This window comes from Pantoea sp. BRR-3P (genome assembly GCF_039621635.1).
GTDB lineage: Bacteria > Pseudomonadota > Gammaproteobacteria > Enterobacterales > Enterobacteriaceae > Pantoea > Pantoea floridensis.
Genome location: NZ_CP155067.1, coordinates 173014 through 288356, shown reverse-complemented (window position 1 = coordinate 288356; position 115343 = coordinate 173014). Strand labels below are relative to the sequence as shown.

The window sequence follows — 115343 nt, the reverse complement described above, 5'->3', positions numbered from 1 at the left end:
TGTCTGGTTTGTTTCAATCGCCCTGCTAGGTATTCGCGGTATCGCACTCAACCCTGACGTGCTCTACGCGCTCAATCCTTCCTACGCACTGACGTTTTTACTGAGCCATAAAGCGCTCTCGTTTGCCGCGCTCGGCATGGTAGTTCTGGCGGTAACCGGTGCAGAAGCGCTGTATGCAGATATGGGACACTTGGGTAAAACACCGATTCGCATGGCCTGGCTGGTCATCGCCATGCCTGCGCTGGTACTTAACTATTTTGGTCAGGGTGCATTAGTGATTGCCAATCCGCAGGCTATTAATAACCCGTTTTTTAACCTCACACCTGCCTGGGGGCAAATTCCGCTGATTGTGCTTTCGACAATGGCAACGGTGATTGCCGCACAATCCGTGATTTCCGGGGTATATACCCTGACGCATCAGGCGATACGTCAGGGCTTCCTGCCGCCGATGCGCATTATCTTTACGTCACATACCGAATCCGGACAGATCTATATTCCCGTGGTGAACTGGCTGCTGTTTGTTGCCGTAACGGTGATTGTTTTGGCCTTCCGCCAGTCTTCGGCGCTCTCTTCCGCTTACGGCATCGTCGTCACCGGAACAATGGTGATTACCGCCTGCCTGGCAGGCGTCGTCGCGCTGCGTAACTGGAAGTGGCCGTTACCGGTCGCTCTCATTTTCCTGCTGTGTATGCTCAGCATTGATGTACCGCTATTTAGCGCCAATCTGATGAAATTGTTCTCTGGCGGTTGGGTGCCCGTGTTGCTGGCGCTCAGTATGATGGGACTCATGCTGATTTGGAGCAGCGAGCGTAATCGTTTAATTCGCCGATTGAATAACGATCCAGAAAGCTTGCAAGCATTGGTCAGATCGCTGGAAACCAATCCGCCCAGTCGCGTGGCGGGCACGGCGATTTTTCTGGCGCGGAAACAGCACGAAATTCCGCAGGCGCTGCTGCATAACCTCAAACATAACCGCGTATTACATAAACGCGTGGTGCTGCTACACATCCGCACCGCTGATATACCGCGCGTTTATAATCAAAAGCGCCTGAGCATCTCCCAGCTGTCCCCTTCATTCTGGCAAGTCACCGCCACTTATGGTTGGCGCGAAACGCCGTCAATGGCTGAAATTCTGCATCTGTGTGGGCTGGAAGGATTTGGCTGTACCGTGAATGAAGCCTCCTTCTTTACCTCACATGACACCCTGGTGATGAAAAAAAGAAAAGGTCTGATGCGGGTGAAAGGCGGTATCTTCCATTTCTGCCAGCGTAATGCGCTGCGCGCGCATGAGCAGTTTAATATCCCGCCGAATCGGGTGATTGAGTTGGGCGGACAGCGCGAGTTTTAATTTTTCTAACGCCACCCTTAGTCGGGTTGCCATGAATGCGGCTGTCAGAAGCGCTTTACCGTTTTTTGTCAGGCCGCCATTCATGACAACATTTTTAACACCGGCAAATGTAACCACATGCAAATATATTCGCGGAAGTTTGAATGAGTTGTGGCTGAAGATTTCTTAACATCTAATTAGCAATTAAAGCTAAAACGCTTAACCTCAAAACGTGTTTATTAGCTTTACCGGCAATGATCACCCGCCGTGAGCATTTTTGGGATGTAAAAGCGCATTATCAACAATTGAACAACTCGCAGCTTCAGCCATGGGCTCAGCTATTCTTTCCGAGGAGTATGGCCATGAAACAATTAATTAATGATGTTATCTCAATCTTTACACCGCAATCTGTAAAACCCGTTTTAATTCGTGCTGATTTAACCCATCGCGAAATTTCATCAATCCATCCGGTTGGATTTACTTCCGTGAGCTGGGCCACCTCAATGGAAGAACTGAATGACGCATTTGTGCAAAAAGCACTTGCCGCTGGCGCTGTGGGCTACCACATCACCGACGTTGAGTCTCACGAGCCGGCGCACGATGGCCAACACGTGATGGCTGCAACAGCGACGCTTTATCACATCAATAGTAAAGTGGCCTATGGCTGATGTTTACTGTCGTCCTGCATGAATTCATAGCCTGCCTTGCGTCATCGGCAGGCTTTTTTCTGCGAAATACTCCGACAGAAAATCAATAAACACCTTAATACGCGGAGATTCTGAAGAGCGTTGTGTATAAACCGCCCATATATTGGCTTCCTGATACCACTGCGGTAAAACGTGAACGAGTTTGTTCTCTGTTAAATAAGGTGAAACGTCCCAGGCTGAGCGCAGTGCAATCCCGTGTGATTTTAATGCCCAGTTAAGAATCACTTTGCCACTGTTGGATGAATAGTGACTATTAAGACGACAAACAATTTTGTTCTCACCATCGGTCAATGTCCAATGCCCAAATGTATTGTTGTTTTCATTAATAATAAGGCAGCTGTGATCCATCAAATCGCCCAGCGTGGTTAATGCAGGTGACTGCGCTAAATACTCTGCCGATGCGCATAAAATACGCCGATTAGCTGCTAATTTTTTGGCGATGTAAGAGTGATTAATATCATCACTGACGCGAATATCAACATCGATGCCAGATTGCAGCAGATCAATATCGCGATCGGTGAGAATTAATTTGATATTCAGCGAGGGATGACGCGCCATAAATTCTGCCACGGCGTCGGAAAGATAGTCTTGCCCAAAACCAAAGGAGCAAGCCACGGTGAGGTCGCCGGTCAGCTCTCCGCGCCACTGCTGGAAATTATTTAGGAAAGAATCCATTTCATGCACCACCTGCAGCGCGCCCTCCAGCGCTTTTTCACCTTCGGGCGTCAGGCGCATCACACGGTTGGTGCGAAAAAACAGCCGGGTTTCCAGCTGCTTTTCAAGGATGGCAATACGTTTGCTGATGTAAGATGGCGACTGGCCCAGCTCCGTCGCGGCGCGGCCAAAACCTTCATAGCGCGCCACGCTGATAAACACGTACAGATCGTCTACTGAAGGCCAGCCCTGCAAGGGTTTCTGATAACTTTTTCCGGCAAGCAATATCTTCATAACACCACAGCGTTAAAGAAATTTAGCCGGTTATAACACAGAATCCAGGAAGCACTGAAGCTGGCTTAAAAACAGTTCGGGTACTTCCTCATGCGGCGAGTGGCCACAAGGTAATGCCTGCCCTTGCACATGACGCGCTTTATCCTGCCAGGTATCCACTACGTTATATAACTGACCAACCGTGCCCTTTTCACCCCACAACAGCAATAGCGGAGATTCAATACGTTTATCACTGTCTTGCGCGTCGTCGTCTAAATCGATGGTGGCCGCAGCGCGATAATCTTCGCATACTGCATGTATCATCGCTTTATTTTGATAACAGCGCAGATAATCATTAAATATTTCATCCGAGGTTGCGCCTGGCGTTTTTAATTGGCCATCAATGTGTTTACGCAGAAATAAAGCCGGGTCGTGACCGATCATGGTTTCGGGTAACGGGTACGGCTGAATCAGGAAAAACCACCAGAAATAACGCGTGGCGAATGTTTTATCGGTTAATGCATACATGGTTGCGGTAGGTGCAATATCGACAAATACGCAGCAGGAGAGTTTTTCCGGGTGATCGAGCGCCAATCGGTGCCCGACGCGGGCGCCGCGATCGTGGCCCACGAAGGCCACGCGATCCCATCCCAATGCTTCAATCAGCAGGCTAATGTCATCGGCCATCACGCGTTTTGAGTAGGGGCGATGGGTTTCATCACTCGGCGGTTTATCACTGTCGCCATAGCCACGTAAATCCGGCAGGATAACGCGATATTTTTGCGCCAGCTGCGGCGCAATCTTGCGCCACGCCAGATGATTCTGCGGATGACCATGCAAAAGCAGCAGCGGCGGCCCTTCGCCGCCCATGGCTACGCGTAACGTAATGCCGTTAGCCAGACGCACATCGCTAAGCGTAAAGCCTTCAATAAACGGCGAATCTCCCCGCGGCGTTATCTCACCCATGCTGTTCATCCTTTGCCGTATTCGCGCGTTTCAGCCACGGACGTTGGGCAAAATGCTGCGTTTCAAACTGGCTAATATCAGAGGCGTATTGCAGCGTCCAATCTACCGCGCTTCCGCCGCCCAGCAGCATTTCACGTTTCAATGCGCTCACGGAGAACGCAATACGTTGATTATCGAAAAGGATCGCCTGCTGTTCCAGCGAAACGGTAATGCGATTGTTGGTAGGATCGTTCGCCACTGCACTCAATCGCTGGTAATCCTCATCACTCAACGTCAGCGTCAGAACACCGTTGCGCTGGCAGTTATCATCAAAGATACCGGCAAAACTGGTACCAATAATGGCGCGAATGCCGAGCTGATTGAGCCCCCACACCACATGTTCGCGGCTGGAACCACAGCCGAAATTCGCCCCCACCAGTAAGAAAGTGGCGTGTTCCCACCCGCGCTGATTGAGAATGAAATCCGGGTTTGGGCTGCCATCGGCTAAAAAGCGTAGGTCAAAGAACACGCCGCGATCTAAACCCTGGCGATCAATGCCTTTGAGAAACTGCTTCGGCATGATCACATCCGTATCAATATTGGCAGCCGGTAACGGGGCGAGCGTGCCGGTAATGTTGTTAAACGCTTCCATTTTAAACCTCTGCTGCCATAAAGCGGCGGACGTCAACCAGATGACCGGCAATCGCGGCGGCGGCAACCATCGCCGGACTCATCAAATGCGTGCGGGCACCTGCGCCCTGACGGCCTGGGAAATTACGGTTGGTACCTGAAGCGCAACGATCGCCAGGCGCAAGCACATCTTCATTCATTGCCAGACACATTGAGCAACCCGATTGACGCCACTCAAAGCCGGCGTTGATGAATATCGCCGCTAATCCTTCCGCTTCTGCCTGCTGACGCACCTGAGTTGAACCAGGAACGATAATGCCTCGCACGTGTGGCGCAATTTTATGGCCGTCGATAATGGCGGCTGCGGCTCGTAAATCCTCAATTCGACCATTGGTACAGGAACCAATAAACGCGTGCGTGATGGCGATATCGGCTAACGGCGTGCCGGGTTCCAGCCCCATGTATTTCAGTGCGGTATTTAACGCCTGCTGTTTAACCGGATCTTTTTCCTGCGCGGGATCGGGGACGCGCCCCGTGATAGCGCCAGCTTGATCCGGGCTAATCCCCCAGGTCACTTTGGGTTCGAGGTCACTACAATCGATGGTAATGCGGCGATCAAAGGGCGCGTCAGCATCGCTCTTTAATGCACGCCACTCCGCAACGGCCCGATCCCACATTGGTCCCACCGGCATTTGCGGTTTGCCCGCAATATAGGCAAAGACCTTTTCATCCGGCGCGATGATAGCGCCGCGAGCACCGGCTTCCACCGCCATGTTACACAGCGTCATGCGCCCTTCCATACTCAGCGCCGCAATGGCAACACCGGTAAATTCAATGGCAAAACCGGTAGCGCCTGAAGCGCCAATCTGCTCAATCAGCGCCATGATGATGTCCTTCGCCGAGCAGCCAAACGGCAACTCGCCGTTCACCGTCACCAGCATGGTTTTCAACCGGCGATAAATCAGCGTTTGCGTGGCAAGCAGATGCTCGATTTCCGAGGTGCCGATGCCGAAGCCAAGTGCACCAAACGCGCCGTATGTGGTGGTATGGCTATCACCTGCAGCGATCACCATTCCGGGCATGACCAGGCCCTGCTCGTGGGCAACAACATGTTCAATACCCTGACGTGGATCCATCACATCGAACAGTTCAATGCCAAAATGCGCGGCATTCTGGCGGAAATAATCAACCTGTAATTGTCCACCGGCATCGGTCATCGCGTCATCGCGTTCGGGACGCGTTGGGTTGACGTGATCGACATTCAGTAAAATAGTGCCGGGATTACGCACCGCACGCTGATGATCGCGCAAACCGCTAAACGCCTGCGGGCTGGTGTACTCATTCAGAATAGAGCGGTCGATGTACAGCAGCACATGCCCTTCGTCGTCTAACGTCCGAACCACATGCTGATCGATCAGTTTTTCATACAGCGTTTTGTTAGCCATGCCGTTGCCCACGTGAAAGTGTTTAAACAAATCATTAGAGACCTTAGGGTAATACAGTTTTGCTACGCGTAATGAACACGCTTCGTGCAGTGATGGTTTATGAAATGTGCAGCGGTAGGCGAGGTTTTTATTTGACCTAAGTCGCGTCAACCGATATAAAGAATAACCGCGTGACCTGAGCGGTTTATCCTCGCTTTACTCCCTGTTTTGCTTATGTTTTATCCGCCTTTCTTTTTTTAAAGTTAATTAATTAACACCAATACTTTATTAACTAAAAATAAGTTAATCATTTCGTAACAATCTCTTAATGTGCAAACCGAATTTTTAACGTTCACCTGCATTGCATAATAAGTAGGACTGGAATGACTCACACCAAAAAGATCGTGTCTGCCCTATCGCTGGCAGCGCTGCTTGTCTCTTCTGCGCTACACGCTGAAGATGCACCAGAAAAAACTGACGTGCTGCTGATTGGCGGCGGTATCATGAGCGCCTCGCTTGGCACCTGGCTGCAAGAGCTTCAGCCGGGCTGGAAACAGCTGATGGTTGAGAAGCTGGATGGCGTGGCACTGGAATCGTCCAACGGCTGGAACAACGCCGGTACGGGGCACTCTGCTAACATGGAGCTGAACTACACGCCAGAGCGTGCAGACGGTTCAATCGACGTTAGCAAAGCGCTGGAAATCAACGAAGCGTTCATGATTTCTCGTCAATTCTGGACTTCACAAGTACAGCGCGGCGTGTTGCACGATCCACACTCGTTTATCAATTCGACTCCGCATATGAGCTTCGTTTGGGGCGACAAAAATGTCGAATACCTCACCAAGCGCTATGAGGCGCTGCAGAAAACGACGCTGTTCCAGGGCATGAAATTCTCAACCGATCATCAGCAGATCCAGCAATGGGCACCGCTGGTGATGGAAGGCCGCGATCCGAACCAGAAAGTTGCTGCAACCTGGACGCCAGTAGGCACCGACGTCAACTACGGTGAAATCACCCGTCAGCTAATCGGCAGCCTGAAAAAAGATCAGAACTTCAAGCTGGAAACGTCTACTGAAGTCACTGATTTCAAGCGTAACAGTGACAACTCCTGGCACGTTACCGTTAAAGATGTGAAGAGCGGTGATAAGCGCTCTGTCGATGCGAAATACGTGTTTATCGGCGCAGGCGGCGCTGCCATTAAGCTGCTGCAGAAAACCGGTATTCCAGAAGCCGATAACTACGGCGGCTTCCCGGTCGGCGGTTCCTTCCTGATGACCGAAAACCCAGCGATCGCCAACCGTCACCTGGAAAAAGTGTACGGCCAGGCCTCTGTGGGCGCTCCGCCGATGTCCGTGCCACACATCGATTCTCGCTACCTCGACGGTAAGAAAGTGGTGCTGTTTGGCCCGTTCGCCACCTTCTCGACCAAGTACCTGAAAAACGGTTCGCTGTTCGATCTGCTGAGCGCCACCACCACCAGCAACATCATGCCGATGACGCATGTGGGTATTGATAACTTTGATCTGGTGAAATACCTGATTGGTCAGGTGATGCTGAATGATGATGATCGCTTTGCTGCGCTGAAGGAGTACTATCCAAACGCACGTAAAGAGGACTGGAAACTGATTCAGGCCGGTCAGCGCGTACAGATCATTAAGAAAGACGCAGACAAAGGCGGCGTGCTGAAGCTGGGCACCGAAATTGTGACCGATCAGCAGAAAACCCTGGCAGCGCTGTTAGGTGCCTCACCAGGTGCATCGACTGCCGCACCTATCACCCTCGACGTGATGAAGAAGCTGTTCCCAGAGCAGTTTGCATCGCCAGAGTGGCAGCAGAAGATCCGTGACGTCGTGCCAAGTTTCGGCCAGAAGCTGAACGGCAACACCGCGTTGACGCAGCAGGTTTGGGACAATACCGCAGCCACGCTGCAGTTGACTAAACCGCCGGTGATTAACATGGGCGACCAGACCGTGGCGCCAACGCAGGCCAAGCCGCGTGTGGAATCAGGCAAGCAGGATATGGCGCTGTAATTCACGCCAGAAATGAACAAAGCCGGACCATGTCCGGCTTTTTTTATCGGCAAATATCCTGACGCAATATCGTCGCATCAATTGCGGCCACCTCCGTTTTGCCACAAAACGCCATTGAGAGGTCGAATTCATTACGGATGATATTCAGCGCGCAGGTTACGCCCTGCTCACCTAATGCCCCCAATCCATACAGCATGCTGCGGCCGATATAGGTGCCTTTGGCGCCCAGCGCGATAGCCTTGAGAACATCCTGTCCGGAACGGATGCCGCCATCAAAGTGCACTTCGGCCTGATTTTTCACCGCATCAACAATCAGTGGCAACATGGATATCGATGAAGAGACGCCGTCCAGCTGACGACCACCATGATTAGAAACGATCACGGCATCCGCACCCGCTGCCACCGCTAATCGCGCATCCTCAGCATCCATGATGCCTTTGACAATCAGTTTGCCGCCCCAGCGCTGTTTAATCCACTCAACATCCTGCCACGAGAGGCAAGGATCAAATTGCTGCTGCGTCCACGCCATCATTGCATCAATACTCTCTACCCCGCTGGCATGACCAATAATATTGCCAAAATTACGATGCGGTGATGCCAGCATGTTGCGGCACCAGCGCGGTTTGCTGGCAATGTTGATCATATTTTTCAGCGTCATTTTGGGCGGCGTGGATAAGCCATTCTTGATGTCTTTGTGCCGCTGACCAAACACCTGTAAATCCATGGTAACCACCAACGCACTGCAGTTGGCGGCTTTAGCGCGCTCAATCAAACGGGCGACAAACTGACGATCGCGCATCACATACAGCTGAAACCAAAAGGGATGGTGCTGTGTCGCCTGTGCCACCGCTTCGATAGAACAGATGCTCATGGTGGATAGCGTGAAAGGAATACCAAAATTTTTTGCTGCCCGCGCGGCAAGGATTTCACCATTGGCATGCACCATGCCGGTTAAGCCGGTGGGTGCAATCGCCATCGGCAACGTAACGGGTTGCCCCAACATCGTGCTGGTGGTGCTGCGCTGAGAGATATCGACGGCCACGCGCTGACGAAATTCAATGCGTTGCAGGTCGGCCTCATTAGCGCGATAGCTGTATTCCGTCCATGAACCTGCATCCACATAATCATAAAACATTTTCGGCACACGCTTACGCGCCAGTAGGCGTAACTCTTCAATACAGGTTATGTTCATCAATCGGCATCCGAAAATATTCACTACAGCGCGGCTGGGTGCGCATTTATACGCACCTCATGCGCATAAATTACGATTTTACGTAATCGGTATAGGCATTTTGCAACACGATATGGTCAGCTATATATTTCGCATCATGCCAGACACCATAAATAAATGAGGACGCCCGATTAACCAAATTCGGCAGGCCAAGAAAATAGATGCCACGTTCTGCTGAAATACCGCGTTTATGGAATGGCACACCCTTTTCATCAAATGCATCGACCTGTAGCCAGCTAAAATCAAATTTAAATCCGGTGGCCCAAATAATAGTGCTAATCCCTGCGCCATGAATATCCAACTTAGCCAGCGGATTAATCAGGCATTCAGGATCCGGCAACAACTCCCACGCCTGCGGTTCCGGCGGCAGGTCCAAACCGTTGCGTGCAATATAAGCATCTGCATCACGCAGCACATCGAAATAGGCTTTATCCCCTTCGGCAATATTCTCCGCCAAACCTTCGGCAAAGCTGAGTACGCCATCATCCCAACGCGTAGTGATGCCCACAAGCGTGATGCCCATGTGGGCCAGACGACGAAAATCTACCGTTTTGCCGCCTTCATAGCCGCTCACCGCAAAGGCAACATGCTGTTTTTTCGGCTTGATCTTCACCTCATCCCACAGGCCAAGTGCGCCGAGCCACCAGCAGTAATCACGGTCGCGATAGGCGCGCGGCGGACGATAGTGTTCGCCGACTGAGAGATACACGTCACGCCCCGATTTTCTTAACTCTTCCGCGATTTGTGTCCCGGAAGCGCCAGCACCCACCACCAGCACGCCGCCTTCCGGCAGCTGCTGAGGATTTTTATAGCCCGAAGAGTGGATCTGATGCAGCGCGGCGCTCTCTGGCACAATGTGCGGGAACGAGGGCTTTTGAAAAGGCCCGGTGGCGGCTACCACGTTATCCGCCTCAAATTCTCCCGCCGAGGTGACGACTTTAAATCCGCTGCGTCCGGCCAAGCGCTCAACCAGATAAACCTCAACGCCAGTTCGCACGGGCGCATCGAGCATTTTTGCGTAATCCTCGAAATATTGCGCCATACGCTCTTTGGGCGGAAAAGCTTCCTGGGAAATATTGTCGAATTTTAATGACGGAAAACGATCGTGCCACGCTGGACCATTCGCAACTAATGAATCCCAACGTTCAGAACGCCAGCGTTCGGCAATACGACTACGCTCTAAAACCACATGGGGAACCCCCATTAATGACAGATGCTCACTCATCGCAATACCTGCCTGGCCTGCCCCGACAATCACGGTATTCATTTTTTCTACTGACATGTGAATTTCCTAAAGATGAACGACTCCGCCCTTTTCATGGAAAAGAGTCGCATTGAAGTTAATCGGTGCGTTAGAAAGCGCTGACGCTCAGTAAATTAATTAATGTCCCGCTTCAACATTCAGAATTTTTCCTAAGCCTAAAAACTTATTGGCAATAATTAACATTGTTGCCGTTACGGCAATATAAATAACCGAGAGCGCCGCCAGCGTGGGATCAGCAAATTCACGTACATAGTTGTACATCGCCACCGGCAGGGTTTGCGTCGCTTGCGTGGTAATAAACAGCGAGGCAGTGAATTCATTGAACGACAGGATGGCCGCAAATAACCAGCCGCCAAACAGGCCGGGTAATATCAACGGTACGGTGATGGTCCACACCACGCGTAAAGGCGATGCACCAAGGCTGGCGGCGGCCAGTTCAATACGTTGCTCCAGATTCTTTAATGACACATACACGCTGCGCAACACGAACGGCAGCACCAGCACGATATGGCAGAAAATCACCAGTGGATAACCGCGCCCGATACCGAGCTGCGAAACCAGCATCAGCAAACCCAGCCCAATAGTGAAATGGGGAATGAAAAGCGGTGAGAGCAACACCCCTTCCAGCACCTGCTTGCAGGGAAAGCTGTAGCGCTCAATTGCAATAGCCAGTGTTGCGCCGATGATCACCGCCAGGGAGGATGCCCAGGCGGTAACAATGAGGCCTGAATAGAAGCCGTGACGAAAATCATCGTAACTTACTGCACGCTCAAACCAGCGCAGTGACCAGCCTTTCGGCGGGAAGAACAGCACCGATGTGCTGCTGAATGAGGAGATGAAAACCACAATCGTTGGCAGCATGACAAACAGAACAATGGCAATGACCAGCAGGCGACCGGTCAGGGTAATCAGTTTATCGTTTAGCGAACGCGTCATCTTAATGTTCTCCCATTGCGTGCAGGAAGCGGCTCATGCGTTTTAGCACCATCAGCAGCAGAATCGTCAGCAGTAAACCGGCAATGCTGAGCGCGGCGGCAAACGGAAAATTCATCGATGAAAATCCCAGCTGATACACCATGGTGGCCACGGTGCTAACGCGTCCTCCACCGATCAGTTGCGGGGTGGCGAAAGCACTGAAGGTCCAGGCGAAGGCCGTGGTTAAACTGGAAACTATGCCTGGCAGCGACAACGGAATCGTCACCGTAAGCAGTGTGCGTATGGGCCCGGCCCCGAGGCTGGTGGCGGCTTTTTCATAATCAGGATTGATGTGTGACAGCGCGGTGGCCAGCATCATCACCATGATCGGCATCGTCACATGCACCAGCGCCACCACCACTCCCGTTTGCGTGAACATAAACTGGATAGGCTTATGAATGATGCCGATTGCCAGCAGTAAGCTGTTAAGAAATCCGCTATTGCCCAACACGATAATCCACGAATAGGTACGCACCACTTCGCCGAGAAACAGCGGCGTGATGGCAATAATCAAAAGGGTGGATTTGATCCATGTGGTGCGCGTTCGCACCAGCGCGTAGGCCAGCGGATAGCTCATCAGTAAACCAAAAACGGCGGTTTTCGCGCTAAGCAGCACCGTGTTGATAAAGGCATCGGCATAGATTTTCTTAAACAAGCCATTAAAGTTCGCCAGGGTAAATCCGCCCACGTCCAGTGAACCGGGAATATAGGCCCGCACGCTAAACTGCATCACGGCGAACATGGCAACCACTAACCCGAGCGCCGTAAAGGTGGCTGGGATAATGAACCAGGGTAAAAATGTCGGTTTTCTCGTCATAGACGTTGCTGCCTGCATAAAATGTTGCGACTACCGTTGAGAAGTGGGCAGCGCGGGCTGCCCATCCCCCTCAATGAGACATGATGTTTTCCGAGAACCACTGACGCCATTCGGCGGTTTTCTCCGCGCGCAGCTGCGGATCGGTGTTGATGGTGGCATTCCACTGTTCGGGCGTGGTCAGCATGCCCGGCAACTTCGCCAGCTCAGGATCGATATGCGCATTGGTCACCGTTGGGCTGCCGCGATAGATCTTCGCCACCTGCTGCTGGATTTCCGGCTTAAGCGCAATGTTCATAAATTTGTAGGCCAGGTCGGCATGCTTAGTGCCTTTGTTGATTCCCACGGTATCCACCCCGAGAATCGCGCCCTCTTTGGGAATGGCCAGCTTAATGTTGACGCCCTCGGCAATCATGCTGTAGGCATTCATCGACAACATCACCTGCACCGGGGTTTCGCCGGTAGAGATCAGCTGTTGGCTGTTGGCATCATCGGTATAGAAGGATTTGATGTTCGGAATCAGCGCCTTTAGCTTGGCTTGCCCCTGTTGCCAGTGTGCTGCATCCGTACCGGAGAGCTTGGCAGATACCGCAATAATATGGCTGGGATCCCAATCGGGCAGCGCCAGCGATCCTTTCAGCTCAGGGCGCCACAAATCGTTCCAGCTGGAGAAGGTTTCGCCTTTTGGCACTAAATCGGGACGGTAGCCGATGGTGTAAACATAACCCCAAACACCAAGGTGATAAGGGCTGACTTTGGCTTGCTGCACCAGATTGACCGCATTAGGGATTTTGCTCATATCGAGCTTCTCAAACAGACCGCTGTTGGCATATAAATAGCCGACGTGCGCGGTGGTAAACGTCACATCCGTTTCGGGCGAGCCGCCGGCCAACTTAGCTTTGTTGAGGCGGTCAATGGTTCCGCCCGTGACAAATTGCACTTCAACACCGGTTTCTTTGGTGAACTCTTTCGCGATGGTTTGATCAATCAGATCTTTAAAGCTGCCGCCCCAGGTGCTGACAATCAGCTTATCTGCGGCCATTGCATTGCCCGCGCTTAATACGCCAGTGGTCAACAACGTTAAGGCACAAATCTTACGCAACATATTCTCGTCCCCAATGAATGAAATGGCTGTGGTAGCAACTGTGAACCACCGTCTGCTCCGTTACGTCGCATTGCACTACAACAGTGCGAAGGCAGCTCTCTGGTGTTAAAGCGATATTGCCGTCAGGCTGAGATTCGGTAAAACAGCATTTACCTCGCTGTTGCGTCAGAATTTCTGACGCTAAAAAAAGCGCTGCTCTGGCAAGGATTTTCTTAACCGCAGGTGAGGCAGAAGCGAATGGGCGAAGAGATGCAGGCAGGTGATTATCCTGTTACGGGAGCCGGCATGATAAATGCATAGTCTCCAACACAATTAGAATGACTGGCGCGACATGAGCGCGTCAGCAATCCCAGGAGAATCTGCATGCTCAGTCGCATCACCCAGCGTCAGCTGGAATATTTTGTCGCTTCCGGTGAAGCGGGCAGCATTATCGGCGCATCGGAACGTATCCACGTTTCATCACCGTCGATCTCAGCGGCTATCACCCATATTGAGTCTGAGCTTGGCGTGCAGCTTTTTGTCCGTCATCACGCGCAGGGCGTCTCACTCACCGCCATCGGCCATCAGGTTTTAAAAGAGGCGAAGCTGATCCTGGAGCAGATGTCGAACCTCTACACGATTGCTTCAGAATCCATGAATAATGTGCGCGGACCGCTGCGCGTCGGCTGTCTCGATACCTTAGCGCCGATGTTGACGCCTGAACTGGTGTTCGGTTTTGGTCGCGCTTTTCCTGGCGTGCGTATCACGCTGGTAGAGGGCAATCACGAGCAGCTATTGAAACAGCTGCGTGCGGCCGATATCGATATTGCCCTGACTTACGATCTGGTTCCTGCCGGCGACATCACCTTTCAATCACTCGCGCAGTTGCCGCCTTATGTGATGGTGGGTGAACATCATCCGTTCGCCACGCAATCAGCCGTCTCTATGCAGGATCTGGCCGATGTGCCGATGGTATTGCTGGATATGCCGTGGAGCCGGGAATATTTTCTGAGTCTGTTTAGTGAGGCCGGCGTCACGCCCAACATTGTTATGCGCTCGAGCAATATGGAAGTGGTCCGCGCGATGGTGGCAAACGGCGTAGGTTTTGGCATCGCTAACGTGCGGCCCAAAGCCCACCTCTCGCAGGATGGTAAACGCTTAATTCGCGTGCGTTTGGCGGGTGTGAATAAGCCCATGCAACTCGGCTATGCCACGGTGGCACATGTGCAGCAATCGATGGTGGTCAGTGCCTTTGCCGAGCGTTGCCGCATGTTTATTTCCGACCAGTACATTCCCGGCATGGCGGCACCGAGCTATTTCGATCCGCAAGTGGTCAAGGTGGCGTAATGCTCGTCAGATAAGCGTGAACGGGACACCATAAAGGGTAAGGGGATGTCGTAGGGTGCGCATTCATGCGCACCTGGATGCATAGCGACGCAACTAAGCGCTTGCTTCAGTAACCTTGTTGCGGAAACACCTGATTTAACACCGGCTCCCCGCGAGTGATGCGGTGAATATTATCCGCCACCTGCGGTGCGGCGCTGGCGGGGATCGCCACAGATGCCAGATGAGGCGTGATCAGCACATTATCCATGCCCCACAATGCATCATCTGGAGGTAAAGGTTCACGATCGAAGACATCCAGCGTTGCTTCGGCAATATCCCCGCGCCTCAGCGCCAGAGTTAATGCCTGCTGATCAACGATGGCACCGCGCGACACATTGATAAACGCAGCGCCTTGCGGCAAGCACGCTAATCTTTCAGCGTTCAGCAATCCGTGGGTTTGCGGCGTCAACGGCAGCATTACCACCAGGATGTCACTGCTGGCGAGGAAGTCGTCCAGCGCATCCATTCCGCTACTGCAGGCAATGCCAGCCAGCGTTTTCTGCGAACGCGACCAGCCGCGTACATCAAACCCCTGCCGCGCCAATTCACTCGCGGCATAGGCTCCCAGCTCACCCAAACCAAGCACCCCTACGCGCACGCTTTCTGGCGATCGCGGATGCAGATAATGCCAGCGTCGATCGCGCTGCGCCCGCTCAAACGCCGGTATATCACGCGCGTAGCGCAGCACGGCAAACAGCACGTAGCTGGCCATCATGCGCGCCATATGCGGATCCGACAGGCGGATTATCGGAATGTCTGGCAAATCATTACGGCCAACCAGCGAATCAACGCCAGCCCCCAGATTGACCAACAGTTTTAAATGGCGATAAGGGGCAAAAAAACCGTGCGGGGGTTTCCACACCAACGCATAGTGCACCTCATCAGCCTGCTGTACCTCTTCAGCGCGACAAATAGTGACGCCGGGAAGATGCGGCGCCAATAACGCTGACCACTCGGTGAAACTGTCGAATTCACTGTAAAACACCAACGTACTCATGCCGCGTCCGCCTTTATCAACGTGACCACCGCATCAATCGCCAGCTCGTACCCTAGCACGCCGAGTCCGGCAATCACACCGGTGGCCGCTTTGGAAACCATCGAGTGATGGCGAAAGGGTTCACGCTTCCAGATATTACTCATATGCGCCTCGATAATGGGCCCATCGTACATTAGCAAGGCATCCAGAATAGGCACTGAACTGTAGCTCAGCCCCGCCGCGTTGATAATTATCCCCGCCGCGTGCTGACGTGCCTCCTGAATCCAGTCGACAATAACGCCTTCATGATTACTTTGGCGAAATTGCAGGTTCACGTTGTGTGCTGCCGCACGGCGCTGGCATCGCTCACCAATACTGACAAAACTTTCCGTGCCGTAAGTGCCGCCTTTATCCATGCCGTACAAATTTGCGTTCGGTCCGTTAAGGAAGAAAATCTGCTGTGCCATGTAAGCTCCTGACTATCAATGCGGGCGCGTGGCGGCCATGGCCGGATGAGCATCGAAAATTGCAAACCACGCGGCAGTAAGGGGATGCTGCTTACGCCAGTTCATCCCGGCAAAACGGAAGTCGAGGTAACCGAGCGCGCAACCTATAGCGATTAAACCGATATCATCGGGGAGGGTGTTAAAGCCGGCAGCCTGACGTTCAATTTCGCCCAGTGCGGCGCTGACTTTTTTTAACTGCGCATCAGCCCAGCCAGGCCACTGCTTCTCTGCCGGGCGCGCGCTGAACTCATAGCGCGCCAGCAGTGCTGCATCGATCAATCCATCACCCAACGCCTGACGAGCCAGACTTACCCAGCGGGATTCACCGTGCGCCGGCAGTAAATTTCCCTGCGCGCGTGCGTTGAGGTATTCGCAAATCACGCGGCTGTCATACAGACATAAATCCGCCTCGGTTCGCAGCGCAGGCACCTTGGCTAAAGGATTGATGCTGGCAATGCGCTCATCGCGTTCGATGGGATGGGCCGCTGACGCCAAAAGCGTAATCTCATCGAGCAGCCCAAGGCAATGCGCCGTAACCATGACTTTGCGAACATAAGCCGAGGTGCTGGCGTAGTAGAGCTGCATCATCTCGACACTCCTGGTTGATCAATGGCGAGCAGCACTTTGCCGATATTGGCATTGGCTTCCAGGATGCGATGTGCCTCAGCCGCCTGCGCTAACGGTAAGGTTTGATGTAGCGTGGGAATGATTTTTCCTGCTGCCAGCAGCGGCAAAATGTGTTTTCGCAGACACTCGGCCAGACGCGCTTTTTCGGCGGCCGGCTTAGGACGTAACGTGGATGAGGTCAGGCTCAAGCCTTTGCGCATCACCAGTTGCAAATCGAGTTCAATTTTAGCGCCGCGCATAAATGACAAGCTGACATGGCGTCCGCCCTGCGCCATAACGCTGAGATTGCGGGCCACATAGTCCCCCCCCACGTTGTCCAGCACCACATCAACCCCGTGGCCTTGAGTTTCATCCTGGATCAGCGCGACAAAATCCTGGCTGTGGCGATCAATGGCGCGCCACACGCCGAGTCGCTGAAGTGCGGCAATCTTAGCGGCTCCGCCAGCCGTGGCAATAACCCGCGCACCGCACGCCTGCGCGCTTTGAATCGCAAAGCTGCCCACGCCGCTGGCCGCCCCATGAATCAGCACGGTTTCACCCGGCGTTAGGCGGCCTAGCTCAAACAGGTTATGCCAGACGGTAAAGGCCGCTTCCGGCACGCCGGCGGCCAGCGCCAGCGGCAGCGCTGCCGGCACCGGCAGACAGAGTTCGGCGCGTGCGACACAATATTCGGCATAGCCACCCCCGTTGAGCAGCGCCATCACCGGCGTGCCGAGGTTCAGGCTATCAACGCCCTCACCCAATTCCGCGACAACGCCCGATACTTCCAGACCAAGCACCTCGCTGGTACCGGGTGGAACGGGCATCCCGCTGCGCTGCATAATGTCAGGACGGTTCACCCCCGCATGGCTTACGCGGATAAGCACTTCACCTGCCCCTGGCTGCGGTACCGCGCGGTCAACCATGGTTAACACCTCGGGGCCGCCCGGCTGGTGAGCAATCACCGCTTTCATCATTTCTGGTAGCATCTGCGTTATCCCTGCTTCTCAGAGGTAAAGGCGCAAACGCCCTCATCATCAAACATCACGCCCACCACGCTGCCCACCGGCCAGCGCGTCAATGATTCCAGCCCCGATTGACGGGCAAACAGTGTCGCACTGCCTAACGCGGGCACATCAAGATGCACATCAACATGGTCGCCCTGGAAGACATGGGTGATCACCGTCGCGCTGAGGAAGGAGTGCGGCCCAAGCGCAGCCAGTTGAATGTTCTCAGGGCGGACATACACGTCAAGCCGCTCGCCCACCGTAGCCTGGACGCGTTCCGCGGGCAGACGCAGCGCATTGCCGCCCAGTTCAACCACCGCAGCACTATCACGGCCGGCGTATCGACCCGGCAGAATGTTCACATCGCCCACAAAACCAGCGACGAAAGGATCGCGCGGGCGGCGATAGATCTCATCTGGCGTGCCGATTTGCCGCACGTGCCCCGCCGACATCACGACAACGCGATCGCTCATGCTCAATGCTTCGCCCTGATCGTGCGTCACGAACACCGTGGTAACGCCCAGTTTGCGCTGGATAGCTTTTAGCTCGACCTGCATCGATAAGCGTAAATTTTTATCCAGTGCGGAGAAGGGTTCGTCCAGCAAAAGCACTTTCGGGCGAATGACCAGCGCCCGTGCCAGCGCCACGCGCTGCTGCTGTCCACCGGATAACTCGCGCGGTTTGCGGTGGCCGTAGCCCGCCAGTTTGACCAGCGCCAACGCCTGTTCAACACGCTCAGCAATTTCATCTTTCGCCACACCGCGCATACGCAAGCCGTATCCGACGTTTTTCTCTACCGTCATATGCGGGAATAGCGCGTAATTCTGGAATACGATGCCGATTTCACGCTGATAAGGCGGGATCTCCGTCACCAGATCGCCATCAATGAAAATTTCGCCGCCGTCGGCTTCGGCAAAACCCGCCATCAGATTAAGCAGCGTAGTTTTCCCGCAGCCAGATGGCCCCAATAGCGTAATGAACTCGCCTTCTTCAATCGTGAGAGAAATCTTGTGTAACGCGATGGCGTCACCAAAACGCTTTAGCACGCCATCTAATTGCACGGCAACGTTAACGGCTTTCGCTGCTGGCGCAAGCCGCTCAGGATGCGGGAATGAAGTCACTTCTGCACTTACCATGGAATCTCCAAAAAACGGGGCTGTATTGCTTGTCACCAGCATACGGCTTGTGCGCGTGTAACACGGTTAGTGCTTACTGAAGCTGGCATTTGGAAAACATAAAGCAACGCAATCCGTGACGTTGTCACGATAATGAGCGGCACATCCATCCGGCAAGACGAGCCAGCATGGCATCACACGCGTCAAGCTGGGCAACGCTGATAAATTCATCCGGCTTATGGCCCTGCGCCATGCTGCCGGGTCCGCAAATTACGCTGGGAATGCCAGCCTGATGAAACAGCCCGCCTTCCGTACCAAAGGCTACCGTTGAAAAATCGGTTGATTGAGTCAGGTAGGCAATCAGCTGCGCCGCCGCGCTCTCCTTATCGGTGAATAGACCTGGATAGCCGCTTATAGGATAAAAACGGATGCCGCTTTCAGGTGCGATAGCCCGCATAGGCGGTAAAAGTGCGGTTTGAGCGAAATTCTCCAGCTCATCGGCGATAGCCTGCGCGCTATCGTGCGGTAAGGTGCGGACTTCGAAGTCGAAGGTACATTCGGCTGGCACAATGTTTAACGCGGTGCCACCGTTGATCGTGCCCGTTTGTACCGTCGTGAACGGGGGATCAAAACGTGCATCCTGCCGTTGCGGTTGCGACAGGCGTTCGCCTATCGCAGTGAGGCGATGAATTAATTTGGCAGCGTATTCGATGGCATTCACGCCCTGCGGCGCATAGGCCGAATGACAGGCGGCGCCTTTCACTTCACAGCGCACGCCCAGTTTACCTTTGTGTCCCAGCACCGGCTGCAGTTCAGTTGGCTCGCCTATCAGGCAAATAGCCGGTTTTTCCGCACGTTGCGCCAGCGCGTCAAGCAAAGTACGCACGCCAACGCAGCCCACTTCCTCATCGTAAGTGATCGCCAGATGAAGAGGCTGCGTAAGCGGCTGCGCCAGAAAATGCGGAACCGCGGCCAGCATACAGGCGATATAGCCCTTCATGTCTGCCGTGCCGCGCCCGTATAGCTTGCCGTCACGCTCGGTTAGGGTAAACGGCGGCACACTCCATTTTTGCCCCTCTACCGGCACCACATCACTGTGGCCGGAGAGCATGACGCCACCATCGCCCGCTGGCCCCAGCCGCGCATAAAGATTGGCTTTACTGCGTTCAGCGTTGTGGATCAGCTCGCAGCTGACCCCCAGATCGGTTAAGTAGCGCCAGGCGAAATCAATCAGCGCCAGGTTGGATTCGCGGCTGGTGGTATCAAACGCCACCAGCGTTTCAAGCAGTTGTCGACTGGTTAACATCACCGCTCCTTGAACGTTACTCGTCACCCGGCACGCCGTAGCTGGGTGCCTGAGTGGGATCGATGGCGCGCGTCACGTAATCATTCATTTGCGGCTGGTAAGCCAGCCACAGCTGGTTCAGCTCGTCGATAGGCTCGGCTGCGGTCCAGTCAATGCGGAGATCGACAATCGGCCACACTTGATCCGCCACGATCGATAAGGCGGCTGAGTGTATCGGGCCCGCTTCACCTCCCGCCGCCATGCCGGCTTGCATCGCCGCCAGCAAACGCGCGGCAAGTTGCCCCTGCTGCTGCTCAAAAGCAGCGACCATCGCCGGAATGACCTCGGGATTGGCCAGCAAATTACCGGCGGCGACGCACTGGTTACCGCTTTGCGCGTTATGTATCCCCAACGTTTGCTCTCCGCTGAACCAGGCACTTTGCCCATCGGCCGCTAACACCGTTATCTGGCGATACTGAAACCAGCAATCGCTCGCTAAACCACTACGCAACGCGGCTTCAGCGCTGTCACCCTGCTGCAGGCGATCCAAAATGCGTGGTCCAAGCGCCGGTAACGTGATGTTTTGCGTTGAGACGGCACCGACGTCAGAGCGTAACCACGGGCAACGCGCGCCCACAGCGATACTGGATGAGGCGATCGCGATGCCGATTTGGCCAGTTGCCGCGCAGCGTCCAACAATGGATAACGTCATTAATTCATGCTCCTTCTGCTGGCTGCCAGTCGTCGGGGATCACGGCGATCACATCTATTTCCATTAGCCACTGCGGTTGGCCGAGGCCGGAAATCACCAGGCCAGTTGATATGGGAAACACCCCTTTCAACCATTTGCCCACCACTTGATACACCGGCTCGCGATAGCGCGGATCGATAATGTAAGTGGTGGTTTTCACGATATGCGACAAATCGCTGCCCGCTTCTTCCAGCAGCTGTTTGACATTTTTCATCGCTTGTTCGGCTTGCGCGGCAGGATCGCCTAACCCCACCAGATTGCCCGCAAAGTCAGTGCCTATCTGCCCGCGGACATAAACGGTATTACCGGCGCGAACGGCCTGGCAAAGATCGTTATCCAGAGCCTGGTTGGGATACGTCTCTTTGGTGTTGAATTTACGAATGCGCGTATGTGTGCTCATGTCAGCCTGCTAACAGTGAAAGATTTACGTCAGATATACCCTGCCGCCTGAAACAGTGAAAACAGCATTAACCGAGGTGTTGCTTTAGAAATTCCGAAGGAGGGATGAAAGGACTAAATGGCGGTGGTAAGCATCTGATGCGCAGACGAAAGCGACCGGTGCGCCTAAAAGCGCACCCAGAGAAAGACCAAACCAATCAGGCTGAAGTATTAAGCTCCCGCCCCCGATTGCGGTGCCGCAGGCACGCGCTTGCCTTTGAGCATATTTCTCAACGCTGGCTCTGCATATTTGGTGATCAGAAATGCGATATAATACAGCACGGTAGCCACAACAATCGGCATGAATAGCATGCCCCCCTCACTCTTAATATAAACATTCAGTTTAATTAGCGTAGCGATCATTAAGTTTTCATGGATAAGATAGAAGGCGTAGCTGGCAAAACCAATCGCCGTGAAAAAACGCACGGAGAGTATGCGCTCCATCTGTTTAAAATAGAAACTGGCAATAAAAAACAGCATGACGACAAGCAAAGGAATAATTGTCATTACGCCGGCATTCTTCACGTAATAGCTGAAATTAATCAGCATCGCGAACGCCACAATGGCGTAATGCAACAGCTTATCGCGCCCGTGCATTCTTTCGTAAACCAGGCAGCCCACCATAAACCATGAGTAATGGATAAAACCGAACTTGGCAATAACATCTATAAACAGAGGATAGCCCAACGACTTCAATACCGAAGAGGCAGACAGCAGCAACATGGGTACCAGCAATCCTGGTAAGCAATATTTACGCCCAAAGGTAAAATAGATGGCACCGATAATAAGATAAAAAACGGCTTCAACATAAAGCGACCAGAACGAACCCGCCATCGATTTAAACTCAATGCCGGTTAACTGCGATAGCGTTTCTGGATTGGTAAATATCAGGCCGGGCAGCAGGTTTTTGACCTGCGGCGTCATCGCTGACCATTCGGGAAAGAGTCCGCCGACAAAGTACAACAACATACTGGCAATAAACATGGCAGGGAAAAGACGCAGCCAGCGTTTTTTCAGGAAACTGATGTAGCTAACCGATTTATCCAACGTCATAAAAATGACGAAGCCAGAGATCATAAAGAATAATTCCACCCCAAGCCAACCATAAGCAAAAACGGGAATATGCTCTGTAGCCGTGGCATAGGGTAATAATTCCGCCCATCGTGCGTAGGCATGATAACCAATAACCATGAGAATCGCTAAACCGCGCATTCCATCAAGATGCGTTATACGTGCGTGCATAATTCCCTCAGGAAAGATAACTGGTGAGTTAACTCAAATTAACACCACGTAACTTTTATTAGCAATAAGACTAATTCTGATTAAGCAGGAATGGAATGAGAACATAACCTAACAAATAATTGCGGCGTTGCTTGCTGTTTACTGGCCTCAATAAATTAACAGACATTGTGGAGGAAACCCTTTTCCCATTGCATTTTATCAATTTTGTTTTTTAATGCGTAAAAATAATAAAGCCATTTATTAGCAGAGTAATAACTGGCCTTCGGTGAAATAACAGGACGGAAACTGATACATTGCCAAATTTCACTTAATCCATCACAAATTGTTATGAGGCCCGGGCCCCAATGATTCCCGCACAATCAGTTCGCCGCTAAACATTTTATCATTGCGCATTTCACCGCCGTCCAGCATCGCAATCAAACGTTCGATGGTCTCCTGAATCATCTCGGTGACCGGCATTTTTACGCTCGACAGTGCAGGAATAGTAAAAGGCGCCAGCGGAATGTCATCGAATCCAATCACGGCGACCTGTGCGGGCACGGCCATCTGATGTTGTGCCAGCGCTTTAAGCGCACCCACGGCCATATCGTCGTTACTGGCAACCAGCGCGGTGAAATTGCGCCCCTGCGCAACAAGCGTGTTTACCGCCGCCATGCCGTTTTGCGCTTGCCATTTGCCCGCCACGATCAACCCTTCATCAACCGCAATGCCCTGTTTCTGCAATGCCGCTTTGTAGCCCGCCAGACGCTCGCGTCCGGTAGGAGAATCCAGCGACCCAGTGATAAACGCAATATCGCGATGGCCCAGAGCAATTAATTGCTCCACCGCTTCGGCGCTGCTGCGCTGCTGATCGGAATAGATGCAATAGCTGTCGTGCTGACGCAGGCGGCGGTTGATCACCAATATCGGCTGGTTATGCTGGGCAATGATGTTGTCCATCTCATCCGTGGTGAGAAAACGCGGATAGATGATCACCCCATCACAGCGCAGATCGAGCAGGAATTGAATGGCTGCACGCTCCTCTTCAGCACTGTGTTTGCCATCCACCAGTAGCAGTTGACGCCCCTGCTGTTCCATCAGGCGTGCGGAGTGCTGCATCAATTCGGTGAAATAGCTGCCGGTATACAAGGTGTTGGTGATCACCAATCCAATCGTTTGGCTCGATTTGGTCGCAAGGTTACGCGCCAGTAAATTAGGGCGAAAACCCGTTGCGGCTATCGCCTCAAAGACTTTTTCCCGTTTTTCCTGACTGACATAACCATTGCCCGATAACACGCGCGACACCGTCGCTTTGGAGACGCCTGCTACTTTTGCCACCTCAAGTATGGTCGCCATGATTCACTCTTTTTCCATGCTCATTGCCGCAGTGTACCTAAGCTGCGAATTGTGCGGCAATTTTTCTGCTGCCGCGACAAATTTACGGTTCTGCTCAATCCGATCAACTTCACATTTCCGATCATTAAATTTTAAATTTCTTGCCTGTGAAAACCCACATCTTCATGATTTTGTGAAACCGGTTTCTCATGATGATAAATCATACAGAAGGCGGCTGTACTTCTACCTAAAAAAACAGAGACCAAAAATCCATGGCTAAAAATTATGCGGAAGTCTCACGCGCCATCGTGGCTTCGCTCGGCGGGTTAGACAATATCGAAGCGGTAACGCACTGCATGACGCGTCTGCGCTTTGTGGTGAAAGATAGCGCGCAGATTGATAACGCCACGCTGAAGGCCATTCCCGGCGTGATGGGCGTCGTCCATACCGATGCCCAATGTCAGGTGATCATTGGAAATAACGTTAACCTCGCTTATCAGGAAGTGTTGAAGCTCGGTACGCCCAACCGCGATGGTGCCGCGCCGTTAAAACGCAAAATCACCCTGCGCAGCATCGGTGCCGGGATTCTCGACGCGCTGGTGGGCACCATGTCGCCACTGATTCCGGCGATCATTGGCGGTTCGATGGTTAAACTGCTGGCGATGGTGTTAGAGATGAGCGGCGTACTGGCAAAAGGTTCGTCTACGCTGGCAATCCTTAACGTCATTGGTGATGGTGCCTTCTTCTTCCTGCCGATTATGGTGGCGGCCTCGGCGGCGCTCAAATTCAAAACCAATATGTCATTAGCGATTGCGATTGCCGGCGTGCTGGTTCATCCCAACTTTGTTGATTTGATGGCCAAAGCCGCGCAGGGACAGGCGGTTGAGTTCGCCTATATCCCCGTTACGGCGGTGAAATATACTTACACGGTGATCCCGGCGTTGGTAATGACCTGGATCTTGTCACATATCGAGTACTGGATTGATCGCATCACGCCGGCAGTGACAAAGAATTTCCTCAAGCCAATGCTGATTGTGCTGGTAGCGGCACCGATCGCCATTGTGCTGATTGGTCCACTCGGCATCTGGATTGGTAGCGGTATCTCGGCGCTGGTTTATACCATTCACGGCTATCTTGGCTGGCTTTCAGTGGCCATTATGGGCGCGCTGTGGCCGCTGCTGGTGATGACCGGCATGCATCGTGTGTTCACCCCCACCATTATCCAAACCATTGCCGAAACGGGTAAAGAAGGCATGGTAATGCCATCAGAAATCGGTGCCAATTTGTCGCTTGGCGGCTCTTCGCTGGCGGTAGCGTTTAAAACCAAAAATCCGGAACTGCGCCAGACGGCGTTTGCCGCAGCCGCGTCGGCGATTATAGCGGGCATCTCCGAACCGGCGCTGTACGGCGTGGCGGTTCGCCTCAAACGTCCCCTGATCGCCAGCCTGATAAGCGGCTTTATTTGCGGCGCGGTAGCCGGCATTGGCGGGCTTGCCAGCCATTCGATGGCCTCACCAGGTTTGTTTACCAGCGTACAATTTTTTGACCCTGACAATCCGATGAGCATGGTGTGGGTTGGTGGCGTGATGGTGCTTTCCGTGGTGCTCTCCTTCGTGCTTACGTTGATTCTGGGCTTTGAAGATATTCCGGTGACCGAGAATGCACCGGCAAAAACTGTGGCAGAGAACGCTAAGCCAGCCAACGTTAATTTATCCAAGGTGTAAATGAGGTTTTTATGTCTGCAGTGACATTTCCAGAGGGATTTTTATGGGGCGGCGCATTAGCCGCTAATCAGTCTGAGGGGAGCTATCTGGCCGGCGGCAAAGGCTTAACCACGGTGGATATGATCCCCCATGGTGCACACCGCATGCCGGTAAAGCTGGGCCTGGAGAAGCGCTTTGCGCTGCGCAGCGATGAATACTATCCCAGTCATGACGCCATCGATTTTTACCGTCGCTACCAGGACGATATCGCGCTGATGGCCGAAATGGGTTTTACCGTATTCCGTACCTCGATAGCCTGGAGCCGTATTTACCCAAAAGGCGATGAACTGACGCCGAATGAAGAAGGTATCGCTTTTTACCGTAGCCTGTTTGAAGAGTGCCAGAAATACGGCATCACGCCGCTGGTAACGCTTTGCCACTTTGATGTGCCAATGCATCTGGTGACGGAATACGGTTCATGGCGCAACCGCAAAATGATCGCTTTTTTCAGCCGCTACGCGCGTACCTGCTTTGAAGCGTTTGACGGTCTGGTGAAATATTGGCTGACTTTTAACGAGATCAACATTCTCCTGCACAGTCCTTTTTCGGGCGCGGGTTTGGTGTTTGAGCCTGATGAAAATCCGGAACAGGTGAAGTATCAGGCGGCGCATCATGAGCTGGTAGCCAGTGCGCTGGTCACGAAAATTGCGCATGAGGTCAATCCCGCTAACAAGGTGGGATGCATGCTGGCGGGCGGCAATTTTTATCCGTGGTCGTGCAAGCCGGAAGATGTTTGGGCAGCACTGGAAAAAGATCGCGAAAACCTGTTCTTCATCGATGTGCAGGCGCGTGGGGCCTACCCTTCTTATGCCGCTCGCGTGTTTCGGGAAAAAGGCGTGGAAATTGCGATGGAGCCTGAAGACGCCGCCACGCTGCGTCACACGGTTGATTTTGTCTCTTTCAGCTATTATGCCTCGCGCTGTGCGTCGGCTGAGATGAATGAGCAAAACAGCAGCGCCGCCAATGTGGTGAAATCACTTACCAATCCCCACTTGCCGCGTAGCGAGTGGGGCTGGGGCATCGATCCGCTTGGTCTGCGCATCACCATGAACATGATGTATGACCGCTACCAAAAGCCGCTTTTCCTGGTGGAAAACGGATTAGGCGCGCACGATGAAATGAATGCTGACGGCGAAATTAACGATGATTACCGCATTAGTTACCTTAAGCAGCATATTCAGGCGATGGGCGACGCCATCGCTGATGGTGTTCCGCTGATTGGCTATACCACCTGGGGCTGCATTGATTTAGTGGCGGCATCGACCGGTGAAATGAGTAAACGTTATGGCTTCGTCTATGTTGATCGTGACGATCAAGGTAACGGCAGCCTTGAGCGTATCCGCAAAAAATCGTTCTGGTGGTACAAACAGGTGATTGCCAGCAACGGGCGTAATCTCGAATCGATCTAATGCGTGCGCATTAGCGTGCACCTGACTCTGTGTGAATAAAACGACGTCGCGCAATAATCTCCACCTGACGCGGCGTCGCCACCGGCCACGCTTGCTGCGGGAACAGATACAACCGAACGCTGAACAGATGGAACAAGGGTGTTAGCACCCTTTCATCGCTTTTTGCCAACTGCTCCAGTATCAACAGCAGCAAATCCAGTTCCTCTTGCAAGTCAGCGTGCGGCGGCGTCTGCAAGGATTTCAGCCTGCGTTTAAGAAACAGCGCCAGTTCATGAAACATCTGTCCGCTATCCAGCTGATATTGCTGCAGAAGCGCTTTGTGCCGCGCGTAGTAGTCAAAACTGTTTACGCCCAACCACACTTCTTTGAGCAACATTCCGGCTGAACGCATATCGGGATGCGGATCCAGACGCAAACGCGGCAGTACCACATTCACTTTATCCAACATCAGACTGATAAAGCGTTGGCGTCCCAGCAGCGACGAGCCATTACGTTCGGTCTCTTTAATAAAGCGTAACAGCTCGCGCAGGCCTTGCCGCACTGCGCGGCGTGCGGTCCAGGAAGGTCGTTTGTTGCGCATGATGGCTGTCACGATAACCGCAAACATCACGCCGGCCATCGAGGCAATCGCATTATTGATCAGCAACACCAAATCCGGTTTTAGATGGTGACCCAAACCAATGAAACCGGGAATTTGAATCGCGACGCTGAGGCCAATCATATTGGTCGAAGGTCGCGCAATCATCAGCGCAAGCATCATCAGGCCAGGTGCCAGGCAAATGATTAACGCTTCAAATGAGGTGGCTTGCGGTAACAGCAGCGCCACGTAAATCACGCTGATAACAATGGCTACGATGACGCCACGCACAAACAGCTTCATCGAGGTTAGCGGCGTATCCACACTGGCCAGCAATGAGCACAGGATGGCCGCCATTACCGGCGCCGACGCGCCATCGCGCCAACCCGAGGCCATCCATAACAGGCAGGAACCGAAGGTTGCGCAAAATGCGGTTAACGCGGAGAGCCGGATCAGCCCCTTATCAAAAAAGCGATGCGTGCGTTTGCCCCGAGCTAGCGTGGTGTCGCCTGACAAATCGCTGACCAAACCACTTACGCTTTGATACGCACCGGCAATACGCACAAAATCCGTTAGTCGTTCAAGTAATCCGGTCAACAGCAGCCAGGTTTCCGTGGGCATCTCCCCGTTTTGCCATGTGGCATTGAGTTCCTGCTGACAGCCACTCAGCGTCTGCTGAATGCCACTGGTTTCACCCACCGCTTCGCCATCATGTAGCCATTGCAAAAACAGTTGAAAAGTTAGCGCCACATTTTCCGGGAAAGTAATTTGCAGCGCAGATAACCGCTGTAAACGCAGCTCAATCGCCGTGAGCGTCGGGATTAAATAGGAAAGATGTTGGTATTGTACGCTGACCAGACGAATTAACCGGCGCGCGGCATCGCCTTCATAGACGCAGTGGGTAATCAGAACTTCGACCTGCTGCGGGTTGGTTGCCATGCGGATGAGGATATCGTCGCGCTCAGGCGATGTGTCGCTGGGAATACCGGAGAGCAGATCGCTGCATAATTTGCGCGCGTTGAGATACCACAGGCTAACGCTTTGCTCCAGCAGGCTGCGCATCGAGACCGGAAATAACAGCGCATGCACCAGGCTGCTGCAGACGATACCCAACGTGATCTCTTCTATACGCGAGATAACCGTGCTGGTGATAGAGAGCGGCGTGGTGACTTCCGGGAACCCCATGATTGCTGCACTGTAACCGGCCAGCATGAAAATATAACTTTTTGGTGTGCGGTCATGCAGCGACAGATACAAGCAAACGCTCACCCACAGCGAGACGCAGAAACAGAACAGCAATGGATGTTGCACGGTTGGCGGAAAAATAAAGAAGATAAATACGCCACCCAGCAAGGTGCCGAGTAATCGAAACACCGATTTGGAAATGGTTGAGGCGGAATAGAGCTGCGACGCAAGCAGGACCGTGGTCACTGTCCAGGCCGGCTTATCCAGATTCAATTCCAGTGCGAGATACAATGCCAGGAAGGCGGCCAGAGAGGTTTTTACAGCAAAAAAAACGGCGTTTTTTGAAAACCACTGCATCACACAAAGACCAGGAAGTACGAGTGCTGCGTATCCTGCCAGAATGTAAAAAAGCCTCACCTCGATAAATACGACAAAATGTTTCGCAATAAAAAAAGATGTTCTTAAACCGCATGCTTTGCGCGGATAACGTGTAAGGACTGCTAATGCAATCTGATTGCTGGAGCGCATTATTGCTGCCGTTTTGCACATTTCTCGCGCCTGAGACGATTTTTACGAGGATCTGTTATCAGACAAATAAATGTGTTCTGGATCACACTTTGTTGAAACATGCTCATTCCGGTGGGATTTCCATAAAATTATTTCGCGCAGAGAAAAGCGGTTTCCTGTGCCAGATCATCTCTTCATCAACCAAAGCGCCTCCCGCCTGGACGAGTAGCCACTCCGCTCGCTGCCATTGATTGTGGCGACCCAATCAGCGCGAGCGGCCAACCCCAGTACTCTTTTAAAACCGGCGATGGTACTATTTACCCGCTTAATCAGGCGCAGAACGATGCCGAGAATGACCAGGAACGCAGGATGTTATGTAAACAACACGCTTATTGGGAAGCCAACTGGCAATTATCCCTGATCCACGCCTGTAAAATTTTTATCTATGCCATCTTTCTGCTGCTGTTTATTTCACACTCTGCTTTTGCCGAAATTAAAGACGATAAAGCTAACCGGATCGTCAGCGGCATTATTAGCTTTACGCACTGGCCGGGTTTAACGCGCGCACCGCAACTTTGCGTATTTTCATCCGCGCAGCATCTCTCGCTGCCGCAAAATACCGCCTCCAATGCAGCGCTGTTTAAGGTGGTCTATTTGACCAGCCAGAGCGAGCTGGCGACGCAAGATTGCGATGCGGTCTATTTCGGCGAACAGACGCCACAACAACAGCTGGAAATTGCTAAGCAATTCAGCGGGAAACCGGTGCTTACCCTGGCTGAAAACAATACAGATTGTACGATTGGTGCCGCATTTTGTCTGATCTTCAATGCTGACCACACGCTATTTTCAGTCAATCTTGATTCACTGGCGCGGAGTGGCGTCAGGGTAAGCCCAGATGTGCTGTTGCTGTCCCGCAATGGAAGCAAATAAGATGAAACTCGATAAAATAAGAAATGACAAATCATCGATACGCAATAAGTTGCGCAAAATTAGCACCATCAATTCTGCCGTTATTTTATTGCTGTGCTGGCTGCTGCTCTCTTCAACGTCGTTACTGTTTATAAAAAACTACGAAAAGCGCAATCTGGAACTGATTGCTGCGACGCTGAGCACCACGCTCACCGCCGCTACGGTATTTGAAGACAGTTACGATGCGCATAATAAAATTGCGCGCCTGGGTGAAGAAGGAATGTTTGACTCGGCAAAACTGGTCACTGATGATCACACTGTATTGGTGGAGTGGCACGATCATCAGCAAGAGAACGGCTGGTATCCGCGTTTATTGCGTGAATGGATTTACGTCAAACCGCTTAGCGTCAACATTAACCACGCGGAAGCCACCGTCGGCACGCTTACGCTTGAGGGCACCGTTACCGGTGCGGCCGAATTTATCCGCTACTCGCTGATGATTTTAACCAGCGGCATGCTGTGCGTATTGATTATCTCTTTCCTGTTGAGTGAGTTTTTGCATCGCGGCATGCTCGCCTCATTGCGCAATATCACCAGCTCAATTCATTACGTGATTCGCTCCGGTGACTTTTCATTACATATTCCGGAAAGCCCAACCCGGGAATTTCAGCTTTTCTCCGACGACCTCAATTCGCTGCTGACGGAGATGCAAACGTTGCAGGCTTCGCTGCTACGTGACAATCAGTCGCTGGCGGCTAAAGCCCTGGAAGATCCGTTAACCGGCCTGGCTAACCGCGCCGCTTTTGTGGCCCGCCTGTCGCAATTGCTCGATCGGCAGTTCGCGAAAGAGCGTTTTGCCCTGCTGTTCCTCGATGGCGATCGCTTTAAGAGTATTAATGACAATTGGGGACATGCAGCCGGTGATGAGGTTCTGAAAACCGTCGGATCACGCCTTTCCGCTTTGGCTTATAAAAATGATTTAGTGGCACGACTTGGGGGCGATGAGTTCGCCATGTTAATCACCAGCCGGGTAAGTGAAGCACAGCTTCAATTGCTATTGCAGGATATTCATGAAGCGATTAGCCAAAAAATTGTGGTTGCGGAAGGCACTCAGATAACCACCTCGGTAACCATCGGCTATGCCTGGTCACAGCACGGCGATACGGTGGAATCGATTCTGGAACGCGCAGATATGAATATGTATAAAAATAAGGGAATAAGTAAGGTGCAGGTATGAAAAGAAAACTTTTCCTGATGATGGTGGTATGGGCGCTGGTTGGCTGCCAGTCAACGGGGCGCTTCAGCGATGCGCAAATAGCGGCGATGCGTCACGCTGGCTTCAGTGAAAATAACGAAGGCTGGGGGTTAGGCTTATCGGACAAAATTTTGTTCGGTGTGAACGAGTCGGAACTCACGCCAGCTAGTAAAAGTACCATCACCACGATGGCGAGAAATTTGGCGGCTAGCGGCATTAAGCACGTACGCGTTGATGGTCATACAGATAACTACGGCAAAGCGGATTATAACCAACAGCTCTCACTGAAACGCGCCAACGCCGTAGCGGCTCAGTGGGCGGTGGGCGCGGCAATCCCACGCGACAATATTGTCACGCGCGGCCTCGGCATGAGCGCGCCGGTCAACAGTAATAACAGCGCTCAGGGCCGGGCACAAAATCGCCGCGTAGCGATTGTGATTACCTCACCGTAATGCGCTGGCACTCGACTGCATAATGGTATAAACGGTCGCGTGCTAAATTCTTCATTTTGACTTCGCACATAATATCAAAGGCATTAAACGACAGCGCCCAATCATTTAACGTTTGATTGAAGTAGTAATCAGAGTGGGCGCGAAGTTTCGACTTTGATACGGCCAAATCCTGCTGATCGGGAAAACCACGATCGGGAATGATGCCTTCCTGAGCAATTGAATAATGCAGTACCGGCCGCACATCACGCCATGACGACTCAATCAGCTCAATACGCGCATCGTCAGCCTGAATATATTGATTCTCTTTCACCCAATGATGGTGGATATCCAGCACCACAGGACAAAGATGGCGCGCCTGTAATACATCATCCAGCGAGCAGGATATCTCGTCGTTTTCCACCGTGAGCATATTACGGGCTGCCGGACTCAGGCGCCTAAACGCGGCGCGAAATCCCTCAATCCCCTTTTTCCCGTTCATATGGATATTGATTTTGAAATCCTGAAACTGGCGGCCATAACCCATCAGCACGGCGCAGGTGGCGTGATATTCCACATCTTCAATCGCGCGATCCACTACGCCCTCATTATCTGATGCCAGCACGGTATATTGGCCGGGGTGAAATGACAGGCGAATATTATGGGCCCGCGCCAACTCACCGCAGCGCTGCAATAACGGCTCGAGATCCTTCAGCAATTCACCATAAAGCTGGGTAGCTTGCGGGACCGTGTACAGCGGTAACAGATCGCTGCCAATTCGCATCATGCGAAGCGCGTCTGGTTGCGCTGCCAGCTGGTTCAGCGTGAGATGGAGGTTTTGCAGATTATTCTGCGCAAGTTGGTTCAGCAGCGTGATGCGAGCATCATCGTCAAGGCTGAGAAAGCGCGTGCGCGTGGTGCTTTTGAAGGGAAACGGCTGGGTAGCCTGTTGATCCAGATACTTACAAGCAAAGCCTAATTTCATTTCATCCCCCATTTAATCAGCTTGAAAGCTTAGCTGTTATTCGGGAATCTGCGCGAGTGGGTCGCCATGAATGGCGACCCTACAGGCGTTACAGCGATGATGACTCAGTAGCAAATGGCGAACGAAAGTCGTTCAGTGCTTAGCTCATCGGCAGGTAACCACCCGTTACACGCTCGGGAAGGTCATGCTGCTGCCCGGCGCTTCACGATGAAGATGGATAAAGTTCAGGTGACGCTCATACTGATCGAGAATATCGATAATCACCTGCTCTTTGTTGTAGTCCATCAAATCGTTGCCCTGGCTGCCTTCCAGCAGGAAGGTTTCCAGGCGGTAATAGGTTGATTTACCGCTGCGCGCACGATAGGTAAAGCCCGGTACCGAGTACTGTTGTGGCCAAATCTGATAGACGAAATCCTGCTCTTCGCCCAGCAGCACGCGCAGGTCCAGATGGCCCAGCGGCTGCCCTTCCTCCGGTTCCGCCCGCTCCAGCGACACGCGTCCACCGCGCAGTTCCAACTCTTTCGCCACGTCCTGCATCGCTGGATACAACACCTCTTCCATCATTTTCTGCGTATAGCGCGTGCCCGGGTAGTTCATCAGGCGCGATAAACGCTTCTTCCAGCTCAGACGATCGTTGCTGGCCGGAATATACGGCGCAGTGTCGCGGCTGGCGCTGGCACGGCGATGATCTTCCACCTTCAGCGATTTATACAAACCGGCCATCACAAAGAAGATCACGAAACTGAACGGTAAGCCCATGATCACCGTGGCGTTCTGCAAGGCAGAAATGCCGTTGGTCATCAACATGCCCATGGTCAGCACACCAATCGCTATCGACCAGAATATACGCAGCCAGTTTGGTGCATCGCTGTTGATGTCTTTCAGCTTCGAGGTGAAGTTACCCAGCACCAGCGAGCCTGAATCGGCAGACGTGACATAGAACAGCATACCGGTGATGGTGGCAACGGAAGCACTGAACTTAAAGGCGGGATACTGCGCCAGCAGACTGTAGAAACCGCGTTCGGCATGCGCCATCACTTCCTGCGCAAAACCTGCATCGCCGTGAATGATTTCGTACAGCGCCGCGTTACCGAACACTGACAGCCACAGCAGCGTAAAGGTGAAGGGGATGATCAGCGTACCTAATACGAACTCACGAATGGTACGGCCGCGTGAAATACGCGCAAGGAACAGGCCAACAAATGGTGACCATGCAACCCACCATGCCCAGAAGAACAGCGTCCAGCTATTCATCCACTCTCTTGGCTGGTCAAAGGCAAAGGTGTTGAGCGTCATGCCCATAAAGCGATTGACGTAATCCCCCACGTTCAGCACCAGCGCATTAAGCAGGAAGTCCGTTTTGCCCATAAACAACACGAACAGGATCAATCCCAGCGCCAGCGCGACGTTGAGTTCCGAAAGAATACGGATCCCTTTATCTACGCCGGAGGTGACTGAAATGGTCGCGATAATCACCGACAGCACAATCAACGCCGCCTGCGCGGTGAAACCTTCCGGCACATCAAACAGTACATTAAGACCGTAGTTAAGCTGCACCACACCAATACCCAAGGTGGTGGCGATACCAAAGATGGTGCCGATTACCGCGGCGATATCTACCGTGTGACCAATCGGACCATTAATGCGCTTACCGAATATCGGATAGAGCGCGGAACGAATGGTGAGCGGCAGATTGTAGCGATAGCTAAAGTAGCCGAGTGCGATCCCCATTAACGCGTACATAGACCAGCCGGTCACGCCATAGTGAAACAGTGTCCACACCATTGCCTGACGCGCCGCTTCCAGGGTCTGCCCTGCACCTTCCGGCGGCTGCATATATTGGGTAACCGGTTCGGCTACCGAGAAGAACATCAGGTCTATACCAATGCCGGCCGCGAACAGCATTGCCGACCAGCTTAGTAAGCTGAATTCGGGTTTGGATTGCTCAGGCCCGAGCTTGATCGCGCCGTAGCGGGAACACGCCATGTAAATGACGAACACGATGTACAGCGTGGCAGCGAGCATGTAGTACCAGCCAAACGTGGAGGTGACCCAATTGACGGCGGTCTGAATCCAGCTGGCCGCTAATTCGCTGTAAAAAATCGTGACAAGTGAAAACGTCAGAATCAGTCCGGCGGAGGTGTAAAACACCACAGGATTGATTCTGTCTTTTTCACTGGCAGGTGGATTAATCATCGATTACCTCTGGTTAATTTCCTGTAATTCATGCCAATAAAGCCCGATTTGGTCGCAATGAATGGCGATCCTAAGCGGGAAAATGCGGTTTTCGTAGGGTGTGCATTAATGCGCACCTGCTAAGTTCCTTTCAACTAACCGCTCCGTTTCTGTAACAAATCAAGCACAGCATCCTAACAAATTTCTTTTTTATATTGAACGTGCAATCAAAAAAAGTTTTAATAGTGTCCTTACATTGCGGTGGAGCTGGAGCGTTATGCCAAAGGTGGGAATGCAGCCGATACGTCGTCGGCAACTGATTGATGCGACCCTGAGTACCATTAATGAAGTCGGGATCAACGACGCCACCATCGTGCAAATAGCACGACGTGCCGGCGTATCGACAGGCATCATCAGCCACTACTTCAAAGACAAGAACGGTCTGTTAGAAGCCACCATGCGCGACGTTACCCGTCAGTTGCGCGATGCCGTGGCGGCACGATTGAAGCCGCTGGCCGACGCCAGTACCGAAGCGCGCCTGCTAGCGATTGTGGAAGGCAATTTTGATGATTCGCAGGTGCACAGCGCCGCGATGAAAGCCTGGCTGGATTTTTGGGCCAGCAGCATGCATCAGCCACAGCTAGGGCGACTGGAGCGCGTTAGCAGCCGTCGACTGTTTTCCACACTCGCGGCTGAATTTCGCCGCGTGATTCCGCGCGAAAAGGCTCGCCTGGCGGCACATGGTCTCGCCTCGCTGATCGATGGCCTCTGGTTGCGCGCCGCGCTAAGCGGTAAACCGTTCGATTTGGATATCGCCAGAACGCTCACCACCCAATTCATTCGTCAGCAGCTGGCTGACCAGAATCACTGAGGAAGGAGAAATCATGTCCCGATTCACCGAGCAACACCTTTATATTGATGGCGCACGAGTTCCCGCTGCGGCAGGCAACACCTTTCAGACCATCAACCCGGCCAACGGCGAAGTACTCGCTGAAGTGCACGAGGCCGAGCGCGCGGATGTTGATCGCGCTGTCGCCGCGGCAAAAAAAGGCCAAAAAGTCTGGGCGGCGATGACCGCAATGGAACGCTCGCGCATTTTGCGTCGTGCGGTGGATATTCTGCGTGAACGCAATGATGAACTGGCCGCGCTGGAAACCCTCGACACCGGCAAGCCGCTCAGCGAAACCCAATATGTTGATATCGTCACCGGCGCCGACGTTCTGGAATACTACGCCGGGTTGATTCCCGCGCTTGAAGGCCAGCAAATCCCGCTGCGCGATACTTCTTTCGTCTATACCCGCCGTGAACCGCTGGGCGTGGTTGCCGGTATTGGCGCGTGGAACTACCCGATTCAGATTGCCTTGTGGAAATCGGCGCCAGCGCTGGCTGCCGGTAACGCGATGATCTTCAAACCAAGTGAAGTCACGCCGCTGACCGCGCTGAAACTGGCAGAAATCTACACCGAAGCCGGCGTGCCAGATGGTGTGTTTAACGTGGTGAACGGTCGCGGCTCCGTCACCGGGCAACTGCTGACCGATCATCCGGGCATCGATAAAGTCTCCTTCACCGGCGGCGTGGCGAGCGGTAAGAAAGTGATGGCTAACGCGGCTGGTTCGACGCTGAAAGACGTCACCATGGAGCTGGGCGGTAAATCACCGCTGATCATCTTCGATGATGCGGATCTCGATCTCGCTGCCGATATCGCCATGATGGCGAACTTCTACAGCTCCGGCCAGGTTTGCACCAACGGCACGCGCGTGTTCATCCCTGCCAAATTGCTGTCTGCGTTTGAAACAAAAATCACCGAGCGCGTGGCGCGCATTAAAGCGGGAGACCTGAACGATCCGGGCACTAATTTTGGTCCACTGGTGAGCTTCCCCCATCGCGACAACGTCATGCGCTATATCGAATCAGGTATTAGCGAAGGCGCGCGTCTGCTGTGCGGCGGTAAACGCCTGAGCGGCGCGGGCTTCGATAACGGCGCATGGGTGGAGCCGACCGTGTTCACCGATTGCCGCGATGAGATGACCATCGTGCGCGAAGAGATTTTTGGCCCGGTGATGTCAATTCTGACTTACGAAAGCGAAGACGAAGTGGTACGTCGCGCCAACGCGACCGATTTTGGTCTGGCGGCCGGTGTGGTGACGCAAGATCTTAACCGCGCGCACCGCGTAATTCACCAGATTGAAGCGGGCATTTGCTGGATTAACACCTGGGGAGAATCCGCCGCTGAAATGCCGGTGGGTGGCTATAAGCACTCCGGCGTGGGCCGCGAAAACGGCCTGATGACGCTGCAGAATTACACCCAGGTGAAATCTGTTCAGCTCGAAATGACCCGTTTTCAGTCCGTATTTTAATTTTGGCTTTTAACCTGAGGAACGACTAATGGAATTTGATTACATCATTATCGGAGCCGGATCCGCAGGGAACGTTTTGGCAACAAGACTGACCGAAGATAGCAGCGTCAATGTGCTGCTTTTAGAGGCGGGTGGCCCAGACTACCGCTTCGATTTTCGCACGCAGATGCCTGCGGCGCTGGCTTTCCCTTTGCAGGGAAAACGCTACAACTGGGCATATGAAACGGAACCTGAGCCATACATGAACAACCGCCGAATGGAGTGCGGGCGCGGCAAGGGTTTAGGCGGTTCATCGTTGATCAACGGCATGTGTTACATCCGTGGTAACGCCATGGACCTGGACAACTGGGCGAAGGAACCTGGCCTCGAGAGCTGGAGCTATCTCAACTGTCTGCCCTACTATCGCAAATCCGAAACGCGCGATATCGGTGCCAACGATTATCATGGCGGCGAAGGCCCGGTGAGCATTACCACCTGTAAACCCGGTAACAATCCTCTGTTTGCAGCGATGATTGAAGCGGGCGTTCAGGCAGGTTATCCGCGCACTGACGATCTCAACGGCTATCAGCAGGAAGGCTTTGGTCCAATGGACCGCTTTGTCACGCCGAAAGGCCGCCGTTCCAGCACCGCGCGCGGCTATCTCGATACCGCGAAAACGCGTCCGAACCTGAAGATCATCACGCATGCCACCACCGATCGCATTCTGTTTGACGGTAAACGTGCCATTGGCGTGCAGTATCTGCTGGGTTCCAGCAACACCTCGCATAAAGTCGAGGCGCGTCGTGAAGTGCTGCTTTGCGCCGGTGCCATTGCTTCGCCGCAGATTCTGCAGCGTTCTGGCGTCGGTTCGGCAGCGTTGCTAAAACAGTTTGATATTCCGTTGGTGCATGATTTGCCAGGCGTGGGCGAGAACCTGCAGGATCACCTCGAAATGTACCTGCAATATGAGTGCAAAGAGCCGGTTTCGCTTTATCCGGCACTGAAGTGGTGGAACCAGCCGAAAATCGGCGCGGAGTGGCTGTTTAACGGCACCGGCGTTGGCGCCAGTAATCATTTCGAAGGCGGCGGCTTTATCCGCAGCCGTGAAGAGTTTACCTGGCCGAATATTCAGTATCACTTCCTGCCAGTAGCGATTAACTACAACGGCTCGAATGCGGTGGAAGCGCACGGATTCCAGTGCCACGTTGGCTCCATGCGCTCACCAAGTCGCGGCCATGTACGCCTGAAATCACGCGATCCACGTCGCGATCCGGCGATTCTGTTCAACTACATGTCACATGAGCAGGATTGGCATGAGTTCCGCGATGCCATTCGCATCACGCGTCAAATCATTAATCAACCGGCGCTGGATAAGTATCGTGGCAAAGAGATCAGCCCAGGGCTGGATTGCCAGACCGATGAACAGCTGGATGAGTTTGTGCGTAACCACGGCGAAACCGCTTATCACCCGTGCGGCACCTGTAAGATGGGTAACGACGAAATGTCGGTGGTTGATGGCGAAGGTCGCGTGCACGGCATTGAAGCACTGCGCGTTGTCGATGCCTCGATTATGCCGTTAATCATCACCGGCAATCTCAACGCCACCACCATCATGATTGGTGAAAAAATCGCGGATAACATTCGTGGTCGCCAGCCGCTGCCGCGCAGCGAAGCGGATTACTTTGTCGCCGGCGATAAACCAGTACGCGCTGAACCGATGCGCGGATAACTACGCCATTCGCAGGGTAACGTTCTGTTACCCTGCCCTTTTGCTCCATATATCGATGATAAGCTGCCATGGCTGGTGGCGCAGGATCGCCAGGTCGCCAAACCTATCACTTCGCAATACCACTATTACGGTTCGGATAGATATGAAGTTGACGCTAATGAAGCGCTGCAGCTGTTGGCCGGACATCCCGCTGTTTTCTGGCAAGATGCGCCGGATGTCCGCATCGATATTGAGTCAGGACAAATCCAGCTCTCGATCACCGAAAAGCACGACCAACTTTGTCTTAGGCTCAGCCCGAGTTTCGATAGCCGCGATCAGGTCGTCATGGTCAATGAAACGCCGACCCGATTAGTCGCCTATGCGGTGAACGAAGCACACAGAAAAATTGCCGCGGTACTCGGTGAAAAGCTGCGAATTCCCGCAACCATAACCGTAAACGTCAGCTGGCAGCGGACTTACTGGCAGGCAGTGATAGTGCGGGGAAAATGAATACCGAAACATTGTTGTCGGTGTTGCGTGGAGATTAAACACGCCATAACACAAACATTCATCTGGCTGCATTTATTTCAGTGCAGTCATTAATATTCGTTATTACTGAGACCAATCTTGTAGATCGAGGCCTGCAACACGAATGAATTCTCGCGTATTATTGGTGACTAAAATAGTATTTGTCGCAATCGCATGCCCAGCAATTGCCGCATCATTAGGTCCTATCGGCGTACCGGTAGCAGCAAGCGCCATTTTCACTTGAGTGGTGGCATCAACTGCCGCACGGTCCCATGGCAAAACAGCATCAAGTCGAGTCACAAACGCTTCAACTAACGAGAGGTGTTTCGGAGAGGCTTTTTTGCCAATCGCGCCAAAGCGCATTTCGGCATAAGTGATAGCCGATACCACAATACGATCGCGTCGCATAACACATTGCGTTAACTTCTCAATCACCGCTTCCGGCTGCTCACGCACGATAAATGCGCATATATTGGTATCTAGCATATAGGTTTTCATCAAAGTTCAAACCGCCCTTCCTGAATCACGTCCTCCCTCTCACTCAAGAAGTCAGGCTCTGCCTTTTCTTCCAACAAGTAAGAATCCCAACTCGGTTTGACCGGACGCAGGATTAGCATGTCCCCTTCACGAATAATTTCGAGTTCGTTGACACCTTCAAAGTCCATGTCGCGCGGCAAACGGATAGCGCGATTGTTGCCATTTTTGAATACAGATACAGTACGCATGAGTTTCCTCCACAATGCACATATGTGAAGCATACGCATATGCTTGACCTATGCCTATATTCTGTTGATTGATTTTCACACTCCCGCATCAACATAAAGTCCCTGAATAAAGACCACAGCAATATCGCTAAAGCCCGGATCAAAAAACCACATCAAAGTATGTTGTAACTATAAACGTTAAATTCCCTCGTCGCATTTGGTAATACAAAGCCGCGCCCTCCTGCTGATTTTTCTGCTTCAATAAATCACCCATTTCATGAGGATCTACCATGAATCGCCGCCATTTTTTATCCTGCCTTTCGCTTTCGGCGCTGGCCATACGCAGCGGGATGACGTTTGCTGCAGCCACGCATGTCACAACGACAATTTTACCACTTTGGCCTGATTTGCCGCCCGGCGGCGGCGGCCCTGCTGGCAAGGTGGTGATCTCAGACAAAGGCGCGCAGCGCAATATTGCACAGCCCACGCTTACGGTATTAACCCCTGCTAAGCCCAATGGCAGCGCGGTATTAGTTGCCGCCGGCGGTGGCTACACGCGCATAGAAATGGCTAAAGAGGCCTGGCCCGCCGCCCGATGGCTGACCGCGCGCGGTTATACCGCCTATGTGCTGAGCTATCGTTTGCCTCATGAAGGCTGGAAAGATGGCGCGACAGTTTCATTGCAGGATGCACAGCGCGCGTTGCGCATAGTACGGCAGCGTGAAAAGCATGTCAGCGTGCTGGGATTCTCGGCCGGTGGGCACCTGCTCGGCATGGCAGCGACACGACCGGACTTCCGTTCTTATAAGGTCACGGATGCGCTGGATAATCAGCCCCCGACCGCCGACCGCGCGGCGCTCATCTATCCGATCATCACGCTGGAGCAGCCCTATACACACACTTCAACGCACAAGATTCTGGTTGGCAACAATGCGCCCGCAAGCGAAGATGCACGTTGGTCCGTGCAGCAATTTGTGAATCCGCACTCGCCGCCCTTCTTTCTGGTGCAGGCTGAGGATGATCCGATCTCTGATCCACACAACACGCTGATCATGGCCGATGCTTGTCAGCAGCAGCATGTTCCGGTTGAGATGCATCGTTACAGCAGTGGCGGACATGGCTTTGGCATGGGCAGGCCCGGCACACCCACCGTGGCGTGGCCGGAGCACTATGAAAATTGGTTGCAACGTTAACGCATCGTGGCCAGCTGCTCGCTGGCAAATCCCGCCAGCAAAGTCTGCGAAGTGGCCACCGCACCAAAAATCCCGCCCTGCATATGGATCATACTGAGCGCCGCTTCATGATGTTTTAACTCAGTAGCGGCGCAGCAATCGGCCAGCACCAGGCACTCAAAACCGCGATCGTTAGCTTCGCGCAGTGTGGTATGCACGCAAACATCGGTGGTGATACCGCTGATAATCAGATTACGAATACCGCGACTGCGTAAGATCAACTCCAAATCGGTGGCGTAAAATGAGCCTTTGCCCGGTTTATCGATGATGATTTCACCCGGCAGCGGCGCCAGTTCCGGAATGATTTCCCAGCCCGGTTCACCGCGCACCAGAATGCGGCCGCACGGACCAGGCGCGCCAATTTCTGCCTGCATCCGCTTAGAACGCCAACGCTTATTCGCGGGCAAATCGCTGAGATCAGGGCGATGACCTTCGCGGGTATGAATGATCGGGAATCCCCATTCACGCATCGTTGCCAGCACGCGTTGCAGTGGCGCAATGGGCGCACGCGTTAAGGCGATATCGTAACCCATGCTATCCACATAACCGCCCTTGCCGCAGAAATCAGTCTGCATATCAATGACGATCAGCGCGGTATCGCGCGGGCTGCAGCGGCCGTCATACGGCCATGAGTAAGGGGTTGAATCAATAGCGAAATCAGGCATTTTTTTCCTCCATCACATTGATTGCGTTCTCACGCTTAAATTTAACAATCAGCGTATAGCTAGCGGCGGCAGTAACCAGACCAATCACCGCTTCACCAAATTGTGGAAATGCAACATGTGCAATCACCGCACACAAGCTGCCTATTGCCCAGGCCGCGAAGGCGCTGCCTCGTAAACGACGTGATTTACGCTGCTCGCTGACTTTTGCCATGAAGATCAGGTCGACAATCATCACCGCGCCAAATGGCGGCACCACAATACCTAACAAGCTGAGCCACTCGAGGAAATAAGACCACACCCCAGCAAGCGCAAGCGCCCCGCCGATGACGCCAAGGATCACCGTCCACAAGCGCATTTTGCTGCTGAAAAGGTGGCTAAAGCCGACCGCACCGTTATAAAGGCAATGCGTGCACACGGAACCAAGGTTGATGAATACGAAAAGGAAGGCAATGACCGAGAGCAACATGCCATGCCCCATCAGCATCGGCAGGAAGTTACCGCCGTTGCTCGCCGGGTCCACCGCCGCACCAACGGCTACAATCACCACACCAAACAGATAAGAGATAACATTCGCTAGCGGAAAAGCAGAGAACGCAGCAATCACCGCCGATTTCCCATCTTTCGACCAGCGAGTGAAATCAGCGGTCATGGTGCCTGAATCGGCAAAACCGGCCACCACCATAGTAACTGCCGTACCCATGCTCATCGCGCCGACCGCACTGGCACTCCCCTTAAACTGGGTAACGGTGCTGAAATCGTGATCCTGACCAATCAGCCATAGTGCCACCACTCCCAGAATCACAAACAGCGGAGCGGCAATCAGACCCAGCACCGACAACGCCCGCACGCCCAGGAAAGTAATGGCGGTGTACAACACCATCGCAAACGCCGTTACTGCCAGCGCGTTCCAGCCAAAAGTTTGATGGATCACCGTACCGGTTAGGCCGGTCTGAAAGGCATACCAGCCAATAACCACGGTAGAAAGAAAACCTGACACCAGAATGTAGCCTTTGGTGCCGAAGGTGCGCTTCGCCTGCAGCGCAAAGTTCATACCGGTGTTACCCGCAAACCAGCTTAGCGCCCCGACGTAAGCAAACAGCACCAGATTACCCAGCAAAATCGCTATCAATGCCGGCCAAAAACCGAGATGCCAGGTGATGATGCCGCCGAATAGCGCATTGGTGAGGATCATCGGAAAACCGAACCACACCGCAGAGACCGAGCCGGTTGAATGGCGATGGCTAAGCGGCACCGGCTCGTGTTCGAACTCCTGCTCAAGAGCAGGTGAATTTTTGTTAGTCATGGGTAACTCCGAATGAACAGGCGATGTGATTCCAGGGTTGAATGCGCTCGAATGCGGCACTTGCCGCCAGCACCAGGCCATCGTCCAGATGACGACCCACAATTTGCATGCCAATCGGCAATCCGCTGGCGGTGAAGCCCGCCGGCACAGACGCCGCCGGTTGGCCGGTAAAGTTGAAGGGGAAACAGAACGACAGCCAGTGATCGCTACGCACCATGCGGCCATCAATCACCTCCGGCCCCTGCATGTTGAGCGGGAACGGTGGTACCGCCAGCGTCGGCGAAAGCAGCAGATCGTAGCGCTGCATAAAGCGCCACATCTGATTGCACAGTTTTTTACGCGTGGTGTTGGCATCGGTGAAGTTTTCCGCACGCCAGTCGCGCTGAAGCATGGCTGCAAGGTGCGGCGACATCCGCGATCCGAGCGCTGTTTGCATCTGACGCATGCCCGCCAAATCGCTTTCAAATGCCACCAGCGCAGCAAAGGTGGCACTTTCGTCGGCGATACCCGGATCGACCTCTTCCAGTTCAGCGCCCAGTTCACGGGCAAAACGTCGCGCCGCCTGAGTGACAACGTCACGCACTTCGGGATCGACGGTGATATAGCCAAAATCAGCGCTAAAGGCGATACGCAGGCCGTCCAGCGGTTTATTCAGCGCCGTCAGCCAGTCGACGTCATTACAGGGAATGGAGTGGCGATCGCGCATATCCGGTCCCGCCATCACCGACATCATGAGCGCGCTGTCACGCACGGTACGCGTCATTGGCCCAATATGCTCCAGCGATTCCCAGCTGGAGACGCCGGGATAACGCTCATCACGACAGCCTGGCCACAGCGGTACGCGCCCCATCGACGCTTTCAGCCCGTACACGCCACAGTGCGCAGCGGGAATGCGCACCGAACCGCCGCCGTCGCTGCCTAACGCCATGGGACATAAGCGCGCTGCCAGCGCCGCTCCGGAACCGGCACTTGAACCGCCCGGCGTTTTACTGAGATCCCACGGATTGCGTGGTGAAGGAAACAGCGGATTGTGCCCAACCCCGCTGTAGCCGAATTCTGGCGCCGTGGTTTTACCCAGCAGCACCGCATCAGCGGCCAGCAGGCGTTCCACGGTGATGTCATCCTCTTGCGGAACAAAGTCGGCATAGGCCGCAGATCCGGAAGTGGTTTTTACCCCAGCGGTACAGATCAGATCTTTCACCGCCAGCGGCACGCCAGCCAGCGCACCCAACGTTTCGCCGCGCCTGCGCCTGGCGTCAATCGCCGTCGCCTGCTGCAGCGCCAACTCTGGCGTTGCGGTGCAAAACGCCTTAATGAGTGGCTCGCGCTGTTCCATGCGATCAATAGCTGCTTGCGTCAGCTCACGCGCCGAAAGCTCGCCGCGATGAACTAATGCCGCGAGCGTGGTGGCATCCTCATCCAACAGTGCATCAAACATGTGAATACTCCCGATGTAGAACTTATCGGGGATAGTGCAGATTACGTGCCAATACTTTCCAGAAAGCGCGAGGCGTGAAGCAAAGCCAGATGGGATACGGACTTGGATACAAGATCGAATACTTATGCATCTTTACGCAGCAAAGCGAAAGGATAAAAGCACGATAATGGCGCAGAGATGCGCCATTATGGCGTTCGCCGTGTTATGACTGATCTGCTACCTGTATTAACTCAGATAGCACCTGTTCGATCAGCTCAACAATGTGTCGGACTCTCAGGGGGATAAAGCGCGCGTCGGGAAATACCGCATACAGAAATCTGTCAGGTAACCGATATTCCGGCACAATTCGTCTCAGCGAACCGGCTTTTAACGCTTTGGCTACCAGCGGTAACTGCATGCCACCAACACCAATGTTCGCTTGAAGCGCCTGCAATAATCCCTCACTGCTATTGGCACGGAACACGGTATCCACCGCCAGCGTCACCGCTTTGGAATCGGAAATCAGACGCAGCGGCGCGTCTTTAGGAATTGCGCTAAAGCGAACGTGGGGATGAGAGGCAAGCTGCGCCAGGGTAGTAATCGGGGTTTCCCGCACCCGCTCTGGCGCAGCGAAAAGCGGCGTTTCAATGCGTGCTAGCACTCGCGCGGCAAACCTGTCGGGTGGTGTTTCACTCAAACGCAGGGCAACGTCAACACCTTCACTCACCAGTTCTGCAATGCGATCCTCTAGCGCAATCGTGAGATGTAGTTGTGGATGCCGCTGCTGTAAGGCCAGCAAGTGCGGCAAAAACAACTGGCCCAATCCGCTGGGCAGCTGAATATGCACGTTGCCTTGCAGTGCCGACTGCTGCGAACGCAGCTGGCTTTCCGCCTCCTGCATTGCAGCAAGCAGTGGCCGCATCTGCTGTAAATAGCGCTCGCCCTGCTCGGTTAATGCCATGGCACGCGTAGTGCGATGCAGCAATACCACACCGAGTTCTTCTTCTAACGCGGCGATTTGCTGGCTAACGGCCGATTGTTTCATTCCGGTCTGTCGCGCCGCGGCAGAAAAGGAACCCGCCTCAGCAACCCGCACAAAAGTATTGATAGCATTGAGCTTATTATTCATTTAGTGATTTTTTTAATAATTTTCATCGGATTTGTGGGATATCAGCTTTTAAAATAATAGATAACACTGTGTTTGTCTTGTATTCAGGAGAAGCAAAATGGCACAAACACAGGGTAAAAAGGTCGCGCTGGTGGCCGGAGCAACCGGTATCGTCGGCAGCCAATTGATAAAAACGCTACGCGAACAGCAGTGGCAAGTCATTGGTCTTACACGCCAGCCAACAGCACACAGTGATGATATTCCGCTGATCAATGCAAATTTGCTGGATGCGCAACAGAGCGCACACGCATTGGCACCGCTTAACCAGGTTACGCATATTTTCTATAGCGCCTGGCTGAATGCAGCAAGCTGGCGGGAAATGGTTGAGCCTAATGTCACTATGCTGCGTAATCTGGTCAGTAATATGGAGAACATCGCGCCGCTACGCAGCGTCAGTTTGATGCAGGGTTATAAAGTTTACGGTGCACATTTGGGCCCCTTCAAAACCCCCGCGCGTGAAAGCGATGCTGGCGTGGCGGGCGCAGAATTTAATGCGGAACAGCTTCGCTGGCTGAGCGATTTTCAACGTGGCAAATCCTGGCACTGGCATGCTCTGCGCCCGGGCGTGGTAGGCAGCCCGGTACCGGGTAATGCCATGAATCTGGCATTGAGCATCGCGATCTACGCTTCGCTGTGTAAATCTCAACGTTTGCCGTTGCGCTTTCCCGGATCGTTACAAACCTGGCATAGCATGGTGGATCATACTGATGCCGAACTGCTCGCTCAGGCCACGCTGTGGGCTGCCGACGCGCCCGCTGCACATAATCAGGCCTTCAATGTGAATAACGGTGATTTATGGCGCTGGAGCGAACTCTGGCCTGCTATTGCTCGCTGGTTTGAACTGGAAACCGCGCCCGCAGTGAAGTTATCGTTTCATCAACTGTTTCATGATTACCGCGATCTCTGGCGCCGCATCGCTGAACAACATCAGCTCAGCGAACCAGATATCTTACGATTAAATGATGGCCACTTTGCCGATTTTGTCTTTAGCTGGGATTACGACATGTTTGGCGATGGCAGTAAGCTGCGCCGCGCGGGTTTCACTGCTTTTCAGGCGACAGATGAGATGTTCTTTAGCCTGTTTGCTCAGCTACGTGCGGCACGAATCATTCCGTAAACTTTCATATCCCGGCCCCGCCAATCGCTATATAATCCCTTGCATAACGAAGCAAGGAGCTTTTATGAAGATGACCTACGGCCGGCTGATTCTCGCCGGCTTACTTACTTTTACCTCTCTTCACAGCTATGCCAGCCGCGTGGTAACCGATCAGATAGGTCGCCAGGTGACTATCCCGGATGAGGTCGATCGCGTAGTGGTATTGCAACATCAAACCTTAAATCTACTCGTGCAGCTGAATGCGACGGATAAAATTGTTGGTATTCTGGCGAACTGGAAACAGCAGTTAGGCGATAGCTATGCCCAACTGGTACCGGAGTTAACCCATAAAGCGATGTTGGGTGACTTGACTCACGTTGATCTCGAACAGCTGGTGGCGCTGCATCCGCAGGTGGTGTTTGTCACTAACTATGCGCCGAAGGAGATGATCGACCAGATCTCCGCCCTCGGGATTCCAGTGTTGGCGATTTCGCTTCGGCACGACGACGCGGGCCAGCAAGGCAAAATCAATCCCACTATGCAAAATGAAGATCAGGCTTACGAGCGCGGCATTAAAGAAGGCATTACGCTGATTGGCGATGTGGTAAACAGGCCTGAGCAGGCGCAGGCGTTGATTGATGCCGCTTTCGCCGGGCGTAAGATGGTGAGCGATCGTCTAAAAAATATTCCTGAACAGCAGCGCGTACGTGCCTATATGGCGAACCCTGACCTCACCACTTACGGCTCAGGTAAATATACCGGCCTGATGATGGCGCATGCGGGGGCATTCAATGTCGCTGCTACCACTGTGCAAGGTTTCAAACAGGTCAGCATGGAGCAGGTTGTGGCGTGGGATCCGCAGGTAATTTTCGTGCAGGACCGCTATCCACAGGTGGTGCAGGCGATCGAGCATGACCCACGCTGGCAAACCATTGACGCAGTGAAAAATCATCAAGTGTGGCTTATGCCGGAATACGCCAAGGCGTGGGGCTATCCGATGCCAGAAGCGATGGGTTTAGGCGAGTTGTGGATGGCGAAAAAACTCTATCCGCAAAAATTCCACGATATCGACATGCAGCAGCAGGCTGACCGCTGGTATCAGCGCTTCTACCGGACACATTATCATGACAACGCTGCAAATTCTGGCAGCCGGTAGCCTGCGGGCGGTCTGGCCGGATCTAGAGAAACATTTCACCTCTCTTACCGGCCTCGCGATGACCACTGATTTTGCCCCGGCGGGACTGCTGCGTCAGCGCATTGAAGCGGGTGAACACTGTGACTTTTTTGCCTCCGCTAATATGTTGCACCCACAACGGTTATTGGCTCAGGGACGGGCTTGCGCCGTGGGCATATTTGCAGCGAATGCGCTTTGCCTGACGGTCAATCGTGACGTTGTCACGCAGGGTGATGACTGGTTAGCACTGCTGCGTCGGAATGATTTACGATTGGCGACCTCAACGCCGCATTGCGATCCGTCTGGCGATTACACCTGGCAGCTTTTTGATAATATCGAACGGCTTCATCATGGATTAGGTGAAAGAATAAGGCGGAAAGCGCGCCCCCTGGTTGGTGGAGCGGAGAGTTTAGCCTTGCCAGCCGGTGAACTGGCCGCCCAATGGCTGATTGAACATCATTATGCTGACACTTTTATTGGCTACGTCAGTTATGCACCACGCCTGCGCCGCTGCACAGGGCTACAGGTGTTTGATATTCCTGAGCCTTATAACGTACAAGCTGAATATGGCTGGGCATGTTGCTCACCCGCAGCGCAGCCTTTTGCTCAGTTTATTATGTCCGGGATGGCGCAACGCATCTTGCAGCAGCACGGCTTTCAACTAACGCGTTAAGGATCGGTGGCCGAGTTTTTTATTGCTCAGCACGCTGTGTAATTCGTTGCGCAACCCGTTTGCTGCCCTTCTGCAGGCGCTATAACGGTTTCCCGGCTGCAACACGCGGCGCAGCAGGATGCTGTAATCCATCACTAAGCCTGGCGTCCAGGTCATACCTTCGGCACGGCTGCGTACCAGGCTTAATAGCCAAAAATCGGGATTAAATAGTACCCAAAGGCCTTTCAATCCTCGTTCCCCGAGCAAACCTTCGGTAGCCACATCCAGCGCCTGGATTACACTGGTTGAGCAGTTGCGTGAAGTGAGGTTATAACGCGTGTCAGCTGCGTTGCTGAGCCAGAAATTGCGCAGCGCTGCCTGATTGTAGTGCACGAGCGTTAAACGTTTGTCAGGGCGGCACCATGCTTTGATCTCTTTCTCCAGCGACGGCAGCAGAAAACCTTCCACATCAAACTCCTCCTTCGCACGCAACGTTCTGATAAATCCCGTAAAAGTACGTGAAACATCATCAGCAGGATAGAGGCTAATATATATCTCATCGCCCATTTCCAGCGAGGTATGCCCGGTGGAGACCTCACCACGATGGTCAATTGCAGCAACCCATCGGTCAAACCAGGGTCGACGTCCTGCTACTTCACCCGACCCCATTGGCGTCCAGATATAGATGTTCAACGGAACACTCACCGGTTGGTGGTTCAAAGGGGGATGCACGTATCCCAAGCCGTGAGGCGCACGCAGCCCTTTACGCGTGAAGATCGGCAATGCGGTCACGCTGGTGTTGGCGGGTAAGGCATGAATTTGCGTCGCCATAAACAGCAAATTGATTCCCCATCCCGTCAGCAAAAGCGCAAAACACACGGGCACAATGACGTGTGGCGAGAGCGGCCAATCCATAGCAATCAATACGCTAAACAGCATCTCGGCACAGCCCAGCGTCAACTTGCGCGTCCAGCGACGACAGCGCATCAGGCAACACGAGATGATGCGAAAACCACCATCCAGTAAAAAGGCGGCGGCAAAGGCTAGCGAAATACAGACACCGCTCTCTTGCGGCACCAAGAACACCGCTACGCCGAGCAGCATCAGCACTGCGGATTTCACCAGTGACGGCCAGGCAATGCCAGCGTGTGCATAAATAGCGCGTAACGCTTCGGCTATGCCTTCCACGGTCAGGAACAGACCTAATGCGTGCAGCGGAAAAGAGACGCGTCCATGCTGCATTAAATCAATGACGATGCCACCACTCGCGACAATACAGAGCACGCCCAGGCCAGCGAGATAAGCCCAGCCGGACCGCAATGCTGATCCACCCATCAGAAGAAACAGTAATCGCAACAAAGAAACACTCCAGCGCTTTATTCATAGCTCAGTACGCTCTGTAGACGCGGGTGTTTAACAGGAGTTCTGTTGCCACCCTTCTATCCTGACTTCGTTTACTGATGGTTGTAACTGTGAAGGCACTGTACGCGGTGAAGCTTAAAATTGGCTTAATGATCGTGAAAGTTGCGGACTATCATCGCTGTCCTATCTAAAGCGTTTAAATGGCAATGGCTACCAGCACCGCGCACAAAAGCAGTACATAAACGCGCGCATGCCATATATCCGCCACCGCCGGGATGCATCGCCGTGCAAACAGAATCCCCATGAAACCAGCGATCACCAGTAGCAGCAAAATTTTCAGATTGATAAAACCCAGATAGCCGCTGGCGGGAATATGCTGCCAGCCGCTGATGGCGTAAGTGAGGGTGCCACAAATGGCGACCGGTAATGACAGCGGATTGGCTGCGTTAACGCAGTCGCGCATCGCGTTGCCGTGTCGGCGCAATAGCGGCACGGTCATTACGCTGCCACCGACGCCCAACATTGCCGCTATAATGCCAATGATGCTCCCTCCCGCAATGGTGGTGAGATGTGATAACGCGCGCGGTTCCGTACGTCGAAAAAAACCTTTACGCAGCAGGCAGTCGCCGATGGTCACCACCATGTAAACCATAAAGAGTCGACGTATTCCGCTATCGCTTATCTGCCCGGCTAGCCATGAACCGATTACCGCCCCCAAAGCAATAAACCATAACAGCGGTAATAGCGTGGTTTTATTCAGTTTGCCTGCCTGCCAGTTTTGGTAGCTGGCCCAGCCGGCATTAAAAATCATTACTGCCGTGGAGGTCGCCACCGCGATGTGCATCGCATTGGCAGCCAGCGGGGGCTGCTGCATCAACAGCTGATAGACAAAAGGCACCACCACAAAACCACCGCCGAAACCAAACAACACCGTGGTGATGCCGGTGGTAAACCCCGCCAGCGCAATAATCAACAAATCGCTCATCTTGTTTCCCTGCATCGCAAAAGAGCTTCGCAGCTTACGCAGTAAACTGCCCGCTTCCCATTTGTGCAGCGCTCGATTACTCTTGCAAACCGGTCAATCCTGGCGGGTGTGTGAAATGCGCAACAGTCATATCGATCAATACGATCATTTGGATCGCGAGGTGGTTGCGCTCGGTAACCACTATGCGCAAGGATTTGTGCTGCCAGAACATCGCCATCGTCGTGCACAGCTGTTATATGGCGCGACGGGATTGATGCACGTTACCACCCAATCAGGAGAATGGGTGGTGCCGCCTCAGCATGCCGTGTGGATTCCCCCTCATACCGCGCACAGCGTAAGGTTTGAGGGAGTTGCAACGCGTAGCATTTACATTGAACCGCACTGTGCAGCATCGCTACGTCATATCGATCGCTGCAGCGTGATCAGCGTGTCACCCTTGCTGCGCCAGCTGTTGATTGAAGCCGTTGATTTACCAGCGTTATATGCAAGCGAACGCGATCGAGCCTTGATAAAGTTACTGCTACTGGAGCTGGCGTCGATGCCGGCACGCGAATTTGATATCCCTTTGCCCCAGCATCCGGCATTGCTGGCACAGTGTCAGATTTTCCTGCAGGCGCCGACCATTCATGATGCAGCCGATCGCTGGGCCAAAGCGCTGTTTATGAGTTCGAGTACCTTTCGCCGCCAATTTCTGCAGCAAACCGGATTGTCATTTTCCGCCTGGCGACAGCGCGCCTGTGTGGTCACGGCACTTGCGTTGCTGGTGGCGGGGAAATCAGTTAACGAGGTTGCGCTGTCCCTCGGCTATGACAGCAGCTCATCATTTTCCACCATGTTTCGCCGCGTAACGGGCCAGGTGCCATCATTTTATTGCGGTCGACGCTGAGCAAAATTCCATCACACCCTGGCGATTTCAGGCTGAAAATGCCACTTTAAATAGCGACCAATCATTTATAAGTTAATGATTAGTAGACTATTTACCGTCGTGTCATTGTGTGTCGAATGCTTACCCAACACTTATCGCCAATTTCACCGCATCAAGAAAGGCACGCAGCGCTGCGGGTTGCCTATCGCGCGACATATACAGTCCGTAGATCGCCAACGTCTTTGGCTGATAATGGGGCATCACGGTTTGAAGTTGTCCGCTGTCGATCCCCTGCCGCGCTTCCATTTCCGGCACCATCGCCAAACCGCAGCCAGCGATTGCTGCGTCACACAGTACCGAAGAGATCCCAGCGCTGAAATTACCGTTTACCTCTGTAGAAATGATTTCGCCCTGTGTATCGTAGAACTGCCAACGCTGTCCGGCAAAACGGCTGTAATGCAGGCAATTATGCTGGGCCAAATCATCCGGCGTTTGCGGTGTACCGCGGGCTTGCAGATAATCCGGAGCTGCACACACCACCGAAATACATTCGCCTAAGCGCCGGGCAATCGCGCCCGGTTCGGGATCGTCAGTAATACGCACCGCAACATCAATGCGTTCGCCAATCAGGCTCACCGGCTGGTTGTTAATTTCCAGCTCAATGCGCACCGCCGGATAACGCGCCAGAAATCCTGGAATCATCGGACCCAGAATATGCGTGGCGGTAGAGTGTGCACAGGCGACTCGCAGCGTGCCTTGCGGCTGGCCATCTGCCTCCTGACCAGCGATATCTTCAGCTAACCTGGCCAGCGCCCGGGTTTTTTCGAGGATCTTTTCACCGCTGGGCGTAATAGTCAGCTTACGCGATGAACGGTGCAGCAAGCGTGCACCTGCCCATTTCTCCATCTCCTCAAGATAGCGACTCACCATCGGCCGCGAGATATCCAGCGCGCGTGCAGCTGCGCTTAGGCTGCCCAGTTCGCAAATTCGGTTAAATACCGTAGCTGCCGTCACTCTATCCATATTGGCTCCATTTGATCGTTTTACGAAACTGATCATATCCATTTTCGGGAATTCTGGCAGCCGCTGATTTCTCTACAATAGCGTCCTGAATACGGCACATTGCCAGATAAAGGATAACGTGATGAAAATGAAAATACTGTCGCTGGCCCTGGCGTTAAGCGCCCTGCCTGCTGTTGCCGCGCCGTTGCAGTTAGAAGTTTATAACCCGCAAGAAAAGGGTATTTTCCCGGTCTCTTCCACACTGGTTTCTGGCCCGCATGAAGCCATGCTGTTTGATGCCCAATTCAGCGTTAAAGACGGTGAAAAACTGGTGCAGATGATTAAAGCCAGCGGCAAAAAGCTTACGCAAATTGTCATCACTTCCGGCGATCCTGACTTTTACTTTGGACTTGAACCGATCGTAAAAGCGTTCCCGCAGGTGAAGATTGTGGCGTCAGCCGATGTGGTAACGCATATTGAAGCCACCAAAGCAGCCAAGCTGGCGTATTGGGGGCCACTAATGAAAGACGGTGCACCCAAGCAGTTGTATGTGCCACAGGTGACCGACGCCACCCGCTTTAACGTCGATGGCGAAACGCTGGAACTGCGTCACCCCCATGATTACGCCGCTTATGTATGGATCCCGGCCAATAAAGCGATTTTGGGCGGCACCGGCGTGGCGGCAGGCATTCATGTGTGGACTGCCGATACGCAAACACCAGCCATTCGTCAGCAATGGCGCAGTGTCCTGAGCGAAATGCAAAAACTGCAGCCGAAGGTGGTCATTCCTGGGCATTACCTCGGTACTCGCCCTGCTGGAGATGCGGCGATCACCTTTACGTCCCACTATTTACAAACGTTTGAGCACACGTTGCAGCAGCATAAGCAAGCAGCGCCTGTGATCGCGGCCATGAAAGCGTCCTATCCTCATTTACCCGATGAGAGTTCGCTGGAGCTCATTGCCAAAGTGAATACCGGCGAAATGAAGTGGTAAGCAATACAAACAGAACATGATTTGATAGGATTTTGGCCCGATATAGCTCATTAAGGTAGCGGGCCATGCCGCAAAAAAGAGCCACACTAATTGGTTTGATTGCCATTTTACTCTGGAGCACCATCGTAGGACTGATTAAAACCGTCAGTGAAGGTTTTGGACCGGTTGGCGGTGCCGCGCTCATCTACAGCGCGAGCGCAGTTGTGCTGCTGTTTAGCGTCGGATTGCCTTCCTTACGCCGCTTTTCACGCCGTTATTTACTCTTCGGCAGCGTGCTCTTTGTTTGTTATGAACTCTGCTTGTCACTCTCGTTAGGCTTTACTCACAGCGGTCGGCAGGCGATTGAGGTCGGCATGGTCAATTATTTATGGCCGAGTATGACAATCGTATTAGCGGTCATCGTCAATCGCCAAAAAACCAGCCCGCTGATTATTCCCGGTGTGTTGCTGGCCGTGGCGGGGATTTGCCGCGTGCTCGGCGGTGACCAGGGTTTTTCATTCAGCGAAATAACCCGCAACGTAATGGATAATCCTTTGAGCTACGGCCTTGCCTTTAGCGGCGCGGTTATTTGGGCAGTTTATTGTGTTGTAACCAGGAAAATTGCTGATGGCAGCAATGGCATAACGCTGTTTTTTATTTTAACCGCATTGACGCTTTGGCTGAAATTCCTGCTTTCCCCCCAACCTCCGTTTCACTTATCCGTTGCGGCATGGAGCAGTTTGGCTTTGGCCGCTGTCGCGATGGGCTTTGGCTACGCCGCGTGGAACGTGGGGATTTTGCACGGTAACGTCACCGTGCTGGCTGCCGCATCCTATTTCATCCCAATAATCTCTTCGCTCCTTGCCGCCTTTATTCTTCGCTCACATTTGACGACGTCCTTTTGGCAAGGCACCGCCATGGTGAGCTTCGGTTCTCTACTGTGTTGGTGGTCAACACGTGCAGTGAAACCATAATGCTTATCCATTCAACAAAATTAACTCGTTGATCATTTCCTGTACTACAAGCGACACGTTGCTAATATAGTGACGCAGCACACAGCAATGCGTTGCAACGAGAATTTCCAAATTGGTAACGTTTACCCGGCCCGCTTAGCGGGCTTTTTTTTGGCTTAAACCGAGTCAGAGATGCTGGAATGCCGATCGGTTAAGCAAAAAAATGCCTGTTTATGCAGGTGCGCATGAATGCGCATCCTACGAAAACCCGGCTATACCTACGTTGGGTCACCATTCATGGTGACCGATTCACGCTTAACTAACGAGCCTTAAGTCAGAGGTGCTGCGGCTTTTCTGTGCGGAATCCTAATCCAATCAGTCGCCCAAAAAGATGGCGCAGGAAGGGAAAGCGGTTGATAAGTTGCGGCACTTTACTCGGCGTAGTGCGTTTACGCTTGCCGCCGCTCATCTTGATTTGTAGAAACTGAGTGGCGACGGTGGGAAATTGACGACGCTGCTGCACTTTTTGCAGATCGCGCAACGTGACATTGCCCTTTAGCAAAGGGCTGGTCAGCATGTTGGCGGTCGCGACAGCATCCTGAATCGCCAGATTCACCCCAACACCGCCAATCGGTGACATCGCATGCGCGGCATCGCCGATGCACAACACGCCCGTTTTCATCCAGCGATCGAGACGGTCAATACGAGTAGATAATAGCTTGAGCTTTTCCCACTCATCTACTTCTGCCATGCGTGCAGCGCTGAAAGGGGCAACCTGCGCAATAGCGTTGATCAACACCTCTAATCCTGCCGCTTTCAGCGCTTCAAATTGCCCCTTTTGAATGGTGTAACCGCACTGCCAATAATCCCCCCGATCGATGACGATGAAGTTTTGCTTCGGCCCTTTGTGCCCCATACCCCACTCAGGATCATCAGGCTGTTTATCCAGGCGGAACCACAACACATCACGCGGCGCACCGAAGCTTTTGCCGGTTAACCCCGCTTGCGCTTTTACTTGTGAATTGCGGCCGTCTGCACCGATCACCAGAGAAGTCCGAACGACCCACTTTTCGTTACCCTGTAACGCCTGCACGCCACTTATTTCACCTTTCTCATAGAGAAAGTCATCAAAAGCGGTGGATTGCAGTAGCGTAAAGCCGGGGAACTGAGCGGCTTTATCCGCCAGGAAATTAAGGAAGTCCCATTGTGGCATGAAGGCGATAAAGCGGCACTGGACCGGTAAACGAGAGAAATCAGCCATCGTGACCTCTTCTCCCGCCACTTCCGCCTGGAGTTTCTCGGCGCGTTGATGCGGCAATGCCAACAGCTCATCCAACAGCCCAAGCTGGTGCATAATTTCTAACGTGGACGGGTGAATCGTATCACCACGAAAATCGCGCAGGAAATCAGGATGTTTCTCAATAACAACCACCTTTAATCCCGCACGCGCCAGCAAATAGCTAAGCATTAGACCCGCTGGCCCTCCGCCGACGATGCAACAATCAGCGGTTAATTCCTTTCCCAATGGTGTTTGCACATTTGCCTCACGTAAAAATGATAATGGTTATCATTTATAGCATACGCGGCTTTAATGCGATGATACAAACACCGATGCCTGATGCGCAGGCGGCACTGCAAAGTTACGCTGCATGCGTTTAATCTCTTCTGCAGGGGGTAAACCAAACAAACGTTTAAACTCGCGATTAAACTGTGAAGCGCTTTCATAACCGACAGCATGACTCGCTGCCGCTGCGGTCATCTCTCTGCGAACCATCAGCATGCGAGCCTGATGCAGACGGACAGATTTAACATATTGCATAGGTGGCTGATTGGTAATGTTTTTAAAATGCGTGTGAAAGGTGGGCACGCTCATTCCCGCTACCGCCGCCAGCTGACCCAGCGTTAACGGCTGCGCATAGTAGGCATGAATGTGGCTTAGCGCTTTCCCCACCTTGCCAAATCGCCCCTGCAATGTCAGAGCCGATCGCAGCGCACTGCCCTGAGCGCCGGTCAGTACGCGATAATAGAGCTCGCGCACCAGCGAGGGGCCGAGTATCTTTGCATCCAGCGGGTGGTTTAGCGCAGTAAGAAAACGTAGCACCGTTTCCCGCAGCGTTTCATCCATTGGACTCGACATCATGCTCTGCGCCGCTTTAACCTCAAACCCCACCTCCTGCTGCTCCAGCTGCAACATCAGTTCGGTCACGACGTTGAAGTCCAGATGCATATAAATGGCCAGCAGCGGATGTTCTGCCGACGCGGCGGTTTCCATTGTAAAAGGCACGGGAACCGAGACCGCCAAATAGTGCTGCTCGTCGTACAAATAGACGCGATCGCCAAAGAAGCCACGTTTCGAACCCTGACAAACAATCACGATACCCGGATCGTAGAGGACAGGCGTGCGTGCTAGCGGGCGATCGGAACGCAGGATGCGCACATCGGCCAGTGCGGTGAGGTTATAGCCCTCCTGTGGCGCTAAAGCTTTCAGCAATTCCACCGTCTGATTTTGTAACGTTTCATTCATCATCGAAAGATTGAACTCATAACTTTAGGCAATATAACAACAATATCCGGCCTTAAACTTAGCATGCAATGAGAATAATATGCACCTTCCATTCATTCAGGAAGACAACAAATGTCCAACGTAAAAACGTTATTAATTACCGGTGTGAGCAGCGGATTTGGTCGCGCACTGGCTCAGGTCGCGTTAGAAAGGGGCTATCGCGTGGTTGGTACGGTTCGCAATGCCACCGCGAAAGCGGCATTTATAGCATCAGAAAGCAAAAATGCTTTCGCCTATCTGCTGGATGTTACCCATTTCGCGGCGATAGATGACGTGATTGCAGATATTGAGGCGCAAATTGGTCCGATAGACGTGCTAGTGAATAATGCAGGATACGGCCATGAAGGCGTTATGGAAGAGTCATCGCTGGATGAGATGCGCCAACAATTTGACGTTAACGTATTTGGTGCAGTGGCGATGATAAAAGCGGTGCTGCCTTTTATGCGTCAGCGTCGCCGTGGTCATATCATTAATATCACCTCGATGGGCGGCTTTATCACTATGCCGGGCATCAGCTATTACTGCGGTAGTAAATTCGCGCTGGAAGGAATATCGGAAACCTTGAGTAAAGAACTGGCAACGTTCAATATCCATGTCACCGCCGTGGCGCCCGGTTCATTCCGTACCGATTGGGCCGGTCGTTCTATGGTACGTAGCGCGCGCAGCATTCCGGATTATGATGCGCTGTTTGATCCTATTCGCCAGGCGCGTGAAGAGAAAAGCGGCAAGCAGTTGGGCGATCCTATTAAAGCCGCACGCGCCATGCTGGACGTGATTGAAAGCCGCGACCCGCCAGCGCATTTGCTGCTAGGCAGTGACGCACTCAGATTAGTGCGGGAAAAACTGCATTCATATAGCGAGGAGATCGATCGCTGGGAAGCGATCACGCGTTCGACAGACGGTTGAGGAGCTTAAGGCCGCATGATTTGAGACAGGGCAACGCTCAAATCATGTTTTCTCTTAAGTTATTGTTAACAATAAATTAGCACTTTTGGCTAAAATGGCGCCTCGGGGATTCGTCATATTCCTGTACAGATTAATTTTATTTGTATAAGTTTAATGGGCTTTTAGCCACGTTAACCTCGAGGGATGAACCATGCGCCAGGATCGTAATTACTCAGCGGCTTCAGACGCCATCGCACGTTACTTTAATGAAGCGTCTTTACCTTCACAGCAGGAAACGCTCGGCCAACTCGTGGTTGAAATTTTGCGTTCCGGACGTACGCTCAGTCGCAAATCGCTTTGCACCAAATTGCTCTGCCGCATGGAGCAGGCGCGCGGAACGGAAGAGGAAATTCACTATCAGCAATTGATTGGACTGATGTTCTCAGTAGAACGCGAAGCGTGAAAATCTCCTTTATCGGCTTGAAAATTATCCACGTGGTTTTATGTCTTTCGCGTTTGCATGACACTGAATCCACGATGCTTTACGGCAGTAATTAGAGAGTATTTATGTACAGAAGTGATGAAGAACGACTCACTGATATCATCATGGGCGATGCAATTTTACAGCTGCTGAAAAAATCTGGGCCGATTTCATCACGCGCCCTGCTCGATAAATTGCGTAAAATGGCTGCGCTCGAATATGATTCAGCGCGCCAACAAGCGTTTAGCCGAGCAATGACTGAAGTCATGAACCATATTGAAACACCTCAAGCCGCTGGCGTGGCACTTAAAAGCACGGATAATGTTACGCATATTTTTCGTAACCGTGACGCCAGTGACGATACCAAGCATTAGTATCGGTGCGTTCACGCGCACTTAACCGCATTCACATTAGCGCAATACCAAAGCGTTTTAATAGCGTTGCCCAGAGCAGAAATAACAGAATGGTGAGTGCGCAGCTCGCCAGTAATGTCGGCCAAAATCCCCAGCGTTGATAGAGAAAGGGAAAGGCCACAAACATTGGCAATGTAGGTACCACATACCAAAAGGTATACCACGCGTGACTGGCTATTTTGGCCTGGCTCTGCCCTTCCAGCTTCATCCAAATCAGCACCAATACCGTCACCAACGGCAGCGCGGCAATTAATCCGCCGAGGCGATCGCTACGTTTTGCCACTTCAGATATCAGCACCACCATGCCCGCCGTGATGGCATATTTGGCGATAAGCCACAGCATCAAATCTTACCTCCAGCACTCAAATCTTAATTATCAATGGCGAATCGCACACCCACACTGCGACATCTCGCCCGGCACAGGTTTGCCCTGATGCGAGTGACGTACCTGCAGTTCGCCTTGCTGCCACGAGCCACTGGTATCAACGCGGTTTTCAAGTAAGCGATTGAGCGCTTCGGCCACCAGCAAATCACACCGTTGCGCCCAGCTGGTGAGATGCCATGTGGAGGCCCGCGCTTCATCAACATCATCAAAACCAACCACTGCGACATGTGCCCCCTGGCCAAAATCGCGCACTGCCTGTAAGGCACCAAAGGCCAGCACATCGCTCTCACAAAAGAGGGCATTAATGCGCTCGGCGGCGCGCGTTTTCTTTAGATACGCCATCATAGCCTCATAGGCCCGTTCGCGCGCATTACCGCCTGCGTAAAGCTGAAGGTTCAGCGCTTTCTGCTCGAGCTGCAAACTCGCGACAAATCCCGCCATCTGGCAAACGGGCGCCGTGTTTTGCTGGCTATGCATAAAACCAAACCGTTGATGACCTTGCGCTAGCAGCAGTAATCCCATCTCTGCGCCTGCGTTATAACCATCGGCAACCACCACATTGGCATTTGCACTGACGCTTGGGCTGAGGTGCACCGTCGCGACCTGCGGCAGAATATCCGTCGCCACGCTGAGTTCATCGTCAAACAGCGATGTCAGAAATACCAATCCGCTAATGTTGAGCTGCACCAGATTACGCAAGGTAGTTTGATAGTTTTCGCGTGAAGTCACATTCAGCAGGAGAGTGATGAAGCCGCGCTCATTGAGCTGACGCGTCACCTCATTCAGCAGTTTTATACTATTCGGATTGATGAGTTCATCGCTAATAACACCGACGAGGTTGGAATTAATGGTCATGGCCTGACTCTCCTGCAGCTTAACGCGCGGTAATTTATTATAGGTACGTAGATAAGCATTCCACGTTACCCGAATAATCCGCTATCGCCAATCAACGCAACAGGTTGCGCACGCATTGCACGATAAATCGCGCCGCTACAAGGTGCGGTGATTTGATGCGGCACTTCACCGATCGGCATTATGTTATTAATGGCGCCCCTGCGTTGATTAAGCTGGGTTTTCGTAGGGTGCGCATTCATGCGCACCTGACAGCTACTCCTCCAACAATATCGCGAATCCGCCGTAAATCATGCGTTTGCCATCGAAAGGCATATTATCACCCAGCTCTTTCATGCGCGGATCGGACATCATTTTGGCATTCGCTGCATCGCGAACCTCTTTCGACGTATACTCAATCCAGCTAAATACCACCGTTTCTCCCTCTTCGGCTTTTACCGCGCGATAAAAATCCGTCTGCGTACCCACGGGAACATCATCAGCCCAGCACTCAACGATACGCGTGGCGCCAAACTCTTTAAACAGCGGCGCGGCCTTGGCCGCCATGGCTCGATAATCTTCCTTATTCGCCTCCTGTACCGCTACAACAAAACCATCAACGTACGACATAGCGATTTACTCCGTCGTCATTTGCACGGTCAATAATAACCGCACAGTAATTGTATGAATGATGTGCAATACAAGCCGGAATACAGATGAAAATTTGCGCGCTTACTCGCAGATTCTGCGCGTCACGGGGGAATTACGTTACACTGACGCCTTTGATCGTTACGACACCGAGAAATTTATGCGTATTACTATTGAACCGGCCGATCAGCCATTTATTCACCGCTTGCCAGGCGACGTTGTTGAGAGTATTGAGACCGCATCGCCACAGGCCGCGCAAATGCAACAGGCACTGAACAGTGCGCACCAGCAAAAAAACCACGAAGCCAACCTCGACTGGAAGCGCAATGCGCTGTTTCTGCTGTTATTCGTCTTTCTCTATGCCGCATTGGGCGCATCGTTAACGCTGGACCTTACCCCGCAGGTATCCAGCCATAAAAGCCTCGCCTATGCGCTCGAGGCGGTGCCAGTGCTGATCGCGTTTTCCGGCTTATTTGTATCGCTGCTGTATCTTTTTCTTACCCGTAGCGGTGCGCGGCGACTGAGTAATTGGGAACAGGGTATTGAAGTATTAGAAAAATACAGCGGTGCGAATCTCACGCGGCAAATTAATGAAATGGGCGCGCGAACCACTAACTATTCTCAGTCGGCGATTAATGTAGCGCTAGCGCTGTTTATCTGCGTGACATGGGTGGTGATGTATAACTATTTCACCTTCACCACCAGCGGCGTAATCGGCAGCGTGATTTCACTGTTTATCACCACCATGGTTTACGTGATTCTGGATATTCAGCTGCTGAAATCAAATTCGTCCATCGCGATTGATGAGCCGCTAATTCCAGAGGAAAACGAACAAGAAAGACCATAATGCTCTGCAGGTAGCCGAAAGAAGCACGGTGACTAAACTCTTGCACATGTCGTAACGGCGCGATTTATCGCGTTATAAATTGCACCGCTACGATACGTGCATTAAGGGATATCGCTATTCAAACGCTAACTGAGATCGCTGCCGTTGCTGGCAATAACCCGACGATACCAATCAAAGCTTTTCTTCTTCGAACGGGAAAAATCACCGCTGCCATCGTCATTTTTATTCACGTAAATAAAACCATAGCGTTTGCTGTATTGCCCGGTGGTGAAAGAGACGCAGTCAATACATCCCCAAGGGGTATATCCCATTAGGTCGACGCCGTCTTCCGTTACGGCTTTCTTCATTTGTTCAATATGAGCGCGCAAATAGTCAATCCGGTAGTCGTCATTGACTTCACCCTTTTCATTCAATTTATCAATGGCACCAAAGCCGTTCTCAACAATGAAAAGTGGTTTTTCGTAACGTTCATAAAGAATATTCAGGACATAGCGCAGGCCAACCGGATCTATCTGCCAGCCCCAGTCAGAGGCTTTAACGTGAGGGTTTGGCACGCTGCCCTCAAACCCAGAAAGTGCCGTGCCGCTGCCAGCATTTTCTTTGCTGACGGCATTACTCATGTAATAGCTTAACCCGATATAATCGGCACATCCTTCACGCAGCACCTGCTCATCGCCAGGCTCCATTGCAATATGGTATCCCTTACGTTGCCACTCCTTGAGAATATAAGCCGGATAATGGCCGCGCATATGCACGTCACTGAAGAGAAATCGCTCCCGCATAGCTTCCTGGGCATACATCACGTCATCAGGATGACAAGAAAACGGGTATAACGGCACCATCGCGATCATGCAGCCAATTTTCAGTTGAGGATTAATGTCGTGCCCCAGCTTCACGACCTGCGCACTGGCAACAAACTGATGATGCAGGACCTGATACATGCACTCTTCGGGATTAGGCTCATCGGTGAATATAACCCCGGAGCAACAGTAACCGAAAAGAGGGGTTTTCCAGTTGCGCTGATTGTTAATTTCGTTAAACGTCATCCAGTATTTAACTTTGTGCTGGAAGCGTTGAATAACCACCGCGCTGAAGCGGACAAAAAACGCCATTACCTTTCTATTTTTCCAGCCGCCATATTCGGTTGCCAGGAAATTTGGCATTTCAAAATGGGACAGCGTGATAACCGGTTCGATGCCGTATTTCAACAGCTCATCGAATAGCGCATCGTAAAAACGCAGTCCCTCTTCGTTCGGCTCGGCTTCATCGCCGCGAGGAAAGATACGTGACCACGCAATCGAGGTGCGGAAGCAGCGAAAACCCATTTCAGCCAGCAGCGCTACGTCCTCACGGTAACGATGATAAAAGTCCGCCGCCTCATGGTTCGCATACAGGTAGCCTTCCTGAACCCCATCAGTGATGACTCGGTCAACGCCGTGCGCCCCACTCGTCAGTACATCGACAATGCTGGGTCCTTTACCACCTTTATCCCAACCACCTTCCACCTGATGTGCGGCAACAGCGCCACCCCACATAAAATTTTCCGGAAATTCGTTATTCATTTCATTCTCTCAATATATTCAAAGGGTGCCAGGTTGAGGCATAGCGGTCACTTCGGGCTGGCTCTGTTCTTTGAAACCCGCTACCCAGGCGAAAATAATCCCCAGCACGAATGCAACGATGATGGACAGCAGGAAACCGAGGAACTGCGTCATGTGCCCTTCTTTGAAGAACACCGGCAGGACCGCGATGCCGGGAATGCAGTAGCTCCAGGAAACCGCATTGAAAGCGCCAGCGATCACACCCCCCGCAGCTCCGGCCAGGCAGCCACAAATCATCGGGCGCTTAAGGCGCAGTGCCACACCGTAGATGGCGGGTTCGGTAATGCCGAACAGCGCGGTAACACCCGCAGACAACGCCATACGCTTAAGCTCAGCATCTTTGGCCTTCAGGTAAACGCCCAGCACAGCGCCTGCCATACCAAATACCGCCGAGGCCTGCAGACCGGTAAAGGTGTCGTAGCCCAATGTCGCATAGTTTCCGACGGTAACTGGCGTGATCCCCCAGTGCACACCCAGGGTAACAAGCGGCATCCACAGGGCACCTACCACAAACCCGGCGATCGCGGGACTCAGATGATAAAGGGTGTTATAGACCCCACCGATGGCGCCACCGATCATGTTGCCGACAGGTCCGAATGCCAGAAGCGTGAGTGGCACCATGATGGCGATGCAGAACATCGGGGTGAAAAGATTTCTTATCACCATCGGAAGCAGGCGTTCGAAGAAGCGCTGAACATAAGACATGCCCCACACCATCAAAATAATGGGAATAACGGATGAGGTGTAACTCAAATACTGCACCGGTAGCCCCATGAACGTCAGCGGAGCGGCATCAAGCGGAATACCGGCAATCTCAACCAGCACTTTTGAGATTGCGGGATTTTCAACCGCGCTTTTCATTAAGGCATGCACAGCCGGATCGGCTGAGTTGGCGGTGAGGATTTTATTGGCCGTCAACATATTCAGGTAGTCCGGCGACACCAGAGCACAAGCCGAGATAACCGCAGTGAACGGATTTACATTGAATTTTTTTGCGGCGGTAAAAGCCACCATGACGGGAAGGAAAGTAAAGCCCGTCCAGGATACATAGTTAAGTATGCGATAGGTTCCTCCTGCTGGGTCCATCACACCTAATGCGGTCAGCAGAGAAATGATGCCCTGCAGAACACCGCAGGCTGCCAGCGGATAAAGGAAAGGCGCAAATATGCTGGAGATGATATCCATAATGCGGCTGACAATGCCGACGTTAGGTGCCGTTACTGCTGCGCTTTCGTCAATGTTCAGCAGATTCTGAACTTCACGATAAGCGTCACCCACGTGGTTTCCGATTATCACCTGCATCTGGCCGCTCGCCTTAACGGCGGTAATTACACCTTTTACACGTTTCAGCGATTCAACTTCGACCTCAGAATGATCCTTAAGCACAAACCGCAGTCGTGTGGCACAATGCGTGACGCTTATCACATTATTGTCGCCACCAATCAGTCTTACGATCTCTTTCGCAGAATCTGCATAATTTATTGCCATCTTGTTTTTCCATTACCAGAGGGAATTCAGCCCATCAGGAGCGAACTTACTCTGGCGATGTTAGAAAATACGCCTGGCAATGTCACGTGGTCACAATATGACAAACCGGGTCGATAATTACAAAAATGTCACACCACGTGACAACTCACTGACATTATTCACCACCAGTTTTCTACCGATAGATTCAAGAATAAAAATAACCGGAACCTGCGTTGTAATATCATATTCATTGTCGATCAAAATGCGCGAAACATGATAAGGAATAATAAAATCGGAAAGCTTCGCCAGGGTTGAATTCGGGTTACTGGTAATGGAAACAACTTTGCATTTATGGATAACAAACTGTCTGGCGAGTTTCAAAATTTCAGGCGTCTCGCCAGAAACAGAGAGTATGACGGCAACTGAACTCTGGACCATGTCGGTACTGACCGGATAATAGGGATCGTCAATGTGATTACTGAACTTACCAATATTAGAGAAAAAGCGCGCACCATACCTTCCGAGCGTGCCAGAGCTGCCTGCCCCAACAAAGAAAACCCGCTCTGCATTGCGAATGTATTCTGCAGCATGCTCAATAAGCGCATCGAACTCATCATTCCTGATGCTTTTGAAGAAAGTCAGTATTTCCTCTGCGCCATGGGGTATGAGTAAGGTACTGTTTTTATGCAGGTGCAATTTCATACTGGCTTTAAGTTCAGAGTAACCTTTGAAATCCATTTTTTTACAGAATCGAAGAACCGTCGCCGTAGAGACACCAGAATTATCGGCCAGCTCCCTTATTGTCATATAAATAACCGCGTTAATATTCTTTATAATATAGTTATGCACGCTGCTTTCGAGTGCGTTAAGTTTAGATAATCTTCTGGCGTCGAACATATATTTAAACATCCTGATGCGACAATTTTTCCACCTATCTTGTCACAAATCGTGACATCTATGCGGACTTTAACGCTAAAAGCGTCATGCGGAACAAAAAGAAATTTCATTAAATGTGATAGCTAGCACATTTTAATGATGAAGCCTCCTGACTCTATCCAGCTTGATTATCATCAGGAAACTCATGTGGGTGTCATTTGGCGCTGGAAAAGCGGTTATAGTCCCGTTATCATCGATTCAACTTTTCACTTATTGATAACTAAGGAGGATTACTATGCCCGCGTGTGAATTGTTTATTTACTCACACTTCTATAGTAATTGGCCGCGTTCAGGCATTTCCGCACTCGTGCTGCGATAATCCGTCCTGAGCGAAGTTTTCTCAATCTAATTCCTCCGGCTTGCTGGGTTGTCGTCAGCTTTTTATGACGTCAGGCTTTTTTACGCCTGCAACTTATGAGTAAGCACATGAGCACTTTACTATCTGCACAGGCTATCGGCTTCGATAACGCCTTCGGCACCCTGTTCCACGATATTCATTTCAGCCTGAAAAAAGGCGATCGCATTGGTTTGCTGGGCGATAACGGCACTGGCAAAAGTACCCTGTTGAAGATCCTCAGTGGTGAGCTGGAAGCCAGCCACGGCTGCATAACACAGGCCAATCACTGTTTACTGGCGCGCATTGAACAACATCTGCCAGATGCGCTGCACTCTTCTACGCTGCTTGAGGCCGTAATGGTGCGATTAGCGCACCAGAGCGATCGCTGGCGTGCGGAAGCACTGCTTGGCAGTTTGGGTTTTACCGCGCAACAACAAACACAAAGTATCGAAACCTTGAGTGGTGGTCAGCATATGCGCTTACTCCTGGCGCGCGCATTGATTCTGCAGCCGGATTTGCTGCTGCTGGATGAGCCCAGTAACCATCTTGATCTTCCCACTTTGCTGTGGCTGGAAAATTTCCTGCATAGCTGGAGCGGCAGCTTTGTGCTGGTCTCTCACGACAGCACCTTGCTTGATCGGGTGACCAATTGCAGCTGGATTCTGCGCGATCGCGGCCTGCAATTCTTCCGTCTGCCCTGCAGCGCGGCTCGACAGGCGCTGCTTGAGCAAGACGCAGCCGATGCGCAACGCTTTCAGGCTGAGCAAAAGGAGATTGAACGCGTAGAGAAAAGCGCTAAACGCCTGGCGATGTGGGGGCGCACCTATGATAACGAAGGCCTGGCGCGCAAGGCACAGCAAATGGAGAAACGTGCCGGCTGGTTAAAAGAGGCGCAAACCACGTTGAGTGAAGGTTCGCTGTGGCGTCTTCAGCTGCACGGCGAGGCGCTGGACGCAAATCGCGTGCTGGCGCTGCCAGAGATGATGATTCATCCTGCTGATGGAGCGCCCGCGCTCTTCTCTCTATCAGAAATGCAGGTAAAAAGTGGCGATCGCGTGGCGATTGTTGGCCGCAATGGTTCGGGAAAGTCTTCACTGCTGCGGCAGCTGTGGCGTGAATATCAGCACACCGACAGCGCGCTGTTTCATCCGCGTGCGCGCCTTGGCTACTACGATCAGAGCCTGCATCAGCTGCAAGATAATGCGACCCTTTCCGACGCGCTTTGCCAGTTTGCGCCACTCAACGACGAGCAACGTAAAATAGCGCTGATCGCTGCCGGTTTCCCCTATTTACGCCATCAGCAGTTCATTGCTTCACTGAGCGGCGGAGAGCGTTCGCGCTTACTGTTTGTGGGATTAACGCTGGCACGCTATTCGCTGCTTCTGCTCGACGAACCAACCAACCACCTGGATATGGTAGGAAAAGAGGAGCTGGCGGAGGCGCTAAATCATTTCGACGGCGCGGTGCTGCTGGTATCACACGATCGTCAGTTAATCGCCAACAGCTGCAATCGCTTCTGGCTGATTGAGGATCGGCGGCTGAGTGAATGGCATGATTTTGATGTAGTCACCGAGCGCATGCGTACTGAGCAATCAATAGCGAAATCTGACGCGATTGCCCGTCCCGCGACGGCTCAAGCGCTGGATGAAGATGCCCTGCTGTGGGCACTTTTGCACGTCGAAAGCAAGCTGGATGAGGATCTGGCGCGCAAGCCTAAACATCAAAAGCCGGCGTTGCAGGCGCAGTGGCGTAAGGAGATTGCGTTGCTGAAAACCCAGCTCGATCTGTAAGGTATGCACGCGTGAACCGGGTGGCCATGAGGAGCCTAATGCTTTAGTTAAGACATGAAAAACCCTCATTACCGAGCGCACACCTTGTAGCGGCGCAATTCATTGCGCCGCTACGAAAGGTGCGGTGATTTGATACGGCGCTTAACTGATCGGCATTACGCCATTAACATTCGGCTTAACGCTTGCGCCGTCTTTCTTAACTGCTCCGCCGGATTGCGTCCAATCAATACATACTGATAACCCGCACGATGCCACCACACGACATTCATGCCCTGTCTTTTTTCCTGCACCAGCTCGGTGGACTGCTGATGATCTTCGCGGGAAATGCACAGCGCCATCGGACCGTAATTGCTGTGATTCCAGGCAATCTGCGTGATTAACACATCATCATAACGCAGCATGCGCACGCTTTTCAGATTCGCTTCCGGCAGAGTTAATTGCGCGGGAGTGAGGTACAGATCAAGATCGCGCGCGGTTCGCGCCAGCGAACGTTGTAAAATCTGCGGTGAACTGTCGACGTCTGCCAGCGTTTCGGTGCTGTAAAGCGACATATACTGCGCTTCCAGCTCACGAATGTTGGCGCTTTCCCCCTTTTCTGCCTTCGCTGTGGGACGCGTCAGAAATCCCAGACCTCCACCAATCAGCAAAAAGCTGACGGAAGCGGCAATCATCGCGCGACGGCTCACCTGGGCGGGCATTTTCTGCGGCGTGGCTGGCGTATTAGCCAGCAGATATTCTAACCGTTGCGCCATGCGCGCCTGCGGTGCATCTCCCAGCAGAGAGGCAAATGCCTCGGCAAAAGGTTGATTGCTTTGCATCAACTCCGCCGTGCGCGCCGAGAGCGTCTCGCTGCGCTTAAGTTCGGTTTCAAACGCCTGCGCGTCTTCCACATGCATCTCACCATCCAGCCAGGCAACGATGGCCTCATCCGCGTAGGGCGAATTAAAACGAGCTGCCTTCACAAACGTTTCTCCCTTATCTCTGGCCGCGCGGTGATGGCGCTGGCCAAGGTGCTACGCGCCGCGGCGAGGCGGCTCATGATGGTACCAATGGGCACCGCCAGCGTAGCGGCGGCCTCCTGGTAGGTGAAGCCTTCAACGTAAACCAGAAAGACCGCGTTACGCTGTGCTTCCGGCAGCTGACCAACGCGCTGCATCACTTTGGCGTACTGCAAGCGCTCATCGCTGAGCGTCTGCAGATCGGGTGCCACCAACTCATCGCTATCGACGAAACCTTGTCCCACGCGAACCCGCTGCGCCCGAAGTTCGTTAATCCACACTGAGTGCAGCACGGTAAATAACCAGCGGTCGATGCGCGTACCCGGCGTGTAGTGGTGAGCGCGCTCGAGCGCCCGCACGCAGGTAGACTGCACCAGTTCTTCGGCCACGTCGCGATTACGTGATAACACCATCGCGTAACGCCACATGCGTGCCAGATGCGCGGCTAAATGCTGACGAACTTCAGTGCTGGTGATTTTTTTCTCCTCCAATAGCCGACATCGTCAGGCTTCAGGATGTCCCTGAATGGCCGCGTGTAAATCGCGGTACTCTTCGCAATCAACGCCACATAACGATTTAATAATGGTGAGCTGCTCTTGCGCCAGATCCGGACGACCTTTGATCATCCAGGCTTCCCCGAGGTATTCGCGCACTTTGGCATATTTGGGATCCAGCGCGATCGATTTCTGATAATAACGCATACCTTCATCGGTGCGTCCCAGCTTGCGCGTGGCATAACCACGATAATTCCACGCTTCTTTCGTGTTCTGATTATGTAACGTATCCAACAGAGTTAATGCAGCCTGGTATTCGCCTTTTTTCGCCAGATGATAGGCGTATTGGGTCTTATCACTGTCGCTCAGCATGCTGGTTTTTTCTGGCACGCAGGATTTGGATTTACTGTCATAAACCTGACCTTTCGGGCAATCCGGCGTTTTTTTGTCGCTATCATCGTCGCCCATCGCCAGTGCCGCCGGTACATGCAGCGCCAACAGCAAAGCCGGCATCGCTAACCAACGTAACTTCATTATCGTCTTCATCATTTTTCCTCACGGAGTGACATGTAACGCTAAGTTGTACTGAGTTAAAAAGTGACTCAGATAGGCTGTAAACAACTCAACTCACATTTCTATTCGGAAAAATTTACTTTTATTCCACTGCCACGTACTGCTGGTAAAAAACCGGCGAATTTTCTCCAGTTTGTCCCATTTAATGATTATGATTCTCACTTCATAAAAGGGACGCTTATGCTCAATATCTCAAAGAAGTGGTTGTCGATCGCGATCGCGCTGCTCATTATCCTGCTGCTCATCTGGCACTACGCCGGTTCAGGCACTAAACCAAATACCGTTGTGACCGCCGTGGTGCGCCAGGGCGACATCGAAAATGTGATTGCCGCAACCGGCAAAATGGATGCGGTGGAACGCGTAAATGTGGGGGCTCAGGTCTCCGGTCAGGTAAAAAAACTCTATATCAAGACCGGCGACAACGTGCGTAAAGGACAGCTGATTGCCGAGATTGACGATCAGCCCCAGCGTAGCGATTTGCGCAATGCGCAGGCAGCACTTAGCGTAGCGCAGGCCGATTTAGCGACGCGTGAAGCCACGCTGGTGCGACAGTTGGCGCAGTTCAAACGTTTGCAGCAGATGATTAAAACCAATGCGGTATCGCGCCAGGATTTTGACGAAGCTGCAGAAGCGTGGAGCATTGCGCAGGCGGAGCTGACGGCACAGAAAGCGCGCGTGATTCAGGCACAAATTGAGGTAGATAAGAAACAGCTCGATCTCGGTTACACCCGCATCATGGCGCCGATGGACGGCACCGTGGTCGCCATTGTCACCAAACAAGGCCAGACGGTGAATGCCGTGCAAACCGCGCCGACTATCGCCAAGCTGGCGCAGCTGGGCACCATGACCATCAAAGTGCAGATTTCTGAAGCAGACATCAATAACGTTCAGCCAGGCCAAAAGGCGTGGTTCACAACTTTCTCCAACCCGGATAAGCGCTATAACGCCACTTTGCGCAGCCTCGAACTGGCCCCCGAATCGGTGATGAAAGATGATGCGCTGATGGGCAACAGTGAAAGCACGCCGAGCAGCACGACGAACGCCGCAGTCTATTACAACGCCCTGCTCGATGTGCCGAACCCGGACAATGCGCTACGCATCTCCATGACGGCGCAGGTCAATCTGCTGCGCGACGCCGCTAAAAATACTCTGCTGGTGCCGGTGCAGGCGACAAAGAAAGATGCCGACGGTAAAACTTACGTCGAAATCCCTGATGCAGAAAATAAGCCGGTTAAACGTCTTATCACCACCGGCATTTCTGACAGCGTTGATATTCAGGTGCTGAGCGGATTAACAACCGGTGAAAAAGTGATTCTTGCTACCCAGACGGCGGGCGCAGACAAGGTGGTGATGTGAATATCATCGAACTGAAAAACATTCAGCGCAGCTATGTTAACGGTTCGCAATCTCTGCTCGTGCTGAAAAACATTAACCTGAGCATCGCCAGCGGCGAGTTGGTAGCGATCATTGGACCTTCCGGCTCGGGAAAATCCACGCTGCTGAATATTCTTGGCTGTCTTGATGCGCCGGACAGCGGCGATTATTTGATTGGAGGCCAGCATACCGCCACGTTATCGCCGGACGCGCTGGCGAAAGTGCGGCGTGAACATATTGGCTTTATCTTCCAGCGCTATCATTTAATGCCGGACCTTAGCGCTTTAAGCAACGTTGAAATTCCCTCCATTTACGCCAATCTGCAAGGCAAAGCGCGGCTGCAACGGGCGGCGGCGCTGCTGGCGCGTTTGGGTCTGGAAGGACGCGAACATCACAAACCGGGTGAACTTTCCGGCGGCCAGCAGCAGCGCGTGAGCATTGCGCGCGCGCTGATTAACGGTGCTGAAATCATTCTCGCCGATGAACCGACCGGCGCGCTGGACTCACATTCCGGTGAAGAGGTGCTGCGTATCCTGCACGATCTCAATCGTGAAGGTCACACTGTGATCATCGTGACGCATGATATGAAAGTGGCACAGCACGCCGATCGTATTATTGAGATCCAGGATGGTGAGATTTTTGCCGATAGCGGTCGCAAACAGGACACGACGCGCGCGCGTTATATCCCTGCGGCCCGTAAAAGTCAGAGCAAATTGCGCGGATGGGTTGATCGCTTGCGTGAATCGCTGCGCATGGCGTTGAATGCCATGAACGCACATCGGCTCCGTACCGCATTGACCATGACCGGCATTATTTTTGGCATCGCGGCGGTGGTTACGGTGGTAGCACTCGGCCAGGGCGCACGGCAAAAAACGCTGGAGAGTATCTCCGGTCTCGGCACCAACGTGGTGTCGGTGTACGCCGGTGGCGATTTTGTCGAAGATGAAGCGCACCCGGTTTTGACCCTGGTGATGGCAGATGCGGAAGTGATTGCGCGTCAACAGTTTGTCGCTGCTGTCAGTCCGGAGATGATCGCCAGCCAACCCATCCGCTATCTCTCTAACGACTCGAAGACCTCGGTGTATGGCGTGGGTAAAGAATATTTCCAGATTCAGGGTATCAAACTGCTGGAGGGCAGCAACTTCAGTGATGAACGCCATGCACGCCAGGAGATCATCATTGATACCAACACGCGCAACAAGCTGTTTGGTGAACACGGCGACAGCCCAATTGGCAAAATGATCGTATTGGGTTCAGTGCCGGTGCGCGTCATTGGCATCGCGGATAATAATGATGGCATGTCACCTAACCGGCTCAGCGTCTGGCTGCCGTGGAGCACGGTGATGTATCGCATCAGCGGGCAGACTGCGCTTACCAGCATCAGCATTAAGTTAAAAGATGACGTGGTCAGCGGCCCGGCGGTGGAGTCGTTGACGCAACTGCTGACTACGCGACACGGCACCAAAGATTTCCTGATGTTTAACCGCGATAAATACCGTAAGGCCATTGAAGATGCGGCGGCAACGTTAACCTTGTTGATTCTGTTAGTGGCATCAATTGCGCTGATGATTGGCAGCATTGGCGTGATGAACATCATGCTGGTGTCGGTCACGGAACGTACCCACGAAATCGGCGTGCGCATGGCGGTTGGCGCGCGGCGTGGTGACATTATGCAGCAATTTATGATTGAAGCGGTGCTGGTATGCCTGGTCGGCGGATCGCTCGGCGTCGCGTTAGCGCTGGTGATTGGCCCCATTATTAGCCTGCTGGCGGGCGGCATGATCACCGCAATATTCTCGTGGCAATCGGCAGGCGCAGCCTTTGCCTGCTCCACCATTATCGGCATGATTTTTGGCTACTTGCCGGCCCGCAAAGCGGCGCGCATGGATCCGGTCGCGGCGTTAGCCAGCGAGTGATTTGAAACGGTGCGCATCAATGCTCCATTTCGTATGATGCGTTCATTGAAACGGTGCGCATCAATGCGCACCCTACAACGTCGTAGGGTCGCCATTTATGGCGACCGTTAAGCACACAGCTCAGATCAACATCGGCAAGGTCGCAGTGGCCGTTTGCTGACTTGCCGCCAGATAACGCGCATCGTGCGTCATCAGTTCATTAATCAGCACTTCCACCAGCAGCATCGCACCCACTTTACCGCCCAACGCTCCCGCATTGAACGGCCCCTCGGGGCGGGCGGCCACCAGCAACATATCCGCTAAGCTGCCCATCGGACTGCGCAGCGTATTACTCAACATCAGCACCTGAGCGCCCTGCTTTTTTGCCACCTTCACCACGTGCATCACATCTTTAGTCGATCCGGAAGCAGAGATAGCGATCACCAAATCGCCCGTGGATAAAGTCGAGGCGTTCATCGCCGCGCGATGCATATCACCAAATAGCTGTGCCGATTTACCTAAGCGCAACAAACGATAGTGCAAATATTCACCGGTGATCGCACTGGCGGCTACGCCGTAAATCTGGATCGATTTGGCCTGATGCAGCGCATCTACCGCCTGCTGAAGCACTTCGCGATGAATGAATTTTCCGGTATCGCGTAATGCCTGCACGGTTTCTTCTACCAACATGTCAATGCTATCACCGCTGGCGATCGCCGCGGGCTGGCTGTGCTGTACATCCAGCGCCAGCGCCATTTTGAATTCGGTATAACCTTTGCAACCCAAATGACGGCAGAGACGCGTCACGCTGGCTTCGCTGGTTTCGGTCTCGCGCGCCAGTTCGGTGATGGTGAGATACAACACTCTCTGCGGTTCGGTGAGTATGAAATCGCCCAACTTTTGCAGCGTTGGGCTGTAGCCCGGCAATCCCTGTCGCAGGTGCAGCAAGATGTTTTCATTGTCCGTCATGGCAGCCTTCCCTTTTCGCGTCGTTGATGGCGCACAGTGTGCAGCAGATTAGGGCATAAGTGAAAGCTATCACAATAATGATGGAAATTTTCATCTGATGAATTAAATTGTGGTAATAATTTTTACCACAACAGCTCATCAAGGATAAAAATTTATGTCATCACACTTTAGCGGTGCTTCCTCAGGCAGCTGGTTTGAAAAAGCCCAGCGCTTTGGTAAGTCGTTTATGTTGCCAATTGCCGTTCTCCCGGCGGCGGGATTGCTGCTGGGTATTGGCGGCGCCCTCTCCAATCCCAACACGATTCAAGCCTATCCATTTCTCGATGTTGCCTGGCTACAGGGCGTGTTCACAATCATGGCGAGTGCCGGTTCGGTGGTGTTTGCCAACCTGGCGGTGCTGTTTGCGGTGGGTGTCGCGGTAGGATTGGCCAAAGGTGATAAAGGGACTGCGGGTCTTGCCTCGCTACTGGCTTATCTGGTGATGAATGCCACCATCAACGCGCTCCTCACGCTAACCGGCGTGATGGCAGAAAGCCATCTCAGCGCGGTGGGCCAAGGCATGGCACTCGGCATTCAGACGCTGGAAACGGGCGTGTTTGGTGGCGTAATTATTGGCTTGGTGACGGCAATACTGCACAACCGTTACAACAAAATTGCGCTGCCGCAGTTTCTTGGCTTCTTTGGCGGCTCGCGTTTCGTACCGATCATCAGTTCGTTGGCCGCCATTTTAGTCGGTGCGGCGATGACTATCGTCTGGCCGCACTTTCAAAAGTTAATTTTTGGTCTGGGAGGGCTAGTGGATGCAACCGGCTATTTCGGCACCTTTATTTACGGCTTCGTGCTGCGCATGCTCGGCCCGTTTGGCCTGCATCACATCTTCTATCTGCCATTCTGGACCACAGCGCTTGGAGGGAGCGAAGTGATCAATGGGCATTTGGTGGAAGGGACGCAGCGTATCTTCTTCGCCCAGCTCGCCGATCCCACTACGCAGCAATTCTATGTCGGTACATCACGCTTTATGTCCGGCCGCTTCATCACCATGATGTTTGGCCTGATTGGAGCATGTCTGGCGATGTATCACACCGCCAGACCGGAAAATCGTAAGCGCGTGGCCGGCTTGTTGTTATCAGCGGCGTTAACCTCCTTCCTCACGGGCATTACCGAACCGATTGAGTTCTCATTTCTCTTCGTTGCGCCGGTGCTCTACGTGATTCACGCCCTGTTCGATGGCCTGGCGTTTATGATCGCCCACCTCCTGCATATCACCATCGGCCAGACATTCTCCGGCGGACTGATTGATTTCATTCTTTTCGGCGTATTACAGGGCGAAGCGAAAACCCATTGGTGGTACGTACCGCTGGTTGGCGTGCCGTGGTTCCTGCTCTATTACTTTACCTTCCGCCTGCTGATTAGCCGTTTCAATTTCAAAACTCCCGGCCGCGAAGACAGCAACATCGAAAGCGCTCCCTTGATGGTTGGCGAGCGTCCACAGCAGGTGATCGCCGCATTAGGCGGCAAAGCGAATATTGTCGAGCTGGATTGCTGCGCCACACGCTTGCGTATCACCCTGCTGGACGGCAGCAAACTCAATGAAGACGCACTGAAAGCCACCGGCGCCCGCGCGGTGATCCAACGTGGCAAAGGCGTGCAGGTAATTTATGGTCCGCACGTCACCATTATCAAAAATGAAGTAGAGGAGTTACTCGCGCTATGAAAGCACCCATGCTGGCACAGATTAAAGGAAAACTGGTGGTCTCGTGCCAGGCGCTGGAAAATGAGCCGTTGCACAGTCCATTTATTATGTCGCGCATGGCGTTGGCGGCCAAAGAAGGCGGCGCGGCAGCGATTCGCGCTAATAGCCTGATTGACGTGCAGCAGATTATGCAAACCGTAAATCTGCCGATTATTGCCATTATCAAGCGCGACTATCCCGGCAGCGATGTCTATATCACCGCCACCTTGCAAGAAGTGGATGAGCTGATGGTGGCGAACCCCGCGATGATTGCTCTGGATGCTACGTTCCATCAACGCGCTGGCGACCTGCAGCTGCCCGCGCTGGTGGCAGCAATTCGCCAGCGCTATCCACAGCTGCTGCTGATGGCCGACATTGCTACGGTTGAAGAGGCCCGTCAGGCATCTCAGTTAGGCTTTGACTGCGTGGGCACCACGCTGCACGGTTACACCGCGGAAACGCAAGGCTGTTATTTGGCGGCCAATGAGTACCGCTTTCTGCGCGACGTGCTTGCAGCGGTCAACGTGCCGGTGATTGCCGAAGGGAATGTTGAAACGCCAGCTATGGCGGCACGCTGCCTCGCCCTTGGGGCGCATGCGGTGGTGGTCGGCGGTGCGATTACGCGTCCGCAACAGATCACTCGTCGCTTTGTGGATGCGATGCGTTAACGGTGCGGTGCCCTTAAAGGGCACCGCTAATAAGGTTATCCACAATCCCCGTGCGTAGAGTCGGCGTTATCCTGTGGATAAAACTCTTCTTACTGCATACAGCGCCTGATACACGCGCGCGGTTACTTTTTGCACGATTCATAAGCACGGCTGTGGCAGCCGACTAAATCGAGCCCGCTTTCTCAATCACCAGCACGCGCGCTTCGCCTTGCGGATGCGCGACATGTTCAGTGCCGATGCTGGCATAAAAGATATCGCCGGTATTGAGCAACACGCTTTGCACCTCTCCCGCTTCGCGGTAATGCATCTCTACCGTGCCATCCAGCACCGCAAACACTTCTTCTCCGTCATTGATGTGCCATTTGTAAGGTTGATTGGTCCAGTGCAAACGCACGCTGGTGCCTGAGAAATTTGCGATGTCTAGCGCATCCCATGCATTAGCGGGTGTGTAATTTTTACTGACATACGTTTTCATGACATATCCGATTAACTAAGGACTGCAACGATATTACACACCACGCCTCGCAAGCGTGGGACAGGTGCAGACCATTTACGGACATCCAGATACAGCAAAGCCGCCCGGAGGCGGCCTTAACACAACGTCTATTCAGAGACTTATTTGTACAGCTCAGCAGTCATGTGAACGCGGTTATTGGTGTTAGCTTCAGTAATTTTATACTGTGCGCCCTGCTGCTGTGCCTGAGCGGCAATTTTCGCTTCTGCGCCATCAAGCGTTGATGATTCAACTGAAATGCTTTGTGCAAAGCTGGCAGCAGACATCAGTGAAAGAGCGGCAACGGCGGCGATAGACAGTGTTTTGATGGTTTTCATGGTCATAATCCTTAGTGATTTATTAAGAAGGCTGTGTGCCTTCGATAAAAATAATAATAACTCAGGTTATCGTTTCAATATTAACCATTAGTGCGATCACGATAACTTACGTAACTATACGCTTCGTCGAGTTTTATATACAAAAAAGGCCGCCCGTAGGCGACCTGTTCTGGCACATCCGTATGCAACCATCCTTTATTTATACAGTTCAGCCGTCATGTGTACGACATTACCGTTGCTGGCTTCCAGGATGCGATATTGCTCGCCATTCTGTTTGGCCTGCGCAGCAATTTTGGCCTCAGCACCATCCAGAGTCAGCGAAGTGGCGGAAACGGTTTGTGCGAAGCTCGCAGCAGACATCAATGAAAGAGCGGCGGCAGCAGCGATAGTCAGTGTTTTGATAGTTTTCATGGTCATAATCCTTTAGGTGTTTGTTGTGAAGGCTGTGTGCCTTCGATGGAAACAATGATAACCAATGAAACTATTATCAGATTAACTATTAGTGCGATCACAGTTAATCACCTAACTATCACTCACCCAATTCCAGCCCGAGAATCACTTTATGGACTTCGGCAGCCTCAGCGGCAGCTAGCGGTCGCAACGGCCGCGGCAGACAATCCATCTCTGCCAGTCCCAAACTGCTTGCTGCGGCGGCGATGACGCGAAGACTTCCGCCGTGCCTGGTAAACAGCGCCCAAAGCGGTGCCAGACGTTGTGCCTGTGCGGCAACGCTAGCAAAATCTCCCGCCATTGCCGCATCAGTGATGGCTTTAGCGGTGCGCGGGAACAGTCCGCCACACACCGAATACCACAGGTCGCAACCGGCGATCAGCCCTGCACCCGCGAACGCATCGCCGCTCACGCCAATCGAGACGCTTGCTGGTAAGTCTGTACGCAATGCCTGTACCCGCTCCGTGGCGGCTGCAATATCCGCAGGTACGCCGGGGATTTTGATGGAAGCAATATGTGGCAGCGTGGCGATGCGGGCATGTAACGCATCAGAGAAAACAGTGTGGGTCGTACCGGGATTATCGTAAACGCAGATCGGCAGTGACACATGCCGCGAGACATCCTGATAAAAGCCAAACACCTCTTCATCATTCAATTTTTGATACGAAACGGCCGGTAGTAATAAGGCACTCGCGCCAGCCTGCTGCGCATCATCGGCCAGCCGCAGCACCTCATCAGTACTTATTGCGCCAATACTTACCATCACCGGAATGTTATCCGCATGCTGAACGGCCAGGGTAGCAATGCGCTTGCGCTGTTCACGCGTAAAATAGGCGTAGCTGCCGGTGGAACCTAATATGCCAAGCGAATCTACTTGTGCATCAGTTAGCCTTTTGAGGATGTTAAGAAAAGCTTTTTCGTCGATACCAGAAGCATTCAGCGGAGTCAGAGGAAACGCACTTAAACCTTTAAACATAACCAGCGCCTTATTAAGAGATAACAGTGAACAGAATCTTTTCCTGCTTGGTTATAAGCCATTAGAAACAAAAATGCCCTCTTACGAGGGCATAATTAACGCTGCAACCACAATCTTATTTCAATGCGATACGCGCAATCTGATCCTGGCCTTTAGTGGAGGAGTCTTTATTGAACTCCGCTTTCAGCGTGACATACAAAGTATTGTTGTCCGGACCAATCAGCAGGCTATTTGGATGGTTATCAAACGACCAGCTGTTTTTCACCGCATAGGTGGTGGCATCCAGCTGCAGCACTTTCTTCGATTCGCGCTGGCTAATGTAGATCTCATTACGCTTAGCATTAAACTTGATGCCCAGCGCATCACCTTCGATGCGTTTAATCACTTTGCCAGTACGCTCATCGAATACCAGCGTGGTCTTGCCTTTCGAATCATCGGTAACAAACAGTCGACCGGTGGCCGGGTCTTCCGCCATGTTCAGGAACAGGTACTCTTTACCATCGCCCGCAGTCCAGCGTTTTTCAATCTTATGCGTACGTGGATTGATCACCAAAATCTCACCTGCACCGTTGGTGGCATAAATACGCTCCGTCAGCGGTGAATAGATGATACCGGTCACCCATTTGCCCGCATTCTGGATGGTTGCTTTCAGCTTAAAGCTTTTCTCGTCAACCACGGAGATATAACCGGGATCCGCCACGCGGCCGACATATAACTCGTTACCGTGCCACAGCACTTCACGCGCGCCCGCCGGATAACCTTCTTTATCTTTCTTACCTGGGAAGACTAAACGCTGCAAAACCTTCCCCGTTTGCGCGTCCACTTTGGAGAGGGCGCCATCCAGCGAGTTGGTGGTATAGAACACGCTGCCTTCTTTATCAATCGCGGTACCGAAGTTTTTCAGATCGGTATGCGTTACCCCTTTGGTCGCCAAAGTGGTGGGATCGAGGCGGTAAATCACGCCGCCGTTGACGTCTTTGAAGCTCTGAGCACTGGCAACATAGAGCGCTTTCGCAGCAGGCGAGTACGCCATTTCATACAGTCCGTCACCCAGCGTGCGTTGGGTCAACGCAGTATCAGCAGGCTTGGCGGCAGCAGCTGGCGCTTCAGCTTTTTTAGCGGGTGCCTGACAAGCGGTCAGGCTGAATGCGGCAACAACCGCAGCAGCAACGGCCGCTTTGCGCGGGCTAAATAACGATTTCATGCTCAACTCCATCAATGGATGAACGGCCCCGTAGCACCTGTGCGCGTACGGAAAACACAAGAAGAATGAGAATCATACGCATTAGCATGAACTTAGCAACTCTTCCGACGCTTTTATCCCCTCCACACGCATTTCATTCCGGGAATAACGCTTTTCCAGACCCGCTAACGTCTCCAGAATTCACCCTACGCGCCAAATAAATGTGAAAACGTTGGCAATTAACGGGTTATTTTCATACATAACCAATTGATATTTATCAAGTACACATATTATTACAATTGCAAATGAAACCTTCCGAGAATATCTAAAGCAAATGATTATCATTGCCCTTCTCATTTGTGGCTTAACAGCGTTATACGTGTTTCTCTCCCTGCCCTTAACGGCGGTATCGGAGTAACACCAATGATAAGAACTGGAGCGCAACAGCTTCAAACAACGCTGTTTTTATAGGAAGTTTTATGTCTGGCATCAGGAATACCTTTAGCGTCTCAATACTGGCTATGGCGATACATGCCCTGCTCAACCCAGCCGTGGCACAAGCAGCGGCCTCCAGCAGCAATAGCCAACAGGATTTGGTAGTGGATGCGACAACCAGCGCGGATGAAGACAATGAAAAGCAGGATTACGCCGTAAAAACCACGCGTGCTGGCACAAAATTGTTGCTGACCCCGCGCGATGTTCCGCAATCGCTGAGCGTGGTAACCCAGCAGCGTATGCAAGATCAGAATCTGCAATCGGTGAACGATGTACTGACCAATGCCACCGGCATCTCCACCAATTTGATCGATAGCGAGCGTTCGGAATACTATTCGCGCGGTTTTAAAATCAGCAATTTCTCTTACGACGGCATTCCAACTTCGGTTAACGACAGCTGGAATTACGGTGATGCCGCATCTGATACCGCCATTTACGATCGCATCGAGATTGTACGCGGTGCCACCGGCTTAATGACCGGTGCGGGCAGCCCCGCAGCATCCATCAATATGGTACGCAAGCACGCCGATAGCAAAACCTTCACCGGTTCGATCAGCGCCAGCTACGGCAGTTGGAACAAACAGCGCTACGTCGCCGATCTCTCAGCGCCACTGAATCAGGATGGCAGCTTGCGCGGCCGTGTCGTAACCGGTTACAGCGATGAAGATGGCTGGCTCGACCGCTACCACAAAACAAAAAAATTCCTCTATGGCGTGCTTGATGCGGATATCACCGAGCACACCACCCTGTCGCTGGGCTACGACTATGAAGACGCCAACACCGGAAATCCGACATGGGGTGGCTTACCCATGTTCTATAGCAATAACGCCACCACACATTACGATCGTAGCCTTAACTCCGCGGCTAACTGGGCGCGTTATAACACCAACTCCCGCAAAGTGTTCGCCGATATCGACCATAACTTCGATAACGGCTGGAATATCCACGTTAACGGCACACACGCGGAGAACACGTTCAACGATAAGTTGTTATATGTGATGGGCAATGCCGATCAGGATACGGGTGAAGGCACCACCGGCTACGGCAGCATGGATCGTGGCAAACGCCAGATGGACTCTTTCGACGGTTATGCCAGCGGCCCGATTGAACTGTTAGGTCGTCAGCATCAGTTAATGGCGGGCGTCAGCTATAGCCGCCAGCACAACGCGACATATAGCCAGGATGGCGTCACGGATCTGGAAAACTACGATATCGCCACCAGCGATATGGGGATTTTCAATAACAGCTGGAACGGCAACATTGCCGAACCGCAGTGGCAAGGCTGGTATCAGAACGCTAATGACACTATCCGCCAGAAATCGGCCTACACCGCCGCGCGTTTCTCGCTGGCCGATCCGCTGTCGCTGATTATTGGTGCGCGTTACACGCAGTGGAGCACCAATGGCAGCAGCGGCGACATGACCAAAAACAACACTACGCCGTATGCGGGTTTGGTGTATGACATTAATGATACCTGGTCCGCTTACGGCAGCTACACCTCCATCTTCCTGCCGCAAACCTATCGCGACACCAGCGGCAAATATCTGTCACCGGTTACCGGTAAAAGCTATGAAACCGGGCTGAAATCTGCCTGGTATGATGGTCGATTAACGGCGACGGTTGCAGTGTTCCGCATTGAACAGGATAACGTCGGGCAGGCAATTGATGGTGTTTATCTTAGCGGCAGCGAGCAGGCATACGCGCCGGCCAAAGGGGCGGTCAGTAAAGGTGCGGAGTTTGAGCTGAATGGAGCGCTAACGGATAATCTGCAGCTGACTTTCGGTGCCACACGCTATGTCGCTCGGGATAAAGAGGGCCGCTTCAACAGCTACCAGCCGCAAACGTCTTTCAAGCTGTTTACGCGTTATCAACTGCCAATGCTGCCCGATCTAACGGTTGGCGGTGGGCTGAACTGGCAAAATCGCGTGTTTGAAGACGCGACCAATGCCACTGGTGATACCGTGCGCGTTTATCAAGGTAGCTATCCGCTGGCATCCGTGTTTGCGCGTTATCAGGTTACTAAGCAGGTGGCAGTGCAGGCTAACGTAGATAACCTCTTTGACCGCGAATATTACAGCTACATGAACAGCTACGTATATGGCGCACCGCGTAGCTTCTCAATGAGCCTGTCATATCAATTCTAATCTATCCGGATCACCCAACAGGGTAAGGTGCGCATTTATGCGCACCTCCAATCAAACCTTGTTTTTATAATTGAAACTGATCTGTGAATTTTGTTCTTTCGGCAAACGTCGTGCCTCCAAATAAACCGATTTCCAATACGGATTATTTAGCGATGAGCGCATCACGCCCTGGCTTACAGAGGCGTGCAGGAACTGATGATCGGTGTCATAAAAGCCAACGTGCAACTCACGTTTAATGCGGAAGAAGACTAAATCACCCGGCTGCAAATGCGCCTGATCCACCGGCTTGCCCATGGCAATTAACTCTTTGGTGGTGACACGATCCATGGGAATATTGAAGCGATCTTTCAGCGTGCGCCAGACAAATCCTGAACAATCCACGCCGGTTAATTGCGTGCCGCCCCACTGATATTTTGTCCCTTCCCATGAATGCATTTGATCGTGCAGCGCTGCAATTACCGGAATCAAATCGGGCTGCTTGCCACCCTCGGCCGAAGTATCAACGCTCTCCTCAGCAGGCGCGTGTGAAGACTTAGATGAACAACCTGCCAGGGTGAAGAGAAACAGGCAGGCGATAACTTTGCAGGCCGCAGAATTGATCATGTGATGGTGTTTTCGCTGAGGAGACAGGGGTTAGAGATTTATACCGTAAAGAAGTTGCAGAAATAAATAGCCGCGCGGCGAAATCTTTTAATTACCGCTTGGTTTTACCTAAGTTTACGCTTCGGTAACATCTTGTATTTGAGTTAAAAATCTATTTTCCTTAGCGCTAATTTTTTGTGCAGGAGAATATTTACCCCTCCTGCACAGAATGTCATCAATTTCGCCTTACAGCTGTAAGTTTAATACTTGCCGGAGAAGTTGGCGCTTATACGCTGCGCCAGATAATCCCGGGCGGAAATAGGCGGATACTTTTTCTCCGGTCCTTCGATAATCACATCCTCATTAGCCTGACAGAAAAACGCCAGGCTATAGCGTGCCGGGACAGATTCGCCAGGTAATGGATTACTGACGCGATGGAAATTGGACGGCAATTTATCATCGCTCCAGCGCATCAGCATATCGCCGACATTACAGGTAATAACGCCTTCCAGCGGCTCGATGGGCGTCCACACCTGCTCTTCCATCTCTTTACCTGGACACACCTGTAAACCGCCCTGCCCATCGCGCTGGAACAGCAAAGTCAGGCAATCAAAATCGGTATGCGCACCGGCACGCCACGGCCCATCAGGCTCGCCGCTAATGGCAAAGTAGTGCAGCATGCGCAACGTACTTTGATAGGTTTCACGTGAAGGTTCGTGCGCCTGAGCAAAGAAATCGTCCGGGAAGCCCAGCTTAAGCGCGAAACAGGAAAGCAAACGCATCCCCACTTCCCAGCACTGGCGTTCAAATTTCAGCACGTCGCGTTGAAAATCCGGTAAGGCATCATCAGGCCACAGATCTGCCATACGCGGTCGCGTTATCTGATACGACTCTTTTTGATCGGGTTTACCGGTGGAAGGACGGATTTGCGCCCGGTATTCCCAGCCCGCGTTACGTCTTAACGGATAACGTGCTTTCTCACGTTGCGGCAGCGCAAAAAAGCGCTCAGCGTTAGCAAAGGCAGCGTTGATATCGTCTAGCGGAATGCCGTGGCCGGAAACCTGGAAAAAACCGATCTCCGTGGCGGCTTGCCACAGCTGCTCGGCTATTTCGGGTTTACGCTGTTTAAAATCAGAGAGATCGATGATGCGCACATCGCGTGCTGCCTCAACGCCGCGCGCGCCCATGCGCGATTCTTTAGCCAGTTCATGCATGTCAAAAGTGGTCTTTTCCATTGGTTCACCTCGTTATTGAGCGATAACGGATGACACGCCCGCAGCGTGGCAGTCATCCCCGCGCCTGTTTGCTTTACTACAACAGGCGATCGAGCAATGACCCACCGGGTAAAACCACGGCTGACAGCTTCTACTCATGTTCACTCAAGCAAAGCCTGTGCCAGCTCGGTGAACCACGCAGAATCAATAGGTTAAACAAAGTGGCATGCCCATCGTGCACAAAGGCGGTGCAACACCCGCCAGGATGCATCCTGAATGAGCAGCGCTTGAGAGAAATGTGACAGAGGAGTTAATAAAATATGCGTATATTCAAATCGTTACATAAATGGCATGCGCTTTGCTAATTCCACACTGAGTATAAGCGGTCAGCGTGACACCAGATTCACGCAGGACATTGCTCTACAGCGTTAGCTGTACCTCGTCAGGGGACGATGCTTTTATTACCGGCATCGTGAGCACGCCATGCGCCGCTGCGCCCCTGATGATGACGACAAACTCAACGTTTATTGGGGGTTATTATGACAATGTCACGTTTCCGTTTCTCTTTACTCGCTGTGCTGCTCGGTACTTCTGCGCTGACGCACGCCGCAGACAAACTGGTGTTGCAAACCACCTGGGTCGCACAAGCCGAGCAAGGCGGCTATTACCAGGCGGTCGCTACCGGCATCTACAAAAAATATGGGCTGGATGTCGAAGTACGTTCAGGTGGACCACAGCTCAATAACATGACGCTGCTGTTAGCGAATCGCGCCGATGTGATCGTCAGCTACGACCTGCAAGTGTTGCAGGGCATCGAACGCAATTTTCCGTTAAAAGCCATCGCTGCGCCCTTTCAGTTTGATCCCCAAGGCATTGTTACCCACGGCGATGTGAAATCATTGGATCAGCTCAAGGGCAAAACCGTGCTGGTATCAGCCAGCGGGCAAGCGAGCTGGTGGCCGTGGTTGAAAAGCAAATATCAGCTGCAGGATGGTCAGGCGCGTCCTTACACCTTCAACATGCAACCTTTCCTTGCCGATAAAAATACTGCGCAACAGGCTTACGCCACTTCCGAAGTGCAACAGATCAAAGAAGTGCAGCCCGACAGTAAATTCTATCTGTTTGCCGATTATGGCTATCCAGCCTACGGCGGCATTCTGGTTACGCGCGATGATTTACTGCAAAAAGAGCCGGATGTGATGAAACGCTTTGTTGCGGCTTCGATGGAAGGCTGGAAATCCTATCTCGCTAATCCGACAGCAGGCAATACGCTGATCAAAAAAGAGAATCCACAAATGACCGACGCCATTCTGGCTTTCGGCGTATCACAAATGAAGGCTTTGCACCTGATAGACGGCGGCGATGCAGCGAAACAGGGCTTAGGCGTGATGACCGAGCAACGCTGGCAGGCCACGCGTGATTTTATGGTCAACGCGGGATTGCTGAAAGCCGCCACCGATTGGCAACGTGCTTTCACCACCCAGTTCACTCCATCCGCTACGCAGTGAGGCCGCGATGAACCCACTGTTAATTAAACACTGCGCCGCGATTATGACCGGGGATAAACACCTGCCACGCAGCCAGGCACGCGATATACGTATTCGTGACGGCCTGATCGTCGAAATGGGCGATCTCATCGCGACAGCAGATGAAACGGTCATTGATGCCCGCGATTGCGTGGTCTATCCCGGCTGGGTCAATACCCATCACCATCTGTTTCAATCATTACTGAAAGGTGAACCTAAGGGTTTGAATCTGAGCCTTGGCGGCTGGCTGGCCGCCACGCCCTATCGCTTTCGCGGGGCATTCGATGAACAGACGTTTCGTATTGCGGTACGCGTTGGCCTGGTTGAATTAGTGCGTTCTGGCTGTACCACCCTTGCTGACCATCACTACCTGTATTGGCCGGATATGCCGTTTGATGGCGCAGAAATCCTGTTCGATGAAGCCGCCAAACTGGGCGTGCGCTTTGTTTTGTGTCGTGGCGGCGCCACACAAAGTCGTGGTCTGGAAAGCGACTTACCTGGCGCGCTGCGTCCGGAAAACTTCCACAGCATGATGGCGGATGTCGATCGCCTGGTTGCGCGCTATCATCAACCGCACGATCGGGCGATGCGTCGCATCGTGATGGCACCTACCACCACCTTGCACTCCACCACGCCTCAGGAGTTACGCGAAAGCGCGCGCCTCGCCCGTCAGCTCGGTATTCGCCTGCATAGTCATCTCTCCGAGACCGTTGACTATCTCGATGCGGCGCGCAGCAAATTCGGTATGACGCCGCTGCAATTTTGCGCTGAACACGACTGGATTGGTGACGATGTCTGGTTCGCACATCTGGTAAAACTGCTGCCGGAAGAGATCGCGATGCTGGGTGCGGCAGGCAGCGGCATCGCGCATTGCCCGCAAAGTAATGCGCGCCTCGGTAGCGGCATTGCCGATGTAGTCGCAATGGAACAAGCCGGCATGAAAATCTCAATTGGCGTAGATGGTGCGGCATCGAACGAAGCGGCAGATATGCAAAGTGAAACCCACGCTGCCTGGCAGTTACAGCGCGTACGTAAAGGCATGCAGGCCCAGCCGCGCTATGCTGGTGGTACGTATGAAGGTGGCGGTGATGCCGCCAGCATTGAGGATGTGGTGCGCTGGGGCACGTCGGGCGGCGCGCAGGTGCTGGGATTGCACACCGGGCGCATTGCGCCGGGCATGGCTGCCGACATCGCCATTTATCGCCTCGACGATCCGCGCTATTTTGGCCTGCATGATATGGCCATCGGTCCGATAGCCAGCGGCGGGCGCGCCAGCGTGAAAGCGCTTATTTGCGATGGACATGTTGTGATGCAGGAAGATGTGATTCCAGGACTGGATGTGGCTGAATTGCGCCGCGACGCTGCGCAAGCGGTGAAAACCTTGCAGCAGCGCGCGGGAGTATAAGCTGTGTTACGCCGCTGCGTCTTTCTTGCGCAGCGGTGATTCTGGCAACATCAGAGAAAGGATAAAGGCCAGCAACATCACCACCGCCGCCATTTGAAACGCGGCGTGCACCGCGTCGCCAAAGACCTGTAAATACGCCTGCTGCACATCAGGGGGGAGATGATGCACCGCCTCTGGATCGAGCGCGCGCGGCAGCGTTTTGCCTTGTTCCACCAGCGAGGTCAGGCCCGATTTCAGCACCTGGCTGAATAACGCCCCAAACAGCGCCACGCCGATTGAGCCGCCAACGGAACGGAATAGCGTTACTGATGAGGTTGCCACGCCAATACTGTCCGGCGTTACCGAGTTCTGCACCGCCAGCACCAGCACCTGCATCACCATCCCCATTCCCATGCCTAACACACAGGCGAACAGGTAAATGTGCCACAGCGGTGCATCAATGGTTAGCGTGGTCAGCAGCGCCATGCCGATGGTTGCCAGCAATGTACCGGCAATCGGGAACAGGCGATATTTGCCGGTTCGGCTAATAATGCGCCCGCTGGCGATGGACGTGACCAGCAACCCGCCCATCAACGGCAGTAATTGTAAACCCGCTTCGGTCGGCGTCGATCCCTTCACCACTTGCAGATAGAGCGGTAGAAAGGTAACGCTTCCAAACAGCGCCATGCCGACGATAAAGGCCATTAAACTGGCGAGGGAGAAGCTACGATTACGAAACAGCGCCAGCGGAATAATCGGCTCCCAGGCGCGACGCTCTTCATAAACAAACCCGATCACCCCAATCACACCAAATGCCAGAATGCACCAGAGCTGAGGATCGGACCACGCGCGCAGCGTGCCGCCTTCACTGGTAAATAGCGTGATGCCCACCAGCGCCATGCTGAGGAACACCGCACCGGGAAAATCGATTTCGTGTGGCTTACGCTTGTTGTCGGTTTTGAACACCGCGTTGATGATTAACAGCGCCAGTAAACCCAACGGTAGATTGATATAAAAAATCCAGCGCCACGAGGCATGCTGCACAATAAAGCCGCCGAGCAGCGGGCCAATTACCGTTGCCAGGCCGAACACGCCGCCAAATAAGCCCTGATATTTACCGCGTTCCTGTGGTGGGATGACATCAGCCACCGCAGCCATGCTCACCACCATTAGGCCGCCGCCACCTAAACCTTGCAGCGCACGGGTAAAAATGAGCTGTTCCATATTCTGCGCTAACCCGCACAATGCGGAGCCTATCAGGAACAGTACCACCGAGATTTGCAACACCGTTTTGCGGCCAAACAGATCGCCAAACTTGCCATACAACGGCACGACAATGGTGGATGCCAGCATATAAGCCGTGACGATCCACGACAGGCGATCGAGCCCGCCCAGCTCGCCCACAATAGTGGGCAGCGCGGTGGAGACGATAGTTTGATCCAGCGCCGATAACAGCATGACAAGAAGTAAAGCACCCATCAGCAAGCGGATTGAAGGAGGATTCTCCTCCCCGCTGCCCGACGACGGTGTAAGAGTGTTAAGTTTCATCACAGACACCAATTGAAATTAATTAAATAGACAATTAATATTGAGCGCAGTCTGACATGAAGCAAGCGAGCGAGTAAAGATGACCGCAAAAAAAATCCCAGCAGCAGCGAAAACCACGGCAGCCAAACCGCGTCGTCCCGGCCGTCCACGCGGCGGCGCGATTAACGTGCAGCAGCGTGAATTGCTGCTTGATATCACTCTGGCGCTATACGCAGAAAACGGCATTGGCGAGACGTCACTGAATGCGATTGCGCGCAAAGCGGGCGTAAGTCCGGCAATGCTCAATTACTATTTTCAGTCCCGTGAATCACTACTGGATATTGTGGTTGAGGAGCGTTTTTTACCGTTACGTCAACGCCTGGTTGCGCACTTTATCGACGACCCGCGTGACCCTGTCACGACTTTTAGCGCGTTTATTCGCGAAGTCGCGGATATCGTCACGACATACAATTGGTTCGCCCCTTTGTGGATGCAGGAAGTGATGCAGGGTGAAGGCGGTTTAGGTCAGCACATTAAGAAGCGTTTTGGCCACGGTGAGCGTGATGAGGTAAAAAAATTGATTGAAGGCTGGCAGCAGCAGGGATTACTCAATGCAGATTTAGAGCCGCAGCTGCTGATGACATCAATCCTTAGCCTGGTATTGGTGCCCTTCACCCGCTTTGCCAACGATCCTGCATACAATCGCGACATCATCGTGCAGCATACCTTGAGTCTGTTTTGTCAGGGGATTAAACCCACATCACTCGCCGCTTCGTAGAGATTCATAGCGCTTCGTGACGTTCCAATGGGCTATCCAAAACGTAAATCAGCGCGTCTTCTTTGTTTATCCCCTGGCGGGGATAAACGCTTTCTTATCCTCTGTAAGGGATAATGGCTCAACGTTATGCACCCTTAAGATGAGAATAAGAGATGATTTACAGTCCGCGCCAACTTGCCAATCACGTCAGGCTGATTCGTCAAAAGAACCAATGGACACAGAGTGAATTGGCGAAGAAAGTCGGGTTAAAACAATCCACTATTGCTCATTTTGAAAACAATCCCGATCTGACCACGCTGTTGAGAACAGCATGCGTATGTTGGCACGTCTAAAAAAATAGTTTTTTTCACCTCCACCGAAACTTTCCTTCCCGCCCCAGCGAACTGAACTACTGAGTCACCCAAATCGGAACTCCCCTACATCGCAGGAGCAGCTAATGAAACGCATGAAATCCCTCGTTTGTACCCTGACTATAACAGCAGCACTGGGTCTGTCCGCGTTCAACGCCGGTGCCGCATTGCCGGTAGGCGCTAAAGCCCCCAACTTTGAACTGCAGGGCGCGTTAGCCGGTAAGCCATTGACCTTCTCACTGGATAAAGCGCTGCAGAAAGGCCCAGTGGTACTCTATTTCTTCCCAGCCGCGTTCAGTAAGGGCTGCACCATCGAAGCGCACGATTTTGCCGAAGCCACAGATAGCTTTACCAAAATGGGCGCCACAGTCATTGGGGTTACCGCGGGCAATACCGATCAGGTTAGCGATTTCTCCAAACTGGAGTGCCGCGATAAATTTACCGTTGCCGCCGATCCGGGCGCAAAAGTGGCCGCACAATACCAAACCACCATGCAGATGAAAGGCAAAACCCTCTCCGATCGTACCTCTTACGTAATTGCGCCAGATGGCAATATTCTGCTGAGTTACACTGATAGAAACCCTGACACGCATATCGAGAAAGCGCTGGCCGCCGTTAAGCAGTACGACGCCTCTCATCCGCAAACTCACTAAGCAAAGAGGCCAGCGATGTTAACCGCCATGCTGGCCGCCTTCATCGGCGGCATTATTCTCAATCTTATGCCCTGCGTGTTTCCGGTGATCTCGCTGAAAGCACTCGGCCTGTTACGCCATACCGATAACGCCGCCAGCGCGCGCCGCGAAGGTTTGGGCTTTTTACTCGGCGTTGTCGTCACCATGATGGCGCTGGCGGGGATCTTGCTGGCGGCGCGAGCCGGTGGTGCCGCCGTTGGCTGGGGCTTCCAACTGCAATCGCCGTTGGTGATCGCCCTGCTTTCGCTGGTGATCCTTGCCGCCGCACTCAATTTACTTGGCGTGTTTGAAGTGGGTTTATCGGTACAGCGTGTAGGTTCGGTCGATGTCGGACGCGGCGCCTTTACGCGTTCAGCCTTGACCGGCGCGCTAGCGATTATCGTTGCGACACCCTGCGCCGCGCCGTTTATGGCCAGCGCCATCGGTTATGCGTTGGTACAGCCGCCTGCCGTTGCCTTAGTGATCTTTTTCGCGTTGGCGCTGGGCTTTGCCGCACCGTTTACGCTGGTTTCACTGTTCCCGGCTTTGGCTAAATTCCTGCCGCGTCCCGGCGCATGGATGGATATTCTTAAGCGCGGCCTGGCGTTCCCTATGTTTGGTGCTTACGCCTGGCTGGTATGGGTTTTAGCGCAGCAAGCGGGCAGCGCAGCTCTCGCCACCTTACTGGCTGCCTCTGTGGTCGTTGCCTTCGCTGGCTGGTTATATGGGATGGCGCAGCATCGCCACTTCGCCGGTAAAAGTCATAAAGTCATGTATAGCGTGACGGCGGTGTTAATTATCGCGGTGATCGCGCCACTACCCAGCCTGATCAAACCGGGCACAGGGCTGGCGGGCGATCGGCTCACGGCTGAAGTGAGCAAAGCCAAATGGTCGCCGCAAGCGGTTGAAGCGCAGCGCGGTCACGGTAAAGCGATCTTTGTCGATTTCACCGCCTCCTGGTGCATCACCTGCCAGGTGAACGAGAAAACCTCGCTCTCAACGCAGGCCGTGCAAGACGCGTTAGCAAAAACCGGTACGCTGTACATGGTGGCCGATTCCACTAAATTTAACCCGGACGTGGATGACACGATGAGTGAATTCGGCCAGGGTGGCTTACCGATGTATCTGGTGTACCCCGCCGATGGCGGACCGCCGAAAGTGCTGCCGCAGGTGCTGACACCCAGCATTGTGGTGAATGCGCTCAATCAGGCGGCAAGCAAGAAAGCGTAAGAACAACAAGGCGGATTATGCAAACAAGCGATAGCGCGCGCGAAAGTTGGCCCGCGCTAATGGAACGGGCGCAGGCGGGCGATCAGCTCGCCTATACCCGATTGCTCAAAGCGCTGGTGCCGGTGATTCGTTCGCAAGTGCGCAAGCACTTCAGCGATGAGGCATTAGTCGAAGATGTGATTCAGGATGTGCTGCTGGCAGTACATCGGGTGCGTCACACCTATGATCCTACCTACCCTTTTTTGCCCTGGCTGATGGCGATTATCTCGGCGCGCGCTATTGATGCATTGCGACGTCGCGGCCGCCATCAGCAGTGGGAAGTGAACGACGACGCATTACCGGAAGCCGCCAGCGTACCGGACGCGCACCGGCAAGATACGCAGGATGAGCTGGCCGGTTACCTGCAACAGCTACCTTCGCGTCAGCGCGAAATTGTTGAACATGTTCACCTGCGTGAGATGAGCCTGACGGAAGCGGCCGCGCATAACAACCTGAGTGTGGCGGCGGTGAAATCGCTGCTACATCGCGCATTAACCAATTTGCGCCGCTTTGGAGCCAATCATGACCGATCATGACCTGTTAATTGAAAAACTCGGGCGCGAGATGCAACCCGTTAAACCGCTGCGTTCAACCGGCTGGCGCGTCTTTGTCTGGCTGCTACTGGCTCTCCCCTGCGGGATTGCCGCCAGCTTTTTGGTACAGCGCAGTTTCACCGACTGGACGCAGCCCGGCGCGCTACAGGCCATGTTGCAACTTGCGCTGGCGTTTGTACTCGGTACCCTGGCGATCCGCAGCGCCTTTACGATGAGCATCGCCGGACGTCGCAGCATCAGCTGGAAAGCGCTGCTGCCAATCGGTTTATTGTGGCTGGGCATGAGCATCAGCCAGATTCCCGGTGAAGTGCCGCTGGTGCACGATAACGACAGTACGCGCTGTTTTACCTTTTTGCTGGTGGTCAGCACGCCAATGATGCTGCTAATGATCGCCAGCCTGCGCCGTACTCGCGCACTGCATCCGGTACGCAGCTTAGCGATGGCGGGATTGGGCGTCTCCTGCATGGCGGTCACGCTGCTGGCGTTTTGCCATCCGGTCCATCTGCATCCAATGGATTTTGTCATGCATCTGGCTGCAATAGTGACCATTGTGGCAATGACGGTGTTGGTGGGAAAACGTTGGGTGACGTTGAAGTAAAAGAGTTAACTTTTTTAAGTTAATTTTTGGAGGGGATGCAAGTTACGCAAAAGTTTAAAAATTGGCTCAATCACATTGTAAAGGGCACATTTGTAAACTATAGAATAATAGCAATGCTAACATTATTCCCATCATTTACCTCATCCAAGGATTCGTATGAAAAAATTAATATTGGCATTATTAGCAACCTCACTATCTTTTAGCGCATTTGCTGCAGAACTGATAACAAAAGTAGAATTTGAAAAGGTGAAAGATCAATACGTTGAGGTGGGAAATATTTCCACTTCGGGTGAAACGGATGCGGCTAGCGCCAAAGAAGAACTGTCTAAACTGGCAGATGAAAAAGGAGGCGATATTTATATCGTTACCTCAGCGAATACCAATAATAAAATATATGGCACTGCGATCGTTTATAAGAAGAAGTAATGGTTAAAACCGGCAGGCGCATTGCAAAACAGTTAATTTGGAGGGCGGTTCTCACGAGCCGCCCTTTTTATTTCGCGCAGCTTTATTGTGGGATAACCTTCTCTGCTTTCAGCCGGTCAAAAAGTTCAGTAAACGAATCCAGCGTGGCGCGATACCCGGTGAAGCCCGCTTTGCGGCTCTTGCTCATGTCGGTGAAGGCTTCCATCGGACGGCCCAAGTCGGCATCGGTGTGCCACCAGGATGCGAGCTTAGTGATGTCCGCTTCGCGCAGCTGATAACGTGCTGCCACATCACGCCAGGCATCTGCCGCATCCTGCATGCGCCCTTCCAGTGGCATCATCTGTGCCGGATACGCCGCCGCTTCCACGCCGAAATAGGCCGCCAGACGTGGCCACAACCAGTTCCAGCGGAACACATCTCCGTTCACCGCATTGAAGTCCTGATTGGCCGCTTCTGCCGCCGTCGCCGCCCACAGCAGTTGCTCAGCCAGCAAACCGGCATCGGTGACATCAGAAACACCATTCCACTGTTCTGGCGAACCGGGGAAAATAAACGGCAAGCCTTGTTCACGGCACAGCGTAGCGTAGACCGCCAGCGTCTGGCCCATGTTCATGGCGTTGCCCAGCGCGAACCCAACGATGGAGTGCGGGCGATGCACGCTCCAGCGATAGCCATATTTCTCCGCTCCGGCAAACACTTCATCTTCCTGCGCGTAATAGAAGTTATCGACCGGCTGACGGCCCTGCTCTTCGCGGAACGGTGTGACCGGCACCGCGCCTTTACCGTACGCTTCAAATGGACCGAGGTAGTGCTTGAGGCCGGTAACCAGCGCCACATGCGCGCCGTTTAGACGATCGCCTAACGCTTCAATTACGTTGCGCACCATCGCGCCATTGACGCGAATGTTCTCTTTCTCATTTTCCTGACGCGACCAAACGCTAAAGAACAGTGCATCCGGCTTCTCTTGCCCCAGCGCAGCGCGCACCGCTGCTGCGTCAGTAAGATCGGCAGTCAGGCTGCGGCAGCCATCTGGCACCGCGCCACGTCCGCGCGATAAGCCGCTCACCTGCCAGCCTTCACGCTGTAATTTTTCTGCCAGCGCACGTCCAATCACACCGCTAATACCTACAATCAATGCCTGCTTTTGCATTTCAATTCTCCTCAGTTTCAGTAATGATGAGTTTAATAGAGAATTAAATTCCTATCTTTGGCATTAATTCACGGCATTCACAACCTGAGTTCACTAATCGATGCACGATCAACGCCTGAAAGATATTGTTCCTTTTGTTGCCAGCGTGGAGAGCGGCAGCTTTGCCGCTGCCGCGGAGCGTCTGCATTTGACCGGTTCCGCCGTGAGTAAGAGCGTAACGCGGCTGGAAACCCGGCTTGGCTCGCGCCTGCTGGAGCGCACCACGCGCAGCCTGAAACTCACCGACGCCGGTAACGCCTATTACCAAACCTGTTTGCGCATTATGGAGGAGCTGGCAGAAGCCGAAGCGGTGCTGGCGGCGCAGCGCACCATCCCTTCCGGCCGCTTGCGCCTCGCGGTCCCGAATACTTATGGCCGCCTTGGCGTGATGCCGCTGCTGATTCCGTTTTGCCAGCAACATCCGGATGTAGAGCTCAATCTGACGTTCTCCGATCGTTTTATCGATCTGTTCGATGAGGGGATTGATGTTGCGGTACGCATTGGCGGATCGCCCGATCTACCCGCCTCGCTCGGCTGTCGCCAGATGGGTCGCGAACGCATGGTATTTTGCGCGTCACCGGATTACCTGACGCGCGTAGGTCGCCCAAACAATGAAAGCGAGCTGCTTCAGCATCAGGCCATCATGTATGAACGCGTCGATGGCAGCACCTGACCATGGCTGTTTACCACTGAAGATGGCTATCCGCACTGGCGCAATGTGCCGCACCGCATGGCGCTGGGGGATGTGGATGCGCAGGTGCAGGCAGTGTGTGGCGGGCTAGGTATTGCACAGATGCCATCGTGGTTGATCCGTGAGCCGCTGGCGCGCGGCGATCTGCAGATTATTCTGCCCGAACAGCAGCCGGACGGTTTAGCCTTAACGCTGATCTGGCCGCGCCGCAAACAGCTGCTTCCCAAAGTCGATGCGCTGCTGGCCGCACTAGAAGGATTATCGATCCGTTAAATTGCTGGTGCGCATTAATGCGCACCCTACGGTGTGTTTTCGTAGGGTCGTCATTAATGGCGACCACGCAATCAACGGTAATAGAGCCGGTTCAGATTTGTAGGGTCGCCATTGATGGCGACCGCTCATATCAGCGGTGATTCAACCGCCGCGACAACCTGTCGCCAAAAAACTGCAGCACCGTGACCAGCGCCACCAGCACCACAATCACCGTCAGCATCACCTGCATATCAAAACGCTGATAGCCATAACGATAAGCCAGATCGCCCAAACCACCGGCACCTATCGCGCCGGCCATGGCTGAGGCGTTGATCATCGTCACCAGCGTAATAGTAAATCCGCTGACGATGCCGGGTCGCGCTTCGGGCAACAGCACATGCCAGATAATGTGCCAGCGATGAAAGCCCATCGCCTGCGCCGCTTCGGTCAGCCCTTTATCCACTTCACGCAGGCTCACTTCGGCAATACGCGCAAAAAATGGCGTTGCTGCCAACGTCAGCGGCACCACCGCCGCCCACACGCCGTAGGTGGTGCCGACGATCCAGCGGGTAAATGGAATCAGCGCTACCATCAGAATCAAAAACGGAATCGAGCGGAACAGGTTCACCACCCAGCCAAGCACACGATTCAACAGCGGGCTGGGAAACAGATCGCCGCGTCCGGTCACCACCAAAATCACCGCCATCGGCAAACCCAAGGCCAGCGCCAGCAGCGAGGACACGCCAACCATCAGCAGCGTATCCAGCAGCCCCACCCATAAACGATCAATAGCCAGTGACATAGCCCGGAATCTCCAGTTGGTCAGCAACAGGGGTTAATAGCGCACGCACCGCGTCAGATTCATGACGCGCATCCAGCAGCAGTAGCATCTGCCCGGTCGGCTTGTTATCCACCCACTCCACCGCGCTGAACAGCAAGGTCAGTTCCCCGCCCACGCGCGTGCTCAGCGCCGCCAAATCCGGCAGCGCGCCTTGCCCGGTGTAGCGCAGCCGCACCAGCAGACGTGAATCGGCACGCTGACGCGTTGGCGTCAGCAGCGGTTGAATCGCTTCTGGCAGCGCACTGAACTGCGGGTTGAGCAATTGCCGCGTGGTTTCCTGCTGCGGATCGCTATATACCTGCCATACCGGACCGCGCTCAATGATTTCACCCTGATCGATCACCGCTACCTGATGACAGAGATCGTGCACCACATCCATTTCATGCGTAATCAATACGATAGTGATGTGCCGCTGCTGATTGATTTTCTTCAGCAGCGCCAGAATCGAGCGTGTGGTTTCCGGATCGAGCGCTGAAGTCGCCTCATCACACAGCAACAGTTCGGGATCGTGCACCAGCGCGCGCGCAATGCCGACGCGCTGCTTCTGGCCGCCGGACAACTGTGCAGGCCAGGCGTGCTGACGCTGCTCCAGTCCCACCAGCGCCAGCAGTTCATCCACCTTGCGCCGCCGCTCAGCCGCAGGCACGCCCGCCACTTTCATCGGCAGCTCAATGTTTTCGCGCACCGTTTTGGCGGAAAGCAAATTGAAATGCTGGAAGATCATACCGGTACGACGTCGCCAATCCACCAGCTGACGATCGCTCAGGCTGCCAAGATCGATGCCGTCAATCACCACCTGACCGCTTGTCGGGTTTTCCAGCCGGTTAAGGCAGCGAATCAGCGTCGATTTACCGGCGCCGCTACGACCAATAATGCCGAAAATCTCGCCGCGCTTAACCTGCAGATCCACCGCTTTCAATGCCTCCTGGGTTTGTCCGGGATAACGTTTACTCAAGCCACGAATCTGCACGTGCACTTTCCCTGCCGTCTCGGCCGTCGGTGACAGCAACGCATCGCGCTCGCCGGGTAGCGTCAGGCTAACCATGCTTACTGGCTCCAGCCCGGCTGATACAGTTTGCCGTAGAAGTCATCCAGTTTGGCGCGTACTACCGGCGAATGCTGGTAGATATCGACAAACTTCGCCAGGCGCGGATCGTTCTGATGGCCGTCGCGGATCACAAACTGAATCACATATTCCGGATGCTCAAGGCCATCGAACAGCAAGGCATTGTTAGGATCAATGGTCTTCGACAGGCGTAGATAGTGCGGATAGCCCTGCGCTAAATCGACTTCATCCAGCGAGCGCGATAGCTGCACCGCTTCCACTTCGATGATCTTGAGATGCTTTGGATTGCTGACGATATCATCCACGGTCGATTTGAGACCCGCGCCAGGTTTCAGCGTAATCAGTTTGGCTTTTTGCAGCAGCAGCAGGCCGCGCGCGCCGTTGATCGGATCGTTGGCAATCGCCACCGTGCCACCGTCGGGGATCTGGTCAATCGCGGTGTGTTTCTTCGAATAAAGACCGATGTTATTGATGATCGCCGGTGCATAAGGTACCAGATGGAATCCGCCCTGCTGATTAGCATTCTCGAGGAACGGCTTATGCTGGAACAGGTTCACATCGATATCGCCGTTTTCCACGCTGACGTTGGGTGCTGTCCAGTCGGTGAACTCCACCAGCTCAACGTTCAAACCCTGTTTTTTCGCTTCGGCCACCGCGGTTTCCAGCGGCGGCGCAAAGGCTGCGGTGGTGCCCACTTTCAGCGGTCCGCTGTAGTTCTCGGCGGCGACGGCGCTAAACGCCAGTAGTGCGACGCTGGCAGCCAGCGCGAATTGACGTGCAATTTTCATATCAGATCCCTGAGGTTAAATTAACGAAGGTTAACGCCGTCGCGCCAGCGCGCCGCCGGATGGCGATCGGGCAAACGGTCCTGCTGTTGAAAGATTTTTTGCCGTAATGAGCCGGGCTGATAGGCGGTTTTAAAGCGGCCGCGCTGCTGCAATTCCGGTACCACCAGATCGATAAAATCGCGGTAGCTCTGCGGATTAAGGATGCGCGTCAGGTTAAAGCCGTCGATATCGCCTTCATCGATCCACTTGATCAACGCATCGGCGACCTGGCTCGGGTTGCCGACGATCAGCGGATAGCGGCTGCCCATGGCGTGCTGCTCCAGCAAGCGACGACGCGTCCAGCCGCTGAAGGCTTTGCTCACCGATTCGATCGCGCGCGTGTCGCCAGTCTGAATCGGCTCATCCAGTTCAAAGGCCGCCAGGTCCAGACCAATCGAGCTGGAGAAGTGGGCGATGCCGGCTTCCGGGCTGGCATATTCGAGATAGCTGCGCTGCTTCTCCTGCGCTTCACGTTCGGTCGGTGCCACAATCACGCTGACGCCCATAAAGATGCGCAGATCGTCAGGATGGCGTCCGGCTGCCACCGCCGCCTGGCGTAGGCGCGTGGACTGCTCGCGCATCGCCGCTGGCGACGCTGCATTAACAAAGCTGCACTCGGCATGACGCCCGGCAAACTGCACGCCGCGCGCCGAGGAACCGGCCTGGAACAGCAGCGGTGTGCGCTGCGGTGACGGGCTGCTCAGGTGATAGCCCTGCACCTGATAGAACTCGCCCTGATGATGGATTTGCTTGATTTTGCTGGCATCGGCATACAGACGATTGACCTTATCCTGCACCAGCGCATCGTCCTGCCAGCTGCCTTCCCACAATTTGTAGGTGACATCCAGAAACTCATCGGCCTGATCGTAGCGACGGTCGTGCGCCAGCAGCTGTTGCTGCCCCATGGCGCGTGCGGCGCTATCGAGATAACCGGTGACAATGTTCCAGCCGATGCGCCCTTTGGTCAGGTGATCAAGCGTGGAAAGGCGGCGCGCAAACGGATACGGCGCTTCATAACTCAGGTTGGCGGTGACGCCAAAGCCCAGATGTTGCGTAACGCTCGCCATGCCAGAAATCAGCATCAGCGGATCGTTAACCGGCAGCTGAATCGACTCTTGGGCCGTCAGGCCAATGCCCTGCTGGTAGACGTCATACACGCCGAGAATATCGGCGATAAACAATCCATCAAACAGCCCGCGTTCCAGCAGGCGCGCCAAATCGAGCCAGTACTCCAGCGAATTGAAATCCACCGAACGATCCTGCGGATGCGTCCACATACCGTGATGAATATGGCCCACGCAATTCATATTGAAAGCGTTAAGCAGAATCTGTTTTTGACTCATATCGTCCCCCGACGCGGTGGCAGCACGCCATTCAGCAGATAGTTGCCAATCGCCGGATATTTCCAGCGCACCGGATCGTGCAGGGTGTGGGTGCGCGCATTGCGCCAGTGGCGGTCGAAGTTGTGTTCGCGCAGGCTGGAGCGCGACCCACCCAGTTCAAACAGCAGATTGCTGGCCTCCAGCGACACTTCGGTAGTCCAGGCGCGCGCCTTCGCCACGTCAACCGAAGCCAGCGCTACGTTTTCCGCGCTGGGATCGCGCTGCGCCACGTCAACGGCGTCACCGGCAATCGCCAGCAGCGCATCACCGGCGCTCAGACGCGCGGCAAGGCGACCGGTACGATCGAGCGTCAACGGATCGTCGCTGGCGCGATCTACGCCGCTGTCCGGCCAGGGACGTGCGCGCTGGCGCAGGAAATCGAGCATGTCGTTAAAGGCTGCACGCGCGATGCCCTGATCGATGGCGGCATGCATAATCTGCGCAAAGGGCCCAACGGTGCTCGGGCGTTCAAAAGCCGTTTGGAAGGGCACCACATCTTCCGGCGCAATCGCCACATTGCTGAACTGCACGCTGCCGCTGCCGGTGGTGCGCTGACCAAAGCCGCTCCAGTCATCGATCACATTCACGCCAGGCTGATGACGCGGTACAAACACCAGCTGTTCTTTGCCATCATCCGCAATCGCCAGCGTCGGAATACGATCGGCATACAGCGCGCCGGTGCAGTAAAACTTGTTGCCGCTGAGACGTAATCCCTCAGCCTGTTGCGAAACGGCGGTGGAACGCTGATGTGCAGCCGGCGAGCTGAACTCCGCCAGCGCATTGCCGTGATGCACGCCATCCAGCACCTCGGCGTACAGCCGTTTTTTCTGCGCGTCGCTGCCGTTAATGCGCAGCACTTCCAGCGCGTAGAAATGGTTCTGCGGCACCTGCCCAATCGAACCGTCAGCAGCGCTCAAAATAACGAATATTTCTGCTAACTCCGCGGTAGAAATCTCAATGCCACCAAAAGCGCGCGGCACGGTGACAGCACCAAGTCCTGAATGAAATAACTGCTGCAATTCCGCATGCGGCAATTCGCGTTCGCGGTCGCGCTGAGCGGAACCGGTGCGAAAACGTTCAGCTAATTCCTGCGCCACCTGCAACGCCTGATGGGCATTGTTGATGCGCGTCGCGCGCTGTTTTGGCAATACCTGCGTCATGATCGCTCCTTAAATCCACGCATGACGCGCAGGCAGCGCATCATTGAGGTAATAGTTGCCGATAGCGTGGGTTTTCCAGCGCACCGGATCGTGCAAAGTATGGGTACGCGCATTACGCCAGTGGCGATCGAGTCCATGACGCAGCAGCGTGGCGCGGCTGCCCCCCCATTCCAGTAGCTTCTCACTGGCCCGCAGTGCCACTTCGGTGGTCAGGACTTTGGCTTCCGCCACCGCAATTGACGCGCGCGCGCAGTTTTCAGCGCTAAGTGATTGTTGGTCGATACCGTCCAGCACGCGGGCGGCACGCGCCAGCAAGGCATTGGCGGCGCTCAACTCGGTGCTAAGACGGCCAACGTCGGCGAGGATGTAAGGATCGTCGGCATTGCGGCTGACATTGGCATCTACCCACGGTCGCGAGCTGCTGCGCACAAACTCCAACGCTTCATCCAGCGCCCCTTGGGCAATACCGGCATCAATCGCCGCCTGAATCAGCTGCGAAACCGCCCCACGCAGCGTCGGCTTTTCCGCTGGCGGTAACGGCATTAATAGCGTGGGATCTACGGTTACCTGCTGCAGTTTCACCGTACCGCTGGCGGTGGTGCGCTGGCCAATACCTGACCAGTCATCAACTATTTCTACGCCCTGCGCCGGTAACGGAATAAAGGCCATTGTCGGCTGCTGCTCGAGCATCGCGGTCGTCACCAGAATGTCGGCGAACAGTGCGCCGGTAGAGTAGAACTTCTCACCGGTGAGTTGCACTCCGTGTGACGTTGTCACCAGTTGCGCCTGTACATCGCGCGTGTGTTTGGTGTTTTTCTCCGGACCGCCGTTGCCGAGACGCTTGCCACTGACCACTGCGCTGAGCAATTGCTGCTGTTGCGCCAACGTGCCTTCGCCAAGGATGAACTGAATCAGGCCAAAATGGTTCTGGGGGATTTGCCCGAGCGACGGATCGCTGGCCGAGATAAGACGGAACACCTCCGCCAGGGTTTGAAACGACAATCCGGCACCGCCAAATTCACGCGGCACGCTGATGCTCCCCAACCCCAGTAAAGTAAATTGATTGAGCAGCGCAATCGGGTATAAGCGCTGTTGATCGCGCTCGACTGCCCCACTTTTCGCCTGCTCGGCTAAATGGCGTGCGGCGTCAATCGCCTGTGCATCGCTGCTTAATATCGCGGCGCGGTTAATAATCTCGTCACTGGTTTGCGTCATAGCTGATTTCACTTTTACTGCACAGCGAATAGTAAGCCTGCACGGAATATGCCAGCAGGCCAGGAAATGAATAACAGATTGAAAGCGATGATAATCAGCGGGGTGAAAGCAAGTAAATAGCGCGGTTATGCTATATCTGGCAATGGGTTGCCATTATTAAGCTATGGATTTATTTAACGACAACAACAGGCTACCAGCGGCGATAGGGGGAAAAGAAGAGAATAAAAAAGCGGCGAGTAATTCTTAAGATCAAATAACGCAATTGAATGTTAATTAATGCATATGGTTATTTTGTAGGGTCGCCATTAATGGCGACCTTACGACTACAATGCGACGGATTAGGCATTTATATTTGCGCATCAAACTGTGCAGCGGCAAACGAGCGTGTCGATTCACTTTTCGCGCTGTGCGGAATCTGTACGCTATCTATCAACTTCGCCAGCTGATAGCGCTTCACCGTTTCATTTTGCGTCAGCTGCTGGGAATAGTTCGCGGTCAGCTCCCCTTTCTTATTCTGCGTCACCGCCGTCTGGCTACGCTCTTCATCATCGATCAAATGGTACTTATAATTTTGCGATGACTTCAGCGCGTTGAGCTTAGCTGGCGCATCCGAATCCAGCGCGGTATGGAAGCTGGCTTTCAGTTTAAACAGCGTTTGCTGGGTGAGATCCTGAGTATCACCCTGCGTCTGCGAGGTGGTTTTCTGTGCCACGTTCAGCGAAAACGTATCTTCTTCTTCTGGCTTATACGGATTACCAGCAACCGGCGTTTGCTGATAGGTGGCGGAGAAATCCGCCAGTCCGCTAATCGCACCGTTCTTCGCAGCGTTAGCATCAATCGACTTCACGCGTTGCGTATTGATGCTTTCGTTCGCTTTACCTTCGGTGGTATTGAGGGCGCGGAAACTCTCTTTAAACAGCGATAGCATGTCGCTATTGCCGTGACCGCGCGAAGCTGCCTGATCGAACTTCGCGGCCCACTTATCCAGGGCGGCCTGCTGCTGTGCAGCGCTGCCTGCCTGGGTCAGTTTCGACATATCGGTGTCCAGCTTAATGCTGACATCCCCATTGTGGAAACCGAGCCAGCGCTCTTGATCATCCGCATGTAAATTAAGCGACTGCGTGACGCTATTTCCGCTGCGCAGATCGGTTTTGAGATCGACACTTTTCAGCTGGGAACTATCAAACTTCATTAGATCGCTGATATCGAGTTTAGTGGTGCTGCTATCTAAGCCATCCAGCGCCGTTTGCAAACCTGCCGACAGTTTGCCGATGGCTGCGGCTTCGTCAGTATTTAACTGGCCGCCGCTGGTTTTCAGCTCCACCACCATGCCGCCCTGCTGGCGCGTCATTTGTAGGCTAACCTGCACACCCGATTGCGTCGTCACGGTAAGCGCCAGCGCGCTTTGGCTGCTGCTCTGCGCAGCGTTGACCGCATCAGTTGCCGGCACGCTCAGCGTCACGTCTCCACGGTTGTTCACCAGGTTGCTGAGCAAAGTGCTGCCAAGACCATTCATGCCGACGCCTTTCGACTGCGCGGCACCATTCAACTGCGCTTGCAGGCTGCTGGTGACACCCACCGAGCTCTGCACCTGCGCGGGCACAATTTTATAGATCGCGGCGATAGCGTCACTCGCCTCGCTGAAGGTAACTTTGGTTGATGCTTCCGCCGTCAGGGCGTTTTGCGCGCTTTTGTTGTTTACCGCCGGCGTTATCACCGCATTTGACGTAATTAAATTTCTCAGTACGCTGCTGCCAATCCCGTTTAGCATGAAAATAATCCTCGTTAGGTACTATTGAGGAAAGTTATCGGCTAAATGTGCAGCAGCTTTAGATCTTTTCCCCTCACCCTAGCCCTCTCCCGCAAGCGGGCGAGGGAACCGATCGGCATCGTGCGTGAATATGACACTCAACGTTGAGCATCACTCGGGCAGCTCCCTCTCCCGCGCGCGGGAGAGGGTTGGGGTGAGGTCGGGCTAAAGGCAATACCCTAATTAAAGAATTTAATATCCGTCGGCGTCGGCATCTTCGCCACTTCACCTGCCGCTTTCAGCGCGCCGCTCTCTGCATCAAAATGGAACATGGTGATGTTGTTGGTGAACACATTCGCCACGTAAAGATATTTACCGCTGGCATCAAAAGCGAATGCGCGCGGTTCAATGCCGTCAGCTTTATAACGTACCGGCGAACCCAACATGCCATCTTGTTCAATTCTGAACACCACTAAACGGTTATCCGATCCACGGTTGGCCGCAATCACAAACTTACCGTTAGGGCTAAGGATAATACCGCCGCCGCTGCGGTACTCGGCGCTGCTATTTTCTGTATTCAGTTTGACCCGGGCTTGCTGCTCCAGTCGATCGTCCTTCACCGCAAACACTACCACTTCACCGGCCATTTCGGTGGTGACATAAGCATGTTTGCCGTCGGGGGAAAACACCATATGACGTGGACCCGATCCCGCTGGGAAGCTGACATCACGTGTGCTATCTGCCTGCAATGGCTCTTTTTGGCCGGCGTGATAGGCGTAGGCATGCAGTTTGTCGCCGCCGAGATCGGCCGCATACAGGTATTTGCCATCGTGGGTGAAGGTGGTCGAATGTGCATGACCGCTATCCTGGCGATCTTTCACCGCGCCGCTTCCATGGGTAAACGGAAAATTCTGTACCTGTTCACCCAGCGAACCATCGTGATGAATCGGGAACACTGCAACGCTGGCCCCGCCCTTCGCCACGGAATAGTTAGCGACAAACAGGAATTTACCCTCCGGACTGATGGTGGCATGGGTAGGCTGCTGCCCGTGACTGTCCACCGCATTGATCACACGTACCTTGCCATCGTGATCAATCGCCAGCGCCGTAACAGCACCCGCGTTCTCTTCATTGGTGGTGTAAGCAAAACGCCCATCATGTGATTTCACAATCCATGAGGGACTTTTCATTTTAATGAAGTCGAGTTGCGTTAAGGTACCGTCGCTATTGACCTTCAAACGGTATAACCCTTCGCTGGGATGTCCCGGGTTTTGCACTAAGGGTGCATCCGGGATGCTGGTCCATGTGCCCACTAAGGCCGTTTGGTTGTGATGTTCCGCTGCAGTTGCCATTGCACTTCCCGCTATGATGAAAAGAACAGCAGATAATGCCACGGTTAGGTTGGTTGCTAAACCCTGCCTTTTGAAATTATTAGAATTAATCAAGTTAACACTCCGCATCAATAAAAAATTGGCTGACTGTTAAGGGAATATAGCGTGCGATAAGCCTGCAAGGCGGCCACTAAAGGTGACCACCTTCACATAATTGATTTAAATAAAAATCGATACCGCGCAATTATTTTTCGTTGGCTTTTATCATCGCCACGAGAAGCAATCCGCATGAAAATGTTGAATGCTAACGGCTTGCTGTTTCAGCGTATCATTAATGCTTTTTTTCAAACCATCAGGTCCGCAAAACCAAATATCCACCCCGTTGTCATTCAGGCTGCTTTTCATTTCAGTAACGTGTTGTTGCATATTTTCCGTACTATTTACGGTGAAGTATTTAAGCCTCACGCCGGCCTGGTGACACAGTTCAGTTAAATAATCTGGATAGGTCAATCCCCGGTCCGGACGAGTAAAGTACCAGAATTCAACACCCGAAAGTGGCTGCCCTTTTCTCACGGCATCTTTCAATTTCGCCATAAAGGGTGTCACACCAATACCTCCGGCAATCCATAACTGCTTATTTCCTGCATGTTCAAAGGTAAAATCACCGTAGGGACCTTCAATTTTTACACGTTGGCCCGGCAAAAGATGCTGAGCCAGCTCGCGGGTATAATCACCGAGCTTTTTTATAGAAAAAGTCAGCGATTTTTCATCGGGATTAACATCAGACAGGGTAAACGGATGGCGCTCTGTCGAGTGTGCAAACTGCACAAACGCAAACTGTCCGGGCAACATCGGGATAGTGGCGCGATGACGTACTGTCACCTCGACGATATCTTGCGGTGCCGCTTCAACATGAAGAATATCGGCCACGGACGTGTTGCGACTGCCGGTTCGCTGGAATAATGCAATCAACGCGCAACCCACCGCCACCGCCGTGACGCACGCCAACAGATAGGCAGCGGGAGTTTGCCACCAGTCGGTTTTAAATAACGACGTCATCACATGATAGGCACAGGCGATATAGACAACCGGAAAAGCTTTATGCAGGTAATAAAAGATGTGATAGGGAATTTTTTTACTGATAGAGACCAGCGACAGCGCAATTAAGAGATATAAGCCATACTCTGCTAATACCAGTCCGAAATCTAATAACTGCTCTTGCCAGCCGGCCATAACAATGTCACCCAATTCTCCAGGGTGGGCAACCATGCCTGCATCAACTAACCAGTGCGGCACTTTCTCTGCCAGCCAGTGAATTAACGCCAGCACCACGGCTGAAATAGCACACCATTTGTGCAATTTATACGCTTTATCCAGCCCGCCGCACCAGCGGGAAATAACACCGTTACGGATACTTAAAATAATCGTAAAAGACATACCAAACCATGCCAACACGCCGGCGAGAAATACCATATTCTGACGCAGGCCCCACCATAATGAGTTGGCCCCCAACTTGGTATATTCTGCTGAGACCAGGTAGGTCATGATGGCGGCGAGGAAAATAATGATGTAGAGATGTTTTACTTTTTTCATTTATATAACACCTCATTGTTCACAAATAATTTAATCTGGCGTAACATTTCCATTTTGAATGTCTCCCTGTTTATCCCTCGTAAAGTTGCGGGATAAATTAACACGCTCAACATCAAGATTTATGAGCAAGCTAAAAGGAGATTAAACATTGTGATGAGAGCGTGGAGTTTCTTACCGTAGAATTAGCATAATAAGAATTAAATGTGTGGCTGTTTAAAAAAGAACCCGATGCACATAAATGCGCAGCCGACAAAATCCATACCGATCTGCCATTAGGCCCCCTTTTTAGCTTGACCCCATAGAGCAATAAATTCCTCCGCGACAAAGTACAGTGTGATTTAATAACACTCCATTTACATGCCGGGGATGCTGACGTTGCTATGCTGCAGTTTTCAAATGGTTTTCTACTGAGTTTATCGTTGTGCCTCGATATCGGCCTCGCCAATATCGCCATGATTACGCTGGCGATGCAGCGCGGCTACTTTCATGGGTTCTGGCTGGGGATTGGCACCTGTATCGGTGACTTGATCTACGCGCTATTGGCGCTGGCGGGCATGGCTGTAGTATTGCAGTTTACCGCGGTGCGCTGGGTGCTGTGGATTGGTGGCGGTGTGCTGCTGCTGTGGTTTGCTGGAAAAATGCTCTATGCAGCGCTGCGCAAACAGACGGCACTGCCGGAAGCAGAACAGCAGCCGTATCGATCGCTACTGCGCGAGTTTAGTCGGGGCGTAATGCTCGCGATGTCGTCACCCACGGCGATTCTATGGTTTGCCAGCGTTGGCGGCGCGTTGATTTCCCGCATGGGACACGGCAGCGTAATCGCTACGTCCTCTTTCCTCAGCGGCTTCTTTATTGCCGGGGTGGTGTGGACCTGCGTACTGTGCCTGGTCGGCAGCATGGGTGGAAAATTACTGGGGGCGCGCTTACTTAAGTACTCCTACCTCGCTTCAGCGCTGATTTTTGTTTATTTTGCGATCTATGTGATTTGGTCGGGTTATCGGGAATTTATTCTGGTTTGATGGAAGGTCGCCATAAATGACGACCCTACAAAAGCGTGCAGAACCGCCGTAGGGTCGCCATTCATGGCGACCGCCTGAAGCGCGCAGAATTATCGTAGGGTCGCCATTCATGGCGACCAGTACCAACATCACAGCCCGGCAATCCGCTTCAAATCGGCTTCCGCACCCGGCGCCACAGCCAGTACCTGCGCGCCTTTCAGCAAACGTTCGCCTTCGGTATTGAACGGGTGATACCAGCCACCCGCCTCTTTCACCAGGCAATAACCGGCCAGACAATCCCACGCGTGCATGTAAGGTTCGTAATAGCCAACTACACGCCCCGCAGCCACCCACGCCAGCATCAATGCGCCCGAACCGATGCGGATAAAGTTACCCCCCGCAGCCAGCAGCGAGGCGAGGATTTTCCCCACTTCATCCGGACTCACGTGGCTGTTAGCACCAAAACCGGTGACATGGTTTTGCAGCGTGCGCGTCGCATCCACCTGCAAGCGCTTGCCGTTCAGCGTCGCGCCATGGCCGATGGCCGCCACGTAGCACTCCTGGTAATAAGGCGCGAAAATCACGCCGATCACCGGCACGCCATCGTGTAGCACCGCGACGGATACGCACCAGTTCGGCATGCCATTGAGGAACGGGCTGGTGCCGTCAATGGGATCCACTACCCAGGTATAGCCCGATGAACCTTCCTGCAGACCATACTCTTCGCCGAGGAAACCATCCTCCGCAAACTGCGCACGGATTTGCTGATCGATCATCTGTTCCACTTCACGGTCAGCGCGGGATACCACATCCTGCAAATCGTATTTGGTTTCCACCACCAGGGTGTCGCGCTGATGGAAATATTCCAGCGCTTTTGCCCCCCCTGCGCGGGCCACTTTCTCCGCCAGAATCAGGCGCGATAACAGCGGGTCATTGTCTAATTCACTCATCATCCATCCTTAAATTAACCGGCAATCAGGGCCAAACCCTGAGGTTTAAAATCAATTGCGACATGCGATGCCAACGGCAGCTGCTGCTCCATCTCCGCATCAACAATGAACAGCGATCCCAATTCGGTGGCGACTTCATATTCAATATGGTCGCCCAGCCAGGTGCTATGCGTTACTTCGCCACGCAGTGCGCCTGCGCCTTCGCCGCGCAGCGTGATGAACTGCGGACGGACCGACAGCTGCGCCGCGCCGATTTTCAGGCCATTGCCACGCACGCGATAGCGCTGGCTGCCTAAGCGCACCAGCGCTTCACTGCCTTCGAGCTGCTCCACTTCGCACGGGAGAATATTGGCTTCACCCATAAAGTCGGCGATAAACACCGAGTTTGGCGCGTGATACAGGCTTTCCGGCGCGCCCTGCTGGGCAATATCGCCCTCTTTCATGACAATAATCTTATCGGAGACCGCCAGCGCCTCTTCCTGATCGTGTGTGACATACACGGCGGTGAAGCCGAGCCGCTGCTGCAAGTCGCGGATATCGGTGCGCACCCGTCGGCGCAGACGTTCATCGAGGTTGGAGAGGGGTTCATCCAGCAGCAGCACCTGCGGCTCCAGCACCAGCGCACGTGCCACTGCAATGCGCTGCTGTTGACCTCCAGAGAGCTCCGACGGCAGGCGCTGACCTTGATGTTCCAGCCCCACCAGCTTCAGCCCTTCACGCGCGCGGTCCTGCGCTTCTCGTTTATTCATCCCGGATGACTGCAAGCCGTACATGATGTTATCCAGCGCGCTCATGTGCGGGAACAGCGCGTAAGATTGAAATACCATCGCCACGTCGCGCTCGTTGGCGGGCAGATTGGTGACATCTTTGCCACCAATCAAAATGCGTCCGGCGGTGGGATGCTCCAGCCCGGCTAGTAAACGCAGCGTCGTGGTTTTACCGCAGCCGGACGGGCCGAGCAGCGTGACCAGCGTGCCGGGTTCGACGGTTAACGAGAGATCGGGAATGGCATCAAAACCGGCAAAGCGTTTTGAGACATGTTCAAACACCACAGAACCGGCGGTTACGCGAGTCATACGGCACTCTCCTGAGTTAATGAGGTTGAAGCAGGCGGTGCAAGCATATCGACCGGACGGGCCACACGACGCAGACGTCGTTCGCCCACCAGCCACTGGAACAGGCCGATGATCAGCAGCATGACCACGATCAATACCGTTGAATAAGCAATCGCCACGCCGTATTCGCCGTTTTCTACCAGCCCAACGATGTAAGACGTTGCCATGTTGTATTGCGCACTGACGAGGAAAATCACCGCACTGATCGAAGTAATGGCGCGCACAAAGGCGTAGACCAGCGCGGCGCTGATTGCCGGTTTCAGCAGCGGCAGCACCACTTTGCGCAGCGTGCGGAAGCTATTGGCACCCAGCGTTAATGAGGCTTCATCAAGACTTTTGTCCAGCTGACTCATTGCCGCGATGCCGCCGCGTACGCCAACCGGCATATTGCGGAACACAAAGCAGGCGACGAGGATCAGCGCGGTGCCGGTGATCTCCAGCGGTGGCAGGTTATACGCCATTACGTAGCTCACGCCGATGACCGTGCCGGGAATCGCGAAGCTGAGCATCAGCAGGAATTCAAAGGTTTGACGCCCAGCAAATTTCTGCCGCACAATCAGCCAGGCGGTAAGCAGGCCAACGATCGCCGTCAGCGGTGCGGCAATCAGCGCAATTTCCAGCGTGGTCCAGAACGAGTTCCATGCTACGCCGCTCCACAGCAGATGTCCGTCGCTGAAGCTGACGCCGAAGGCGCGAACGTAATGCGCGATGGTCAGCGCATCGTTCAATCCCCACGACTGCACAAAGCCGCCCACCACAATCATGCCGTAGATCACCAGCGTGAACAGGCCCCACGGAATCACCATGCCGTACACACCAAAACGCAGCACGCGCGGCAGCTGCAAATGTTTGCCGCCGTCGCCTTTGCCGGTCACAGTGGCAAAGTTTTTCCCGCCCAGCCACCAGCGTTGCAGCACAAAAGCGGTCAGCGTGAAGCACAGCAGAATCATCGCCAATACCGCCGCGCGGCTCGGATCGTTTTGCGCGCCCACCACCGAGAAGAAGATCTCAGTTGAGAGCACGCCGTGGCTGCCGCCCAGCACCATCGGATTACCGAAATCCGCCATGCTTTCAATAAAGCTAATCAGGAAAGCATTGGCTAAACCCGGCGCCATCAGCGGTAAAGAGATGCGGCTAAAGGTGCGCCAGCGATTGGCACGCAGCGTTTGCGAGGCCTCTTCCAGCGAAGGACTGACCCCTTCGACTACGCCAATCAGTACCAGAAAAGCAATCGGCGTAAACGACAGCACCTGCGCAATCCAGATACCGGTTAAGCCATACAGCCAGCGGCCCGGCTCAATGCTAAACAGCGCCGCCAGGTGTTCCGTCACTACGCCGGAGCGGCCAAACAGCAGAATCAGCGCCAGCCCGATGACAAACGGCGGTGTGATAATCGGCAGGATGGTGAGCATACGCAGTGCTTTCTTAAAGGGTAACGGTGTACGCGTTGCGGCGAGAGCAAAGGCCAGGCCGAGCAGCGTGGAACCTGCTGCGGTCATTAGCGCCAGCCACAGCGTACGCCACGCGGTGCCGCAGGTGCCGCCCGACAAACAGGAGAGGCTCCAGATTGACGGGTCCTGAATATTGCTGATCAACCCATCCGGCTTGAAACTGCCGTCTACGTCCTGAACTGATACCACAAACATGCTTAGCACCGGATAAAGCACAAAGATGCTGACCAGCGCGGTGAGCAGCACCAGCGACGCCACCACAAACGCATCGCCTTTCATCACCCCGCGCTCAGCAAGTGCAAAAGAGAACAGCAGCAGAAACGTGGTCAGCAGCAGCAGCGCCCCCGCGCCCATCGCCGGTTGACCGGATTCGAGCGCGCCGAAGCGATTTTCCAGCCACACCCAACTCCAGCCGCTGTAGCCAATGGCGTGGCCTTCAATCACCAGGAACAGCACGCCAAGCGCGCTAAAAAGTAGCAGTAAACGGCTACGCATCCTTGAGGGCAGCGCGCCGCAGGCTGCGCACAGAACAAACAGCGCGATGGCGATGGCAAGCCACGGATGTTCGCCGAGCTGCCACAGTGCGGGCGCGTTGCTGCTATCGCTCCATAAGCTGGTTAACCAGCCGCTGCTGAAGAAACCGGCTTCCAGGCTGAACCAGGGCAGCAGCAGTAAAGCCACTGCGCCGATGAGCAGCGCGCCGGTCAGACGGCGATTATTTGCATTCATCAAATACCTCGACTTCGGGTCTCGTGCGGTGCTTAACCAGGTCGCCATAAATGGCGACCCTACAAGGTTTGGTGCTTAACCAGGTCGCCGAAATGGCGACCGTACGGGGATTGACGCGGTTTTGTAGGGTCGTCATTCATGACGACCTGGCCACAGAATGCGCCGATCTCACTGCGCGCTGGCGCCAATCTCTTTATCCCAACGCCCTAACAGCGCTTTGCGCTTAGCGGAATCACCGTAGGTTTTGAAGTCGTAATCAATCAATTTGATGTTCTCGAAACGCGGCGCGTATTCAGAAATCTCGGCGTTACGGTTCGATGGCAGCTGGAACGATTTGGCCTCTTTCATGTGCGATTGCGCTTCAGCGCTTAGCGCCCAGTCGTACCAGACTTTGGCATTGGCCAGGTTACGCGCGCCTTTCACAATCGACATCGAGCCAATCTCATAGCCGGTGCCTTCGCACGGCGCGACGGTCTTGATCGGGAAGCCATCCACCTGCATCGCCACCGCATCATGCATAAACACGATGCCGACGGTGGTTTCGCCACGCGCGGCAGATTTCACCGGTGCGGAACCGGATTTGGTGTACTGCGAAATGTTGGCATTGAGCTTCTTCAGGTAATCGAAGGCTTTATCTTCGCCCATGATCTGCACCAGCGTGGCCAGGGTGTTGTAGGCGGTACCGGAAGAATTTGGGTTAGCGATCTGAATTTCACCCTTAAAGCTGGGATCCAGCAGATCGGCCCAGCATTTTGGTTCTTTAAGCTTTTTCGATTCCAGCAGCCTGGTGTTGTAGCCCCAACCGAGCGCACCGGCGTAGATACCCACCGTACGATAGCCGGAGTTCTCCGCCTGCTTCTGCGCCCAATCCTGCTGCTGGTCGAGCAGCGGTGATTTGTACACCTGCGTCAGCCCCTCTTCCGCGGCTTGCATATGCGGATCGCCGGTCCCTGCCCACCAAATATCGGTACGCGGGTTGCGCGCTTCGCTGCGCAGACGCGCATAGGCTTCGCCTGCCGAGAGTCGCACCATGCTGACTTTTATATCCGGATGCGCCTTGCTGAAAATAGTGGTCATAAGCTCACACACCACCACGTCGGCAGAGCAAACCATATTCAAATTGCCCGCTGCCGAGGCGGCAAACGGCAGTGCACTGCAACAGAGGGATAGCGCGATGGCCATTGAGGTGACTCGCATAGTGTTCTCCTGGTTTGTAGGGTTGGTGCTTCATTGGCACCTTTTCTTGCACGTGTGTGCAAAGTAGTAATGAACAAAAATTGTCCTGTCAAACACCACATTGCGCAATTGTTAGGCGCTGTCACAAAAATGCAACAAATGAGATCTCAGGCAGTTTGCACAGCTTTGCAATCTAAGGCAGACTGAATTGAGTCGATTGAGATGGGGTGTTAAGCATGCAGCATGAGAAAGCGGTGGTCAGCGCGCAGGACGTGGCCGATCGCGCAGGCGTATCGCGTTCAGCGGTATCGCGCGCGTTTACGCCAGGCGCCAGCGTGTCACCGGCAACGCGCGAACGGGTGATGAAGGCGGCGGCGGAGCTAGGCTATCACGTCAATCATCTGGCGCGCGGCCTGGTGCGCAACCGCAGCAGCATTGTCTGCCTGATTGTTTCCGAAATTGCTACGCCCTATCGCGCCAGTCTGGTGCGCTGGCTGACACAGTTTTTACAGGAGGCGGGAAAAGTGGCGATGCTGATTAACACCGATCGCTCTGATAACAGCGTTTCCGCGGCGCTGCAGCAGGCCATTAACTTTCGTGCCGATGCCTCCATCATTCTCTCCGGCATGCCGGATCGCACCATCACGCGCCAGTGCTACAAACACGGCCAGCGCATCATCTTAATTAACCGCGACGAAGCGCTGCCGGGCTCGCTCAGCATCAACCTTGATGCAGAAAGCGCCGCTGAAACGGCATTAATGGCGTTTCAGCGCGCCGGTTGTCGCCATTTGGCGTTTGCCAACTCGCTTGCCGGTACGCCAAGCCTGCTTAAACGCGAAGCCACTTTTATCGCCCTGGCCGAACGCGCCGGGTTAAGCGTAACGGTAGAGCGCTTTGGCACCACCTCTTACGAAAGCGGCCAGATTCTGGCGCACCGCTTACTGACGCGTCACCAGAGGCCGGACGGCGTGTTTTGCGTCACCGATTTGGTGGCCTGCGGGTTTATGGATGAAGCGCGCCACCGCTTTGCCCTGCGCGTACCGGAAGACCTCTGTTTGATCGGGTTCGACAATATCGCTCAGGCCGGTTGGTCATCCTACCATCTCACAACATTTGCGCAGCCGGTTGAGCAGTTTGCCCATGATGCAGTGAAGTGGTTAATGAAGACGGAGGAAGATGACACCGGTTTCACTCCACAAGGTGAACAGCAACACGATAGTTTGCTCTATCAGGCCGATGTGGTGTGGCGTGGTTCGGTGCGCGGCGGCTGACAAACGTCTTTTACCACGCCGCGCAGCCAACGATGCGCGGCATCATTTTCCAGTCGCGGATGCCACAGCTGTGACACGGTCATTTCCGGCGTGGCGAATGGAAGTTCAAACATCGCTAAGGTGGTGCTGTTTTTGATCAGCGGATGATGCAGAAACAGCGAACGCGGCACCAACGCGACAAGATCCGATTCCTGCGCCAGCGCCACCGCCG

General features: G+C 53.4%; 106 protein-coding genes and 2 pseudogenes (2 of these 108 only partly in view). 42 read left to right on the top strand and 66 right to left on the bottom strand.

All coding sequences use genetic code 11. The features are described from left to right. On the top strand, positions 1-1348 hold the 3' portion of the coding sequence (kup, locus tag AAGR08_RS20930) for a low affinity potassium transporter Kup (protein WP_345830705.1). It extends 521 nt beyond the left edge of the window; 1348 of the gene's 1869 nt are visible here — the last part of the coding sequence; the start codon falls outside the window, past its left edge; its stop codon occupies positions 1346-1348. Between the two features lie 341 nt (positions 1349-1689). After that, on the top strand, positions 1690-1995 hold the full coding sequence (locus AAGR08_RS20925) for a DUF1471 domain-containing protein (RefSeq protein ID WP_097097909.1): 306 nt from the start codon (positions 1690-1692) through the stop codon (positions 1993-1995). 24 nt (positions 1996-2019) lie between these two features. Here the strand turns inward: AAGR08_RS20925 and AAGR08_RS20920 are convergent, their stop codons facing one another. From AAGR08_RS20920 to leuC, 4 genes are read right to left on the bottom strand one after another with little or no spacing between them, the layout of a single operon-like run. Further along, positions 2020-2982: a LysR substrate-binding domain-containing protein gene (locus tag AAGR08_RS20920; protein WP_345830702.1), complete on the bottom strand. Its 963-nt coding sequence runs from the start codon at positions 2980-2982 to the stop codon at positions 2020-2022. Positions 2983-3012: 30 nt separating this feature from the next. Further along, entirely contained in the window at positions 3013-3927 is a 915-nt protein-coding gene (locus AAGR08_RS20915) for an alpha/beta hydrolase (RefSeq protein ID WP_345830700.1), read from the bottom strand. Beyond that, a complete protein-coding gene (gene leuD, locus AAGR08_RS20910; RefSeq protein ID WP_345830698.1) occupies positions 3920-4558 on the bottom strand; it encodes a 3-isopropylmalate dehydratase small subunit in 639 nt (212 codons plus the stop codon). Before leuD ends, AAGR08_RS20915 begins: the two co-directional genes overlap by 8 nt. A gap of 1 nt (position 4559) precedes the next feature. Then, positions 4560-5981 carry a 3-isopropylmalate dehydratase large subunit gene (leuC, locus tag AAGR08_RS20905; RefSeq protein ID WP_345830696.1) on the bottom strand — a complete coding sequence of 474 codons (1422 nt, stop codon included), beginning with the start codon at positions 5979-5981 and terminating at the stop codon, positions 4560-4562. Positions 5982-6343: 362 nt separating this feature from the next. On the opposite strand from leuC, the gene mqo reads away from it, so the two are divergent. Further along, on the top strand, positions 6344-7990 hold the full coding sequence (mqo, locus tag AAGR08_RS20900) for a malate dehydrogenase (quinone) (RefSeq protein WP_345830694.1): 1647 nt from the start codon (positions 6344-6346) through the stop codon (positions 7988-7990). Between the two features lie 43 nt (positions 7991-8033). On the opposite strand, the gene AAGR08_RS20895 is transcribed toward mqo, so the two are convergent. The 5 genes from AAGR08_RS20895 to AAGR08_RS20875 all read right to left on the bottom strand — a co-directional run bounded on the left by AAGR08_RS20895 (position 8034) and on the right by AAGR08_RS20875 (position 13379). Then, positions 8034-9182, bottom strand: coding sequence for an alpha-hydroxy acid oxidase (locus AAGR08_RS20895; protein ID WP_345830692.1), 1149 nt, complete (start codon positions 9180-9182; stop codon positions 8034-8036). A 70-nt stretch (positions 9183-9252) separates the two neighbouring features. Further along, positions 9253-10503 (bottom strand): NAD(P)/FAD-dependent oxidoreductase, encoded by a 1251-nt coding sequence (locus tag AAGR08_RS20890; protein WP_345830690.1) that lies wholly within the window; start codon positions 10501-10503, stop codon positions 9253-9255. Between the two features lie 99 nt (positions 10504-10602). Beyond that, complete coding sequence (locus AAGR08_RS20885; protein ID WP_097097919.1) at positions 10603-11421, bottom strand: ABC transporter permease; 819 nt, start codon at positions 11419-11421, stop codon at positions 10603-10605. 1 nt (position 11422) lies between these two features. Next, the gene (locus AAGR08_RS20880; RefSeq protein ID WP_345830688.1) at positions 11423-12277 is read right to left on the bottom strand and encodes an ABC transporter permease; all 855 of its coding nucleotides are present in this window, start codon (positions 12275-12277) and stop codon (positions 11423-11425) included. Between the two features lie 70 nt (positions 12278-12347). Continuing rightward, positions 12348-13379 (bottom strand): polyamine ABC transporter substrate-binding protein, encoded by a 1032-nt coding sequence (locus AAGR08_RS20875; protein WP_097097921.1) that lies wholly within the window; start codon positions 13377-13379, stop codon positions 12348-12350. Positions 13380-13742: 363 nt separating this feature from the next. Here AAGR08_RS20875 and AAGR08_RS20870 point away from each other — a divergent pair, with 363 nt between their 5' ends. Further along, positions 13743-14705, top strand: a complete 963-nt coding sequence (locus tag AAGR08_RS20870) for a LysR family transcriptional regulator (protein WP_097097922.1) — start codon at positions 13743-13745, stop codon at positions 14703-14705. Between the two features lie 106 nt (positions 14706-14811). On the opposite strand, the gene AAGR08_RS20865 is transcribed toward AAGR08_RS20870, so the two are convergent. From AAGR08_RS20865 to AAGR08_RS20820, 10 genes are all read right to left on the bottom strand, one after another. Further along, entirely contained in the window at positions 14812-15741 is a 930-nt protein-coding gene (locus AAGR08_RS20865) for a glyoxylate/hydroxypyruvate reductase A (protein ID WP_345830686.1), read from the bottom strand. After that, on the bottom strand, positions 15738-16187 hold the full coding sequence (locus AAGR08_RS20860) for a type II 3-dehydroquinate dehydratase (protein WP_345830684.1): 450 nt from the start codon (positions 16185-16187) through the stop codon (positions 15738-15740). The genes AAGR08_RS20865 and AAGR08_RS20860 overlap by 4 nt, the downstream gene beginning before the upstream one ends. A gap of 15 nt (positions 16188-16202) precedes the next feature. Then, a complete protein-coding gene (locus AAGR08_RS20855; RefSeq protein ID WP_345830682.1) occupies positions 16203-16814 on the bottom strand; it encodes a glutathione S-transferase N-terminal domain-containing protein in 612 nt (203 codons plus the stop codon). Beyond that, the gene (locus tag AAGR08_RS20850) at positions 16811-17821 is read right to left on the bottom strand and encodes an NAD(P)H-quinone oxidoreductase (protein ID WP_097097925.1); all 1011 of its coding nucleotides are present in this window, start codon (positions 17819-17821) and stop codon (positions 16811-16813) included. Before AAGR08_RS20850 ends, AAGR08_RS20855 begins: the two co-directional genes overlap by 4 nt. Before the next feature lie 5 nt (positions 17822-17826). Further along, complete coding sequence (locus tag AAGR08_RS20845) at positions 17827-18975, bottom strand: ABC transporter ATP-binding protein (RefSeq protein ID WP_097097926.1); 1149 nt, start codon at positions 18973-18975, stop codon at positions 17827-17829. Between the two features lie 124 nt (positions 18976-19099). Beyond that, a complete protein-coding gene (gene argE, locus AAGR08_RS20840) occupies positions 19100-20260 on the bottom strand; it encodes an acetylornithine deacetylase (RefSeq protein ID WP_097097927.1) in 1161 nt (386 codons plus the stop codon). 16 nt (positions 20261-20276) lie between these two features. Next, on the bottom strand, positions 20277-20951 hold the full coding sequence (locus AAGR08_RS20835) for a DUF1028 domain-containing protein (protein ID WP_345830680.1): 675 nt from the start codon (positions 20949-20951) through the stop codon (positions 20277-20279). A gap of 4 nt (positions 20952-20955) precedes the next feature. After that, positions 20956-21390 carry a RidA family protein gene (locus AAGR08_RS20830; RefSeq protein WP_097097929.1) on the bottom strand — a complete coding sequence of 145 codons (435 nt, stop codon included), beginning with the start codon at positions 21388-21390 and terminating at the stop codon, positions 20956-20958. Positions 21391-21599: 209 nt separating this feature from the next. After that, complete coding sequence (locus AAGR08_RS20825; protein ID WP_345830678.1) at positions 21600-22670, bottom strand: acyltransferase; 1071 nt, start codon at positions 22668-22670, stop codon at positions 21600-21602. A gap of 315 nt (positions 22671-22985) precedes the next feature. Further along, positions 22986-24005: a LacI family DNA-binding transcriptional regulator gene (locus tag AAGR08_RS20820; RefSeq protein ID WP_345830677.1), complete on the bottom strand. Its 1020-nt coding sequence runs from the start codon at positions 24003-24005 to the stop codon at positions 22986-22988. 251 nt (positions 24006-24256) lie between these two features. On the opposite strand from AAGR08_RS20820, the gene ascF reads away from it, so the two are divergent. Together ascF and AAGR08_RS20810 are read left to right on the top strand one after the other, a co-directional pair. Then, positions 24257-25708, top strand: coding sequence for a PTS cellobiose/arbutin/salicin transporter subunit IIBC (ascF, locus tag AAGR08_RS20815; RefSeq protein ID WP_345830675.1), 1452 nt, complete (start codon positions 24257-24259; stop codon positions 25706-25708). An 11-nt stretch (positions 25709-25719) separates the two neighbouring features. After that, positions 25720-27156: a 6-phospho-beta-glucosidase gene (locus tag AAGR08_RS20810; RefSeq protein WP_345830673.1), complete on the top strand. Its 1437-nt coding sequence runs from the start codon at positions 25720-25722 to the stop codon at positions 27154-27156. Between the two features lie 10 nt (positions 27157-27166). Here the strand turns inward: AAGR08_RS20810 and AAGR08_RS20805 are convergent, their stop codons facing one another. Beyond that, a complete protein-coding gene (locus tag AAGR08_RS20805; protein WP_345830672.1) occupies positions 27167-29275 on the bottom strand; it encodes an FUSC family protein in 2109 nt (702 codons plus the stop codon). Between the two features lie 519 nt (positions 29276-29794). Here AAGR08_RS20805 and AAGR08_RS20800 point away from each other — a divergent pair. Genes AAGR08_RS20800 through AAGR08_RS20790 form a run of 3 tightly spaced genes read left to right on the top strand, consistent with a single transcriptional unit; the run spans position 29795 to position 32041 of the window. Beyond that, entirely contained in the window at positions 29795-30355 is a 561-nt protein-coding gene (locus AAGR08_RS20800; RefSeq protein ID WP_097097935.1) for a YfiR family protein, read from the top strand. A 1-nt stretch (position 30356) separates the two neighbouring features. Continuing rightward, positions 30357-31571, top strand: a complete 1215-nt coding sequence (locus tag AAGR08_RS20795; protein WP_345830670.1) for a diguanylate cyclase — start codon at positions 30357-30359, stop codon at positions 31569-31571. Next, positions 31568-32041 carry an OmpA family protein gene (locus AAGR08_RS20790; protein WP_345830669.1) on the top strand — a complete coding sequence of 158 codons (474 nt, stop codon included), beginning with the start codon at positions 31568-31570 and terminating at the stop codon, positions 32039-32041. The genes AAGR08_RS20795 and AAGR08_RS20790 overlap by 4 nt, the downstream gene beginning before the upstream one ends. Here AAGR08_RS20790 and uvsE read toward each other — a convergent pair. Both uvsE and AAGR08_RS20780 read right to left on the bottom strand, forming a co-directional pair. Next, positions 32028-33002, bottom strand: coding sequence for a UV DNA damage repair endonuclease UvsE (gene uvsE / locus AAGR08_RS20785; RefSeq protein ID WP_345830668.1), 975 nt, complete (start codon positions 33000-33002; stop codon positions 32028-32030). The two genes, AAGR08_RS20790 and uvsE, sit on opposite strands and share 14 nt — an antisense overlap. A gap of 165 nt (positions 33003-33167) precedes the next feature. Then, positions 33168-35198: a choline transporter gene (locus AAGR08_RS20780; RefSeq protein WP_345830667.1), complete on the bottom strand. Its 2031-nt coding sequence runs from the start codon at positions 35196-35198 to the stop codon at positions 33168-33170. A gap of 256 nt (positions 35199-35454) precedes the next feature. Here AAGR08_RS20780 and betI point away from each other — a divergent pair, with 256 nt between their 5' ends. The 4 genes from betI (at position 35455) to AAGR08_RS20760 (ending at position 39731) form a co-directional block, all read left to right on the top strand. Beyond that, positions 35455-36048, top strand: coding sequence for a transcriptional regulator BetI (gene betI, locus AAGR08_RS20775; protein WP_097097940.1), 594 nt, complete (start codon positions 35455-35457; stop codon positions 36046-36048). Between the two features lie 13 nt (positions 36049-36061). Next, the gene (gene betB, locus AAGR08_RS20770; protein WP_345830666.1) at positions 36062-37534 is read left to right on the top strand and encodes a betaine-aldehyde dehydrogenase; all 1473 of its coding nucleotides are present in this window, start codon (positions 36062-36064) and stop codon (positions 37532-37534) included. 28 nt (positions 37535-37562) lie between these two features. Then, on the top strand, positions 37563-39242 hold the full coding sequence (gene betA / locus AAGR08_RS20765; RefSeq protein WP_097097942.1) for a choline dehydrogenase: 1680 nt from the start codon (positions 37563-37565) through the stop codon (positions 39240-39242). A 75-nt stretch (positions 39243-39317) separates the two neighbouring features. After that, positions 39318-39731, top strand: a complete 414-nt coding sequence (locus AAGR08_RS20760; RefSeq protein ID WP_345830664.1) for a hypothetical protein — start codon at positions 39318-39320, stop codon at positions 39729-39731. A gap of 102 nt (positions 39732-39833) precedes the next feature. Here the strand turns inward: AAGR08_RS20760 and AAGR08_RS20755 are convergent, their stop codons facing one another. Next, complete coding sequence (locus AAGR08_RS20755; protein WP_345830662.1) at positions 39834-40250, bottom strand: type II toxin-antitoxin system VapC family toxin; 417 nt, start codon at positions 40248-40250, stop codon at positions 39834-39836. Beyond that, positions 40247-40474 carry a type II toxin-antitoxin system VapB family antitoxin gene (gene vapB, locus AAGR08_RS20750; RefSeq protein WP_345830660.1) on the bottom strand — a complete coding sequence of 76 codons (228 nt, stop codon included), beginning with the start codon at positions 40472-40474 and terminating at the stop codon, positions 40247-40249. The genes AAGR08_RS20755 and vapB overlap by 4 nt, the downstream gene beginning before the upstream one ends. A 269-nt stretch (positions 40475-40743) precedes the next feature. On the opposite strand from vapB, the gene AAGR08_RS20745 reads away from it, so the two are divergent. Further along, positions 40744-41646 (top strand): alpha/beta hydrolase, encoded by a 903-nt coding sequence (locus tag AAGR08_RS20745; protein ID WP_345830658.1) that lies wholly within the window; start codon positions 40744-40746, stop codon positions 41644-41646. On the opposite strand, the gene AAGR08_RS20740 is transcribed toward AAGR08_RS20745, so the two are convergent. The 4 genes from AAGR08_RS20740 to AAGR08_RS20725 form a co-directional block, all read right to left on the bottom strand. Next, the gene (locus AAGR08_RS20740) at positions 41643-42350 is read right to left on the bottom strand and encodes an isochorismatase family cysteine hydrolase (RefSeq protein ID WP_097097947.1); all 708 of its coding nucleotides are present in this window, start codon (positions 42348-42350) and stop codon (positions 41643-41645) included. The genes AAGR08_RS20745 and AAGR08_RS20740 overlap by 4 nt on opposite strands. Beyond that, entirely contained in the window at positions 42343-43653 is a 1311-nt protein-coding gene (locus AAGR08_RS20735; RefSeq protein WP_345830656.1) for a cytosine permease, read from the bottom strand. The genes AAGR08_RS20740 and AAGR08_RS20735 overlap by 8 nt, the downstream gene beginning before the upstream one ends. Beyond that, on the bottom strand, positions 43646-45091 hold the full coding sequence (locus AAGR08_RS20730) for an amidase family protein (RefSeq protein ID WP_345830654.1): 1446 nt from the start codon (positions 45089-45091) through the stop codon (positions 43646-43648). Before AAGR08_RS20730 ends, AAGR08_RS20735 begins: the two co-directional genes overlap by 8 nt. Positions 45092-45293: 202 nt before the next feature. Further along, complete coding sequence (locus AAGR08_RS20725) at positions 45294-46199, bottom strand: LysR family transcriptional regulator (protein WP_345830652.1); 906 nt, start codon at positions 46197-46199, stop codon at positions 45294-45296. 97 nt (positions 46200-46296) lie between these two features. Between AAGR08_RS20725 and AAGR08_RS20720 the strand changes: the two genes are divergently transcribed. The 3 genes from AAGR08_RS20720 (at position 46297) to AAGR08_RS20710 (ending at position 49181) form a co-directional block, all read left to right on the top strand. Then, a complete protein-coding gene (locus tag AAGR08_RS20720) occupies positions 46297-47355 on the top strand; it encodes an SDR family oxidoreductase (protein WP_345830650.1) in 1059 nt (352 codons plus the stop codon). Positions 47356-47425: 70 nt separating this feature from the next. Continuing rightward, positions 47426-48490: an ABC transporter substrate-binding protein gene (locus AAGR08_RS20715; RefSeq protein WP_345830809.1), complete on the top strand. Its 1065-nt coding sequence runs from the start codon at positions 47426-47428 to the stop codon at positions 48488-48490. Continuing rightward, positions 48459-49181 carry a substrate-binding domain-containing protein gene (locus AAGR08_RS20710; RefSeq protein WP_345830648.1) on the top strand — a complete coding sequence of 241 codons (723 nt, stop codon included), beginning with the start codon at positions 48459-48461 and terminating at the stop codon, positions 49179-49181. The genes AAGR08_RS20715 and AAGR08_RS20710 overlap by 32 nt, the downstream gene beginning before the upstream one ends. On the opposite strand, the gene AAGR08_RS20705 is transcribed toward AAGR08_RS20710, so the two are convergent. Next, on the bottom strand, positions 49170-50519 hold the full coding sequence (locus tag AAGR08_RS20705; protein ID WP_345830647.1) for a DUF308 domain-containing protein: 1350 nt from the start codon (positions 50517-50519) through the stop codon (positions 49170-49172). The genes AAGR08_RS20710 and AAGR08_RS20705 overlap by 12 nt on opposite strands. Positions 50520-50718: 199 nt before the next feature. After that, positions 50719-51507 carry a sulfite exporter TauE/SafE family protein gene (locus AAGR08_RS20700; protein ID WP_345830646.1) on the bottom strand — a complete coding sequence of 263 codons (789 nt, stop codon included), beginning with the start codon at positions 51505-51507 and terminating at the stop codon, positions 50719-50721. 115 nt (positions 51508-51622) lie between these two features. Between AAGR08_RS20700 and AAGR08_RS20695 the strand changes: the two genes are divergently transcribed. Continuing rightward, the gene (locus tag AAGR08_RS20695; protein ID WP_345830644.1) at positions 51623-52393 is read left to right on the top strand and encodes a helix-turn-helix transcriptional regulator; all 771 of its coding nucleotides are present in this window, start codon (positions 51623-51625) and stop codon (positions 52391-52393) included. Positions 52394-52513: 120 nt separating this feature from the next. On the opposite strand, the gene AAGR08_RS20690 is transcribed toward AAGR08_RS20695, so the two are convergent. After that, the gene (locus AAGR08_RS20690) at positions 52514-53395 is read right to left on the bottom strand and encodes a LysR family transcriptional regulator (RefSeq protein ID WP_345830643.1); all 882 of its coding nucleotides are present in this window, start codon (positions 53393-53395) and stop codon (positions 52514-52516) included. Between the two features lie 121 nt (positions 53396-53516). On the opposite strand from AAGR08_RS20690, the gene AAGR08_RS20685 reads away from it, so the two are divergent. Then, positions 53517-54368 carry a Vmh family MBL fold metallo-hydrolase gene (locus AAGR08_RS20685; RefSeq protein ID WP_345830641.1) on the top strand — a complete coding sequence of 284 codons (852 nt, stop codon included), beginning with the start codon at positions 53517-53519 and terminating at the stop codon, positions 54366-54368. A gap of 65 nt (positions 54369-54433) precedes the next feature. Then, complete coding sequence (gene yddG, locus AAGR08_RS20680; RefSeq protein WP_345830639.1) at positions 54434-55321, top strand: aromatic amino acid DMT transporter YddG; 888 nt, start codon at positions 54434-54436, stop codon at positions 55319-55321. Positions 55322-55634: 313 nt separating this feature from the next. On the opposite strand, the gene AAGR08_RS20675 is transcribed toward yddG, so the two are convergent. Continuing rightward, a complete protein-coding gene (locus AAGR08_RS20675) occupies positions 55635-56768 on the bottom strand; it encodes an FAD-dependent oxidoreductase (protein WP_345830638.1) in 1134 nt (377 codons plus the stop codon). A 120-nt stretch (positions 56769-56888) separates the two neighbouring features. After that, positions 56889-57824, bottom strand: a complete 936-nt coding sequence (locus AAGR08_RS20670; RefSeq protein ID WP_097098338.1) for an AraC family transcriptional regulator — start codon at positions 57822-57824, stop codon at positions 56889-56891. Between the two features lie 111 nt (positions 57825-57935). Between AAGR08_RS20670 and AAGR08_RS20665 the strand changes: the two genes are divergently transcribed. The 3 genes from AAGR08_RS20665 (at position 57936) to AAGR08_RS20655 (ending at position 59603) form a co-directional block, all read left to right on the top strand. Further along, positions 57936-58769, top strand: a complete 834-nt coding sequence (locus AAGR08_RS20665) for an oxidoreductase (protein WP_345830636.1) — start codon at positions 57936-57938, stop codon at positions 58767-58769. A 190-nt stretch (positions 58770-58959) separates the two neighbouring features. Next, positions 58960-59211 carry a regulatory protein YcgZ gene (gene ycgZ, locus AAGR08_RS20660; protein ID WP_097097962.1) on the top strand — a complete coding sequence of 84 codons (252 nt, stop codon included), beginning with the start codon at positions 58960-58962 and terminating at the stop codon, positions 59209-59211. Between the two features lie 104 nt (positions 59212-59315). Then, complete coding sequence (locus AAGR08_RS20655; protein ID WP_345830634.1) at positions 59316-59603, top strand: hypothetical protein; 288 nt, start codon at positions 59316-59318, stop codon at positions 59601-59603. Between the two features lie 31 nt (positions 59604-59634). Here AAGR08_RS20655 and AAGR08_RS20650 read toward each other — a convergent pair whose 3' ends face one another. From AAGR08_RS20650 to AAGR08_RS20640, 3 genes are all read right to left on the bottom strand, one after another. Next, positions 59635-59985 (bottom strand): DUF3147 family protein, encoded by a 351-nt coding sequence (locus AAGR08_RS20650; protein ID WP_097097964.1) that lies wholly within the window; start codon positions 59983-59985, stop codon positions 59635-59637. 33 nt (positions 59986-60018) lie between these two features. Continuing rightward, positions 60019-60882: a substrate-binding domain-containing protein gene (locus tag AAGR08_RS20645; RefSeq protein ID WP_345830633.1), complete on the bottom strand. Its 864-nt coding sequence runs from the start codon at positions 60880-60882 to the stop codon at positions 60019-60021. A gap of 252 nt (positions 60883-61134) precedes the next feature. After that, positions 61135-61488 carry a DUF1428 domain-containing protein gene (locus AAGR08_RS20640; RefSeq protein WP_097097966.1) on the bottom strand — a complete coding sequence of 118 codons (354 nt, stop codon included), beginning with the start codon at positions 61486-61488 and terminating at the stop codon, positions 61135-61137. A gap of 178 nt (positions 61489-61666) precedes the next feature. Here AAGR08_RS20640 and AAGR08_RS20635 point away from each other — a divergent pair, with 178 nt between their 5' ends. After that, on the top strand, positions 61667-62353 hold the full coding sequence (locus tag AAGR08_RS20635; RefSeq protein ID WP_345830632.1) for a hypothetical protein: 687 nt from the start codon (positions 61667-61669) through the stop codon (positions 62351-62353). Between the two features lie 125 nt (positions 62354-62478). On the opposite strand, the gene AAGR08_RS20630 is transcribed toward AAGR08_RS20635, so the two are convergent. The 3 genes from AAGR08_RS20630 to AAGR08_RS20620 form a co-directional block, all read right to left on the bottom strand. Next, positions 62479-63915: a 6-phospho-beta-glucosidase gene (locus AAGR08_RS20630; protein WP_345830630.1), complete on the bottom strand. Its 1437-nt coding sequence runs from the start codon at positions 63913-63915 to the stop codon at positions 62479-62481. Positions 63916-63933: 18 nt separating this feature from the next. Further along, on the bottom strand, positions 63934-65442 hold the full coding sequence (locus AAGR08_RS20625) for a PTS transporter subunit EIIC (protein ID WP_345830628.1): 1509 nt from the start codon (positions 65440-65442) through the stop codon (positions 63934-63936). Between the two features lie 117 nt (positions 65443-65559). Beyond that, positions 65560-66318 carry a MurR/RpiR family transcriptional regulator gene (locus AAGR08_RS20620; RefSeq protein WP_097097969.1) on the bottom strand — a complete coding sequence of 253 codons (759 nt, stop codon included), beginning with the start codon at positions 66316-66318 and terminating at the stop codon, positions 65560-65562. A gap of 465 nt (positions 66319-66783) precedes the next feature. Here AAGR08_RS20620 and AAGR08_RS20615 point away from each other — a divergent pair, with 465 nt between their 5' ends. Continuing rightward, a complete protein-coding gene (locus AAGR08_RS20615) occupies positions 66784-68484 on the top strand; it encodes an ATP-binding cassette domain-containing protein (RefSeq protein WP_345830627.1) in 1701 nt (566 codons plus the stop codon). Between the two features lie 155 nt (positions 68485-68639). Here AAGR08_RS20615 and AAGR08_RS20610 read toward each other — a convergent pair whose 3' ends face one another. Genes AAGR08_RS20610 through AAGR08_RS20600 form a run of 3 tightly spaced genes read right to left on the bottom strand, consistent with a single transcriptional unit; the run spans position 68640 to position 70522 of the window. Then, entirely contained in the window at positions 68640-69446 is an 807-nt protein-coding gene (locus AAGR08_RS20610; protein WP_345830625.1) for a hypothetical protein, read from the bottom strand. Next, positions 69443-69973, bottom strand: a complete 531-nt coding sequence (locus AAGR08_RS20605) for a sigma-70 family RNA polymerase sigma factor (protein ID WP_345830624.1) — start codon at positions 69971-69973, stop codon at positions 69443-69445. The genes AAGR08_RS20610 and AAGR08_RS20605 overlap by 4 nt, the downstream gene beginning before the upstream one ends. Positions 69974-69985: 12 nt before the next feature. Next, on the bottom strand, positions 69986-70522 hold the full coding sequence (locus AAGR08_RS20600; RefSeq protein WP_097097973.1) for a tetratricopeptide repeat protein: 537 nt from the start codon (positions 70520-70522) through the stop codon (positions 69986-69988). Positions 70523-70729: 207 nt separating this feature from the next. Here AAGR08_RS20600 and AAGR08_RS20595 point away from each other — a divergent pair, with 207 nt between their 5' ends. Both AAGR08_RS20595 and AAGR08_RS20590 read left to right on the top strand, forming a co-directional pair. Further along, the gene (locus AAGR08_RS20595) at positions 70730-71905 is read left to right on the top strand and encodes an efflux RND transporter periplasmic adaptor subunit (RefSeq protein ID WP_345830622.1); all 1176 of its coding nucleotides are present in this window, start codon (positions 70730-70732) and stop codon (positions 71903-71905) included. After that, complete coding sequence (locus tag AAGR08_RS20590) at positions 71902-73839, top strand: MacB family efflux pump subunit (RefSeq protein WP_345830621.1); 1938 nt, start codon at positions 71902-71904, stop codon at positions 73837-73839. The genes AAGR08_RS20595 and AAGR08_RS20590 overlap by 4 nt, the downstream gene beginning before the upstream one ends. Positions 73840-73959: 120 nt before the next feature. Here the strand turns inward: AAGR08_RS20590 and AAGR08_RS20585 are convergent, their stop codons facing one another. Next, positions 73960-74787 carry a MurR/RpiR family transcriptional regulator gene (locus AAGR08_RS20585; protein ID WP_097097976.1) on the bottom strand — a complete coding sequence of 276 codons (828 nt, stop codon included), beginning with the start codon at positions 74785-74787 and terminating at the stop codon, positions 73960-73962. 154 nt (positions 74788-74941) lie between these two features. Between AAGR08_RS20585 and AAGR08_RS20580 the strand changes: the two genes are divergently transcribed. Beyond that, the gene (locus AAGR08_RS20580; RefSeq protein ID WP_345830618.1) at positions 74942-76501 is read left to right on the top strand and encodes a PTS transporter subunit EIIC; all 1560 of its coding nucleotides are present in this window, start codon (positions 74942-74944) and stop codon (positions 76499-76501) included. After that, the gene (locus AAGR08_RS20575) at positions 76498-77187 is read left to right on the top strand and encodes an N-acetylmannosamine-6-phosphate 2-epimerase (protein ID WP_345830617.1); all 690 of its coding nucleotides are present in this window, start codon (positions 76498-76500) and stop codon (positions 77185-77187) included. The genes AAGR08_RS20580 and AAGR08_RS20575 overlap by 4 nt, the downstream gene beginning before the upstream one ends. A 163-nt stretch (positions 77188-77350) precedes the next feature. On the opposite strand, the gene AAGR08_RS20570 is transcribed toward AAGR08_RS20575, so the two are convergent. From AAGR08_RS20570 to AAGR08_RS20550, 5 genes are all read right to left on the bottom strand, one after another. Beyond that, positions 77351-77662, bottom strand: coding sequence for a cupin domain-containing protein (locus tag AAGR08_RS20570; protein WP_097097979.1), 312 nt, complete (start codon positions 77660-77662; stop codon positions 77351-77353). Positions 77663-77802: 140 nt separating this feature from the next. Continuing rightward, complete coding sequence (locus AAGR08_RS20565) at positions 77803-78018, bottom strand: YdgH/BhsA/McbA-like domain containing protein (protein WP_097097980.1); 216 nt, start codon at positions 78016-78018, stop codon at positions 77803-77805. A gap of 195 nt (positions 78019-78213) precedes the next feature. Further along, positions 78214-78429, bottom strand: coding sequence for a YdgH/BhsA/McbA-like domain containing protein (locus AAGR08_RS20560; protein WP_097097981.1), 216 nt, complete (start codon positions 78427-78429; stop codon positions 78214-78216). A gap of 118 nt (positions 78430-78547) precedes the next feature. Next, positions 78548-79444, bottom strand: coding sequence for a dihydrodipicolinate synthase family protein (locus tag AAGR08_RS20555; protein WP_345830616.1), 897 nt, complete (start codon positions 79442-79444; stop codon positions 78548-78550). Between the two features lie 115 nt (positions 79445-79559). Further along, the gene (locus tag AAGR08_RS20550; RefSeq protein WP_345830615.1) at positions 79560-80648 is read right to left on the bottom strand and encodes a hypothetical protein; all 1089 of its coding nucleotides are present in this window, start codon (positions 80646-80648) and stop codon (positions 79560-79562) included. 458 nt (positions 80649-81106) lie between these two features. Between AAGR08_RS20550 and fhuE the strand changes: the two genes are divergently transcribed. After that, the gene (fhuE, locus tag AAGR08_RS20545) at positions 81107-83266 is read left to right on the top strand and encodes a ferric-rhodotorulic acid/ferric-coprogen receptor FhuE (protein ID WP_345830614.1); all 2160 of its coding nucleotides are present in this window, start codon (positions 81107-81109) and stop codon (positions 83264-83266) included. 51 nt (positions 83267-83317) lie between these two features. Here the strand turns inward: fhuE and AAGR08_RS20540 are convergent, their stop codons facing one another. Together AAGR08_RS20540 and AAGR08_RS20535 are read right to left on the bottom strand one after the other, a co-directional pair. Further along, positions 83318-83869: an NlpC/P60 family protein gene (locus AAGR08_RS20540; RefSeq protein ID WP_097097985.1), complete on the bottom strand. Its 552-nt coding sequence runs from the start codon at positions 83867-83869 to the stop codon at positions 83318-83320. Between the two features lie 239 nt (positions 83870-84108). Continuing rightward, positions 84109-85083 (bottom strand): 2-oxoglutarate and iron-dependent oxygenase domain-containing protein, encoded by a 975-nt coding sequence (locus AAGR08_RS20535; protein WP_345830613.1) that lies wholly within the window; start codon positions 85081-85083, stop codon positions 84109-84111. A 524-nt stretch (positions 85084-85607) separates the two neighbouring features. Here AAGR08_RS20535 and AAGR08_RS20530 point away from each other — a divergent pair. Both AAGR08_RS20530 and AAGR08_RS20525 read left to right on the top strand, forming a co-directional pair. Further along, positions 85608-86570 carry an ABC transporter substrate-binding protein gene (locus AAGR08_RS20530; RefSeq protein WP_345830807.1) on the top strand — a complete coding sequence of 321 codons (963 nt, stop codon included), beginning with the start codon at positions 85608-85610 and terminating at the stop codon, positions 86568-86570. A gap of 7 nt (positions 86571-86577) precedes the next feature. Next, entirely contained in the window at positions 86578-87993 is a 1416-nt protein-coding gene (locus AAGR08_RS20525; protein WP_345830612.1) for an amidohydrolase family protein, read from the top strand. 6 nt (positions 87994-87999) lie between these two features. On the opposite strand, the gene AAGR08_RS20520 is transcribed toward AAGR08_RS20525, so the two are convergent. Next, positions 88000-89520, bottom strand: coding sequence for an MDR family MFS transporter (locus tag AAGR08_RS20520; RefSeq protein WP_345830610.1), 1521 nt, complete (start codon positions 89518-89520; stop codon positions 88000-88002). Positions 89521-89599: 79 nt separating this feature from the next. Here AAGR08_RS20520 and AAGR08_RS20515 point away from each other — a divergent pair, with 79 nt between their 5' ends. From AAGR08_RS20515 to yahO, 7 genes and pseudogenes are all read left to right on the top strand, one after another. Beyond that, a complete protein-coding gene (locus AAGR08_RS20515) occupies positions 89600-90277 on the top strand; it encodes a TetR/AcrR family transcriptional regulator (RefSeq protein ID WP_345830609.1) in 678 nt (225 codons plus the stop codon). Positions 90278-90429: 152 nt separating this feature from the next. Next, positions 90430-90576 (top strand): annotated as a pseudogene (hipB, locus tag AAGR08_RS20510) (type II toxin-antitoxin system antitoxin HipB); the annotation flags it as partial. 137 nt (positions 90577-90713) lie between these two features. Continuing rightward, positions 90714-91280, top strand: a complete 567-nt coding sequence (locus AAGR08_RS20505; RefSeq protein ID WP_097097992.1) for a peroxiredoxin — start codon at positions 90714-90716, stop codon at positions 91278-91280. Between the two features lie 15 nt (positions 91281-91295). Further along, positions 91296-92528, top strand: a complete 1233-nt coding sequence (locus AAGR08_RS20500) for a thioredoxin family protein (protein ID WP_345830607.1) — start codon at positions 91296-91298, stop codon at positions 92526-92528. A 17-nt stretch (positions 92529-92545) separates the two neighbouring features. Next, positions 92546-93103: a sigma-70 family RNA polymerase sigma factor gene (locus tag AAGR08_RS20495; RefSeq protein ID WP_345830606.1), complete on the top strand. Its 558-nt coding sequence runs from the start codon at positions 92546-92548 to the stop codon at positions 93101-93103. Next, positions 93090-93719, top strand: coding sequence for an NrsF family protein (locus tag AAGR08_RS20490; protein ID WP_345830604.1), 630 nt, complete (start codon positions 93090-93092; stop codon positions 93717-93719). The genes AAGR08_RS20495 and AAGR08_RS20490 overlap by 14 nt, the downstream gene beginning before the upstream one ends. 156 nt (positions 93720-93875) lie before the next feature. Further along, positions 93876-94145, top strand: coding sequence for a DUF1471 family periplasmic protein YahO (gene yahO, locus AAGR08_RS20485; RefSeq protein ID WP_345830602.1), 270 nt, complete (start codon positions 93876-93878; stop codon positions 94143-94145). A gap of 82 nt (positions 94146-94227) precedes the next feature. Here the strand turns inward: yahO and AAGR08_RS20480 are convergent, their stop codons facing one another. Then, positions 94228-95295: an SDR family oxidoreductase gene (locus AAGR08_RS20480; protein ID WP_345830601.1), complete on the bottom strand. Its 1068-nt coding sequence runs from the start codon at positions 95293-95295 to the stop codon at positions 94228-94230. Between the two features lie 100 nt (positions 95296-95395). Between AAGR08_RS20480 and AAGR08_RS20475 the strand changes: the two are divergent. After that, positions 95396-96298 (top strand): annotated as a pseudogene (locus AAGR08_RS20475) (LysR family transcriptional regulator). Positions 96299-96428: 130 nt separating this feature from the next. Here AAGR08_RS20475 and AAGR08_RS20470 read toward each other — a convergent pair. From AAGR08_RS20470 to AAGR08_RS20430, 9 genes are all read right to left on the bottom strand, one after another. After that, entirely contained in the window at positions 96429-97079 is a 651-nt protein-coding gene (locus tag AAGR08_RS20470) for a methionine ABC transporter permease (RefSeq protein ID WP_049851713.1), read from the bottom strand. Further along, positions 97063-98163 carry an ATP-binding cassette domain-containing protein gene (locus tag AAGR08_RS20465; protein ID WP_097098000.1) on the bottom strand — a complete coding sequence of 367 codons (1101 nt, stop codon included), beginning with the start codon at positions 98161-98163 and terminating at the stop codon, positions 97063-97065. Before AAGR08_RS20465 ends, AAGR08_RS20470 begins: the two co-directional genes overlap by 17 nt. A 2-nt stretch (positions 98164-98165) precedes the next feature. Continuing rightward, positions 98166-98972 carry a MetQ/NlpA family ABC transporter substrate-binding protein gene (locus AAGR08_RS20460; protein WP_345830594.1) on the bottom strand — a complete coding sequence of 269 codons (807 nt, stop codon included), beginning with the start codon at positions 98970-98972 and terminating at the stop codon, positions 98166-98168. A 20-nt stretch (positions 98973-98992) separates the two neighbouring features. Beyond that, a complete protein-coding gene (locus tag AAGR08_RS20455; protein ID WP_345830592.1) occupies positions 98993-100354 on the bottom strand; it encodes an LLM class flavin-dependent oxidoreductase in 1362 nt (453 codons plus the stop codon). After that, positions 100351-101553 (bottom strand): SfnB family sulfur acquisition oxidoreductase, encoded by a 1203-nt coding sequence (locus tag AAGR08_RS20450; RefSeq protein WP_345830590.1) that lies wholly within the window; start codon positions 101551-101553, stop codon positions 100351-100353. The genes AAGR08_RS20455 and AAGR08_RS20450 overlap by 4 nt, the downstream gene beginning before the upstream one ends. A 9-nt stretch (positions 101554-101562) precedes the next feature. Continuing rightward, positions 101563-102768, bottom strand: coding sequence for an SfnB family sulfur acquisition oxidoreductase (locus AAGR08_RS20445; RefSeq protein WP_345830588.1), 1206 nt, complete (start codon positions 102766-102768; stop codon positions 101563-101565). A 346-nt stretch (positions 102769-103114) separates the two neighbouring features. Further along, entirely contained in the window at positions 103115-104539 is a 1425-nt protein-coding gene (locus AAGR08_RS20440; RefSeq protein WP_345830586.1) for a hypothetical protein, read from the bottom strand. Between the two features lie 218 nt (positions 104540-104757). Continuing rightward, entirely contained in the window at positions 104758-105870 is a 1113-nt protein-coding gene (locus tag AAGR08_RS20435) for a lactonase family protein (RefSeq protein ID WP_097098006.1), read from the bottom strand. A gap of 243 nt (positions 105871-106113) precedes the next feature. After that, on the bottom strand, positions 106114-107442 hold the full coding sequence (locus AAGR08_RS20430) for a ferric reductase-like transmembrane domain-containing protein (RefSeq protein WP_345830585.1): 1329 nt from the start codon (positions 107440-107442) through the stop codon (positions 106114-106116). Between the two features lie 380 nt (positions 107443-107822). Here AAGR08_RS20430 and AAGR08_RS20425 point away from each other — a divergent pair, with 380 nt between their 5' ends. Then, positions 107823-108461: a LysE family transporter gene (locus tag AAGR08_RS20425; protein WP_345830584.1), complete on the top strand. Its 639-nt coding sequence runs from the start codon at positions 107823-107825 to the stop codon at positions 108459-108461. A 128-nt stretch (positions 108462-108589) separates the two neighbouring features. Here AAGR08_RS20425 and AAGR08_RS20420 read toward each other — a convergent pair whose 3' ends face one another. The 4 genes from AAGR08_RS20420 to AAGR08_RS20405 all read right to left on the bottom strand — a co-directional run bounded on the left by AAGR08_RS20420 (position 108590) and on the right by AAGR08_RS20405 (position 113882). Next, positions 108590-109390, bottom strand: a complete 801-nt coding sequence (locus tag AAGR08_RS20420; protein ID WP_097098010.1) for an inositol monophosphatase family protein — start codon at positions 109388-109390, stop codon at positions 108590-108592. A 14-nt stretch (positions 109391-109404) separates the two neighbouring features. Continuing rightward, a complete protein-coding gene (locus AAGR08_RS20415; RefSeq protein WP_345830581.1) occupies positions 109405-110466 on the bottom strand; it encodes an ABC transporter ATP-binding protein in 1062 nt (353 codons plus the stop codon). After that, complete coding sequence (locus AAGR08_RS20410) at positions 110463-112685, bottom strand: iron ABC transporter permease (RefSeq protein ID WP_345830579.1); 2223 nt, start codon at positions 112683-112685, stop codon at positions 110463-110465. Before AAGR08_RS20410 ends, AAGR08_RS20415 begins: the two co-directional genes overlap by 4 nt. A gap of 168 nt (positions 112686-112853) precedes the next feature. Then, positions 112854-113882, bottom strand: coding sequence for an ABC transporter substrate-binding protein (locus tag AAGR08_RS20405; protein ID WP_097098013.1), 1029 nt, complete (start codon positions 113880-113882; stop codon positions 112854-112856). Positions 113883-114097: 215 nt separating this feature from the next. Between AAGR08_RS20405 and AAGR08_RS20400 the strand changes: the two genes are divergently transcribed. Continuing rightward, positions 114098-115132, top strand: coding sequence for a LacI family DNA-binding transcriptional regulator (locus AAGR08_RS20400; protein ID WP_097098014.1), 1035 nt, complete (start codon positions 114098-114100; stop codon positions 115130-115132). On the opposite strand, the gene AAGR08_RS20395 is transcribed toward AAGR08_RS20400, so the two are convergent. Beyond that, positions 115090-115343, bottom strand: partial view of a LysR family transcriptional regulator gene (locus tag AAGR08_RS20395; protein ID WP_345830577.1) — the final stretch only. It continues 682 nt past the right edge of the window; only the last 254 of its 936 coding nucleotides appear in the window; its start codon lies beyond the right edge, outside the window; its stop codon occupies positions 115090-115092. The two genes, AAGR08_RS20400 and AAGR08_RS20395, sit on opposite strands and share 43 nt — an antisense overlap.

Excerpts from the sequence above, each read along its gene's own strand:
- AAGR08_RS20925 (WP_097097909.1), top strand. The coding sequence starts at position 1,690 with ATGAAACAATTAATTAATGATGTTATCTCAATCTTTACACCGCAATCT.
- AAGR08_RS20920 (WP_345830702.1), bottom strand. The coding sequence starts at position 2,982 with ATGAAGATATTGCTTGCCGGAAAAAGTTATCAGAAACCCTTGCAGGGC.
- AAGR08_RS20915 (WP_345830700.1), bottom strand. The coding sequence starts at position 3,927 with ATGGGTGAGATAACGCCGCGGGGAGATTCGCCGTTTATTGAAGGCTTT.
- leuD (WP_345830698.1), bottom strand. The coding sequence starts at position 4,558 with ATGGAAGCGTTTAACAACATTACCGGCACGCTCGCCCCGTTACCGGCT.
- leuC (WP_345830696.1), bottom strand. The coding sequence starts at position 5,981 with ATGGCTAACAAAACGCTGTATGAAAAACTGATCGATCAGCATGTGGTT.
- mqo (WP_345830694.1), top strand. The coding sequence starts at position 6,344 with ATGACTCACACCAAAAAGATCGTGTCTGCCCTATCGCTGGCAGCGCTG.
- AAGR08_RS20895 (WP_345830692.1), bottom strand. The coding sequence starts at position 9,182 with ATGAACATAACCTGTATTGAAGAGTTACGCCTACTGGCGCGTAAGCGT.
- AAGR08_RS20890 (WP_345830690.1), bottom strand. The coding sequence starts at position 10,503 with ATGTCAGTAGAAAAAATGAATACCGTGATTGTCGGGGCAGGCCAGGCA.
- AAGR08_RS20885 (WP_097097919.1), bottom strand. The coding sequence starts at position 11,421 with ATGACGCGTTCGCTAAACGATAAACTGATTACCCTGACCGGTCGCCTG.
- AAGR08_RS20880 (WP_345830688.1), bottom strand. The coding sequence starts at position 12,277 with ATGACGAGAAAACCGACATTTTTACCCTGGTTCATTATCCCAGCCACC.
- AAGR08_RS20875 (WP_097097921.1), bottom strand. The coding sequence starts at position 13,379 with ATGTTGCGTAAGATTTGTGCCTTAACGTTGTTGACCACTGGCGTATTA.
- AAGR08_RS20870 (WP_097097922.1), top strand. The coding sequence starts at position 13,743 with ATGCTCAGTCGCATCACCCAGCGTCAGCTGGAATATTTTGTCGCTTCC.
- AAGR08_RS20865 (WP_345830686.1), bottom strand. The coding sequence starts at position 15,741 with ATGAGTACGTTGGTGTTTTACAGTGAATTCGACAGTTTCACCGAGTGG.
- AAGR08_RS20860 (WP_345830684.1), bottom strand. The coding sequence starts at position 16,187 with ATGGCACAGCAGATTTTCTTCCTTAACGGACCGAACGCAAATTTGTAC.
- AAGR08_RS20855 (WP_345830682.1), bottom strand. The coding sequence starts at position 16,814 with ATGATGCAGCTCTACTACGCCAGCACCTCGGCTTATGTTCGCAAAGTC.
- AAGR08_RS20850 (WP_097097925.1), bottom strand. The coding sequence starts at position 17,821 with ATGCTACCAGAAATGATGAAAGCGGTGATTGCTCACCAGCCGGGCGGC.
- AAGR08_RS20845 (WP_097097926.1), bottom strand. The coding sequence starts at position 18,975 with ATGGTAAGTGCAGAAGTGACTTCATTCCCGCATCCTGAGCGGCTTGCG.
- argE (WP_097097927.1), bottom strand. The coding sequence starts at position 20,260 with ATGTTAACCAGTCGACAACTGCTTGAAACGCTGGTGGCGTTTGATACC.
- AAGR08_RS20835 (WP_345830680.1), bottom strand. The coding sequence starts at position 20,951 with ATGACGTTATCCATTGTTGGACGCTGCGCGGCAACTGGCCAAATCGGC.
- AAGR08_RS20830 (WP_097097929.1), bottom strand. The coding sequence starts at position 21,390 with ATGAGCACACATACGCGCATTCGTAAATTCAACACCAAAGAGACGTAT.
- AAGR08_RS20825 (WP_345830678.1), bottom strand. The coding sequence starts at position 22,670 with ATGCACGCACGTATAACGCATCTTGATGGAATGCGCGGTTTAGCGATT.
- AAGR08_RS20820 (WP_345830677.1), bottom strand. The coding sequence starts at position 24,005 with ATGGCGACCATACTTGAGGTGGCAAAAGTAGCAGGCGTCTCCAAAGCG.
- ascF (WP_345830675.1), top strand. The coding sequence starts at position 24,257 with ATGGCTAAAAATTATGCGGAAGTCTCACGCGCCATCGTGGCTTCGCTC.
- AAGR08_RS20810 (WP_345830673.1), top strand. The coding sequence starts at position 25,720 with ATGTCTGCAGTGACATTTCCAGAGGGATTTTTATGGGGCGGCGCATTA.
- AAGR08_RS20805 (WP_345830672.1), bottom strand. The coding sequence starts at position 29,275 with ATGCAGTGGTTTTCAAAAAACGCCGTTTTTTTTGCTGTAAAAACCTCT.
- AAGR08_RS20800 (WP_097097935.1), top strand. The coding sequence starts at position 29,795 with ATGTTATGTAAACAACACGCTTATTGGGAAGCCAACTGGCAATTATCC.
- AAGR08_RS20795 (WP_345830670.1), top strand. The coding sequence starts at position 30,357 with ATGAAACTCGATAAAATAAGAAATGACAAATCATCGATACGCAATAAG.
- AAGR08_RS20790 (WP_345830669.1), top strand. The coding sequence starts at position 31,568 with ATGAAAAGAAAACTTTTCCTGATGATGGTGGTATGGGCGCTGGTTGGC.
- uvsE (WP_345830668.1), bottom strand. The coding sequence starts at position 33,002 with ATGAAATTAGGCTTTGCTTGTAAGTATCTGGATCAACAGGCTACCCAG.
- AAGR08_RS20780 (WP_345830667.1), bottom strand. The coding sequence starts at position 35,198 with ATGATTAATCCACCTGCCAGTGAAAAAGACAGAATCAATCCTGTGGTG.
- betI (WP_097097940.1), top strand. The coding sequence starts at position 35,455 with ATGCCAAAGGTGGGAATGCAGCCGATACGTCGTCGGCAACTGATTGAT.
- betB (WP_345830666.1), top strand. The coding sequence starts at position 36,062 with ATGTCCCGATTCACCGAGCAACACCTTTATATTGATGGCGCACGAGTT.
- betA (WP_097097942.1), top strand. The coding sequence starts at position 37,563 with ATGGAATTTGATTACATCATTATCGGAGCCGGATCCGCAGGGAACGTT.
- vapB (WP_345830660.1), bottom strand. The coding sequence starts at position 40,474 with ATGCGTACTGTATCTGTATTCAAAAATGGCAACAATCGCGCTATCCGT.
- AAGR08_RS20745 (WP_345830658.1), top strand. The coding sequence starts at position 40,744 with ATGAATCGCCGCCATTTTTTATCCTGCCTTTCGCTTTCGGCGCTGGCC.
- AAGR08_RS20740 (WP_097097947.1), bottom strand. The coding sequence starts at position 42,350 with ATGCCTGATTTCGCTATTGATTCAACCCCTTACTCATGGCCGTATGAC.
- AAGR08_RS20735 (WP_345830656.1), bottom strand. The coding sequence starts at position 43,653 with ATGACTAACAAAAATTCACCTGCTCTTGAGCAGGAGTTCGAACACGAG.
- AAGR08_RS20730 (WP_345830654.1), bottom strand. The coding sequence starts at position 45,091 with ATGTTTGATGCACTGTTGGATGAGGATGCCACCACGCTCGCGGCATTA.
- AAGR08_RS20725 (WP_345830652.1), bottom strand. The coding sequence starts at position 46,199 with ATGAATAATAAGCTCAATGCTATCAATACTTTTGTGCGGGTTGCTGAG.
- AAGR08_RS20720 (WP_345830650.1), top strand. The coding sequence starts at position 46,297 with ATGGCACAAACACAGGGTAAAAAGGTCGCGCTGGTGGCCGGAGCAACC.
- AAGR08_RS20715 (WP_345830809.1), top strand. The coding sequence starts at position 47,426 with ATGACCTACGGCCGGCTGATTCTCGCCGGCTTACTTACTTTTACCTCT.
- AAGR08_RS20710 (WP_345830648.1), top strand. The coding sequence starts at position 48,459 with ATGACAACGCTGCAAATTCTGGCAGCCGGTAGCCTGCGGGCGGTCTGG.
- AAGR08_RS20700 (WP_345830646.1), bottom strand. The coding sequence starts at position 51,507 with ATGAGCGATTTGTTGATTATTGCGCTGGCGGGGTTTACCACCGGCATC.
- AAGR08_RS20695 (WP_345830644.1), top strand. The coding sequence starts at position 51,623 with ATGCGCAACAGTCATATCGATCAATACGATCATTTGGATCGCGAGGTG.
- AAGR08_RS20690 (WP_345830643.1), bottom strand. The coding sequence starts at position 53,395 with ATGGATAGAGTGACGGCAGCTACGGTATTTAACCGAATTTGCGAACTG.
- AAGR08_RS20685 (WP_345830641.1), top strand. The coding sequence starts at position 53,517 with ATGAAAATGAAAATACTGTCGCTGGCCCTGGCGTTAAGCGCCCTGCCT.
- yddG (WP_345830639.1), top strand. The coding sequence starts at position 54,434 with ATGCCGCAAAAAAGAGCCACACTAATTGGTTTGATTGCCATTTTACTC.
- AAGR08_RS20675 (WP_345830638.1), bottom strand. The coding sequence starts at position 56,768 with ATGCTTAGCTATTTGCTGGCGCGTGCGGGATTAAAGGTGGTTGTTATT.
- AAGR08_RS20670 (WP_097098338.1), bottom strand. The coding sequence starts at position 57,824 with ATGAATGAAACGTTACAAAATCAGACGGTGGAATTGCTGAAAGCTTTA.
- AAGR08_RS20665 (WP_345830636.1), top strand. The coding sequence starts at position 57,936 with ATGTCCAACGTAAAAACGTTATTAATTACCGGTGTGAGCAGCGGATTT.
- ycgZ (WP_097097962.1), top strand. The coding sequence starts at position 58,960 with ATGCGCCAGGATCGTAATTACTCAGCGGCTTCAGACGCCATCGCACGT.
- AAGR08_RS20655 (WP_345830634.1), top strand. The coding sequence starts at position 59,316 with ATGTACAGAAGTGATGAAGAACGACTCACTGATATCATCATGGGCGAT.
- AAGR08_RS20650 (WP_097097964.1), bottom strand. The coding sequence starts at position 59,985 with ATGCTGTGGCTTATCGCCAAATATGCCATCACGGCGGGCATGGTGGTG.
- AAGR08_RS20645 (WP_345830633.1), bottom strand. The coding sequence starts at position 60,882 with ATGACCATTAATTCCAACCTCGTCGGTGTTATTAGCGATGAACTCATC.
- AAGR08_RS20640 (WP_097097966.1), bottom strand. The coding sequence starts at position 61,488 with ATGTCGTACGTTGATGGTTTTGTTGTAGCGGTACAGGAGGCGAATAAG.
- AAGR08_RS20635 (WP_345830632.1), top strand. The coding sequence starts at position 61,667 with ATGCGTATTACTATTGAACCGGCCGATCAGCCATTTATTCACCGCTTG.
- AAGR08_RS20630 (WP_345830630.1), bottom strand. The coding sequence starts at position 63,915 with ATGAATAACGAATTTCCGGAAAATTTTATGTGGGGTGGCGCTGTTGCC.
- AAGR08_RS20625 (WP_345830628.1), bottom strand. The coding sequence starts at position 65,442 with ATGGCAATAAATTATGCAGATTCTGCGAAAGAGATCGTAAGACTGATT.
- AAGR08_RS20620 (WP_097097969.1), bottom strand. The coding sequence starts at position 66,318 with ATGTTCGACGCCAGAAGATTATCTAAACTTAACGCACTCGAAAGCAGC.
- AAGR08_RS20615 (WP_345830627.1), top strand. The coding sequence starts at position 66,784 with ATGAGCACTTTACTATCTGCACAGGCTATCGGCTTCGATAACGCCTTC.
- AAGR08_RS20600 (WP_097097973.1), bottom strand. The coding sequence starts at position 70,522 with ATGAAGACGATAATGAAGTTACGTTGGTTAGCGATGCCGGCTTTGCTG.
- AAGR08_RS20595 (WP_345830622.1), top strand. The coding sequence starts at position 70,730 with ATGCTCAATATCTCAAAGAAGTGGTTGTCGATCGCGATCGCGCTGCTC.
- AAGR08_RS20585 (WP_097097976.1), bottom strand. The coding sequence starts at position 74,787 with ATGACGGACAATGAAAACATCTTGCTGCACCTGCGACAGGGATTGCCG.
- AAGR08_RS20580 (WP_345830618.1), top strand. The coding sequence starts at position 74,942 with ATGTCATCACACTTTAGCGGTGCTTCCTCAGGCAGCTGGTTTGAAAAA.
- AAGR08_RS20575 (WP_345830617.1), top strand. The coding sequence starts at position 76,498 with ATGAAAGCACCCATGCTGGCACAGATTAAAGGAAAACTGGTGGTCTCG.
- AAGR08_RS20570 (WP_097097979.1), bottom strand. The coding sequence starts at position 77,662 with ATGAAAACGTATGTCAGTAAAAATTACACACCCGCTAATGCATGGGAT.
- AAGR08_RS20565 (WP_097097980.1), bottom strand. The coding sequence starts at position 78,018 with ATGAAAACCATCAAAACACTGTCTATCGCCGCCGTTGCCGCTCTTTCA.
- AAGR08_RS20560 (WP_097097981.1), bottom strand. The coding sequence starts at position 78,429 with ATGAAAACTATCAAAACACTGACTATCGCTGCTGCCGCCGCTCTTTCA.
- AAGR08_RS20555 (WP_345830616.1), bottom strand. The coding sequence starts at position 79,444 with ATGTTTAAAGGTTTAAGTGCGTTTCCTCTGACTCCGCTGAATGCTTCT.
- AAGR08_RS20550 (WP_345830615.1), bottom strand. The coding sequence starts at position 80,648 with ATGAAATCGTTATTTAGCCCGCGCAAAGCGGCCGTTGCTGCTGCGGTT.
- fhuE (WP_345830614.1), top strand. The coding sequence starts at position 81,107 with ATGTCTGGCATCAGGAATACCTTTAGCGTCTCAATACTGGCTATGGCG.
- AAGR08_RS20540 (WP_097097985.1), bottom strand. The coding sequence starts at position 83,869 with ATGATCAATTCTGCGGCCTGCAAAGTTATCGCCTGCCTGTTTCTCTTC.
- AAGR08_RS20535 (WP_345830613.1), bottom strand. The coding sequence starts at position 85,083 with ATGGAAAAGACCACTTTTGACATGCATGAACTGGCTAAAGAATCGCGC.
- AAGR08_RS20530 (WP_345830807.1), top strand. The coding sequence starts at position 85,608 with ATGTCACGTTTCCGTTTCTCTTTACTCGCTGTGCTGCTCGGTACTTCT.
- AAGR08_RS20525 (WP_345830612.1), top strand. The coding sequence starts at position 86,578 with ATGAACCCACTGTTAATTAAACACTGCGCCGCGATTATGACCGGGGAT.
- AAGR08_RS20520 (WP_345830610.1), bottom strand. The coding sequence starts at position 89,520 with ATGAAACTTAACACTCTTACACCGTCGTCGGGCAGCGGGGAGGAGAAT.
- AAGR08_RS20515 (WP_345830609.1), top strand. The coding sequence starts at position 89,600 with ATGACCGCAAAAAAAATCCCAGCAGCAGCGAAAACCACGGCAGCCAAA.
- AAGR08_RS20505 (WP_097097992.1), top strand. The coding sequence starts at position 90,714 with ATGAAACGCATGAAATCCCTCGTTTGTACCCTGACTATAACAGCAGCA.
- AAGR08_RS20500 (WP_345830607.1), top strand. The coding sequence starts at position 91,296 with ATGTTAACCGCCATGCTGGCCGCCTTCATCGGCGGCATTATTCTCAAT.
- AAGR08_RS20495 (WP_345830606.1), top strand. The coding sequence starts at position 92,546 with ATGCAAACAAGCGATAGCGCGCGCGAAAGTTGGCCCGCGCTAATGGAA.
- AAGR08_RS20490 (WP_345830604.1), top strand. The coding sequence starts at position 93,090 with ATGACCGATCATGACCTGTTAATTGAAAAACTCGGGCGCGAGATGCAA.
- yahO (WP_345830602.1), top strand. The coding sequence starts at position 93,876 with ATGAAAAAATTAATATTGGCATTATTAGCAACCTCACTATCTTTTAGC.
- AAGR08_RS20480 (WP_345830601.1), bottom strand. The coding sequence starts at position 95,295 with ATGCAAAAGCAGGCATTGATTGTAGGTATTAGCGGTGTGATTGGACGT.
- AAGR08_RS20470 (WP_049851713.1), bottom strand. The coding sequence starts at position 97,079 with ATGTCACTGGCTATTGATCGTTTATGGGTGGGGCTGCTGGATACGCTG.
- AAGR08_RS20465 (WP_097098000.1), bottom strand. The coding sequence starts at position 98,163 with ATGGTTAGCCTGACGCTACCCGGCGAGCGCGATGCGTTGCTGTCACCG.
- AAGR08_RS20460 (WP_345830594.1), bottom strand. The coding sequence starts at position 98,972 with ATGAAAATTGCACGTCAATTCGCGCTGGCTGCCAGCGTCGCACTACTG.
- AAGR08_RS20455 (WP_345830592.1), bottom strand. The coding sequence starts at position 100,354 with ATGAGTCAAAAACAGATTCTGCTTAACGCTTTCAATATGAATTGCGTG.
- AAGR08_RS20450 (WP_345830590.1), bottom strand. The coding sequence starts at position 101,553 with ATGACGCAGGTATTGCCAAAACAGCGCGCGACGCGCATCAACAATGCC.
- AAGR08_RS20445 (WP_345830588.1), bottom strand. The coding sequence starts at position 102,768 with ATGACGCAAACCAGTGACGAGATTATTAACCGCGCCGCGATATTAAGC.
- AAGR08_RS20440 (WP_345830586.1), bottom strand. The coding sequence starts at position 104,539 with ATGCTAAACGGGATTGGCAGCAGCGTACTGAGAAATTTAATTACGTCA.
- AAGR08_RS20435 (WP_097098006.1), bottom strand. The coding sequence starts at position 105,870 with ATGGCAACTGCAGCGGAACATCACAACCAAACGGCCTTAGTGGGCACA.
- AAGR08_RS20430 (WP_345830585.1), bottom strand. The coding sequence starts at position 107,442 with ATGAAAAAAGTAAAACATCTCTACATCATTATTTTCCTCGCCGCCATC.
- AAGR08_RS20425 (WP_345830584.1), top strand. The coding sequence starts at position 107,823 with ATGCTGCAGTTTTCAAATGGTTTTCTACTGAGTTTATCGTTGTGCCTC.
- AAGR08_RS20420 (WP_097098010.1), bottom strand. The coding sequence starts at position 109,390 with ATGAGTGAATTAGACAATGACCCGCTGTTATCGCGCCTGATTCTGGCG.
- AAGR08_RS20415 (WP_345830581.1), bottom strand. The coding sequence starts at position 110,466 with ATGACTCGCGTAACCGCCGGTTCTGTGGTGTTTGAACATGTCTCAAAA.
- AAGR08_RS20410 (WP_345830579.1), bottom strand. The coding sequence starts at position 112,685 with ATGAATGCAAATAATCGCCGTCTGACCGGCGCGCTGCTCATCGGCGCA.
- AAGR08_RS20405 (WP_097098013.1), bottom strand. The coding sequence starts at position 113,882 with ATGCGAGTCACCTCAATGGCCATCGCGCTATCCCTCTGTTGCAGTGCA.
- AAGR08_RS20400 (WP_097098014.1), top strand. The coding sequence starts at position 114,098 with ATGCAGCATGAGAAAGCGGTGGTCAGCGCGCAGGACGTGGCCGATCGC.